This window comes from Kitasatospora sp. NPDC087271, from assembly GCF_044744605.1.
In the GTDB taxonomy this organism is placed as follows: domain Bacteria; phylum Actinomycetota; class Actinomycetes; order Streptomycetales; family Streptomycetaceae; genus Kitasatospora.
This window is the reverse complement of sequence record NZ_JBIUYQ010000001.1, coordinates 569,374-684,716: the sequence shown is the minus strand read 5'-3', so window position 1 is coordinate 684,716 and position 115,343 is coordinate 569,374. Positions and strand designations below refer to the sequence as shown.

Annotated in this window: 67 protein-coding genes and 1 riboswitch (1 of these 68 running past the window's edge); of the genes, 45 read left to right on the top strand and 22 right to left on the bottom strand. The window is 74.5% G+C overall.

Annotation, left to right across the window (positions count from 1 at the left end; all coding sequences use genetic code 11):
* The first annotated feature begins 1,030 nt into the window (after positions 1–1,030).
* The gene (locus ACIO9K_RS02715) at positions 1,031–1,387 is read left to right on the top strand and encodes a type VII secretion target (RefSeq protein WP_363623315.1); all 357 of its coding nucleotides are present in this window, start codon (positions 1,031–1,033) and stop codon (positions 1,385–1,387) included.
* Positions 1,387–2,667, top strand: coding sequence for a hypothetical protein (locus ACIO9K_RS02710; protein ID WP_400326392.1), 1,281 nt, complete (start codon positions 1,387–1,389; stop codon positions 2,665–2,667). The genes ACIO9K_RS02715 and ACIO9K_RS02710 overlap by 1 nt, the downstream gene beginning before the upstream one ends.
* A gap of 57 nt (positions 2,668–2,724) precedes the next feature.
* On the opposite strand, the gene ACIO9K_RS02705 is transcribed toward ACIO9K_RS02710, so the two are convergent.
* Together ACIO9K_RS02705 and ACIO9K_RS02700 are read right to left on the bottom strand one after the other, a co-directional pair.
* Positions 2,725–4,167 carry a M1 family metallopeptidase gene (locus ACIO9K_RS02705; protein ID WP_400326389.1) on the bottom strand — a complete coding sequence of 481 codons (1,443 nt, stop codon included), beginning with the start codon at positions 4,165–4,167 and terminating at the stop codon, positions 2,725–2,727.
* A 23-nt stretch (positions 4,168–4,190) separates the two neighbouring features.
* Positions 4,191–5,174, bottom strand: coding sequence for a M20/M25/M40 family metallo-hydrolase (locus ACIO9K_RS02700; RefSeq protein WP_363623321.1), 984 nt, complete (start codon positions 5,172–5,174; stop codon positions 4,191–4,193).
* A 143-nt stretch (positions 5,175–5,317) separates the two neighbouring features.
* On the opposite strand from ACIO9K_RS02700, the gene ACIO9K_RS02695 reads away from it, so the two are divergent.
* The 6 genes from ACIO9K_RS02695 (at position 5,318) to ACIO9K_RS02670 (ending at position 10,988) form a co-directional block, all read left to right on the top strand.
* Positions 5,318–6,058: a response regulator transcription factor gene (locus tag ACIO9K_RS02695; protein ID WP_400326386.1), complete on the top strand. Its 741-nt coding sequence runs from the start codon at positions 5,318–5,320 to the stop codon at positions 6,056–6,058.
* The gene (locus ACIO9K_RS02690; RefSeq protein WP_400326383.1) at positions 6,048–8,006 is read left to right on the top strand and encodes a sensor histidine kinase; all 1,959 of its coding nucleotides are present in this window, start codon (positions 6,048–6,050) and stop codon (positions 8,004–8,006) included. The genes ACIO9K_RS02695 and ACIO9K_RS02690 overlap by 11 nt, the downstream gene beginning before the upstream one ends.
* 44 nt (positions 8,007–8,050) lie before the next feature.
* Complete coding sequence (locus ACIO9K_RS02685) at positions 8,051–8,416, top strand: PadR family transcriptional regulator (protein ID WP_363585158.1); 366 nt, start codon at positions 8,051–8,053, stop codon at positions 8,414–8,416.
* Complete coding sequence (locus ACIO9K_RS02680; RefSeq protein ID WP_400326379.1) at positions 8,413–9,420, top strand: hypothetical protein; 1,008 nt, start codon at positions 8,413–8,415, stop codon at positions 9,418–9,420. The genes ACIO9K_RS02685 and ACIO9K_RS02680 overlap by 4 nt, the downstream gene beginning before the upstream one ends.
* A 171-nt stretch (positions 9,421–9,591) precedes the next feature.
* Entirely contained in the window at positions 9,592–10,245 is a 654-nt protein-coding gene (locus ACIO9K_RS02675) for an RNA polymerase sigma factor (RefSeq protein WP_400326376.1), read from the top strand.
* A complete protein-coding gene (locus ACIO9K_RS02670) occupies positions 10,242–10,988 on the top strand; it encodes a hypothetical protein (RefSeq protein ID WP_363623330.1) in 747 nt (248 codons plus the stop codon). Before ACIO9K_RS02675 ends, ACIO9K_RS02670 begins: the two co-directional genes overlap by 4 nt.
* A 337-nt stretch (positions 10,989–11,325) precedes the next feature.
* Here ACIO9K_RS02670 and ACIO9K_RS02665 read toward each other — a convergent pair whose 3' ends face one another.
* From ACIO9K_RS02665 to ACIO9K_RS02650, 4 genes are all read right to left on the bottom strand, one after another.
* The gene (locus tag ACIO9K_RS02665; RefSeq protein WP_400326372.1) at positions 11,326–12,045 is read right to left on the bottom strand and encodes an ATP-binding cassette domain-containing protein; all 720 of its coding nucleotides are present in this window, start codon (positions 12,043–12,045) and stop codon (positions 11,326–11,328) included.
* Between the two features lie 217 nt (positions 12,046–12,262).
* Positions 12,263–12,826 carry a winged helix-turn-helix domain-containing protein gene (locus ACIO9K_RS02660; RefSeq protein WP_363585150.1) on the bottom strand — a complete coding sequence of 188 codons (564 nt, stop codon included), beginning with the start codon at positions 12,824–12,826 and terminating at the stop codon, positions 12,263–12,265.
* 359 nt (positions 12,827–13,185) lie between these two features.
* On the bottom strand, positions 13,186–13,710 hold the full coding sequence (locus tag ACIO9K_RS02655; RefSeq protein WP_400326368.1) for a hypothetical protein: 525 nt from the start codon (positions 13,708–13,710) through the stop codon (positions 13,186–13,188).
* A gap of 820 nt (positions 13,711–14,530) precedes the next feature.
* Entirely contained in the window at positions 14,531–14,950 is a 420-nt protein-coding gene (locus ACIO9K_RS02650) for a hypothetical protein (RefSeq protein WP_363585146.1), read from the bottom strand.
* Between the two features lie 329 nt (positions 14,951–15,279).
* On the opposite strand from ACIO9K_RS02650, the gene leuC (ACIO9K_RS02645) reads away from it, so the two are divergent.
* The 5 genes from leuC (ACIO9K_RS02645) to ACIO9K_RS02625 are packed head-to-tail and all read left to right on the top strand — an operon-like array spanning position 15,280 to position 20,924.
* The gene (leuC, locus tag ACIO9K_RS02645) at positions 15,280–16,680 is read left to right on the top strand and encodes a 3-isopropylmalate dehydratase large subunit (protein WP_363623338.1); all 1,401 of its coding nucleotides are present in this window, start codon (positions 15,280–15,282) and stop codon (positions 16,678–16,680) included.
* 35 nt (positions 16,681–16,715) lie between these two features.
* Positions 16,716–17,399, top strand: a complete 684-nt coding sequence (leuD, locus tag ACIO9K_RS02640; protein WP_363585142.1) for a 3-isopropylmalate dehydratase small subunit — start codon at positions 16,716–16,718, stop codon at positions 17,397–17,399.
* A complete protein-coding gene (locus ACIO9K_RS02635; RefSeq protein WP_400326363.1) occupies positions 17,396–18,595 on the top strand; it encodes a pyridoxal phosphate-dependent aminotransferase in 1,200 nt (399 codons plus the stop codon). Before leuD (ACIO9K_RS02640) ends, ACIO9K_RS02635 begins: the two co-directional genes overlap by 4 nt.
* On the top strand, positions 18,592–19,620 hold the full coding sequence (locus tag ACIO9K_RS02630) for a TauD/TfdA family dioxygenase (RefSeq protein ID WP_363623342.1): 1,029 nt from the start codon (positions 18,592–18,594) through the stop codon (positions 19,618–19,620). The genes ACIO9K_RS02635 and ACIO9K_RS02630 overlap by 4 nt, the downstream gene beginning before the upstream one ends.
* A complete protein-coding gene (locus ACIO9K_RS02625) occupies positions 19,617–20,924 on the top strand; it encodes an MFS transporter (RefSeq protein ID WP_363623344.1) in 1,308 nt (435 codons plus the stop codon). The genes ACIO9K_RS02630 and ACIO9K_RS02625 overlap by 4 nt, the downstream gene beginning before the upstream one ends.
* Before the next feature lie 86 nt (positions 20,925–21,010).
* On the opposite strand, the gene ACIO9K_RS02620 is transcribed toward ACIO9K_RS02625, so the two are convergent.
* Together ACIO9K_RS02620 and ACIO9K_RS02615 are read right to left on the bottom strand one after the other, a co-directional pair.
* Positions 21,011–21,655 carry a response regulator transcription factor gene (locus ACIO9K_RS02620; protein WP_350880992.1) on the bottom strand — a complete coding sequence of 215 codons (645 nt, stop codon included), beginning with the start codon at positions 21,653–21,655 and terminating at the stop codon, positions 21,011–21,013.
* Complete coding sequence (locus tag ACIO9K_RS02615) at positions 21,643–22,911, bottom strand: sensor domain-containing protein (RefSeq protein ID WP_363585134.1); 1,269 nt, start codon at positions 22,909–22,911, stop codon at positions 21,643–21,645. The genes ACIO9K_RS02620 and ACIO9K_RS02615 overlap by 13 nt, the downstream gene beginning before the upstream one ends.
* Positions 22,912–23,209: 298 nt before the next feature.
* Here ACIO9K_RS02615 and ACIO9K_RS02610 point away from each other — a divergent pair, with 298 nt between their 5' ends.
* The 23 genes from ACIO9K_RS02610 (at position 23,210) to ddaH (ending at position 88,192) form a co-directional block, all read left to right on the top strand.
* Complete coding sequence (locus tag ACIO9K_RS02610) at positions 23,210–23,944, top strand: ABC transporter ATP-binding protein (RefSeq protein ID WP_063351478.1); 735 nt, start codon at positions 23,210–23,212, stop codon at positions 23,942–23,944.
* Between the two features lie 3 nt (positions 23,945–23,947).
* Positions 23,948–26,518: an FtsX-like permease family protein gene (locus ACIO9K_RS02605; protein ID WP_363585132.1), complete on the top strand. Its 2,571-nt coding sequence runs from the start codon at positions 23,948–23,950 to the stop codon at positions 26,516–26,518.
* Positions 26,519–26,678: 160 nt separating this feature from the next.
* A complete protein-coding gene (locus tag ACIO9K_RS02600) occupies positions 26,679–28,031 on the top strand; it encodes a serine hydrolase domain-containing protein (protein ID WP_400326356.1) in 1,353 nt (450 codons plus the stop codon).
* An 18-nt stretch (positions 28,032–28,049) separates the two neighbouring features.
* Positions 28,050–34,391: an amino acid adenylation domain-containing protein gene (locus tag ACIO9K_RS02595; protein WP_400326353.1), complete on the top strand. Its 6,342-nt coding sequence runs from the start codon at positions 28,050–28,052 to the stop codon at positions 34,389–34,391.
* Positions 34,388–46,858, top strand: coding sequence for an amino acid adenylation domain-containing protein (locus tag ACIO9K_RS02590; protein ID WP_400326350.1), 12,471 nt, complete (start codon positions 34,388–34,390; stop codon positions 46,856–46,858). The genes ACIO9K_RS02595 and ACIO9K_RS02590 overlap by 4 nt, the downstream gene beginning before the upstream one ends.
* Positions 46,859–46,869: 11 nt before the next feature.
* A complete protein-coding gene (locus tag ACIO9K_RS02585; RefSeq protein WP_400326347.1) occupies positions 46,870–51,480 on the top strand; it encodes an amino acid adenylation domain-containing protein in 4,611 nt (1,536 codons plus the stop codon).
* A gap of 55 nt (positions 51,481–51,535) precedes the next feature.
* Entirely contained in the window at positions 51,536–52,309 is a 774-nt protein-coding gene (locus tag ACIO9K_RS02580) for an alpha/beta fold hydrolase (protein WP_363623356.1), read from the top strand.
* A 270-nt stretch (positions 52,310–52,579) separates the two neighbouring features.
* A complete protein-coding gene (locus ACIO9K_RS02575) occupies positions 52,580–54,124 on the top strand; it encodes a tryptophan halogenase family protein (RefSeq protein WP_400326344.1) in 1,545 nt (514 codons plus the stop codon).
* Positions 54,125–54,153: 29 nt separating this feature from the next.
* Positions 54,154–55,416 (top strand): cation:proton antiporter, encoded by a 1,263-nt coding sequence (locus tag ACIO9K_RS02570; protein ID WP_400326341.1) that lies wholly within the window; start codon positions 54,154–54,156, stop codon positions 55,414–55,416.
* 47 nt (positions 55,417–55,463) lie between these two features.
* Positions 55,464–55,916, top strand: a complete 453-nt coding sequence (locus ACIO9K_RS02565; RefSeq protein ID WP_363585116.1) for a flavin reductase family protein — start codon at positions 55,464–55,466, stop codon at positions 55,914–55,916.
* A gap of 54 nt (positions 55,917–55,970) precedes the next feature.
* Entirely contained in the window at positions 55,971–57,674 is a 1,704-nt protein-coding gene (locus ACIO9K_RS02560; RefSeq protein WP_363623362.1) for a 2-isopropylmalate synthase, read from the top strand.
* A 101-nt stretch (positions 57,675–57,775) separates the two neighbouring features.
* Positions 57,776–59,197 (top strand): PLP-dependent aminotransferase family protein, encoded by a 1,422-nt coding sequence (locus ACIO9K_RS02555; RefSeq protein ID WP_363585112.1) that lies wholly within the window; start codon positions 57,776–57,778, stop codon positions 59,195–59,197.
* A gap of 97 nt (positions 59,198–59,294) precedes the next feature.
* Positions 59,295–60,317, top strand: a complete 1,023-nt coding sequence (locus ACIO9K_RS02550) for a 3-oxoacyl-[acyl-carrier-protein] synthase III C-terminal domain-containing protein (RefSeq protein WP_363623364.1) — start codon at positions 59,295–59,297, stop codon at positions 60,315–60,317.
* The gene (locus tag ACIO9K_RS02545; RefSeq protein ID WP_363585108.1) at positions 60,314–60,595 is read left to right on the top strand and encodes a phosphopantetheine-binding protein; all 282 of its coding nucleotides are present in this window, start codon (positions 60,314–60,316) and stop codon (positions 60,593–60,595) included. The genes ACIO9K_RS02550 and ACIO9K_RS02545 overlap by 4 nt, the downstream gene beginning before the upstream one ends.
* Positions 60,579–61,742 carry an acyl-CoA dehydrogenase family protein gene (locus tag ACIO9K_RS02540; protein WP_363623366.1) on the top strand — a complete coding sequence of 388 codons (1,164 nt, stop codon included), beginning with the start codon at positions 60,579–60,581 and terminating at the stop codon, positions 61,740–61,742. Before ACIO9K_RS02545 ends, ACIO9K_RS02540 begins: the two co-directional genes overlap by 17 nt.
* Positions 61,739–62,962, top strand: coding sequence for an HAD-IIIC family phosphatase (locus ACIO9K_RS02535; protein ID WP_400326334.1), 1,224 nt, complete (start codon positions 61,739–61,741; stop codon positions 62,960–62,962). Before ACIO9K_RS02540 ends, ACIO9K_RS02535 begins: the two co-directional genes overlap by 4 nt.
* Before the next feature lie 128 nt (positions 62,963–63,090).
* On the top strand, positions 63,091–63,951 hold the full coding sequence (locus ACIO9K_RS02530; RefSeq protein WP_400326650.1) for a 3-hydroxyacyl-CoA dehydrogenase family protein: 861 nt from the start codon (positions 63,091–63,093) through the stop codon (positions 63,949–63,951).
* Positions 63,948–65,855: a non-ribosomal peptide synthetase gene (locus tag ACIO9K_RS02525; RefSeq protein ID WP_400326331.1), complete on the top strand. Its 1,908-nt coding sequence runs from the start codon at positions 63,948–63,950 to the stop codon at positions 65,853–65,855. Before ACIO9K_RS02530 ends, ACIO9K_RS02525 begins: the two co-directional genes overlap by 4 nt.
* Before the next feature lie 19 nt (positions 65,856–65,874).
* Positions 65,875–70,494, top strand: coding sequence for a condensation domain-containing protein (locus ACIO9K_RS02520; RefSeq protein ID WP_400326328.1), 4,620 nt, complete (start codon positions 65,875–65,877; stop codon positions 70,492–70,494).
* Positions 70,491–75,899: an amino acid adenylation domain-containing protein gene (locus ACIO9K_RS02515; protein WP_400326325.1), complete on the top strand. Its 5,409-nt coding sequence runs from the start codon at positions 70,491–70,493 to the stop codon at positions 75,897–75,899. Before ACIO9K_RS02520 ends, ACIO9K_RS02515 begins: the two co-directional genes overlap by 4 nt.
* Before the next feature lie 5 nt (positions 75,900–75,904).
* Positions 75,905–86,878 (top strand): amino acid adenylation domain-containing protein, encoded by a 10,974-nt coding sequence (locus ACIO9K_RS02510; protein WP_400326323.1) that lies wholly within the window; start codon positions 75,905–75,907, stop codon positions 86,876–86,878.
* Positions 86,875–87,099, top strand: a complete 225-nt coding sequence (locus tag ACIO9K_RS02505) for an MbtH family protein (protein WP_371519858.1) — start codon at positions 86,875–86,877, stop codon at positions 87,097–87,099. The genes ACIO9K_RS02510 and ACIO9K_RS02505 overlap by 4 nt, the downstream gene beginning before the upstream one ends.
* A gap of 253 nt (positions 87,100–87,352) precedes the next feature.
* Positions 87,353–88,192: a dimethylargininase gene (ddaH, locus tag ACIO9K_RS02500; RefSeq protein ID WP_363623379.1), complete on the top strand. Its 840-nt coding sequence runs from the start codon at positions 87,353–87,355 to the stop codon at positions 88,190–88,192.
* Between the two features lie 196 nt (positions 88,193–88,388).
* On the opposite strand, the gene trpD is transcribed toward ddaH, so the two are convergent.
* From trpD to ACIO9K_RS02485, 3 genes are read right to left on the bottom strand one after another with little or no spacing between them, the layout of a single operon-like run.
* Positions 88,389–89,450 (bottom strand): anthranilate phosphoribosyltransferase, encoded by a 1,062-nt coding sequence (trpD, locus tag ACIO9K_RS02495; protein ID WP_363585090.1) that lies wholly within the window; start codon positions 89,448–89,450, stop codon positions 88,389–88,391.
* Between the two features lie 41 nt (positions 89,451–89,491).
* Positions 89,492–90,067 (bottom strand): anthranilate synthase component II, encoded by a 576-nt coding sequence (locus ACIO9K_RS02490; RefSeq protein ID WP_400326318.1) that lies wholly within the window; start codon positions 90,065–90,067, stop codon positions 89,492–89,494.
* The gene (locus ACIO9K_RS02485; RefSeq protein WP_400326315.1) at positions 90,064–91,563 is read right to left on the bottom strand and encodes an anthranilate synthase component I family protein; all 1,500 of its coding nucleotides are present in this window, start codon (positions 91,561–91,563) and stop codon (positions 90,064–90,066) included. The genes ACIO9K_RS02490 and ACIO9K_RS02485 overlap by 4 nt, the downstream gene beginning before the upstream one ends.
* 195 nt (positions 91,564–91,758) lie before the next feature.
* Between ACIO9K_RS02485 and ACIO9K_RS02480 the strand changes: the two genes are divergently transcribed.
* Both ACIO9K_RS02480 and ACIO9K_RS02475 read left to right on the top strand, forming a co-directional pair.
* Complete coding sequence (locus tag ACIO9K_RS02480; protein WP_363623385.1) at positions 91,759–93,102, top strand: class II 3-deoxy-7-phosphoheptulonate synthase; 1,344 nt, start codon at positions 91,759–91,761, stop codon at positions 93,100–93,102.
* A 220-nt stretch (positions 93,103–93,322) separates the two neighbouring features.
* Entirely contained in the window at positions 93,323–96,442 is a 3,120-nt protein-coding gene (locus ACIO9K_RS02475; protein WP_400326312.1) for an AfsR/SARP family transcriptional regulator, read from the top strand.
* Here ACIO9K_RS02475 and ACIO9K_RS02470 read toward each other — a convergent pair.
* Positions 96,439–96,777 (bottom strand): hydroxyisourate hydrolase, encoded by a 339-nt coding sequence (locus ACIO9K_RS02470; protein WP_363585084.1) that lies wholly within the window; start codon positions 96,775–96,777, stop codon positions 96,439–96,441. The two genes, ACIO9K_RS02475 and ACIO9K_RS02470, sit on opposite strands and share 4 nt — an antisense overlap.
* A gap of 301 nt (positions 96,778–97,078) precedes the next feature.
* Here ACIO9K_RS02470 and ACIO9K_RS02465 point away from each other — a divergent pair, with 301 nt between their 5' ends.
* The 5 genes from ACIO9K_RS02465 to ACIO9K_RS02445 all read left to right on the top strand — a co-directional run bounded on the left by ACIO9K_RS02465 (position 97,079) and on the right by ACIO9K_RS02445 (position 102,386).
* Positions 97,079–98,272 (top strand): pyruvate carboxyltransferase, encoded by a 1,194-nt coding sequence (locus ACIO9K_RS02465; RefSeq protein ID WP_363585082.1) that lies wholly within the window; start codon positions 97,079–97,081, stop codon positions 98,270–98,272.
* Complete coding sequence (gene leuC / locus ACIO9K_RS02460) at positions 98,272–99,672, top strand: 3-isopropylmalate dehydratase large subunit (protein WP_363585081.1); 1,401 nt, start codon at positions 98,272–98,274, stop codon at positions 99,670–99,672. Before ACIO9K_RS02465 ends, leuC (ACIO9K_RS02460) begins: the two co-directional genes overlap by 1 nt.
* Positions 99,673–99,781: 109 nt before the next feature.
* A complete protein-coding gene (gene leuD / locus ACIO9K_RS02455) occupies positions 99,782–100,420 on the top strand; it encodes a 3-isopropylmalate dehydratase small subunit (protein ID WP_400326307.1) in 639 nt (212 codons plus the stop codon).
* Between the two features lie 119 nt (positions 100,421–100,539).
* Positions 100,540–101,577 (top strand): isocitrate/isopropylmalate family dehydrogenase, encoded by a 1,038-nt coding sequence (locus tag ACIO9K_RS02450; RefSeq protein ID WP_363585077.1) that lies wholly within the window; start codon positions 100,540–100,542, stop codon positions 101,575–101,577.
* A 395-nt stretch (positions 101,578–101,972) separates the two neighbouring features.
* Positions 101,973–102,386 carry a metalloregulator ArsR/SmtB family transcription factor gene (locus tag ACIO9K_RS02445; protein WP_363623391.1) on the top strand — a complete coding sequence of 138 codons (414 nt, stop codon included), beginning with the start codon at positions 101,973–101,975 and terminating at the stop codon, positions 102,384–102,386.
* Between the two features lie 8 nt (positions 102,387–102,394).
* On the opposite strand, the gene ACIO9K_RS02440 is transcribed toward ACIO9K_RS02445, so the two are convergent.
* From ACIO9K_RS02440 to ACIO9K_RS02405, 8 genes are all read right to left on the bottom strand, one after another.
* Positions 102,395–103,786, bottom strand: coding sequence for a nitrate/sulfonate/bicarbonate ABC transporter ATP-binding protein (locus ACIO9K_RS02440; RefSeq protein ID WP_363623393.1), 1,392 nt, complete (start codon positions 103,784–103,786; stop codon positions 102,395–102,397).
* A 33-nt stretch (positions 103,787–103,819) separates the two neighbouring features.
* Positions 103,820–105,577, bottom strand: coding sequence for an ABC transporter permease (locus ACIO9K_RS02435; protein ID WP_400326302.1), 1,758 nt, complete (start codon positions 105,575–105,577; stop codon positions 103,820–103,822).
* 289 nt (positions 105,578–105,866) lie between these two features.
* Positions 105,867–106,232: a glyoxalase gene (locus tag ACIO9K_RS02430; protein WP_363623397.1), complete on the bottom strand. Its 366-nt coding sequence runs from the start codon at positions 106,230–106,232 to the stop codon at positions 105,867–105,869.
* Positions 106,229–106,690 (bottom strand): hypothetical protein, encoded by a 462-nt coding sequence (locus ACIO9K_RS02425; protein ID WP_363589661.1) that lies wholly within the window; start codon positions 106,688–106,690, stop codon positions 106,229–106,231. Before ACIO9K_RS02425 ends, ACIO9K_RS02430 begins: the two co-directional genes overlap by 4 nt.
* Before the next feature lie 87 nt (positions 106,691–106,777).
* Positions 106,778–107,185 (bottom strand): winged helix-turn-helix domain-containing protein, encoded by a 408-nt coding sequence (locus tag ACIO9K_RS02420; RefSeq protein WP_400326298.1) that lies wholly within the window; start codon positions 107,183–107,185, stop codon positions 106,778–106,780.
* 54 nt (positions 107,186–107,239) lie between these two features.
* The gene (locus ACIO9K_RS02415; protein ID WP_400326295.1) at positions 107,240–107,500 is read right to left on the bottom strand and encodes a hypothetical protein; all 261 of its coding nucleotides are present in this window, start codon (positions 107,498–107,500) and stop codon (positions 107,240–107,242) included.
* 74 nt (positions 107,501–107,574) lie between these two features.
* The gene (locus ACIO9K_RS02410) at positions 107,575–107,847 is read right to left on the bottom strand and encodes a hypothetical protein (protein WP_400326292.1); all 273 of its coding nucleotides are present in this window, start codon (positions 107,845–107,847) and stop codon (positions 107,575–107,577) included.
* A gap of 95 nt (positions 107,848–107,942) precedes the next feature.
* Complete coding sequence (locus tag ACIO9K_RS02405; protein WP_400326289.1) at positions 107,943–109,592, bottom strand: NRAMP family divalent metal transporter; 1,650 nt, start codon at positions 109,590–109,592, stop codon at positions 107,943–107,945.
* Positions 109,593–109,919: 327 nt separating this feature from the next.
* Positions 109,920–110,097: riboswitch (M-box (ykoK) riboswitch) on the bottom strand.
* Between the two features lie 222 nt (positions 110,098–110,319).
* On the opposite strand from ACIO9K_RS02405, the gene ACIO9K_RS02400 reads away from it, so the two are divergent.
* On the top strand, positions 110,320–111,639 hold the full coding sequence (locus ACIO9K_RS02400) for a YhgE/Pip domain-containing protein (RefSeq protein WP_400326286.1): 1,320 nt from the start codon (positions 110,320–110,322) through the stop codon (positions 111,637–111,639).
* 71 nt (positions 111,640–111,710) lie between these two features.
* On the opposite strand, the gene ACIO9K_RS02395 is transcribed toward ACIO9K_RS02400, so the two are convergent.
* Together ACIO9K_RS02395 and ACIO9K_RS02390 are read right to left on the bottom strand one after the other, a co-directional pair.
* Entirely contained in the window at positions 111,711–113,978 is a 2,268-nt protein-coding gene (locus ACIO9K_RS02395) for an FdhF/YdeP family oxidoreductase (protein WP_363624452.1), read from the bottom strand.
* A gap of 92 nt (positions 113,979–114,070) precedes the next feature.
* Complete coding sequence (locus tag ACIO9K_RS02390; protein WP_363624342.1) at positions 114,071–114,541, bottom strand: GreA/GreB family elongation factor; 471 nt, start codon at positions 114,539–114,541, stop codon at positions 114,071–114,073.
* A gap of 297 nt (positions 114,542–114,838) precedes the next feature.
* Here ACIO9K_RS02390 and ACIO9K_RS02385 point away from each other — a divergent pair, with 297 nt between their 5' ends.
* A protein-coding gene (locus ACIO9K_RS02385; protein ID WP_363588319.1) for a glyceraldehyde-3-phosphate dehydrogenase crosses the window boundary here: on the top strand, positions 114,839–115,343 show its 5' portion. Its footprint extends 938 nt past the window's final position; the window shows 505 of its 1,443 coding nt (coding positions 1–505); it begins with the start codon at positions 114,839–114,841; the stop codon falls past the right edge of the window.

Sequence of the window (115,343 nt, the reverse complement as noted above, 5' to 3'; positions counted from 1 at the left end):
ACACAACCGCCGCTTCGATTCGGTTCCTGGAGGGCGGCAAGCTCGGCGAGGCATGTCTGCTCCCCGCGCCGCCATGTGTCGTGGAGAGTTTCTGTTACTCGACGAGGCGATCACTATCCCGATCTAGAGGTGGTTCAGTATCGTCGAGGAGAGCGTCCCCACGTGATTGCCAGGGATGAGATGGGCCAATTTCAGGGAGATCCTGGTCTGCTTGAAGTTCCGTTTGCGTCATCCCTCTCTCGCCTTCGGGCCGTACCTACCAGAATGGCGGGTGTGTATCAAGGTGCTGATTAGCAGATTTAATCGAGTCGGCCGGTGGTTCAGTCGGGCGCTGCTGAGATATCTTGCGGTGTGCGTGGCTCCAGTGTGCGTTTTTATGCTCGTTCTTTCAGCATTTGCGCCCGGAGGGCATGACGCCAATGGATTCTCTCGAGCCGACTCCCCGGATAGCCTCAAGCTGCTGGCGCTCATCTCGCTCACGATAACTGTCCCCACACTGTTCTTTCTCTTCCTGGTCTCTTTTCGGGCGGCCAGGGGGAGGAATGTTCGGGGGGTGGCTGCCGTGTTGTTTGCCATGCCCCCACTGCTCTATCTCCTTGCAGGTGCTTGGCCCTTCCTGCTGATGAGCGCACTCGGTGTGATCTACGCAATGGTAGTGATGCCCGCGCCTGCGCCTGGATCCTGATTTTGCGACATCCGGGTCCCCGGGCGCGTGATGCGCATCGGGGGCCCAGATGTTTGTTCTGGGCACTTACGGTAACTTTCCGTTCAATCCTGGTGGGGCTCATCGAGTAATTGCTCGGCGAGCCCGCCACGAGTGGGGGAGCATGGGCGACGCGGGGGCCGGGGGTGTCAGAGGGGTGTCAGGAGTGGGGCGGTGATCGTTGGGATGTCGTCAAGAGGGGGTGGGGCTGGGGGTGGGATCGGGTGAGGTGGGTGGGTGCCGACTCCTCCGTTGCCTGATGTGCCTGGTCCCACTGGTGGTTACCGCAATGCGCCTACCGGGGTGCCGCCGTACGGCGGGCCGGCGGTGCCGACGCTGCCGGCTCTGGACGGGACGCTGGTGGTCGACTTCGCGCTGGTCGGCAAGGCCGGGGCGGATGCGGGCAAGGCGGCCGAGGGCATGGCTGCCGCCTGGACGGCGCTCAGCTCGGCGGCCCTGTTCGGTGCGGCGCCCTGGGGGGATGATCCGGCGCTCGGGCAGGGCTTCGACCAGGTCTTCGCCCAGCCGCGGGACGATCTGCTGAAGGCGGTGCAGGCGCTGCCGGACACCCTGCGCAAGCTGGCCGACGCCCTCGGCGCCACGCGTAGCACGTTCGAGAGGGCCGACGAGCACGCCACGGAACTCGCCTGGACGTTCCCGGGGCCCGGTAGCGGCGGCGCGTGATGGCGGTCGACGCCCCCAACGCCTCGCTGCCGGACGGGTTGCAGAACCTGCTGATGATCCTGGTGGGCAACAAGTGGCCCACCGGGAACGAGAGCGCGCTGCGGGCCGAGGCTGATGCCTGGACCGAGGCGGCGAAGTCGATCCGTGCCTGCGTCCTGGACCTGGCGGACGCCAAGTCCCAGCTCGACCAGGGCCTGAGCGGTGCCAGCAAGGACGCGTTCGACGCCTATCTGGCCAGGCTCGCCGTCGCCGACGACGCCGCGCTGCCGCTCATCGCCCAGTGCTGCGACGCCGCCGCCGACGCGCTGCACAACCTGGCGAACCAGATCGAGACCCTGCGCATCGAGATCATCGGTGCGCTGGTGGTCCTGGCCGTTCAACTGGCCATCGACGCCGCGTTTTTCCTTTTCGGCGGGGCCGAGGCGGCGCCCGCGGAGATCGCCTTCACCAGGGCCCTGGTGTGGGCCTTCCTGCGCAAGGCGCTGATCAGCGCGGTGACCCGGGTCGCCGAGTCGGTGCTGGCCCAGGTGGGCTTCGACCTGTTGGCCCAGGTGATCGAGCTGGGCCAGGGCCACCGCACGTCGATCGACGGCGGCGAGCTGGGTACGGCCGCCGTCAACGGGGCGGTGGGCGGCGCGGTCGGCGTCGGCGCCGGGTGGCTCGGCAAGGGGCTGGGCAAGGGCCTGGGGAAGGGGCTCGGGAAGGGCTTCACCTCGCTGACCGGCAAGGAGGCCGGCGCGTTCGCCAAGGGCGCGGCCGGGCTGGTCTGGAACACCGGCTACGGGGCGCTGACCGGGATGGCCGAAGGCGCGGCGCAGGACGCGGTGTTCGGGCTGTCGGGTGACTACGTCTCCGGCGCGGCCAACGGCGCGTTCGCCGGGGCGTGGGGGTGGCGGCACGGGGCGATGAACCCCGGGAACAAGTTCTCCATCTCGCCGGGCGACCACATCGAGGGCTGGCTGAACGGCAGGCTGGAGGGCCCGCGCCCACCGCGCGGCGGTACGACGGGGGGCGGTACGACGGGGGATGGTACGCCAGGGGGCGGCCCGTCGGAGATCGAGCTCGTCCCGGTGGGGGACCTGCCCCATGAGCTGCCGCCGCTGCCGCCGCAGGACACGGACCTCTCGGGCCTGTTCCACGAGATGGGCCACTTCCCTGCCCCCGTCGGCGACTTCAGGCCGACGCACGGCGGCACCCCGGCTCCACAGCGTCCGCAGCCGCGGACCGTCTCCGACGCCATCCTGGAGGAGCTCAATCCGGGCGTGCACCAGCCCTCCTGATGGGACGTCAGGAGGGCTGGTGTCGGTGCGGGGGAGGGGGCTGGGGGCTGGGGGGTGTTACTGGCTGCCCGCCGGGGCGAGGGGGGCCAGGGTGCCGGGGTAGAGGTATTCCTTCGGGGGGATCGTGGTGCCGTGGGCCCAGGCGTCGAAGAAGCCCTTGAGGTCCTTGCCGGAGACCTTGGCGGCGAGGGCCTCGAACTGGGGGAAGGTGGCGTTGCCGTAGGCGTGGTCGGCGGTCCAGCGCTTGAGGGTGGCGAAGAACGTGTCGTCGCCGACGGTGCGCCGCAGCGCGTGCATCATCAGGGAGCCCTTGAAGTAGAGGGCCGAGGCGAGTTCCTGGCCCTGCCCGGGGTCGTAGAGCTTGGTGGACCAGTACTCCGGCTTGTTCCGGTTCTCCTCGACGCCGGGGGCGTAGAAGCCGGTGTCGAGGTTGCTGCCCTGGTGCTCGTCCCACAGCTGGTTGGCGTACTGGGCGACGCATTCGGCGATGCAGCCGTCGCGCCAGTCGGTGAACGAGACGCTGTCGCCGAACCACTGGTGGGTGATCTCGTGGACGGCCGCGGAGTCCCAGAAGTAGTTGGTGTAGGTGGGCCGGCTCTGGGTCTCCAGGTCCGGCGCGCCGGTGCCCGTCTCCTTGGTCCAGCTGCGGACGATGGCACCCGCGGAGGAGAACGGGTACGGCCCGAACTTGGAGGCCAGGAAGGCGATGATCTCCGGCTGCTGGGCCTCGGTCGCCTTGGCCATGTCGTCGATCGGCACGTCCGGGCCGTAGGCCGTGATGACCGGCGTCCCGTCGGGCAGCGCCGAGCGGTGGACGGTGAACTTGTCGATGGCGACGGTGCTGAGGTAGGTCGCCATCGGCTTGTCCTCGCGCCAGCGGAAGGTCGTCGAGCCGTCCTTGCTGGTGGTCTGGCCGGGCCGGCCGTTGCCGATGGCGGTCCAGCCGTCGGGGACGGTCGCGGCGAGCGAGAAGGTGGCCTTGTCGGACGGGTGGTCGTTGGACGGGAACCAGGAGGTCGCCGAGTGCGGCTCGCCCATCGCGTTGACGCCGCCGGACACCAGCTGGTGCCAGCCCTCGGGGTCGGGCTTGCCCGCGTACACCACCCGCACCGCGAAGGTGGCGCCGCCGGCCACCCGGCGGGCGGGCACGATGTCCAGCTTGTGCGTGCCGGAGCGGGAGAACGACTTGGCCGGGGTGCCGTTCACGGTGACGGAGGCGACCTGGAAGCCCTTGAGGTCCAGGGAGAGGCGGTCGAGCGACTGGAGGGCCCGGGCGGTGACGGTCGTGTCGCCGTTCAACTGGTCGGGGTGAGCCGGGTCGTAGGCGATCCGGACGTCGTAGTTCGCCACGTCGTAGCCGACGTTGCCGTCCTCGGGGAAGTACGGGTCCCCGATCCCGGTCGCTCCCGCGGGGGCGGCGGTCAGGGCGGCTCCGAGGGCGGTGGCGGCGGCCACCAGGGTGACGGCCTTGCGGCGGTGGCGACTCGGCGGTGTGCGCATCTGTGGCTCCTGGGGACGGGCGGTCAGGACCGGGCGGCGGCGGGGACGGTGGTGGCCGGAGCGGTGGTGGCCGGAGCGGCGGGGGCGGCGGGCTTGGCGGCTGCGGGCTTGGCGGTGGCGAACTGCCAGACCACGCCGATCATGGCGTTGGTGCTGGTCGCCTGCGTCGCGGGGTCGACGTTGGCGAGGTTGTCGCACGCGCTGTGGAGGCAGTCCGAGACGCCGCTGCTGAAGCCGGACGACGGGATCCCCGCGTCCCCGAACGGCTGGCTGTCGGAGCTGTCCAGCGGGATGTCGAAGGTGGCCAGGCCCCGGTCGGTGAACCACTTCTCGAAGGCCTGGAAGGCCGCGGTCTCGTTGTTCTTCGCGTCCTTCACCAGGAGGTACTGCTGGAGGTTCTTGCTGCCCGCCTGGTCGAGGTTGAGGTACAGGTCGATGGCCTTGCGGTCGCCGGCGGACAGGTTCTTGACGTAGTCCGCCGAGCCGACCATCCCCAGCTCCTCCGCGCCCCACCAGGCGAAGCGCAGGTGCCGCTCGGGCTTCAGCTTGGCCTTGGCCACCTGGAGGGCGGTGGTCAGGACGGCCGCCGAGCCGGAGCCGTTGTCGTTGATCCCCGGGCCCATCGGGACGCTGTCCAGGTGGGCGCCGGTGAGCAGCACGTGGTCGGGGTCGCCGCCCTGCCAGTCGGCGATCAGGTTGTAGCCGTCCTTGCCGTCGTGGGAGAAGCGGCGCAGCTGCGTCTGGAAGCCGGCCCGGTCCAGCGCGTGCTTCACGTACGCCACCGACTCCGCGTACCCCTTGGTGCCGTGCGCGCGGTTGCCGCCGTTGCGGTCCGCGATCCGCTGCAGGGCCTGGAGGTGCGGCATCACCTCGGCCGCCTCGACGGTGGGCGCGGCCGGGGCGGGCCTGTGCTCGGCGGCCGTGGCCGCGGCGGCGGGGACGGTGGACAGCAGCAGGGCGGTCCCGATGACGTGGGCGGCGAGGGACACCAGGCGGCGGGAGGGCATCACGCGGGAGCCTTTCGGAGGCGGGGCCGGGGGGCTTCCCCCGGCGGACTCCGTCCACCCTGGTCCGTCGATGTCAGGAACTTGTCGAGAGGCTGTCGGGAACCGGTAGGGGTGCTTCCGGAGGGCGACTTACGATCATCCTCATGTGCGCACATGTCGTGGTCGCCGAGGATGATCCCAAGCAGGCCGACCTGGCCCGCCTGTACCTGGAGCGGGAAGGGCACCGCGTGGTCGTCGTCCACGACGGCCGGGCCGCGCTGGAGCAGGCCCGGCGCGGCCCGGCGGACCTCCTGGTCCTCGACGTGATGATGCCCGTCATGGACGGGCTCGACGTCTGCCGTGCCCTGCGTGCCGAATCCGCCCTGCCGGTGCTGATGCTGACGGCCCGCACCGCCGAGGAGGACCTGCTGCTCGGCCTCGACCTCGGCGCCGACGACTACCTCACCAAGCCGTACAGCCCGCGCGAGCTCGTGGCCCGGGTCCGGGCCCTGCTGCGCCGCGGGTCCCGCCCGCTGCCCCAGCAGGCGGCGACCCCCGCCGCCGCGCCGCCCGCCGCCGCGCCTCCGGCCGTACTGACCGCCGGGGCCCTCACCGTCGACCCCCTGCGCCACGAGGTCACCGCCGACGGACGGCCCGTCAGCTGCACGCCCGGCGAGTTCCGGCTGCTCCAGGTGCTGGCCGCCCAGCCCGGCCGGGTCTTCACCCGGGCCCAGCTGCTGGAGCACCTGCACGGCATCGACCGGTACATCACCACCCGGACCGTCGACACCCACGTGATGAACCTGCGCCGCAAGATCGAGCCCCAACCGCGCCGCCCCACCCGCCTGCTGACGGTCTACGGCATCGGCTACAAGCTCGCGGAGGGGCCGCGCGGTGCGTCGTGACGCCCCGCCGCGCCGCAGCCTGCTGATCCGGCTGCTCGCCCTCTCCGCCCTGGTCTCGCTCTGTTCGATCGCCGCGACGGCCTGGCTGACCGCCCGCACCACGACGGGCGCGATCAGGCAGGAGCAGCGCCAGGTCCTCGCCGACCAGGCCCGGATCTACCACGAACTGCTCGGCTACGCCGCGACCCACCCCGACTGGGCGGGTGCGGAGAGCACCGTGCGGCGGCTCGCCGCCGACACCGGGCAGCGCATCCTGCTGACGACTCCGCGCTTCGAGCCGGTCGTCGACTCCGCGGCCACCGCACCCGGGCCGCCGGCCGCCACCTCCGGGACCCCCGCCCCCGCCCCCGGGTCACCGACCCCGGGCGCCGCCGACCGGACGGTGCTGCCCCGGACGCCCACCACCACGGTCGACCCGCTCTCCGTCGACCTCGCCATGCTGCCCGACGCCCCGGCCGACCGGATCGACGCCCGCGCCGTGGGCCCGTTCCGGCTGACGACCGCCGAGCGCGCGGCCATGGAGGAGGCCGCGCGGAACCGGGCCGGCTGCCTGCGGTCGGAACTGGGCGTCGAGGCGACCGTCACCGACGACGCCGCCGGCCGCCCCGTGGTGAGCGTCCCCGGCGGCCGACCGCTCGGCGTGCGCTGCGCGCCCCCGCTGGTGCTGGACGCCCCGACCCGCACCGAGAGCGCCGCCCTCGCCGACCTCACCGCGCTCGTCAACGCCTGCCTGGATCGCCAGCAGATCCGGCCCGTGACGCTGTCCCTGGGGTTGCAGTGGGCCCCGGCCCGCGACCGGGAGCAGGAGCAGGTGATCTCCGCCTGCCTCGCCAACTCCCGCCGGCAGCAGCTCGTCCGGTACGTGGCGCCGCCCGTGCTGCTGTTCGTCGGCGCGCCCGCCGGCGCGGCGGACCAGGCCCCCGTGCTGTCCGCCCCGCACCGCGGGCGGGTCGCCGAGGTCGCCGCGCTGGTGCTGGCGGTCACCGTGGCGATCACCACGGTGGTCGGGCTGCGGCTCTCCCGGCCGCTGAACGCGCTCACCCGCGCCGCCCGGCGGATGACCGACGGGGACCTCTCCGCCCGGGTGACCGCGACCGGTCGCGACGAGATCGCCGGACTCGCCGCCGCCTTCAACGCCATGGCGCAGCGCCGCGAACAGCTGGAGGAGATGCGCCGGGCGATGGTCGGCGACATCGCGCACGAGCTGCGCACCCCGCTCAGCAACATCCGCGGCTGGCTGGAGGCCGTCGAGGACGGCGTCGTCACCGCCGACGGCGCCTTGACGAGTTCGCTGCTGGAGGAGGCCCTGCAACTCCAGCACCTGATCGACGACCTGCGGGACCTCGCCGCCGCCGACGCCGGTGAACTGGCCCTGCACCACGAGCCCGTGGACGTCGAGGACCTGCTGGCCCAGGTCGCCACCGCGCACGGCGCCCGGGCGCAGGCGTCGGGCGTGGCCCTGGTCGTCGAGGCGGTCGCGGACCGGACGGGGCCCGAGACGGCCGGCGTCCCGGCCGGGTACGAGACGGCCGGGTACGAGACCGCCGGGTACGAGACGGCCGGGTACGAGGTGTTCGCCGATCCGGTGCGCCTGCGCCAGCTGGTGGGCAACCTGGTCGCCAACGCCGTCCGGCACACCCCGGCGGGCGGCACGGTCACCCTGCGGACCCGGACGGAGTCCGACGCCCTGCTCATCGAGGTCGCCGACACCGGAGGCGGCATCGCCGAGGCGGACCTGCCGTTGGTGTTCGAGCGCTTCTGGCGGGCCGACAAGTCCCGCAACCGGCAGAGCGGCGGCAGCGGTCTGGGCCTCGCCATCGTCCGCAAGCTCGCCGAGCTCCACGGCGGCGGCGTCCACGCGGCCAGCAGCCCCGGCGCGGGCTCGGTGTTCACCGTGCGCCTGCCCGCTCCGGCGGCCGCCGGGTACGGGGGTGGAGCGGACCGATAGCTAAATCATCGACATATGTTTGCCATTGATCTATGCTCACGGCCATGGCTAACCGTCAACTACAGGAGCCGACCCGGCTCGTGCTCACCGCGCTCGCCGATGCCCCGCGGCACGGCTACGCGATCGTCCAGGAAGTCCTGGCCATCTCCGACGGCCGGACCAAGCTGCTCACCGGCACCCTCTACACCGCGCTGGACCGGCTCCTCCAGCAGGGGCTGATCCGGATCGACCACGAGGAGGTCGTCGGCGGCCGGATGCGGCGCACCTTCGCCCTCACCGAGGACGGCCGGGATGTCCTGGGCGCGGAGACGGAACGGCTGCGGGCCGGAGTCGTCGAGGCCGAGCGCAGGCTCGCGCTCGGGCGGGGGCCGCGTCTCGGGGCGCTCCGGCTGAGCGGCGGTGCGGCATGACCGCGCAGCAGGCCGGGGCGCTGCCCGGCAGGCTCCCGCTGATCGGCATCTACCCCGCCGCCTACCGGGCCTCGCACGGCGAGGAGATCGCCGCCGTCTTCGCCGAGTCCGTCGAGGGCGCCGACCGGCGCACCGTGCTGCGCGAGTGGGTCACCCTGGCCGCGCACGCCGCCCGGCTGCGGACCCGGCTCAGCTCCGGAGACCCCGCGGGCCGGGCGCTCGCCGGCGCCGCGCCGTACCTGCTGGCCGGCGGGGCGGCGCTGGCCTTCGTCCAGCTGGTGATGACCTTCTTCGTCGCGGACACGCGCTTCGAGCTGATGGGCCTGCACACCACGGCCGCGACCGCGGTGGGCGCGGTGCAGGCAGCCCCCTGGGTCCTCGCGCTGCTCGGCGCCGGCCTCGGGCACTGGGGCGCCGCCCGCCTCCTGGTGCTGGTCGGCGTCCTCGCCCGGATCGGCGCCGCGGTCGGCTACGCCGTCCACCCGGCCGGGGTGCTCTTCCTGTCCCTCCACCAGCTGCCCCTCTGGCTCCTGCTCGGGGTGCCGCTGCTCATCGCCCCGCCCGACGGCGTCGACCAGCGCGTCCGCGCCCGGGTCGGGACGGTCGTCGCGGCGGCCGTCATCGCGCTGCCGATGAGCGCGCTCGTCCTCGCCTGGCCCTGGCGCGACCTGGACGACTACTCCGAGGTCATCTTCCCGCGCAGCACCCAGATGCTGCTCGACGCGTCGTCGGCCTGGCCCGCCGTGGTGATGGCGACCGCCTTCTTCGTCCACTTCGCCGCCCGCCGGCCCGACCGGCCGCGCGCCGTCGGCGTGGCGCTGGCCGCCCTCCCCTGGGCGGTCATGCTCCCCGCGCCCTACTACTTGGCGCTGCCGCGCGACCTCGCCGACCTCGGGCGCAACCTCGCGGTCGTGGTCGGCCTGCTGGCCGTCGCCGCCGCCCTCGCCGCGTTCGGCCGCACCCTGGCCGCCTCCCGGAAACCGGAGCCGGTCGAGCCGGCCTGACCGCGGGGGCGGCGCCCCGAACCGACCGCCGGTGTCGGGCCGGCCGGTCCGAGGATCCCCGAGTCCCTTCTTCCGGAAGGGGCTCGGGGATCCTTCGTCGATGGCGGGGCGGCCCGGCGCGGTGTGGCGTGGATCACGGCAACGGGTGGCGGCGGCGGGACAGGAGCTGGTGTGGAGAATTCGATACGCGCCCGGGTGCGCGCTGGGGACGCGGCGGCGTTCGGGCTGGTCTTCGAGGACCACGCCCAGGCGGTGTACCGGCACGCCGTGCGGATGACCGGGGACTGGGCCGTCGCCGAGGACGTGGTCTCGCTGACGTTCCTGGAGGCGTGGCGGCTGCGCGCGCGGGTCGATCCCGAGGGGGAGAGCCTGCGGCCGTGGCTGCTGGGGATCGCGGGCAACGTCATCCGCAACACCCGTCGGGCCGCGCGGCGCCACCAGCGGGCGCTGGCCAAGCTGCCGCCGCGCGAGGCGATGCCGGACTTCGCCGGGGAGCTGGCGGGTCGGATCGCCGACGCCGAGGAGCTGGCCGCCGCGAAGGCCGCGCTGGAAGGGCTGCGGCCGGCGGAGCGCGAGGTGTTCGCGCTGTGCGTGTGGGAGGGCCTGGACCACGCGGCCGTCGCCGAGGCACTGGGCCGGCCGGTGGGGACGATCCGCTCGCGGTTGTCGCGGGCCCGGGCCCGGCTGCGGGAGTTGACGGCGAAGGAGCTCGCCGCGTCACGGTCCGAGCGCTCGGGAAGAGGTGGGCAACGCCCGGGCGCCGGCGGACAGGTAGCAGGTGACCGCGACCTCGCGGTCCGGCCGTACAAGGAGACGACCCGATGAACGCCACCCCCCGGGACCGGTCCGAGCAGACCGAGCGGGAGGAACTGGTCCGGCTGCTGCCGGCCCCGGCGGCCCCGGAGCTCCCCCCGGGCCGCCACCTCCTGCTGAAGGAACACCTGATGGACACCGTCACCGACAACTCCCGGCGCACGGCCCGGCGGCGCAGCCTGGCGCTGCGCCTGGCCCTCCCGGCGGGCCTGGCCGCCGCCCTGGTCGGCGCCCTCCTCGCCACGGGCCCCGGCCGCCCCGCCCCGGACGCCCGGCACCAGGCCGCCCAGCACCCGGCCGACGGCACCGGCCACGCGCTGGGCCGCGTCGACAACGCCGCGTACACCCTCGAAGGCGGTGACGACCTCGTCAAACTCACCATCCTGGAGCAGTACAAGCCGGTGGACCCGGACCAACTGCAGCGCGACCTGGACCGGTTCGGGATCCCCGCCCGGGTCTACGCCGGCCAGCCCGGTTGCCGCGCCCCCGAGCCGGAGACCCCGGACAACCAGGAGGGCCAGGACAGTTGGGACATGCATACGGAGGGCGCCGGCCCGCTCGTCCTCACCGTCCGCCCCCGCGCCGTCCCGGCCGGTCTCAAGCTCTTCATCTACCTGCCCTTCGCCGGGACCGACCCCGCCCACAGCTCGCGCGAGATGCACACCGGCCTCATGCGGAGCCCGGGCCCGGCCTGCATGCCGTCCAAGGTCTACTTCAACCCCCTGGCGAGTCTGATCCCGACCCCGCCGCACTGAGCGGCTGACGGCTGACGGCTGACGGCTGACGACCGGCGGCTGACGACCGACGGGTGCGCGGCGGCAGCGGTAGCAGGCGGAGGCAGGCCGAGGCAGGCGATGGCAGGGGTGTCCGCCCGGGGCCTGCCGGGGGGTGTCGCCGGACGGGCCGGCGGGTGCGGGGCTGCGGTCCGGGATGCGCCGGCGCGGTGCGCCGGAGGACGCACGGGGCGCGGGGGCCGCGGCTGGGCAAGCGCTGTGCACCGCTTGACCGGGGGGCGCCGGGGAGGGCGAGGGGCGCCGGGGAAGGGGCGCCGGGGGCGCCCTGGGAGAGGGGCGCCGGGGAAGGCGGGGCGGATCAGGTGGTCGAGCCTCTTCGGAGGTGCTGGAGGCAGTCGGCGATCTCGGCGGGGGTGGAGGGTCCGAGGGCGTCGGCGAGGCGGCCGTGGTGGAGGAAGACGACGCTGTCCGCGCACGCGGCGGCTTCCGGGTCGGTGGTGACGAGGACCGCCGTGAGGTCGAGGGCGCGGACCGCGCGGCGGAGTGAGGCGCCGATGGCGCGGGCGAGTTCGGGCGAGTCGTCGTGGCCGGGGGTGTCGACCAGCAGCAGGCGCGGGGAACCGGCCAGCAGCCGGGCCAGCATGGCGTTGTGCTGCTGGACCCGGCCCAGCCTCCGGAGCGGCCGCCGCCAGCGCCACAGTCGGGTGATCCGACTGATCTGCCAGGCCTGGCGGCGGCCGAGTGCGGAAACGCCCGGATCGACGAATTCACGAACCGTCACATTCGGGTGGACGGGCTCGTGTTGGCCCCAGAGCGCGCCGACGGAACCCCGTTCACCGTCGGCCCAGTGGACCGTTCCGGTGGACGGGGTGGTGACGCCGGCCATGCACTCCAGGAGTGCCGTGGTGCTGGCGCGTTCGTCTCCCATGACGGCACAGAAGCGGCCTTTTCGTACGCCGAGTGAGAACTCGCGCAGGACCGCTGTGGGACCGTTCGTGCCCGGGTGGATTTTCGACACGTTTTCCAGCGTGACGGCACAGTCTGGGGCGGCTTCCCGCTCAGCTGGTCCACCTCCCATCATGAATCCGCTCCCAGGCTTCCGTAAATGATGCGTGCGGCGACAAGGCATCGTGCTTGCATGCCCAGAACCTACTCGCTCGTAATGGGTTTAGGCCATGCTGCCCGCATCCGTATGTATGGTGCACTTTCCTAGACCATCCGTGTCAGATCGAGATCGCTCCTCGGGGCGTGTTGCGGGTTCGTTACTTCGGGAATCGTCGGTATAGGGCGAATTGTCAGACCAGTGGATCCCCACGAAGAAGAGCCCCGCCCAGGGGGGTCAGGGTGTGGTGCACTTTGTTGAGCGAGCGCAGGGTGGTGATAAGTCCGGCCGCCCGCAGGACGGCGGTGTGCTGGCTCGCGGCGGCGGTGGAGATGCCCACCAGCTCGCCGACCTCGGTGGTGGTGCAGGTGGTCGTCAACACCTGGAGGACGGCCGCCCGGGTGCGCCCCAGCAGGGCCCCCAGGGCCTGGTCGCCGTCGGGCGCCGGGTCCCACAGGTTCTCCCGGTCGCGCGGGACGGGGATCGGGTAGAGCAGCAGCAGGGGCCGGTCGCCCTGCTGTTCGACCAGGATCGGCGACCGGGAGAACAGGAACAGCGACGGCGCTATCTCCAGGCCGGTCGACTCCAGTTTGATGTCGTGCCCCGTCCCGGGGACCTCCAGCACCGGGGGACGCCAGCGGATCGCCGGGTGCAGGGTGCTGAGCAACTGGTCGACGCCGCCGCTCATCATGATCTGGGCCCGGGCGTTCCGGTCGACTTCGAGCAGGGTCGACACCTGGCTCCAGTAGGGCTCCACGGCGATCCGGTGGAATGTCTCCAGATCGCGCAGAACCCGCGGTCGGAATTCGTTCCCGGATCCGGCCGCGGAGGAGTTTTCGAGAATTCTGTAGAGATCCGGGAAAGGCCGTACGGTGCGGGCGAGTTCGGCCAGCGCCCGGCCGTCCCGCTCACCCGCGACCCGTCGTCGCCAGGAATGGAAGACGGGGCCTCCGCCGCCCGTCGCGAAGGTTTCGAGGGCGCACAGCGCCTCTCGCATCGGATCCAGATGAGCGGCCGACGATACTTTGGCCAGGCTCGCCGGACTGAAGAATATGCGTCGCATTGCTGTTTTCCCCCTTGAAGTTCCGATGCTGTCGCGATCGGAGGTCATCGGTCTCAGGCCGGCATCGCTGCCGCTTCGATCACGCCCTCGGTCGCACAGTTCGGTCCGTCGGGGAGAATGGGGTAGAAGAGCGTCGGTCCGTCGGCAATGGTGTGGTCGTCCACCAGGACCGGGGAATCGGGTGCCAGGAAGTAGGACGGCGCAATGGTCAGCCCGACCTCCTCCAGTTGCACGTCCTCGTTCTGTCCGGGTATCTCCAGCGAGCAGGTGGAGAGCCGGACGGTCGGGTGAAGGGTGCTCAGCAGGCCGCGCGCGCCGCAGTCCTGGAGGATTTCCAGTCGCTTCTTCCGGTCGCTCTGGACGGTGAGGGAGATCACGTCCCAGTGCGGGGCGACCATGATGCGGTAGAAGGACTCCAGGTCCCGGAGCAGGCGCAGGTCGGCGCCGTTCCCGGAGTGCCGGGCGCGCCGGACCATGATGTCCATGTCGGGGAACGGGCGGATGGTCCGGGCGAGTTCGACGAGCCGCTGGGTGGACCCGAGCCGGTGGGTGGGACCCAGCCGGCGGGCCGGCCCCACGGGGCGGGTCTTATGCCATCGGAGCCGGCGTTTCGCCTGGCGGTGCCGGGAAGAGAGCAGGTCCAGGGCGAAGAGTGATTCGCTGACCCAGTCCGGGGTCGGCATGATACGCGTTCTCAACAGGCTTGCCGACGTGAAGTGCAGACGTGGCACGAGTCCCCCATGAATGCCGTTGATGTAGGCGGGTCGGGAGCCGGGATCCACGGTGAGGTGGATGGTCGATCGTGCGTGACCGCATCTTCGACATGGCCATGCCCGTTCCCGTACCGACTACGCTACGTGGCGCTTTAGGGGGGTGACAGTCGAGTCTTCGCCAGTTCGAAGGTGCAGTTCTCTGCACCTGATCCGGATAGCGGACTCGACTCGGTTCGACCGCCCCCTGAGGGGTCGTGTGACCCGTGGGGCGGTTGGGGAGAGAGGGGTCTGTTGGGGCCGGAGTCGCGCCGGACGTGGGTCCGCGCTCTCGGCCTACCTGCCAAGAGCGCGGAAGTTCCTCAGGCGCGGATTCGATCTGCTCGTCAGATCGTGATAAGCACGTTGATCAGAACGCCAACGGCGACCACCGCGAGGACGACCCAGGGCCACATCGGGCGTTCCTTAGTGGGCTTCCAGCCGGTCGAATCGGGCATGACTGCTCCTGGCTTGTATTGGTACGGGGAGATTTACGGCCGGGCCCCCCGGAAGACGGGGGACCCAACGAGGGGCCCGGCCAAGGGAATCGGTGGGGGAACTGTTAGTGCCCTGTTCACCGATTCCGGTCTGTGGTCACCGTGCGCGCTCCGGGAGGCTCAACGGTGACGCTGGTTCGGAAGCCCAGTCATCACGGGTAGTCGTGGTGGTCGAGGCAGGTCTGGCGCAGTTCCTTGATGCGGTCGTTCTGCTCACCGATGTAACCGACCACGGTGCGCACCGCACCCTTCTCGCGGATGTCGGCGTTGCGCATCTTGTCGGCGGTCGACTGGATCGCATTGCGGAGCTTGTCGTCCCCGGCCTGCTTGGCCAGCCCGTCGAGCTCGTCGGCCCGGTCGCGCATCTTCTTGCGGGCCTCCTCCACGTTGTCCGGGAACGGATCGGTGAAGGTCTTGCCGAAGATCTTCGCGCACAGCTCGATCCGGTCGGCGGCCTTGGTACTGACCTGGCAGGCGGATGTTCCGGCGCCGACCAGGAGGACGGCGGCCAGGGTCAGCACGACCGTCCTGCTCCGCCGGCGTCCGGGTTCGGCCCCGTGGCTCCTGCGCATCGGGTACATGCTTCCTCCCTGGGTCCCGTGGGATCCGATGATCTTCTGCCCGTCGTCCCGGCGTTGGTTCCGCCTTCGATGACTCCATCCTGAACCCGGGCGCCGCCGATTTCATGGGGGCTTACTTCCGATCCGAGGTGCAGTTCTCTGCACCTTTCTTCGTGCACGTGATCGCCTGTGCTGGGCGTTTTCGCACCGGCTTAAAGACGTGGTGGGCGGTGGGTGGCGCCATGGAGGCTGAGGTCCGTACGGCCGGGACGGCATGCGGTGGCCGGGGTTCCGCCCCAGGGCCGTGGCGCACGGACAGCGCAGGGGAGAGAGGGACGACGATGGGCCCAGCACGGACACTCGCGGAGAAGCTGTGGGAGCGCCACGTCGTGGCGTCCCGGCCCGGCGGACCGGACCTCCTCTACATCGACCTCCACCTCACCCACGAGGCCACCTCCCCGCAGGCCTTCGACGGGCTGCGGCTGGCCGGCCGCGGCGTCCGGCGGCCGGGGCTGACCCTGGCGCTGGAGGACCACAACGTCGCCACCACGGCGACCGCGGTGCTCGACCCGGTCAGCCTGGTCCAGCTGGACACGCTGCGCCGCAACTGCGCCGAACAGGGCGTCGAGCTCTACTCGGTCGGCCACCGGCGGCAGGGGATCGTGCACGTCGTCGGACCCGAACTCGGCCTGGTGCAGCCCGGCATGACGATCGTCTGCGGGGACAGCCACACCGCCACGCACGGCGCGTTCGGCGCGCTCGCCTTCGGCATCGGCACCAGCGACGTGGAGCACGTCCTGGCCACCCAGTGCCTGGAGATCGGCCGGCCGCGCACCCTGGCCGTCGAGTTCACCGGCCAACTCCCCCCGGAGGTCGGGGCGAAGGAGATGATCCTCGCGCTGATCGCCCGGATCGGGGCCAACGGGGCGCAGGGCCACCTCATCGAGTACCGGGGCGACGCGGTGCGCGGGCTCTCCATGGAGGCCCGGATGACGCTCTGCAACATGAGCATCGAGGCCGGCGCCCGGGCCGGGATCGTCGCACCCGACGAGACCACCCTGGAGTACCTGCGCGGCCGTCCGCACGCCCCCGCCGGGGCGGACTGGGACGCCGCCGTCGCCGACTGGTCCACCCTGGCCACCGACCCCGGCGCCGTGTTCGACCGGACGGTCGTGCTCGACGTGGGCGGGCTCACCCCGCTCGTCACCTGGGGCACCAACCCCGCGCAGACCGTGCCGCTCGCCGCCGCCGTGCCCGACCCGCAGACCTTCACCGACCCGCTCGAACGCGCCTCGGCGCAGAAGGCGCTGGCCTACATGGGCCTGCGGCCCGGGACCTCGATGCGGGACCTCGCGATCGACGTCGTCTTCGTCGGCTCCTGCACCAACGGCCGGATCGAGGACCTCCGCTCCGCGGCCGGGGTGTTGCGCGGGCGCACCGTCGCCGGCGGCACCCGGATGCTGGTCGTCCCCGGCTCGATGCAGGTGCGGGCCGAGGCCGAGGCGGAGGGGCTGCACGAGGTCTTCCTGGCCGCCGGCGCCGAGTGGCGGCTGCCCGGTTGCTCGATGTGCCTGGGGATGAACACCGACCGTCTCGAGGGTGTCGAGCGCTGCGCCTCCACCTCGAACCGTAACTTCGAAGGCCGCCAAGGGGCGCGGGCCCGCACCCACCTGGTGTCGCCCGCGGTCGCCGCCGCGACGGCGGTGGCCGGGCGGCTCGCGGCCCCGGCCGACCTGGCCTGACAGCGCCGGCCCGGCCGGAGAGAGGACAGCTGAGTATGGAACCCTTCGTCGAACACCACGGTCGCGCGGTCGCCCTGCGCCGCGACGACGTCGACACCGACCAGATCCTGCCCGCGGAGTACTGCAAGCGGGTCACCAAGAGCGGCTACGAGGACGCGCTGTTCGCCCGCTGGCGCGCCGAGGACGGCTTCGTCCTGGAGCAGCCGCGCCACGCGGGCGCGACGGTCCTGCTGGCCGGCCGGGACTTCGGCATCGGCAGCTCCCGCGAGCACGCCGTCTGGGCGCTGCGCGACTGGGGGTTCCGCGCCGTCGTCGCCACCGGCTTCGGCGACATCTTCCGCCGCAACGCCCTCAACAACGGCCTCGTCCCGGTCGACCTGCCGACCCCCGTGGTCGAGGAGCTGATGGACCTCGCGGAGTCCGCCGAGGGCCTGCGGCTCACCGTGGACCTGCGGGCCGGCCTGCTGCGCCGGCCGGGCGGCGAGCACCCGTTCACGGTCGACGCGCGGGCCCGGGCCCGGCTGCTCGAAGGGCAGGACGTGATCGCGGAGACCCTGCTCAGGAGCGGGGACATCGAGGCGTACGAGGCGGGCCGCCCGTCCTGGCTGCCCGAGATCCCGCGCGGCGCCTTCGACCGGGCCGAACAGCGGCTCCGGGGCGAAGCGCCGCTCCAGACCGAACAGCGGCTCCGGACCGACGCCGCGGGAGTGAGCCGATGAGCGCCACCACGCACCATGACACCCCGGCCCGCCGCGCCCTGGGCGCCGAGCGGGTGGCCGGGCTGCCCGGCGGGGGGCTGGCCGCGCTGCTGCTGGAGGGGCTGCCCCCGAACACCGTGAACCTGGCGGTGGGCACCCCGGCCTACCCCGACACGCCGCCCGGGCTGGTCGAGGCGGCGGTCGCCGCGCTGCGCGCCGGCGTCCACCAGTACCAGGATCCGGCCGGGTTGGCGCTGCTGCGCGAGCGGATCGCCGCGGCCCTGCCCGGCGCCCCGGACCCGGGCTCCGAGATCACCGTCACCGTCGGCGGCAGCGAGGGGCTGGCCGTCGCCCTGCTCTCGCTCGTCGACCCCGGCGACGAGGTGATCGTGTTCGAGCCCTTCTACGAGAACTTCCTCAGCGCCATCGCCCTCACCGGCGCCCGCCCGCGCCCGGTCCGGCTGCGGGAGCCCGACTGGAGCGTCGACCCGGACGAGCTGGCCGCGGCCTTCGGACCGCGCACCCGCGCCGTCATCGTGAACAGCCCGGCCAACCCGACCGGCGTCGTCCTGGAGCGCGGCACCCTCGACCTGCTCGCCGAGCTGTGCCGGCGCTGGGGCGCCGTGGTGATCTCGGACGAGGTGTACGCCGGGTACGTCTACGAGTCGGCCGGCTACCGCTCGGTCGCCGAGATCGAGGGCCTGGCAGACCGCTCCGTGGTGGTCGGCAGCCTCTCCAAGAGCCATGCGATCAGCGGCTGGCGGCTCGGCTTCCTGCGCGCGGCGCCGGAGCTCACCGCCCTGCTGCGCAAGGTGCACGTGGCCACCACCGGCGGCGCGGCGGCCGCGCTCCAGCACGCCGCGGCCAACGCGGACCTGCTGCTGCCGGAGCGCTGGGACCACGCGGCGGGGATGCGCGAGCGGCGCGACCGGACGGTGACCCTGCTGCGGGACGCCGGATTCGACTTCACGCCCCCGGCCGGCGGCTGCTACGTGCTGGCCCGGATCGACGGACTGACCGACGAGCCCAGCCCGCGCTTCGTCCGCACGCTGCTCGCCGAGACCGGTGTGCTGGTGGCGCCGGGCACCTCGTTCTTCGTCGATCCGGCCGATGGCGAGCGCTACGTCCGGATCGCCTTCAACCGTCCACTCCAGACCCTCGACACCGCTGCCGAGCGGCTTCGCGCCCGCAGCCCGCAGAAGGGAGTCACTCCGTGACAACCGCCATCAGCATCTCGACCGAAGCGCGGCACGACGGACTGGTCCTCGGGATCACCGCCGAGACCGCGGGCAACCGGCTGGTCGACCTCGGCAAGGAGCAGGGGGAGTTCATCCGCCAGCGGATCACCGAGCACGGCGCGGTCGTGCTCAGCGGCTTCGACTGGCAGGAGTGGCCGGAGCTGGACACCTTCGTCAACGCCGTCGTCGGCCGGCCGCTCGACTACACCGAGCGCTCCTCGCCGCGCACCGAGCTGCACCCCGGGGTGTTCACGGCCACCGACCACCCGGCGACCGAGGAGATCTTCCTCCACACCGAGCAGTCGTACAACCTGAACGTCCCGCGCTACCTGTTCTTCTTCTGCCGCCAGGAGTCGCCCGACGGCGGCGCCAGCCTGCTGGCCGACTGCCGCGCCCTGCACGCCGGGCTGCCCAGGGAGACCGCCGAGCGGTTCGAGCGCGAGGGCTACCTGCTCGTCCGCAACTTCCGCCCCGGCCTGGGCCTCTCCTGGCAGGAGGCGTTCGGCACCAGCGACCCGGACGAGGTCAAGGCCTACTGCGACGCCAACAGCATCGAGCTGGAGTGGCTGGAGCGCAACCACCTGAGGACCCGTCAGCTCCGCTGGGCCGTCTCCACCCACCCGGAGACCGGCGTCCGCTCCTGGTTCAACCACCTGACCTTCTTCCACGCCCGCACCCTGCGCGAGGACGTCGCCGACTTCCTGCTGGAGGAGTACGGCCCGTGGGGGATGCCCACCAACACCTTCTACGCGGACGGCAGCGAGATCCCGGACGAGGTCGTCCGGCAGCTCCAGGCCGCCTACCGGGCGCAGCAGATCGACGTCAACGTGCACACCGGTGAGGTCCTGATCGTGGACAACATCAGCGTGGCGCACGGGCGGGCCCCCTTCGTGCCGCCGCGCGACCTGTTCGTCAGCATGGCCGGGGCGCACGCGTGGTCCGAACTCCGCCCGGTGGAGCGGACGTCGGCGCCCGCGGTGGCGCTGCCGACCCCGCCGCAGTGACCTCGGGCAGTACGACGGCCGATGCCGCCGTGGCGGCCGAGCCGGGCCCGCCGCCGCTGTCCCGCAACCGCGAGTACAACGTGCTGTGGACCGCGAACATGGTCTCCCAGCTGGGGGCGCAGGGCACGCTGATCGCGTACCCGCTGCTGGTGCTCGGGCTCGGCGGCTCCGCCTTCGAGGCCTCGCTGGCCGAGTTCGCGATCGCCGGGTCGAGGGCGCTCTCGGCGCTTCCCTCGGGGGCGCTGGCGGACCGGGTCAGCCGCAAGACGCTGATGCTGGTCTCGGAGTTCGGGCGGGCCGTGGCGCTGGGCCTGCTCGCGCTGCTGGTGGCGATCGGGCACGCGCCGCTGGCGGCCATCGTGGTGGTGGCGGTGGTCGAAGGGGTGTGCACCTCGCTGTTCGGCACCGCCGACCAGGCGCTGCTGCCGAGCGTCGTGCCGTCCTCGCAACTCGCCGACGCCGTCACCCGCAACACCGCCCGCTACTACCTCGCGACCATCGTGGGTCCGGGGATCGGCGGATTCCTGTACGGCGTCCAGCGGTTGCTGCCGTTCGTCGCCCAGGCGGTGACCTCGGCGATCGCCTTCGTCACGCTGCTGTTCCTGCGGCTGCCGGCGCCGGCGCCGGCACCCGCACCGGCGTCGTCGCCGGAGGACAAGGGCGAGGGCGGGGGCGCGGACCGGGCCGAGAGCGCGTTGCAGGCGATGGCGTCGGGGCTGCGCTGGCTGCGCGGCAACCCGGCGGTGCGGGCCACCGTGCTGTTCGGCACCGCCTTCAATCTGGTGTTCAGCGGCCTGCTGATCGCCGTGGTGGTGATGGCCCAGCAGGACGGGCGGTCCGGTGCCGAGGTCGGCGCCATCGGCGCCCTGGTCGGCGCGGGCGGCGTGTCGGGTGCGCTGGCGGCCGGGCGGCTGCGCCGCTCGCTCTCGCCGTTCACGGCGCTCATGGTGCTGACCTGGGCCTCCGCGGTGCTGGTGCCGCTGCTCGCGGTGGTGCCGACCGGCTGGCCGGCCGGGCTGGTGCTGGGGGCCGCCGCGTTCCTCGCGCCCACCGCCACCGCTTTGGTGGCGGGTCATCAGATGATGGTCACTCCCGATGAGATGCGCGGCCGGCTGGCCGGTCTGATCGGGGTCTCGATGGGCGCGGGCGCGGCGCTCGGCCCGCTGCTGTGCGGGCTGCTGCTGGAGACCGTGCACGCCGTGCCCACCGTGCTGAGCTGTGCGGCGGCGTTCCTGCTGATCGCACTCGGCGTGGCCGTCACCCCCGCGGTCCGCGCCTTCCCCGCCCTGCCCGACAACCGGTAGCAACCGTCCGGGAGTTGAGGAGGGGAAGCGGAGAGGGGCGGCGCCCGACCGGCGCCGCCCCTCTCCGCGTGTCGTCCTTCGGCCGTTCAGGCCCGCAGGTAGGTGAGCACGGCGAGCACCCGGCGGTGGCCGCTGTCCGGCGTGGGCATGTTCAGCTTGGCGAAGATGTTGCCGATGTGCTTGTTCACCGAACTCTCCGCGATGAACAGCATCTCGGCGATGGTGCCGTTGTTGCGGCCCTCCGCCATCAGCGCCAGGACCTCGCGCTCGCGCTGGGTCAGCGAGGACAGCGGGTCGTCGCCGGCCCGGCGGACCATCAGCTGCGAGATGACCTCCGGGTCCATCGCGGTGCCGCCGTCGGCGACCCGCTCCAGCGCGAGCAGGAACTCCTCGGCGCGCCCCACCCGGTCCTTCAGCAGGTAGCCGACCCCGGAGGCGCTCTGCGCCAGCAGCTCCGTCGCGTACGCCCGTTCGACGTACTGCGAGAGCACCAGGACGGGCAGGTTGGGCAGTTGCTTGCGGGCCTCGACGACGGCGCGCAGGCCCTCGTCCCGGAACGTCGGCGGCAGCCGGACGTCCACCACGGCGACGTCCGGGCGGTGTGCGAGCAGCGCGGGCAGCAGGTCGTCCCCGTTGTCCACGGTGGCGCACACCTCGTGCCCCTCGCTGTTCAGTAACAGGACCAGCCCCTCACGGAGCAGGGCGTTGTCCTCGGCGATCAGGATCCGCATGGAATCTCCACCTTCAGTACGGTCGGGCCCCCGGGCGGGCTGAACAGGTCGGTGGTGCCGTCGAAGGCGGCGACCCGGCGCCGGAGTCCGAGGATCCCGCTCCCCGTGCCCTCGGTGGCGCCGCCCTTGCCGTCGTCCTCGACCCTGATCGAGATGGCGTCCGACGCGATCCGCAGCCACACCAGCGCGCTACGCGCCCCGCTGTGCTTCGTGATGTTGGTGAGCGCCTCGGAGATCACGAAGTAGGCCGCGGCCTCGGCGGCGGCGGGCGCGCGGGGCGCCGCGCCGGCCGACTCGTCGATGTCTATCCGGGTCGGGACCCCGCACAGCGCGGTGAGCGCCCGGACGGCGTCGGTCAGCCCGCGGTCGGCGAGCACCGGCGGGTAGATGCCGCGGACGAGGTGGCGCAGCGACTCCAACGCCTGCTCGGCGAGGTTCTGGGCCGCGTCCACCATCTCCGGGACCTGCTCGGGCCGTTGGCCGAGCGCGCGCTTGATCATGCCGAGGCGCAGCGAGACGGCGACGATGCCGGCCTGCGCCCCGTCGTGCAGGTCGCGTTCGATCCGGCGGAGTTCGGCGTCGTGCGCGTCGAGCGCCTCGGCGCGGGTCACGGAGAGTTCGCGGACCCGCTGCGCGAGCGCGACCCGGGGGCGGGCGGTCAGCAGCCGGCGGGACATCCGGGCGTGCACGAGGGCCAGCCCGCGCATCGCGGCCATCGCCACCACGGCGTAGCCGATGCCGATGAACACCGCGACGAAGGACTTCAGCCACGAGTCGACGTTCATCAGGATGATCGAGTTGCGCTCGCCCGACGCGAGCTTCCACCACACCGGTGCGGACAGCCAGTTGAAGGCGTTGCCGCAGATGCTCAGGGCGAAGATGCACAGGGCCGAGCCGACGACGCCGTGGGTGATCACCCAGAGCAGGTCCTTGCGGACGGCCGGGTCGCGCAGGGAGGGCTTGCGGGGGCCGGTGCGGCCGGGCTCCAGGTCGCGGTAGGGCGTGCGGACCTCGGTCTCCAGCAGCCGGCCGACCCACCGGCGGTGGACCTCGGCGTACCTGCGCAGCACCCGCAGTGTCCTGGGCAGCAGCAGGAAGCCCGTTCCGACCAGGCAGAGCGCGAAGATGATGGCGATCAGGTAGAACAGCAGCAGCCCGGCGAGTCCGGTCATCAGGCAGAGCAGGACGTAGCCCGCGGCCGGAGGGAAACGGATCACCGTCTGGCGGACCCACTGCTCGGGCTGTAAGCGTCGCAACTCGGCAATGCTGGGGGCGCGCACGGCTCCTAAAACCCTCCGAGTCGTCATCCCGATCACCCTACCACCGTCCCAAATGCGGCGGTGGGTGGCACTTTTCTGCACCATCGACTCTCCAGTTCGTGCCCTGGTTGCGTACCTGCTCCAGGACTTACCTTCGTGAACGTCAAGTAGTGCGTGCGAGTGGTGGAGGCCGGAAGTGAGCAGAAAGGGACGCGGAGCGCGGACGGAGGAGTTCCAGGGCGCGGCCGCGGAGGAGGAGTACGCGGCGCCGCCGCGACCGGACGGCAGTGCCGCGCTGGACGCTCACTGGGTCGTCCGCCTCGACGGGGTCCGGAAGACGTACGGCAAGGGCGCCGGGGCCGTGCACGCGCTGCGCGATCTGTCCCTCGCCTTCGCCCGGGGCACCTTCACCGCGGTGATGGGCCCGTCCGGGGCGGGCAAGAGCACCTTCCTGCACTGCGCCGCCGGGCTGGACCGCCCGGACGCCGGCTCGGTGGTGCTCGGCGGTACCGAGCTGGCGCAGCTCAGCGAGGTCGATCTGACCATCATGCGCCGGGAGCGGGTCGGCTTCATCTTCCAGGCGTACAACCTGATGGCGGCGTTGACCGTCGCGGACAACATCACCCTGCCGCTGATGCTGGCCGGCCGCCAGCCGGACCACCAGTGGTTGCAGCAGGTCGTGACGCAGGTGGGTCTCGCCGACCGGATGAGCCACCGGCCCTCGGAGCTGTCCGGCGGCCAGCAGCAGCGGGTGGCCATCGCCCGGGCGCTGGCGGCGCGGCCCGAGGTGGTCTTCGCGGACGAGCCGACCGGCGCGCTGGACACCCGCACCGCCAAGCAGGTGCTGACGCTGCTGCGCGAGGTCGTGGACAGCCTCGGACAGACGGTGATCATGGTGACCCACGACCCGATCGCCGCCTCCTACGCGCACCGCGTGGTGTTCCTCGCGGACGGGAGCTACGCGGAGGAGATGACGCATCCCACGCCGGACCGGGTGGCCGAGCGCATGACCCGGCTGGGGGAGTGGTGAGACGTGTTCAGGCTCGTCGTACAGACCGTCAAGGAGCGTAAGGCCGGGTTCGTCGGGGCGTTCGTCGCCCTGTTCGGCGCGTCCGTGCTCGTCACGGCCTTCGGAATCATCCTGCAGTCCGGCATCGGCAACGGGGTGCCGGTCCAGCGCTACTCCGGCGCTGCGGTCGTGGTCGGCGGTCAGAAGCACTTCACGGTCCACGAGGCCAAGAAGAGCAAGTCCAAGGACCTCAAGGACGCCGTCGGCGTCCCGATCGACCTGGTCGACAAGGTCGCCAGGACCGAGGGCGTCGACAAGGCCGTCCCGGTGCTCACCTTCCCCGCGCAGGTCGTCTCCAACGACGGCGAGGAGCTGGTCAAGGGCGCCGACGACCGGACGTCCAACGGCACCAACTGGGGCGCGGCCGCGCTCGGCCCGTACGACCGCAACGGCGACGAGCCGAAGCGGGCCGGCGAGGTGGTGCTGGAGAAGTCCGTCGCCGACCACCGCAAGGTGAAGGTGGGCGACAGCGTCAAGATCGCCTCCACCCGGGACGCCAGCTCGTACAAGGTCGTCGGCATCGTCACCTACAAGGGCGGCGGCGGGGCGCTGCGCACCCCGCCGGTGTTCTTCTCCGACGACGAGGCGCGCACCCTGTTCGGCCGCACCGACCAGGTGAGCGCCATCGGCGTGCTGGCGCCCAAGGACACCAACGCCGGCAAGCTCGGCGACCGGATCGACAAGGCGCTCAAGGGCTCCGCGATCGACGTCTACACCGGTGACGGGCGCAGCAGCGTCGAGAACCCGGACGTCGCCTCGGCCCGGGGCAGCCTGAAGGAGCTGGCGGGCTCGCTCGGCGGCACCGTCGTGCTGATCACCATGATGGTGGTGGGCAGCACCCTGGCGCTCAGCGTGCACCAGCGCCGGCGCGAGCTGGCGCTGTTGCGCGCGGTCGGCGCGACGCCCAAGCAGATCCACAAGATGATCTCGGGCGAGGCCCTGGTGATCTCGCTGGTGGCCTCGATCCTGGGCTGCTTCCCCGGCATGCTGGCCGCCGGGGTGCTGCGCGGGGCGCTCGGTGCGATCGGCATCCTGCCGGACGACTTCGAGTTCTCCTACGGGCCGATCCCGGCGATCGCCGCGGTCGGCATCGGCGTGATCGCCGCGCAGGTGGCGGCGTTCGCGGTGGCCCGCCGGGTGGTGTCGATCCGGCCGGTGGAGGCGCTCAGCGAGGCCCAGACCGAGCAGCCGGGCATCGGCGGCGCCCGGGTGGCCATCGGGATCCTGCTGTTCGTCCTCGGATTCTGCGCGTCGCTGCTGCCGCTGTTCTTCGGCAGCATCTTCGCGGTGGCCGCGGCCGGCAGCGGCGGCCTGATCATGGTGATCGCGATCCTCATGCTGGCTCCGCCGGTGGTGGCGAAGGCGACCAGGCTGATGGCCGCGCCGTTCCAGCGCCGGTTCGGGACCCTCGGGTTCCTGGCCGTGGCCAACACCCGGGCCAACGCCCGGCGGCTGGCGGCCGGCATCGGCCCGCTGATCCTGGCGATCGGCTTCGCCTCGGTGCAGCTGTTCATCCCGACCACCACGTCGGGTGCGGCCGAGGCGCAGGCCCAGGCGGGCGTCGTCGCCGACTACACGGTGACCAGCGAGTCCGGCGGCCTGCCGGTCACCGCGCCGAAGTTCATCGCCGGCCTGGACGGGGTGGACGCCGCGGCCGGGACGGTGCGGGTGGACCTGTTCGCCTCGACGAAGATGCTCGGCTCGCCGGAGATCTTCGACTACAAGGCGCAGGGGCTGACCCCGGGCAACCTGAGCCGGGTCGTCGACCTGGACGTCTCCGAGGGCTCCCTGGACAACCTGTCCACGGACACGGTGGCGATCAGCAGCGGGGCTTCGGCCACGCTCGGCGCCAACGTCGGCGGCCAGATCAAGGTGCACATGCCCGACGGGCAGACGCTGGAGCCGAAGGTGATCGCCGTGTACAAGCGCGGCCTGGGCTTCGGCGACATCACCCTGTCCTACGACACCGTGCTCCAGCACAGTTCGCGCCGGATGTACGACTCGGTGCTGGTGCGGGCCAAGGACGGCGCCGACAAGAAGAAGGTGATCGGGGAGCTCACCGGGCTCAACGACCGCTACCCCGGGGTGCACGTCCAGGACAAGGGCGGCCTGTCCGCCGCCCAGGAGAAGGCCGGCACGGCCAACCTGTTCGGCAGCGCGCTGCCGCTGGTCCTGGTCTTCGGGTACATCGCGGTGGCCGTCGCCAACACCCTGGTGATGACCACGCTGTCCAGAGCACGGGAGTTCGCGCTGCTGCGGCTGGTGGGCGCGACCCCCGAACAGGTCATGCGGATGATGCGCACCGAGACGCTGATGCTGATCCTGATCGCGGTGGTGGTCGGCAGTCTGGTGCCCATCGTGCCGTTGATGACGGTGAGCATGGGCCTGACCGGGTCCCTGGTTCCGCACATTCCTCCGCTGCTCTACCTGGCGATCGTGGCGGCGACCTCGGCCCTGGCCGCGGCGGCCGTTCTGGTGCCGACCAAGCTCGCCCTGCGCGCCCGCCCGGTGGAGGCCATCGGACTGCGCGAGTAGCTCCGCCCGCACCATTGCCACACCGACCCGCCGATGGGGTCCGCGACCGCGGACCCCATCGGCGTTTTCGGGTTTCCGGGCAGGTCGAACGGCGTTTCGCAGTGCGGCAACCAGGGTCATTCGGCTGCCGCTTAACGACCCTGACCGGCCCCGCCGCCCGGTGTTAGCCTGCATTCACCAGAGCGAATTCCCCTTTTGCGTAATCCCCGTACCGACGAGCCGTGGACGGAACACGGCCGAACGGGGCTGTTGTGCTGCGCCTTTTTCGGATTCCGGTGAATGCGGTGGGTGGGTTTTAGTGAATTCACAGTCATGGCGTGAAAAGGCCGGACGGCTCGCGCGCGAACACGGTGTGCGCTCCCTCCGGTGCGCCTTCTACGACGCCGGCGAACTCCACGTCGCCGAGGCGGGCGCGGAGCCCGGGCCGGCGCCCGCCGCGCCGTTCGCCTCGCTCACCAAGCTCTTCACCGCGACGCTGGCCATGCAGCTGGCCTTCGACGGCGACCTCGACCTGGACCTGCCGGTCGGCGAGTACCTCACCGAACCGCCCTTCGCCGAGCTGAGACTGACGACCCGTCACCTGCTCAGCCACTCCTCCGGGATGGTCTGCGACGGCCCCGGCGACGGCGGGCTGCGGGCCGCCGTCGCGGCCGGCCCGCTGTTCGCCCCCGGCACCGCGTTCTCGTACTCCAACGCCGGGTTCGCCCTGGCCGGAAAGGTCATCGAGGCCGCCGCCGGGGTGAGTTGGCGCAACGCCGTGACGGACTTCCTGCTCCGGCCGCTGGACATCGAGCCGGCCTTCCTGGCGGCCGGCGAGATCCCCCGCGACCTGGCCCCCGCCGCCGCGATCGCCGGAACCGTCACCGACCTGGTCGCGTTCGCCCGGCTCCACCTGGACGACCGCGACGCCTCGCACGCAGCCCTGCTCGACCAGGAGGCCGTCCGGGAGCTGGCCGAACCGCCCTTCGACACCCTCCCGTTCGGCCTGGCCGACGGCTGGGGCCACGGCTGGGCCCGGTACGGCAACGGCGCCGACCGCTGGCTCGGCCTCGACGGCGTGGGCGCGGGCGCCACCTGCCACCTGCGGATCCAGCCGGAACGCGGCACCGTGATCGCCCTCCAGGCCGACTCCGCGGCCGGCCTCGGCGCCTGGCAGGACCTGCTGGCCCAGCTCCGGGCCGAGGGCGTGGACGTCGCCGGCTACGCGCCGGGCCCCGCCGCCGGCGCCGCGCAGGACCTGTCGGACCGCGTCGGGCAGTGGGCCAACGGCGAGACCGTGTACCGGATCCGCCCCGGCGCCGACGCGGCGGACGGCGCGCACCCCGGCGCCACCGTCCTGGTCGACGACGACGGGATGGAGTACGACCTGACCGGCCGAGGCGAGCGCTTCTTCGCCGCCCGGCACCCGCGGCTGCCCGAGGTGGAACACCTCGGCCGCTTCCTGCTCGACCCGGAGACCGGGCGCGCGGACCACATGCAGTTCGGCGGCCGCGTCCTGCGACGCGTCGCCTGAACAGGCTGGAGAGCGAACGTGACGATCACCAACGACAGTGTCCTGTCGCCGGCGCAGCAGCGCCTGTGGTTCCTGAACCGCTTCCAGGAGGGCGCCGCCGGCCACACCCACACGGTGGCGCTGCGGCTGGCCGGCGGCCTGGGTCCGGAGCAGCTGCGCGCCGCGCTGGACGCCCTGGTCCGGCGGCATCCGCTGCTGGGCACCGTGCACCGCGAGGCCGAGGGCCGCTGCCGCCCCGAACCCGCCCCCGACGGCGGGGCGTTCGCCGGGCTGCGGCCCGAGCCGGTCGCCCCCGACGAGCTCGACGAGGCGCTGACCCGGGCGGCCGGCCAGGGCCTGGACCTCACCCGGGAGCCCCCGCTGCGGGCCCGGCTGCTCGCCACCGGGCCGGACGCCCACGTGCTGGTCCTGACGGTGCACGAGATCGCGGCTGACGAGCGCTCGCTCGCCGTGATCGTCGACGACCTGGCCCGGGCGTACGCGGCGGCCACCGACCCGGCCGCCCCCGGCGCGCCCGAGCCCGCCCCGCAGTACGCCGCGGCCGCCGCCGACCGGGAGCTGAACGGCGCCCCCGAGCGGCCCACCGAGTACGCGGCGGCCGAACTCGCCCACTGGCGCGCCACTTTGGACGGCGCGCCGGCGCAGCTCGACCTGCCCGTCGACCGGCCGCGCCTGGCCGTCACCCGCTACGCCGCCGACGAGTACCGCAACGAGCTGGACGGCCCGCTGACCGCGGCCCTCGCCGACCTGGCCACCGACTGCGGCGCAGGCGTCGAGGCGGTGCTGCACGCCGCCGTCGTGGCGCTGCTCGGCCGCTTCGGCGCCGGCGCCGACGTCCCGCTGATCGGTAGCCTGCCCGGCCGCGACGGCGGGCGGCGCGCCGCCGTGGTCGGCCCGCTGGCCAACCCGGTGGTGCTGCGGGTCGTCCGCCGCCCCGGCGCCTCCTTCCGCGAGCTGGTCGGCGACTGCGCGGCGGTCGCCGCCACGGCCCGGCGCCACGGTGGCGTCCCGTTCGAGACCGTGGTCGGCGAGCTGCGGCCCGAGCGCGCGCTCAACCGCCACCCGCTGGCCCAGGTGGCCTTCGACCTCGCCGAGGACCTGCCCGCCCGGCTCGGCTTCGGCCCGCTCGACGCCCAGGTGGACCAACTGCCGCGCCAGCACTCCCCGTTCGACCTCCAGCTGCGCTTCCGCAGCGCGCCCGACGGCTCCGGGTTGCGGCTGGCCGCGACCTTCAGCACCGAGCTGTTCGACCCGGCGACCGTCCGGCGGCTCGCCGACGCGCTGCCGCGCCTGCTGGCCGCCGCCGTCGCCGCGCCGGACGCCGACCCGGACGGCTACGAGGTGCTGGACCCGGCCGAGCGGCACGCCCTGCTGACCGCGTGGAACGCCACCGACCGGCCGGTGCCCGACGCCGACGTCTCCGCGCTGTTCCGGGCCCGGGCCGCCGCCCAGCCCGCGCGGACCGCCCTGATCGCCGGCGACACCGTGCTCAGCTACGCCGAACTCGACGACCGGGCCGAGCGGTTGGCCGGCGAGCTGCGCCGCCACGGCGCCGCCCCGGGCCGGCTCGTCGCCCTGGCGCTGCCGCGCTCCGCCGACCTCGTCGTCGCCCTGCTCGCGGTGGCCCGCACCGGCGCCGCCTACGTGCCGCTCGACCCCGACTACCCGGCCGACCGGATCGGCTACATCCTCGACCACGCCGCCCCCTCGGCGCTGGTCACCGACAGCGCGACGGCCGGGCGGCTGCCCGCCACCGCCGCCCACCGGGTGCTGCTGGACGACGAGCAGGTGCGCGCCAGGCTGGCGACGGAGCCCGCCGGGCCGCAGGGCCCCGCCGCGACCGCCGCCGACCCGGCCTACGTCATCTACACCTCCGGCTCCACCGGCCGGCCCAAGGGCGTCGTCATCAGCCGCCACGCGCTGACCAACTTCCTGGTCTCGATGGCCGACCTCTTCCCGCTCGCGGCCGAGGACGTCTGGACCTCCGTCACCACGATCGCCTTCGACATCGCCGCCCTGGAGCTCTACCTGCCGCTGGTCGGCGGCGCCACCGTGGTCCTCGCCGACCGCGCGACCGTCACCGACCCCGCCGGGCTGGGCGCCCTGGTCGGCCGCACCGGCACCACGATCATGCAGGCCACCCCCAGCCTCTGGCAGGCCCTGTGCGACGAAGTCCCGCAGGCGCTGCGCGGCCTGCGGATGCTGGTCGGCGGGGAGGCCCTGCCGGCCGCCCTCGCCGAGCGGATGCGCGCGCTCGGCAGCGAGGTCACCAACCTGTACGGGCCCACCGAGACCACCATCTGGTCCACCGCCGCCCGCCTGGACGACCGCCCCGGCGCGCCGACCATCGGCCGGCCGATCGGCAACACCCGGGTCCGGGTCCTCGACGAGGCGCTGCGCCTGGTGCCGATCGGCGCCGCCGGCGAGCTGTACATCGCCGGGGACGGCGTCGGCACCGGCTACCTGCACCGCGAGGACCTCACCCGGGACCGCTTCCTGCCCGACCCGTACGGCGCCGATGGCGAGCGCATGTACCGCACCGGCGACATCGTCCGCTGGGCCGCCGACGGCAACCTGGAGTACGTCGGCCGCGCCGACTTCCAGCTGAAGGTCCGCGGCTTCCGGATCGAGCCCGGCGAGATCGACGCCGTCCTGGAGCAGCACCCCGCGGTGGCCCGCGCCGTCACCGTCGCCCGCGAGTACGCGGCCGGCGACACCCGGCTGGTCTCCTACGTGGTGCCGGCCGGCGAGGGCGGCGCCGACCCGGCCGAACTGCGCGCGCACGCCGCCGCCACGCTGCCCGGCTACATGGTCCCGGCCGTGGTGGTGCCGATCCCCGGGATCCCGCTGACCCCCAACGGCAAGACCGACCGGGCCGCGCTCCCGGACCCGGGCACCGCCGCGACCGGCAGCGGGCACGGGCCGCGCAGCGCCCGCGAGGAGCAGCTCTGCGACCTGTTCTGCGAGGTGCTCGGCGTCGCCTCGATCGGCGTCGACGACAGCTTCTTCGACCTCGGCGGCCACTCCCTGCTCGCCACCCGGCTGATCGGGCGCATCCGCTCGGTGCTGGACGTCGAGGTGCCGATCCGCACCCTGTTCGAGTCGCCCACCGTCGCCGGGCTGGCCGGCCGGCTGGGCAGCGAGCCCGCCCGCCGGGCCGGGCTGGTGCCGGTCGACCGCGACCGGCCGCTGCCGCTCTCCTACGGCCAGCAGCGGCTCTGGTTCCTGTACGACTACGAGTCCCAGGGCACCGAGTACAACTCGCCGCTCGGCCTGCGGCTGACCGGGCCGCTCGACCGGGACGCCCTCGGGCGCGCCGTCGACGCGCTGGTGGCCCGGCACGAGGCGCTGCGCACCACCTTCGCCACCGAGGGCGGCCAGGGCGTGCAGGTCGTCCACGCCCCCGCCCACCGGCCGGTGCGCTTCACCGACCTCGCGGCCGAGGGGCGCGTCGACGACCTCGACCAGCTGCTGCGCACCGAGCTGAGCCGCTCCTTCGACCTGCGCGGCGGCCCGCTGCTGCGCCCCTGGCTGATCCGGCTGGCCGACGCCGAGCACCTGCTCGTCCTCGACATGCACCACGTCGTCACCGACGGCTGGTCCAAGGAGGTGATGGCCCGCGAGCTCGTCGCCCTGCTCGGCCAGGAGGCCACCGGCCGGCCCGCCGCACTGAGCGAACTTCCCCTTCAGTACGCCGACTTCGCCGTGCACCAGCACGGCGAGCGGGGCGCGCGGGAGGCCGCCGACCTCGCCTACTGGAAGCGCCGGCTGGACGGCGTGGTGCCGCTGGAGCTGCCGACCGACCGGCCCCGGCCCGCCACCCGCGCCACCCGGGGCGCCGGCCACTCCTTCGAGCTGAGCCCCGAGCTGGTGGCCGCCCTCACCCGGCTCTGCCGCCGGGAGGGCGTCACCCTGTTCACCGTCCTCACGGCGGGCGTCCAGCTGCTGCTGTCCCGGTACGCGCGCCAGCGTGACGTCGCCGTCGGCACCATCGTCTCCGGCCGCGAGCACAGCGAACTGGAGGACGTGCTCGGCTTCTTCGTCAACACGCTGGTGCTGCGCGCCCGGACCACCCCCGACACGACCGTCGGGGCCTTCCTGGCCGACGTCCGGCAGGGCGTGCTGGAGGCCTTCACCCACCAGCACCTGCCGTACGACCGGCTGATCGACGAGCTCAAGCCGGACCGCGACCCCAGCCGCACCCCGCTGATCCAGGCCGCGCTGATGCTCAAGCGGGCCCAGGACGCGCTGCCCGGCCCGGACGGCCTGCGGGTCGAGGAGAGCGCCCTGCCGCGGATGCACGCGCTGTTCGACATCGGCTTCGAGTTCGAGGAGCGCGACGGGCGGCTCGGCGGCCTGGTCGAGTACAGCACGGCGCTCTTCGACCCGGAGACCGTCGCCCGGATCGCCCGCCACCTCACCGTGCTGCTGGAGGGCATGGCGGCGGCCGACCCGGACCGCCTGGTCGACGAGCTGCCGCTGATGGACGAGCAGGAACGCCGGCTGGTCACCACCGGCTGGAACGCCACCGCGACCGGCGCCCGGTTCCACACGGCGACCATCCACGGGCTGGTCGCCGACCAGGCCCGGCGCACCCCGGACGCCGCGGCCGTCACCACCGAGGACCGCAGCCTGACCTTCGCCGAACTCGACGCGCTGACGGACGCGCTGGCCCACCGGCTGGCCGACCGCGGCGTCGGCCTGGGCACCGTCGTCGGCGTCCGCACCCGGCGCGCCGCCGAGATGACGATCGCCCAGCTCGCCGTGCTCAAGGCCGGCGGCGCCTACCTGCCGCTCGACCCCGAACTGCCCGACGACCGGACGGTCTACGTGCTCCAGGACGCCGGGGTGCCGGTGCTCCTCACCCAGCGCGACCTGCCCGGGCCCGAGGCGCCGGACGGCGTCGAGGTGCTGTACGTCGAGGACACCGGGCCCGGCACGCACGACGGGCCGCCCGAGGTCGCCGTCGGCCCGTCCGACCTCGCGTACGTGATCTACACCTCGGGCTCCACCGGCAAGGCCAAGGGCGTGCTGATCGAGCACCGCGGCGTGGTCAACCTGTGCGACTGGTACCGGGACTTCTTCGACGCCGGGCCCGGCGACCGGGCCACCCAGATGGTGCCGCCCGGCTTCGACCCGACGGTGCTGGAGCAGTGGGGTGCCCTCGCCTGCGGCGTGGAGGTCCGCTTCGCCTCCGACCGCGTCCTGGAGGACCCGCACCTGCTCGCCGGCTGGATCGTCGAACAGGGGATCACCCTCATCCTCATCCCGGCGCCGCGCCTGGAGGCCCTGCTCGACCAGCCCGCACTGCACCAGGGCCGGGTGCGGCACATCCTCACCGGCGCCGACGTGGTGCGCCGCCGGCTGCCGCGCGGCTCGACGATGGCGCTGTCCAACCTGTACGGCCCGACCGAGACCACCGTGCTCACCACCGGCACGGTGCTGGAGGCGGAGGAGGACGCCCCGGTCGGGCGGCTGCCCTCGATCGGCCGGCCCATCGCCAACACCACCGGCTACGTGCTCGACGAGCACCGCGAGCCCGTCCCGGTGGGCGTGCCCGGCGAACTGTACGTCGGCGGCGCCGGGGTGGCCCGCGGCTACCTGGGCCGCCCGGAGCTCACCGAGGAGCGGTTCGTCCCGGACCACCTCGCCGCCACCGCCGGCGCGAGGCTCTACCGCACCGGCGACCTGGTCCGCTGGCTGCCCGACGGCACGCTCGAATTCCTCGGGCGGATCGACAACCAGGTCAAGGTGCGCGGCTACCGGATCGAGCTGGGCGAGATCGAGACCGCGCTGCTCGACGACGAGAGCGTCGAGCAGACCGCGGTGGTCGCCCGGACCAAGCCGTCCGGGCAGACCGTGCTGACCGGCTACGTGGTGCCCGCGGACGGCACCGCCGACCCGGAGAAGATCCGGGCCCGGCTCGCCGAGCGGCTGCCCGGCTACATGGTCCCGCCGGTCGTCATCGTCCTGGACGCGTTCCCGATGACCACGAGCGGCAAGATCGACCGGCGGGCCCTGCCGGAGCCGGAGGAGCAGCGGCCGGCCGCCGAGCCCACCGCGCCCCGGGACGAGACCGAGGCGGCGCTGGCCGGGATCTGGGCCGAGGTGCTGGGCGTGCCCGTCGTGGGAGCCGAGGACAACGTCTTCGACCACGGCGCCAACTCGGTGCTCACCCTCCAGGTCACCGCCCGGATCCGGGAGGTGTTCGGCGTCGGGGTCTCGGCCCGGCACGTGTTCGCCGCCCGCACCGTGGCGGCCCTCGCGGACCAGGTCCGCAAGCAAGTACTCGAAGACGTGCGCCGGACACCGGCGGACCGGACGACGACGCGCGGTGGCGCGCGGGGGAGCAACCGATGACAGACCAGCGACACAGCGAGGGCCAGGACGCCGACGAGATCCTGCGGCAGCGACTGGCGGCCGCCGGCGGCGGCGACCGCGACGCGATCCGGCCCGGCGGCGACGGCCCGGCCCCGCTCTCCTTCGGCCAGGAACGGCTCTGGTTCCTCCAGGAGTTCGAGACCGACGCGGTCGAGTACACCACCTCCTTCGGCCTCCGGCTGCGCGGCGGCCTCGACCTGGCCGCGCTGCGCACCGCGCTGACCGGCCTGGTCGAGCGGCACGAGCCGCTGCGCACCGTCTTCACCACCGAGGACGGCGTGGCCCGCCAGGAGGTCCGGCCCGCCTACGCCCCGGACACCGAGCCGGTGGACCTGAGCGCGCTGGGCGCCGAGGAGCGGGAGGCCGAGTTCGCCGCGCTGCTGCGCCGCGAACTCGCCACCCCCTTCGACCTCGCCAGCGGCCCGCTGCTGCGCTCCACGGTCGTGCGGCACGGCCCGGACGACCACGCGCTCTTCCTCAACCTGCACCACATCGCCGCCGACGGCTGGTCCAAGGGCCTGCTGACCGGCGAGCTCGGCGAGCTCTACCGGGCCGCCGTCGAGGGCCGCCCGCACACCCTCGCCCCGCTGCCGGTCAGCTACCGCGACTACTCCCGCTGGCAGCGCGAGCGCTGCACCGAAGACCGCCTGTCCGGGCAACTGGACTACTGGCGCGACGAGTTGGCGGACATCCAGCCGCTGGAGCTGCCCACCGACCGGCCCCGCCCGGCGGTGCGCACCACCGTCGGCGCCCTGCACGCCTTCCAGGTCGACGCCGAGGTCGCCGCCGGGCTCGACACGCTCGGCGCCGAACGCGGCACCACGCTCTTCGCCGTGCTCGCCGCCGCCACCCAGGTGCTGCTGGCCCGGCACACCGGCCAGCGCACCGTGGGCCTGGGCACCGTGTCGGTGGGCCGCGACCGCACCGAACTGGAGCCGCTGGTCGGCTTCTTCGTCAACACCCTGGTCCTGCACGGCCGGATCGACCTGGACGAGGCCTTCGGCGACCTGCTGGAGCGCACCACCGACCAGCTCTGGGACGCCCTCAGCAACCAGGACGTCCCCTTCCACCGCCTGGTGGACGAGATCCAGCCCGAGCGCGACCCGAGCCGCACCCCGCTGGTGCAGGCCGCCCTCGTGCTCCAGAACGACCCCGGCGCCCTGCCCGACTTCGGCGGCCCGGCCGTCGAGGAGTTCCGCGCGCCCTCGGTGTCCTCCATCTTCGACCTGACGCTGGAGTTCACCCCGGCCGCCGACGGCACGCTGGGCGGGACGGTGGAGTACAACACCGACCTGTTCGACGCCTCGACCATCGACGCGCTCTGCACCCGGCTGCTGCTCCTGCTGGCGGGCGTCGCCGCCGACGCGGACCGCCCGGTCGGCGACCTGCCGCTGCTCACCGCCGCCGAACTCGACACCGTCACCCGCGACTGGGCCGAGAACCGGGTGCCCTACCCGGCCGACCGGACCGTCCACTCGCTGGTCGCCGAGCAGGCCGCGGCCACCCCCGACGCCATCGCCGTCACCGCTGCCGAAGGTGAGCTGACCTACCGTCAACTCGACGAGCAAGCCGACCGGTTGGCCCGGCTGCTGCTCGACCACGGCGCCCGCCCCGGCCAGCACGTCGCGGTCTGCCTGCCCCGCGGCACCGGCCTAGTCGTCGCCCTGCTGGCCGTGCTCAAGGCCGGCTGCGCCTACGTGCCGCTGGACCCGGACTACCCGGCCGACCGGCTGGAGTTCATGCTCGCGGACACCGGGGCCGCGCTCTGCGTCACCGACCGGGAGCTGCTCGAACGGCTGCCCGACCTGGCCGTCCCGGCCCTGCTGCCCGCCGAGCGCACCGCCGAGCTGGCCGCCCTCCCGGCCGGTCCGCCGGCCACCGACGCGGGGCCGCGGAGCGCCGCCTACGTCATCTACACCTCCGGCTCCACCGGCCGACCCAAGGGCGTCGTGGTCGAGCACCGCTCCATCGTCCGGCTGGTCCGCGGCGCCGACTACGCCCCGCTGGCGGCCGACGACGTGGTGGCTCAGGTCGCCGACGCCACCTTCGACGCGGCGACCTTCGAGTTCTGGGGCCCGCTGGTGGCCGGGGCGCGGATCGCCGTCATCACCAAGGACGTCCTGCTCGACCCGCCGGCCTTCGCGGCCGCACTGCGCTCGACCGGCGCCACCGCGATGTTCCTCACCGCCGGCGTCTTCAACCAGGTCGTCGGCCTGGAGCCCACCGCCTTCGGCGGCATGCGCCACCTGCTGGTCGGCGGCGAGGCGCTCAACCCGCGCCGGATCGCCGAACTGCTGGCCGGCGGCGCCCCGCCGCAGCGGCTGGTCAACGGCTACGGCCCGACCGAGACCACCACCTTCGCCGTCTCCCACCTGATCCGCGAGACCGACGGCGTGCGCGCCATCCCGATCGGACGCCCGATCTCCAACACGGCGGTGTACGTCCTCGACGAGCGCCGCCGCCCCGTCCCGCCCGGCACTCCCGGCGAGCTCTGGATCGCCGGCCCCGGCGTCGCCCGCGGCTACCTGGGCCGCCCGGAGCTGACCGAGGAGCGCTTCCAGCCCTCGCCGTTCGCGGCGGAGCCCGGCGAGCGGATGTACCGCACCGGGGACGTGGTGCGCTGGGCCGACGGCCTGGCCGAGTACCTCGGCCGCGCCGACACCCAGGTCAAGGTCCGCGGCTACCGGATCGAGCCCGGCGAGGTCGAAGCCGTCCTGGAGGCCCACCCCGCGGTGGCCGAGGCCCTGGTGGTCGCCCTCGCGGACGGCGACCACAAGCGGCTGGTCGGCTACCTGCGCGCCGAGCCCGGCGCCGTCATCGCGCCGCAGGACCTGCGGGCCTTCGCCGAGCAGCGGCTGCCCTCCTACAGCGTTCCGACCGCCTTCGCCACCCTCGACGCCTTCCCGCTCACCCCCAACGGCAAGGTCGACGTCCGGGCCCTGCCGGCGCCGGACGCCCCCCTGGAGCGGGAGGACTACCGGGCCCCCGAGGACCCGGCCGAGCAGGCGCTCGCCGAGGTCTGGTCGGAGGTGCTCGGCATCGGCAAGGTCGGCGTCGACGACAACTTCTTCGAACTCGGCGGCGACTCCATCCTGAGCATCCAGGTGGTCGCCCGGGCCCGCCGGGCCGGACTCGTCATCACCTCGAAGGACATCTTCTCCCGGCAGTCGCTCGCCGACCTCGCCCGCGCCGCCCGCCCGGTGGAGGAGGCCCCGGCCGTCCAGGCCGACGCGGACGACCACGAGCCGGCCCCGCTCGGCCCCGTCCAGGAGTGGTTCTTCGCCCACCACACCCGCGGCGCCCACCACTTCAACCAGTCCGTGCTGATCACCCTGGACGGCGCGGTCGACGAGCCCGCGCTGGCCCGCGCCCTGGCCGGCCTCGTCCGCCGGCACGAGGCCCTGCGCACCCGCTTCGCCACCGGCCCCGACGGCCGGCGGGTCCAGACCGTCAGCGCGCCGGACGCCGACGCCGTGCCGGCCGAGGCCCGGATCGAGCGGATCACCCTCGACCAGGCCGCCCCCGGGGAGCGCGCCGCCGCCATGCGCACCCTCGCCGAGGCCGCGCAGGCCTCGCTGGACCCGGCCGAAGGGCCGCTGGTGCGCACCCTGCTGTTCGACCACGGCGTCGGCGAGCCCGCGCGGCTGCTGCTCACCGTGCACCACCTGGCCGTGGACGGCGTCTCCTGGCGGATCCTCCTGGAGGACCTGGAGAGCGCCTACCGGCAGGCCGTCCGCGGCGAGGACGTCGACCTCGGCCCGGCCGGCACCTCGTACCGCGGCTGGGCGCGCCGCCTCGCCGCCTTCACCCGGGACGGCGGCCTGGACGACGAGCTGGCGCACTGGGCCCGCCCGGTGCCGGCCGGCTCCGCCGACCTGCCCACCGACCGGGAGGGCCGCAACAGCGTCGGCGACACCCGCGCCGTCAGCGCCGGCCTCGACGCCGAGCGCACCCGGCAACTGCTCCAGGACGTGCCCGCCGTCTACCGCACCCAGGTCAACGACGTCCTGCTGACCGCGCTCGGCCGCGCGCTCGCCCGCTTCACCGGCCGGGCCCGCACCCTGATCACCCTGGAGGGCCACGGCCGCGAGGAGATCCTGGACGGCACCGACGTCTCCCGGACGGTCGGCTGGTTCACCTCGATCTTCCCGGTGCTGCTGGAGTCCCCGGCCGACCGCCCGCTCGGCCGGCTCATCCGCGACACCAAGGAACTGCTGCGGGCCGTGCCCGGCCGCGGCGCCGGCTACGGCCCGCTGCGCTACCTGCGCGGCGACCAGCCGCAGGCCGCCGCCCTGGCCGCGGCGCCGCAGCCCCAGGTCAGCTTCAACTACCTCGGCCAGTGGAGCGACGCCGCGGCCGGGAGCGAGCTGTTCCGCGCCGTCGAACCCGACTACGGCCTGGACCACCACCCGGACGAGGAGCGGCCGCACCTGCTGGACATCGTCGGCGAGGTCCGGCACGGCGTGCTGACCTTCGACTTCCACTACGCGCCGCAGCGCCACGACCAGGCCACCGTGCAGCGGCTCGCCGACGACTTCGCGGCGGCCCTGACCGAGCTCGTCGAGCACTGCCTGACCCCCGGCGCCGGCGGCGCCACCCCCGGCGACTTCCCGCTGCTCACCCTCGACCAGGCGACCGTCGACCGGCTGGTGCCGGCCGGCTCCACCGTCGAGGACATCCACCCGCTGACCCCGATGCAGAGCGGGATGCTCTTCCACACCCTCAACCAGGACGGCGTCGGTGCCTACTCCGACCACGTCGCCTTCCGGCTGGAGGGCGTCCGCGACGTCGACGCGCTGGCCGCCGCCTGGCAGCACGTGGTCGACCGCACCCCCGCGCTGCGCACCCGGCTGGTCTGGGACGGCGTCCCCGAGCCCGTCCAGGTGGTCGAGCGCTCCGCCCGGCTGACGGTCCGCCGCCTCGACTGGACCGGCCTGCCCGCCGCCGAACTGGACCGCCGGCTCAAGGCGCTGATCGACGAGGAGCGCGCCACCGGGATCGAGCTGTCCCGGGCGCCGCTGATGCGCCTCGCCCTCGCCCGCGAGGACGAGCGGACCGTCCGCGTCGTGTGGACCTTCCACCACGCCGTCCTGGACGGCTGGAGCACCTCGCACCTGTTCGCCGACCTCTTCGCCGCCTACCAGGCGCTCACCGACGGCAGGGGCAAGGCCCCGGCGCTGCCCGAGCGCCGGCCGTTCCGCGACTACGTCGCCTGGCTGGCCCGGCAGGACAAGGACGCGGCCGCCGCCCACTGGAGCGCCCTGCTGGGCGACCTGGACGCGCCGACCCAGCTGCCCTTCGGCCGCTCGGTGCCCCAGGGCCACGAGTCCCAGTCCGCCGGGCAGGTCCGGGTGGGCCTGTCCGGCGCCGAGACCGACGCGCTGGTCGCGATGGTCCGCCGCCACCGGCTCACCCTCAACACCGCCGTCCAGGGCGCCTGGGCGATCCTGCTGGCCCGCCACTCCGGGCAGCGCGACGTCTGCTTCGGCACCACCGTGGCCGGCCGCCCGACCGAGCTGCCCGGCGCCGACACCATGGTCGGCAACCTGCTCAACACCCTGCCGCTGCGCACCGAGGTCGACCAGGACGCCCCGCTGGTGGAGTGGCTGGCGGCCCTCCAGGCCGAGCAGGCCGAATCCCGGCGCTTCGAGTACTCCTCGATCGCCGAGATCCAGCGCAGCAGCAAGGTCCCGCGCGGCAGCGCGCTGTTCCAGACCCTGGTGGTGTTCGAGAACTACCCGGGCAACGGGGCCGCCGCCGAACGCCACGGACTGCGGCTCAGCGACGTCCGCGCCGTCGACACCACCAGCTTCACGCTGGACCTCACCGCCTACGACGACGACGGCTCGCTGACCCTGCTGCTCTCCTACGACCCGGCGCTCTACGACCGCGCCCAGGCCGAGGTGCTGGCCGACCAGCTCGCCGTCCTGCTCGGCAGCATGCCCACCGCCCCCGGCCAGCGGGTCGGCGACGTCCCGATGCTGTCGCTGCGCGCCCGCGACCGCGTCCTGTACGAGTGGAACGACACCGGCACCCCGGGCGCCGACGCCTGCCTGCACGAGCTGATCGCCGAGCAGGCGCAGCAGACCCCGGACGCCGAGGCGGTGGTCTTCGAGGAGACCGTGCTGACCTACGCGGACCTGGAAGCCCGGGCCAACCGGCTGGCCCAGCACCTCGTCGGCCAGGGCATCGGCCCGGAGACCGTCGTCGCCATCTGCCTGGACCGAGGCCCGGACACCGTCGTCGCCGCCCTCGGCGTCCTCAAGGCCGGCGCCGCCTACCTGCCGCTGGACCCCACCCACCCCGCCGAGCGGCTGCGCCTGGTGCTGGACGACAGCGCCGCCGCGATGCTCGTCACCCAGCGGGACCTCGCCGAGCGGCTCCCGCTGTGCGACGCGACCGTGCTCTGCCTGGACGCCGACCGCGAGGAGATCGACAGCTGGCCCGCCGAGGCGCCCAGCACCGAGGTGACCCCGGACAACCTCGCCTACGTCATCTACACCTCCGGCTCCACCGGCAAGCCCAAGGGCGTCACGGTCGAGCACCGCAGCGTCGCCCGGGCCGCCGCCGCCTGGCGCGAGGCCTACCGGCTCGACCGCGGCCCCGTCCGCCAGCTCAACCTCGCCAGCATGGCCTTCGACGTCTTCGTCTCCGACCTGACGCACGCGCTGACCACCGGCGGTGCCCTGGTGCTCTGCCCGAAGGACGCCACCACCGACCCGGTGCGCCTGCTCGACCTGATGGAGCGCCAGCGCGTCACCCACGTCGAGACGGTGCCCTCGCTGGCCAACGCGCTGGCCGACGAGGCCGCCCGCAGCGGCCGGGCCTTCCCGCCGCTGCGCTACCTGGCCGTCGGCTCGGACAACTGGCGCACCGACGACTGCCGGCGGCTGCTGAAGAGCGTCGCCCCCGGCACCGTCGTGCTCAACTCCTACGGCGTCACCGAGGCCACCGTCGAGTCCTCGTACTTCACCGTCACCCCGCAGAGCCTGCCGGACGTCGCGTCCGTGCCGATCGGCCGGCCCATCCCGGGCACCCGGATGTACGTCCTGGACGCGGACCTGGAGCCGCTGCCGGTCGGTGTCGTCGGCGAGCTCTTCCTCGGCGGCACCGGCGTCACCCGGGGCTACCTGGGCCGCCCCGACCTCACCGAGGAGCGCTTCTCCACCGACCCGTTCACGCCCCACCCCGACGGCCGGCTCTACCGCACCGGCGACCAGGCCCGCTTCCTGCCCACCGGCGACGTCGAGTTCCTCGGCCGCGGCGACGACCAGGTCAAGATCCGCGGGTTCCGGGTGGAACTCGCCGAGATCGAGGCCGTCCTGCGCCGCCACCCCGACGTCCTGGAGGCCGTCGCGGCGCTGCGCTCCGAGCCGGGCGCCGTCCTGACCGGGTACGTCGTGCCCCGGCCCGGCACCGCTCCCGAGAGCGCCGAGCTGCGCCGCTACCTGGAGGGCTCGCTGCCCCGCCACATGGTGCCGCAGGCCTTCGTCCGGCTGGACCGGCTGCCGCTGAACGCCAACGGCAAGGTGGACCGGCGGGCGCTGCCGGCCGCGGCCGCCGACGACCGCCCGGTCACCAGCAGGACGGCCCCCCGCAACCCCGCCGAGCAGGCGCTCGCCGGGCTCTGGGCGGAGGTCTTCCGGGTGCCCGAGGTCGGCGTCGACGACAACTTCTTCGACCTGGGCGGTGACTCGATCCTGAGCATCCAGGTCGTCTCCCGGGCGCGGCAGTTGGGACTGCGCCTCAGCTCGCAGGACATCTTCAGCCACCAGACCATCGCCGGGATCGCCGCCGCGATCTCGACCCACGAACCCGAGGAGCCGGCCGGCGTGAACACCGAACCCGTCACCGGAAGGGCGCCGCTGACCCCGATCCAGCGCGCCTTCTTCCACCACCACACCGAGGCCCCCCAGCACAGCACCATGTCCGTGCTGGCCGAGCTGCGCGAACTCCCCGACGAGGCGCACCTGCGCACCGCGCTCGACGCGCTCCTCACCCACCACGACGCCCTGCGCACCCGCTTCCGCACCGTCTACGGCCGCTGGCAGCAGGAGATCGCCGCCCCCGGCGACGGCTGGCCGCTGGAGCGGCTGGACCTCACCCTGGAGGCCGACCCGGAGGGCGCGCTGCTGGCCGCCGCCACCGCCGCCCAGTCCGGCTTCGACCTGGCCGATGGCCCGCTGGTGCGGGCCGTGCTGGCCGACCTCGGCGGCACCGCCGGCGCCCGGCTCTTCCTCACCGCCCACCACCTGGTGGTCGACGCGGTCTCCTGGCAGACCCTGCTCGGCGACCTGGAGACGGCCTACCGGCAGGCCGCCGAGGGCCGGCCGGTCGACCTCGGCTCGCGCGGCACCTCCTTCCTCGACTGGTCCCGCCGGCTCTCCGAGCACACCGCGGTCGGCGGCTTCGACGAGGAGCTGGACCACTGGTTCGCGGCCGGCCGCGCCGGCGGCGAGCCGCTGCCCGCCGACCTCACCGGCACCCCGACCGTCGCCACCGCCGCCGCCGTCCGGGTCGGCCTGGACGCGGAGAGCACCGACGCGCTGCTGCGCGAGGTCCCCGCGGTCTACCGCACCCAGGTCAACGACGTGCTGCTGACCGCGCTCGCCCGGGTGCTCGCCGACTGGACCGGCCGCTCCGCCGTCCTGGTGGACCTGGAGGGCCACGGCCGCGAGGAGATCTTCGACGACGTCGACCTGAGCCGCACCACCGGCTGGTTCACCACCTCCTTCCCGGTCGCCCTGGACACCGCCGACGGCGCCGACTGGGGCGCCCGGCTCCGCTCCGTCAAGGAACAGCTGCGGGCCGTCCCCCAGCGCGGCATCGGCTACGGCGCGCTGCGCCACCTCAGCCCGGCCGGGGCGCCCGGCGAGCTGCTGGCCGAAGGCCCCCGCGCCCAGGTCGGCTTCAACTACCTCGGCCGGGTCGTCGACGGCCACGACGGCGGCCTGCTGCACGACGTGCGGCTCGGCTACGGCACCGAGCAGGCGCCCGGGGAACTGCTGGAGTACCCGCTCGACATCGTGGCGTACGTGCGCGACGGCAAGCTCGGCTTCGAGCTGTTCCACTCCACCGCGACCCACACCACCGAGACCGTCCAGCGGGTCGGCGACCAGCTGGTCGAGGCCCTGCGCGGGATCGTCGCGCACTGCCGCGAGGCCGGCGCCGCCGCCTCCGGGGCCACCCCCTCGGACTTCCCGCTCGCCCGGGTCGACCAGCCGCTGCTGGACGAGCTGACCGCCCTGGGCCGGATCGCCGACCTCTACCCGGCCACGCCGATGCAGCACGGCCTGCTGTTCCACAGCCTCACCGAGGAGGGCGAGGGCGTCTACCTCGGCCAGCTGTCCTTCCTGCTGGAGGGCGGCGTGGACGCGGACGCCTTCGCCGAGGCCTGGCAGCGCCTCGCCGACCGGACCCCGATGCTGCGCACCGCCTTCGCCCGGGTCGACACCGACCAGCCGCTCCAGGTGGTCCGCGAGCACGTCACCGTGCCCGTCGAGCGGCTGGACTGGAGCGCCCTGCCGGCGGCCGAGCGCGAGCAGCGGTTCGCCGCGTACCTCGCCGAGGACCGCACCCGCGGCATCGACCTGGCCGTGGCGCCGCTGATGCGCCTGGCCCTGATCGACGAGCCGGACGGCGCCCTGCGGGTCGTCTGGACCTCGCACCACCTGCTCCTGGACGGCTGGAGCAGCGCCGAACTGGTCTCCGAGGTGGTCGACGACTACCTCCGGCTCACCGGCCACGACCGGCCCGGCCCGACCGCCCGCCGCCCGTTCCGCGACTACGTCGCCTGGCTCGGCGAGCAGGACCTGGCCGACGCCGAGCGCTACTGGCGTGAACTGCTCGACGGCTTCACCGCCCCGACCGCGCTGCCGGCCGACCGGGCCGGCGAGGAGGCGGCCCGCCAGGGCAGCGAGGCGACCAGCGTCTTCCAGCTGGAGCCCGAGGTCACCGAGCGGCTCGCCGAGGTCGCCCGGCGCCACCGGCTCACCACCAACACGCTGGCCCAGGGCGCCTGGGCGCTGACGCTCTCGCGCTACGCGGGGGAGCGGGAGGTCTGCTTCGGCTCGGCCGTCTCCGGCCGCCCCGCCGACCTGCCCGACGTCGAGTCGATGATCGGCCTGTTCATCAACAACCTGCCGGTGCGGGTCGAGGTCCGCCCCGAGCAGCCCGTCCTCGACTGGCTGGGCGACCTCCAGCGCGACCAGGTCCAGGCCCGCAGCTACGAGTACGTCTCGCTGGCCCAGATCCGCGGCTGGACCGGGCTGCCCGCCGGGGTCGACCTGTTCGACAGCTACGTGGTCGTCGAGAACTACCCCTTCGACGGCGAACTGGGCTCCGACCAGGGCATCCGGATCCGCGACGTGCGCTCCCAGGAGCCCACCAGCTACGCCATGGTGCTCGCGGTCTTCGCCGGCGAGCAGCTGTCCTTCCGGCTCGCCTACGACCCCGGGCTCTTCGACGCCGACACCGCCGACCGGGTCACCGGCGACCTGCGCGCCCTGCTGGAGGAGATCGCGGCCGAGCCCGAGCGCACCCTCGCCGAGCTGCGCGCGCTGGCCCCCGCCCACCGGGAGCGGCTGCTCACCGGCCACAACGAGACCGCCACCGCGCTCACCACCGACGCCCTGGTGCCCGAGCGGTTCGCCCGCCAGGCCGCCGCCACCCCGCAGGCCGTCGCCCTGGTCCACGGCGGCGAGCGGATCACCTTCGCCGAGCTGGACGAGCGGGCCAACCGGCTCGCCCACCACCTCGCCGACCGGGGCGTCGGCCCCGAGGTGCCGGTCGCGGTCTGCCTGCGGCGCGGCCCCGGCCTGATCACCGCGCTGCTCGCGGTGCTCAAGGCGGGCGGCGTCTACACCCCGCTGGACCCGGCCGCCCCGGCCGAGCGCCTGCGGCTGCTGGTCGAGGACGTCAAGCCCCGGGTGGTGATCGCCGACGAGGCCGCGAGCACCACACTGGCGCTGCCCGCCGACGTCGCCCTGGTCGTCCCGGAGCGCGAGCGGGACGCGATCGCGGCCCGGCCCGCCACCGCCCCCGACCCGGACCTCGCCCCGGAGCACGCCGCCTACGTCATCCACACCTCCGGCTCCACCGGCAAGCCCAAGGGCGTGCTGGTCGAGCACGGCAGCCTGGCGAACCTGCTCGACAGCCACCTGCGGACGGTCTTCGAGCCGCTGCGCGAGGCCTGCGGCGACCGCCAGGTCCGGGTCGCCCACCTGGCGCCCGCGTCCTTCGACGCCTCCTGGAACCCGGTGCTGTGGATGGTCGCCGGCCACGAGCTGCACCTGGTCGACGACGAGGTGCGGCGCGACGCGCACGCCCTGGTCGCCTACCGCGCGGAGCAGCGGATCGACTTCCTGCAGACCACCCCGTCCTGGTTCCGCCAGCTCGACGACGCCGGACTGCTCGCCCCCGGCAGCCACCCGCTGCGCGGCGCGGCGCTCGGCGGCGAGGCGATCGGCCAGGCCCAGTGGGACCGGCTGCGCGCCCAGTCCGACCTGATCGCCTACAACTTCTACGGGCCCACCGAGGCCACCGTGGACGCGCTGGTCTGCCGGGTCGCCGACAGCCCCCGGCCTGTCCTCGGCCTGCCCGTCCAGAACGTCCGGGCCTACGTCCTGGACCCGGAGCGCAACCTCGCCCCGGTCGGCGCGCCCGGCGAGCTGTACCTGGCCGGCGACGGCCTCGCCCGCGGCTACCTGGGCCGCCCCGACCTGACCGAACAGGCCTTCCTGGCCGCGCCGTTCGACCCCAAGGAGCGGCTGTACCGCACCGGCGACCGGGTCCGCCGGCTGTCCGACGGCCGGCTGGAGTTCCTCGGCCGGCTCGACGACCAGGTCAAGCTGCGCGGCTACCGGATCGAGCCGGGCGAGATCACCGCGGCCCTGGACGCCCACCCGGGCGTCGCCGAGTCCGTCGTCCTGGTCCGCGGCGAGGCCGAGCACGCCCGCCTGGTCGCCTACCTGCGGCCGGCCGCGGGCGGCGTCCCCGGCGCCGCCGAGCTCGCCGGCTACCTCGCCGAGCGGCTCCCGGCCCACCTGGTGCCGGCCGCCTTCGTCGAGGTGGAGTCCTTCCCGCTCACCCGGCACGGCAAGATCGACCGGGCCGCGCTGCCCGACCCCGCCGAGACGGTCGTCGAGGCCGCCGAGGAGTGGGTGGAGCCGCGCGACGAGACCGAGAAGCTGATCGCCGGGATCTGGTCCGAGACCCTGCACGTGGAGCGGGTCGGCGCGCACGACAGCTTCTTCGCCCTCGGCGGGCAGTCCCTGACCAGCGTGCAGGCGATCACCAGGATCAAGCAGACCTTCGGCATCCGGATCGCCTTCCGCAGCCTCCTGGAGAACCCCACCGTGGCGGGGGTGGCGCGACTCGTCGAGGACGCGCTGCTGGAGGAACTGGAGCGAGAGGCCGCGCGCCAGTCGGCGCCGGCGGCGGAGTAGGGGCAACCGACATGAGCGAGACCCAGACGTCCACGTCCCGGGAGGACCGCATCGCGGCCCTGCCCGAGCACCTGCGGGCCCTGCTGCGGGACCGCCTGGCGGGCGCCGAGGCGCCCGCCCCCGAGGCCGCCGCGAGCACCGCGCTGCGCCCCGCCGACCGTTCCCGCCCGCTGCCGATGTCCTTCGCCCAGCAGCGGATGTGGTTCCTGTACGAGTTCGACCCGGAGTCGGTCGGCTACAACTCCTCCTTCGCACTGCGGCTGCGCGGCGACCTCGACCGCGCGGCGCTGCACGGCGCGCTGGCCGCCGTCGTCGACCGGCACGAGGCGCTGCGCACCACCTACGACCAGGTGGACGGCGTCCCGGTGCAGGTCCCGCACCCGAGCGTGGACATCCCGCTGCCGGTCGTGGAGGCCGGCGGCGGGACGCCCGAGGAGCGGGAGGAGGAACTGCTGCGGCTGGTCCGCGAGGAGGCCGGCCGGCCCTTCGACCTGCGCACCGGCCCGGTGCTGCGGACCCTCCTCGTCCGGCTCTCCGACCGCGAGCACGTGCTCGTCCTGAGCATCCACCACATCGCGCACGACGGCTGGTCGCTGTCGATCGTCACCCGCGAGCTGGGCCAGTACTACGCGGCCGCGCTCCAGGGGCGCGAACCCGACCTGCCCGCGCCGGGGCCGCAGTACGCGGACTACTCGGTGTGGCAGCGCGAGCGGGCCTCCGGCGGGCGGCTCGACGAGCAGCTCGACTACTGGCGCGAGCAGCTCGACGGCGTCCCCGTGCTGGAGCTGCCGACCGACCGGCAGCGCCCCGCCGTGCCCACCGGGGCGGGCGCCTTCCACGAGTTCAGCGTCCCGGCGGAGACCGTCGCCGGGCTGCGCGAGCTCACCGAGTCCGCCGCGGCGACGCTGTTCATGACGCTCACCGCGGCCACCCAGCTGCTGCTGGCCCGGCTCTCCCGGCAGGAGGACGTCGCGATCGGCACCCCGGTGGCCGGCCGCGACGAGCCCGAACTCGCCGACCTGGTCGGCCTGTTCCTCAACACCCTGGTGCTGCGCGCCCGGACCGAGCCGGGCCTGGGCTTCCGGGACTTCCTGGGCCAGGTCCGCGACACCGTGCTGGCCGGCTTCGACCACGCGGAGGTCCCGTTCGAGCGGGTGGTGGACGCCGTCCAGCCCGAGCGCGACCCCAGCCGGATGCCGCTCGCCCAGGTGCTCATCGTCCTGCAGAACGCCCCCGAGGCGGTCCTCGACCTGCCCGGGCTGACCATGGAGCAGCTGGCCCTGCCGCAGGCGAGCACCGGCTTCGACCTCGTGGTGGCCTTCGAGGAGCGCCCCGACGGCAGCCTCTGGTCCGCCCTGGAGTACAGCACCGACCTGTACGACGAGGCCACGGTGCGCCGCTTCGCCGGCCACCTGACCACCCTGCTCGGCTCGATCGCCGCCGACCCCGACCAGGAGCTGGGCCGGCTCGACCTGCTCGACCCGAAGCAGCACAACCGGCTCACCGTGGACTGGGCCCGCAACCCGGTGGCCTTCCCCGAACAGGACCCGGTGCACCTGCTGGTGGCCAAGCGGGCCGCCGAACGCCCCGACGGCCTCGCGGTGGTGCGCGGCGACGAGCGGCTCAGCTACGCCGAACTCGACCGCCGGTCCGGGCTGTTGGCCGAGGTGCTGCGCTCCCGCGGCACCCGCCCCGGCGACGTCGTCGGCGTCTGCTGCGAGCGCGGCCCCGACCAGGTGGCCGCCACCCTCGCGGTGCTCAAGGCCGGCGCCGCCTTCCTGCCGCTGAACCCGCGCTTCCCGGCCGCCCGCCGGGAGCTGATGCTGGCCGAGACCGGCGCCGGGTTCGTCTTCACCGAGCGCGCGCTGGCCGCCGACGCGGGCGAGTCCGCCGCCGAGCCGCTGATCCTGGAGGATCTGCGCCCGCAGCTCGACGCGCACACCGGCCCGGTGCCCGAGGGTGACCGGGTGGGGCCGGACGCGCTCGCCTACATCGTCTACACCTCCGGCTCCACCGGCACGCCCAAGGGCGTGCTGCTGGGCCACGGCGGCCTGACCAACGTGGTCAACGCCTCCCGGCTGATCGTCGGCACCGGCCCCGAGAACACGGTGACCCAGCTCTCCTCGCCCAGCTTCGACGGCGCGGTCTGGGAGACCTTCCTCGCCCTCGTCTCCGGCGCGGCGCTCGCCCTCCCGGCGAACGAGTCCGAGGCGCTGGGCAGCGAGCAGCTGCGCGCCATGGCGGGAGGCCGGCCCACCGTCCTCGCGCTGCCGCCCGCGGCCCTCGCGGCGGTCGAGCCCGAGGCACTGCCCGCCGGCTCGGTGGTGCTCGCCGTCGGCGACCGCTGCCCGGTCGGCCTGGCCCGCAAGTGGTCGCGGGTCCACCGCTTCATCAACGGCTACGGCCCGACCGAGAACACCGTCGGCGCCACCATGTTCGAGGTCCAGGACGAGGAGGCCGGCAGCCGGCTGTCGATCGGCCGGCCGCTGCCCAACACCGAGGTCTACCTGCTGGACCCGCACGGCAACCCGGTGCCGCCCGCCGTCACCGGCGAGATCCACCTCGGCGGCCGCGGCGTCGCCCAGGGCTACCTGGGCCGCCCGGAGCTGACCGAGCAGCGGTTCGTCCCGCACCCCTTCGCGGACGACCCCGGGGCCCGGCTCTACCGCACCGGCGACCTCGGCGCCTGGCTGCCCGACGGGCGGATCGACTTCCGCGGCCGTGCCGACGACCAGGTCAAGATCCGCGGCTTCCGGGTCGAGCCCGGCGAGATCGAGTCGGCGATGCAGCGCCACCCCGCGATCGACCAGGCCGCCGTGGTGGTCCGCGAGAGCGACCGCGGCAAGCAGCTCGTCGGCTACCTGGTCGCCGCGTCCGGCCGCGACCGGGGCGAGGCGGTCCGCGAGGTCCGCGAGGCCCTGACCGAGGAACTGCCCGCCTTCATGGTGCCCGCCGCGCTGATCCCGCTGGACGCGATGCCGCTCACCACCAACGGCAAGGTCGACCGGGACGCCCTGCCGGACGCCCGGGAGGCCCTGACCAGGGTCTCCACCCCGCCGAACGGCCCGGTGGAGACCGCGCTGGCCGAGGTGTTCCGCTCGGTGCTGGGCATCGAGGACGTCGGCGCCGAGGACGACTTCTTCCTGCTCGGCGGCGACTCCATCCTCTCCACCCAGGTGGTCGCCCGGGCCCGCCAGGAGGGCCTGCACTTCACCGCCCGGGACCTCTTCCAGCACAAGACCGTCGCCGCGCTCGCCAAGGCCGCCGGGACGGGGGAGAGCGGGCCGGCCGAGGAGGACCCGTACCGCACCGGGCCCGTGCCGCTGACCGCCGTGCAGCAGTGGTTCTTCGAGCACCACACCGTCAACCCGGGCCACTTCAACCAGTCGCTGCTGTTCGAACTCGTCCCGGGCACCGACGCCGAGGCCCTGCGTGCCGCCCTGGCCGCGCTGGTCGGGCAGCACGACATGCTGCGCGCCCGCTACACCCGCGACGCCGGGGGCGCCTGGTCCCAGGAGGTGGCGGCCGAGGCCGACGGCTGCTGGGACTTCCAGCGGCTCGACCTCGCCGGGGCGCCGGACGCCGAGGAGCGCGCCACCGAGGCGTTCCGGCAGGCCCAGAGCGGCCTGCGGCTGGCCGACGGGCCGTTGCTGCGCGCCGTCCTGGCCGACCTGGGACCGGACCGCCCGGCCCGGCTGTTCCTCACCGCGCACCACCTGGTGGTCGACGGCGTCTCCTGGCGCATCCTGCTCGACGACCTGCGCTCCGCCTACGCCGACCTGGCGGCCGGCCGGCCCGTGCGGCCCGCCCCGCGCTCCACCTCCTTCGGCCAGTGGTCCCGCCGACTGCGCGAGCACGCCCTGACCGGCGGCTTCGACGACGAGCTGGCGCACTGGCGGTCGCTGCCCGAGCCCGCCGGGGAGCCCCTGGACACCGGCCGGTTCGGTGACCGCCGCACCGCGCGGCACACCCTGACCGGGGACGAGACGGAGGCGCTGTTGCGCCGGGTGCCCGGCGTGCTGCGCGCGCAGGTCCACGAGGTGCTGCTGACCGCCCTCGCCCAGGCGCTCGCCGCCCAGGGCCACGCCGGCGACGGCGGCACCGTGATCGACCTGGAGGGGCACGGCCGCGAGGAGATCCTGGACGGCGTCGACCTGTCCCGCACCGTCGGCTGGTTCACCACGATCTACCCGGTGCTGCTCGACGTGCCCGCGGACCTGGCGCCGACCGCCGCCGTCCGGGTGGCCAAGCGCCGGCTGCGGGCCGTCCCGCGCCGCGGCATCGGCCACGGCGTCCTGCGGCTGGCGGCGGCCGCCGAGGCCCGGGAGGACCTGCTGGTCCCGGCGCCCAGGGCCCGGATCGGCTTCAACTACCTCGGCCAGTGGGACAACCAGCTGCCCGAGGGGGACCGGCTGATCCTGCGCCACCTGGACCACGGCGGCGGCGACCACGAGCCGGGCGAGACCCGCACCTACGAGCTGGACGTCGCCGCCGCGGTCGAGGGCGGCCGGATGGAGCTGTCCTGCGTGTACGCGGGCGGCCGGTTCGACGAGGCGGCGGCCACCGCCCTGCTCCAGCGCATGCACGAGGCCCTGCGCGAGATCGTCCGGGCCTGCGGATGACCGGCCGGGCCGGTACGGACACGGCCCCGCGGGGCCGACGGAAGGAAGTGACCGTTTGAACGACGACCAACCCTGGCTGGTGATCCCCCGGCCGCGCCCGGAGGCGACCCGTCGGCTGGTCTGCCTGCCGCACGCCGGCGGCAGCGCGGGCTTCTACCGGCCCTGGGCCAACCACCTCTCGGCGGCCGTCGAACTCCAGCTCGTCCAGTACCCGGGGCGGGAGGAGCGGATCGAGGACCCCTTCGTCCAGGACGCCGCGACCCTGGTGGCCCAGCTGACGCGGGCGCTGCTGGAGACCGACCGCCCCGGCGTCGAGACGGTGGTCTTCGGCCACAGCATGGGCGCGCTGCTCGCGTACGAGACCGTGCAGTCGCTGCACGCGCAGGGCCTGCCGGTGGCCCGGCTGGTGCTCTCCGGCTACCCGCCGCCGCAGGCGCCGGCCGGCTCCGGCGACGGACCGGCCGGGCGGGCGCCGGCCCGGCCCCGCGGCGACGACGAGCTCCTCGCCACGGTCGCGGGCCACGGCGGGACCCAGATGTCGATCTTCGACGACCCGGACATCCGGGAGATGGTGCTGCCGATCCTGCGCAACGACTACCTGCTGATCGACTCCTACCGGCCCACCGCGCTGCGCCCGGTGGACTGCGGGGTCGTGGTGCTCACCGGGGACTCCGACGTCACGGTGAGCGTCGAGCGGGCCCGCGGCTGGGAGGCGCTGGCCGGCAAGGAGTTCGCGTTCCACGTGCTGCCCGGCGGGCACTTCTACCTGACCGCGCAGCGGGCCCGGGTCATCTCCTTGCTGCACGACTACCTGCTGGACGGGGACTGAGCCGGCCCGGCCGGGCCGCGAACCCCCGCCGAACGCCCGTCGAACCCCCGCCGAATTCCGGCGAGTTCCGCCGAACAGATGGCACCCCCAACCATCGGGTGCCATCTGTTCGGCATGTCGGAAAACCCCCGGCGAACGCCGGGACGCGCTGGAGTGCGTGTTTCCGCTGAGGCTTAAAAGCCTGTTTTCCGGAGGCTCCGCTGCCGCAGGATTTCGAGCCATGGGACAGCCCGGGGCTCCGGGTTGAACGACCGGCTGAGAGGGTCAGGAATGCTGGGCAACGTCGTCATCGTCGGTGGTGGGACATCCGGTTGGATGGCCGCCTCGTACCTGCGCGCCGCATTCGGCGATCGCATTTCCGTCACGCTGGTGGAATCCAAGCGAATCAAGTCCATCGGGGTCGGCGAGGCGACCTTCAGCACCGTCCGGCATTTCTTCAACTACCTGGGCCTGCCGGAGCACGTCTGGATGCCCAAGTGCAATGCCACCTACAAGCTGGGCATCCGATTCGAGAACTGGCGGCGCAAGGGCCACTACTTCTACCACCCCTTCGAGCGCCTCCGGGTCGTCGACGGCCTGCCGCTCACCGACTGGTGGCTGAACAGCCGCTCCGGCGACCGCTTCGACCAGGACGTGTTCCTGATGGCCGCGATCTGCGACGCCGAGAAGTCCCCGCGCTACCTCGACGGCACCCTCTTCGAGCAGGACTTCAAGGAGGGCGGCAACACGGCCGAGCGCGACACCCTCACGGAGCAGGACACCCAGTTCCCGTACGCCTACCAGTTCGACGCCTCGCTGCTGGCCGACTTCCTCTCCGGGTACGCCACCGAGCGCGGCGCCAAGCACATCGAGGACGACGTCGTCGAGGTCGTCCAGGACGAGCGCGGCTGGATCAGCGGCGTGCGCACCAAGGAGCACGGCCTGATCGAGGGCGACCTCTTCATCGACTGCACCGGCTTCCGCGGCCTGCTGATCAACCAGACCCTGGAGGAGCCGTTCACCTCCTTCCAGGACACCCTGCCCAACAACCGCGCGGTGGCGCTGCGCGTCCCGGTCGACATGGAGAAGCGCGGCCTGCGCCCCTGCACCACCGCCACCGCCTCGGACGCCGGCTGGATCTGGACCATCCCGCTGTTCGGCCGCATCGGCACCGGCTACGTCTACTCCGACGAGTACGCGACGCCCGAGGAGGCCGAGGCCACGCTGCGGGCCAAGGTAGGCCCGGACGCGGAGGGCCTGGAGGCCAACCACATCAGGATGCGGATCGGCCGCACCCGCAACGCCTGGGTCAACAACTGCGTCGCCATCGGCCTGTCCAGCGGCTTCGTCGAGCCCCTGGAGTCGACCGGCATCTTCTTCATCCAGCAGGGCATCGAGGAACTGGTCAAGCACTTCCCGGACGCCAACTGGGACCCGGGGCTGCGCCGCTCCTACAACCGCATCGTCGGCAACACCATCGACGGCGTACGGGAGTTCCTCGTCCTGCACTACAAGGCCGCCGCCCGCGAGGACAACGCCTACTGGCGGGACGCCAAGACCCGGGTGATGCCCGACGGCCTGGCCGAGCGGATCGAGCTGTGGAAGGCCAAGCCTCCGACGGAGGCCACCATCTTCCCGCACTTCCACGGGTTCGAGTCCTACTCCTACCTGGCCATGCTGCTCGGCCTCGGCGGCATCGAGCTCAAGGCCCCGCCCGCGCTCGCCCTTCAGGACGGCAGCCGCGCGGAGAAGGAGTTCCAGCTGCTGAGCGACCAGTCCGCCGAGCTCCTCAAGCGCCTGCCCAGCCAGTACGAGTACCTCGCCCAGATGCACTGACCCTTCGGCGCCCCGAGAAAGGAGGCACCATGGACAGTCTTCCGTACGTACCGGCCGCGGTGACGCTCGCTCTGCTCGTCCCCGTGGCACTGCTCGGACGCCGGCTGGCGAAGCTGCTGCGGCAGCCGGAGATCGTCGGCGAGATCATGGCCTGCCTCCTGCTCGGGGCGCTGCTGGCGAGCCAGTGGCACTGGAAGCCGGCCACCATGGACGGCGGGGCCGTCCTGGAGAAGGCGGGCCACCTCGGCCTCGCGCTCTTCCTGGTGGGCGCCGTCCACGAGATCCGGGCCGGCGGCAGCCGGCTGGGCGGGCGCACCATCGCGATGACCGCCACCGGTTCGCTGCTGCTGCCGCTCGGCTGCGGCGTCGCGTTCGCCGCGTGGGTGCTGGCCGACGGCTCCCCGGCCCTGCGCGGCGGCGCCCCGGCCGGGGTGCTGGTCCTGATGCTGGCGATCGCGCTGGCGGTCACCGCCGTACCGGTGCTGGCCGGCATCCTGGACGACCGCGGCATGCTCAACACCGCGATCGGCCGGCTCTGCATGGCGGTCGCGGTCTCCATCGACGCCGTCACCTGGTCGCTGCTGGCGATCGCGGTCGGCCTGGCGCACGGCGGCGGGAAGATCACCCCGTACCTGGTGTTCGTCGTCGGCCTGCTGGGAGCCTGGCTGATCCGTCGGGCCGGAGCCCTGCCCGGGCCCCGGGCCTGGGCCGAGCGGATCCCGGTGGCGGTGCCGACCGGGCTGACCGCCGCCGCGGCCGTGGCCGCCGCCCTGACCACCTCGCGGCTGGGCCTCACCGACGTGCTCGGCGCCGTCCTGGTCGCCCTGGCGCTGCCGGGCGACGACGGCGCCGGCCCCTGGACCAGGGCCGCCCACACCGTCGGCGGCTGGGGCCGGATCGTGCTGCCGCTGCTGTTCACGGTGACCGGCATGGGCCTCGCCTCGGCGCCGCTCAGCGTGTTCTCCTGGCAGGCCGTCGTCCTGTCCGTGGTGCTCGCGATCTTCGGCAAGCTGGTCGGCAGCTACTACGGCGCCCGGGCGGCCGGCCGGCCCGCGGTCGAGTCCATGCGGATCGCGGTGTTCCTCAACGCCCGCGGCCTGACCGAGCTCGCCGTCCTCCAGACGGGTTACCAGGCCGGGATCCTCACCCCGGCGCTCTTCCTCGCCCTCGTCGTGATGGCCCTGTTCACGACGGTGCTCAGCGGTCCGCTGCTGTGGGTCATCGACCGGCGCACGGCGAGCGTGGACGCGCCCCGGACCGCGGAGCCGGTCCCCTACCCAGTCGAGCGGTGAATCACGTGGAACTCGTCACCTCAACCCCCTCCGATTTCCGGACCTTCATGTCCGGCTTCCCGAGCGGCGTCGCCATCGTGACCTCGCTGGACGACGCCGGCCGGCCCTGGGGCATGACCTGCTCCGCCCTGTGCAGCGTCACCGTCGAACCGCCCACCCTGCTGGTCGGCATGCGGGCGGAGAGCCCGACCCTGAAGGCCGTGCTGCGCAGCGGCCAGTTCGCGGTGAACCTGCTGCACGCCGAGGGCCGCGGCACCGCCGAACTGTTCGCCTCCGGCGACCCGGACCGGTTCGACGCCACCACCTGGCGGCTGCCCCCCGGCGCCGGCGGACCCCACCTCGTCCACGACGCCCACGCGGTGGCCGACTGCCGGGTCAGCCAGCTGGTCCCCGTCGGCGGCCAGCGGATGGTCTTCGGCGAGGTCATCCGGATCACCGAGCTCAGCGACGCGTCGCCGCTGCTCTACGGGAGGAGACAGTTCAGCACCTGGCCCGCCTAGCAGAGCTAGCAGAGCGTCCCCACAAGACGCCCAGACCACCGTTGTGGAGGAGAGATGACCGCTCAACCCACCGACGCGGACACGCCGCAGGGCACACCCGCCCGCGACCAGGGCATCCAGCGCCACAGCGCGATGCCGGTCCGGAAGTACCAGCCGTACCAGGCGGTCGGGCTGCCCGACCGCGGCTGGCCGGGCCGCCGCGCGGAGCAGGCCCCGCTGTGGTGCAGCGTCGACCTGAGGGACGGCAACCAGGCCCTGACCGACCCCATGGACATCACCCGCAAGCGGCGGATGTTCGACCTGCTGGTCGCCATGGGGTTCAAGGAGATCGAGGTCGGCTTCCCCACCTCCTCGCAGGACGACCACGCCTTCCTCCGCCACCTCGTCGACACCGGCGCGATCCCGGACGACGTCGTCGTCCAGGTCATGACGCCGATCCGCGGCGACTTCATCGAACGCACCGTCAAGGCCCTGGAGGGCGTGCCGCGCGCCGTCCTCCAGATCTTCAACCCGACCTCGGAGGTCCAGCGCCGCCTGGTCTTCCGCAAGGACCGCCGGCAGACCACCGCCATGGCGCTCGACGGGGCCGAACAGGCCCTCAAACTCCAGGACTCGATCCCCGGCACGGAGATCTACCTCCAGTACGCGCCGGAGTCCTACACCCAGACCGAGCCGGACTACGCGCTCGAACTCTGCAACGCCGTCCTCGACTTCTGGGCCCCGCGGGCCGCGCACACGCTGCGGATCAACCTGCCCTCCACCGTCGAGGTGTTCCCGCCGCAGGAGTTCGCCGACCGGATCGAGTACACCCACCGCAACCTGCTCCACCGCGAGCGCACCATCCTCGGCGTGCACCCGCACAACGACCGCGGCAGCGGCGTCGCCGCCGCCGAACTCGCCGTCCTCGCCGGGGCGGACCGGGTCGAGGGCACCCTGTTCGGCAACGGCGAGCGCTCCGGCAACGTCTGTCTGGTCACCCTGGCCATGAACCTGTTCTCCCAGGGCGTCGACCCGATGCTGGACCTGAGCGACATCGACGGCATCCGCCGCATCGTCGAGAGCTGCAACCAGATGCCCGTCCACGCCCGCCATCCGTGGGCCGGCGACTTCGTCTACACCTCCTTCGCAGGCTCCCACCAGGACGCCATCGCCAAGGGCCTGCGCGCCCGCGAGGAGTCCGGGCAGGAGGTCTGGGACGTGCCGTACCTGCCGATCGACCCGCGCGACATCGGCCGCGACTACCAGGCGCTGATCCGGATCAACACCCAGTCCGGCAAGGGCGGCATCGCCCACCTGCTGCGCACCGAGTACGGCATCGAGCTGCCGCGCCGCCTCCAGATCGACTTCGCCGCCGAGATGCAGGCGGTCTGCGAGGAGATCGGCGGCGAGATCACCGGCGACCAGCTGTGGGAGCACTTCGTCGAGCGGTACGTGGCGCTGGGCACCGAGACCGTGCCCGGCCTGCCGGCGCCGGAGCCGCTCGTGGCGGAGCCCGGCGACACCCGCTGGAGCGGGGCCACCGCCGAGGCGGTGGCCGGCTACGGGCTCGACGCCGTCGTCCAGGGCCTCGTCGTGGAGCGGGCCGGCGCACCGCTGAACGCGGTCACCGCCGCCTTCGAGATCGTCGTGGACTCCCACTCCTACTGGGGAGTCGGCATCGCCGAGGAGGAGGGCGAGGCCGTCGGCCGGGCCGTCCGGGCCGCGTCCCTGCGGGCGCTGCTGGACACCGAGCGGTCCGGTCTGTCCGAGGCCCGCTAGGGCCACCGGGCTGACCGGCCGGGCAGGGCCGGACCGACGGGCTGAACAGGTCCGGAGGGCTTTGACAGGGCCGCCGTGGGCGGGGGAGGGAGGAACCAAGCATGCCCTGGAACACCTTGATCGACGTGGCACGGGAGGACGTGCTCCCGCTGACCGCCCAGATCCGGGACGGCATCAAGCGGGAGATCGCCGAGGGGGCGCTGCACCCCGGCACCCGGCTGCCGTCGAGCCGTCAGCTCGCCGAGGACCTCCGGGTGTCCCGCAGCGTCGTCGTCGAGGCCTACGGGCAACTCGTCGCCGGCGGCTACCTGGAGGCGACCCGGGGGTCGGGCACCCGGGTCGCCACCCACCTGGACCGGGGCACCCGGATGCCGACCCTGCTCGGCGACGCCCGCCCCGCCCCGGTGATCCGCTGGGACCTGCGGGCCGGCGGCGCCGACGCCTCCGCCTTCCCCCAGCGCGAGTGGCTGGCCGCCTACCAGCGGGCCGCGCGCCGGCTCGGCCCGCGCGACCTCGGGTACCCGCCGGTGTCCGGCGTCCCGGCGCTGCGCGCCGAACTCGCCCGCTACCTCGGGCGGGCGCGCGGCGTGCACACCACCCCCGAGCACGTCATGGTGGTCTCCGGGTTCGCCCAGACGCTCGGCCTGGTCTGCGCCACGCTGCCCCGCACCGGCCTCGGCGCGCTCGCCGTCGAGGACCCGTGCCACCCGCAGCAGCGCCAGTTCATCGTCGAGTCGGGCCTGGACTGCCCGTCCGTCCCGGTCGACGAGCAGGGCATCGACGTGGCCGCGCTGGCCCGCACCGGCGCCCGCGCGGTGCTGGTCACCCCCGCCCACCAGTTCCCCACCGGCGCCGTGCTCAGCGCCGAGCGGCGGGCCGCCCTGGTCCGCTGGGCGGAGGACGTGGACGGCTGGATCATCGAGGACGACTACGACGGCGACCTCTGGCTGGACCACGGCCGCCGGCCCACCGCGCTGCAACGGCTGTCCCCCTCCCGGGTGCTCTACGCGGGCACCGCGAGCAAGTCGCTGGCCTCCGGGATGCGGCTGGGCTGGCTGGTAGCCCCGCCCCGGCTGCGCCGCCGTCTGGAGGAGGTCCGCTCCCAACGGGACCTCGGCTGCGACGTGTTCACCCAGCACGCGTTCGCCGAACTGCTGGACGGCGGCGAACTCGACCGACACCTGCGGCGCCAGCGCGAACGGCTGCGGGCCCGCCGCGAGGTCTTCCACGAGGCCGTGCGGCGCCGGCTGCCGGGGGCCCGGATCGTGGGCGCCTTCGCCGGGCTGCACGCCTACGTCCAGCTCCCGCACCGGGTGGACGAGGCCGCGCTGGTCGCCCGGGCGCTGCGCCGCTCGGTGCTGGTGCGCGGCGGCCGCTCGTACCACCACCGGTCCTGGCAGTCCGGGCCGGCCCTGGTGGTGGGGTACGCCGGGGTGCCCCGCAGCGGCGTCGCCGAGGCGGTGCGGGAACTGGGCGAGGCCTACGCCGAGTCGGCGGCGGACGGCTGCCTGCGCAGTGCCTGAGCCGCGCCCCGGCACGGAACGCGGCAGGGACGGCACCGAGAGACGGCCGGACGCCCGGACGGACAGCGGACAGACAGCGGAGAGTCGAGGACACGGCATGGTGACGACGAGGACGGGCGGCGCCCCCGCGCCGCTCGCGGTGCGCGAGGCGGCCTGGCATCTGCCGGAGCAGCGGGTGCCGGTCGGCGAACTGCCCGAACTGGCGGGCCTGGACGGCGGGCGCCGAACCACGCTGGCCGGCCTGGGGATCGACACCGTGGCCGTCGACCGCGAGCTCGGCCCGACCGGGCTGGCCGAGCGGGCGGCCCGCAGCGCGCTCGCCGGCGCCGGGCTCGCCGCCCAGGACCTGGACGCCCTGATCGTCGTCGACTCCCGGGCCCCCGAGACCCTGCTCAGCTCCGAGGCGACCAGGCTCCAGGCCCGGCTCGGCGCCGACCAGGCCGTCACCTTCGGCGTCGGCGGCCTCGGCTGCGTCTCGCTCGGCCCGGCCCTGCTCGCCGCCCGTGGACTGCTCGCCGCCGACCCGGACGTCCGGCACGTCCTGGTCGCGCACGCCTCCACCCCGGCCACTCCCGGCCGCTACCGGCACCCCGTCACCGTCAACGGGGACGCCGGGCAGGCCCTGCTGCTCGCCCGCACCGGCCCGGTGCGGGTGCTCGACCTGGTCCAGGAGACCAACGGCGCGTACTGGGACCTCTTCCGGGTGGACTACCGGGACCGCCCCTGGGAGCGCTGGCAGGAGGAGTGCCGGGACCTGCCCGGCTACTCCTTCCGGCTCGCGGTGGAGACCAGGAACCGGCTCACCGCGCTCCTGGAGCGGCTGCTCAAGCGGCACGGCCTCGACCGCGCCGACGTCGCCGGCTACGCCAGCCAGAACCTCTCGGCGGGCGGACTGCGCTTCCTGGCGGAGTCGCTGGGTGTCGAACTCCTGCCGGAGTGCCGGGAGAACCTGGCCCGGTACGGCCACCTGGGGCCGAACGACGTCTTCCTCAACCTCTGGACGGCGCTGGCGAACGGGCGGCTGGCCGAGGGCGACCGGGTCGTCCTGGTCAACGTCAGCCCGGTGGCGGCCTGGAACCTGCTGCTGGTGGAAATCGGACCCTGGGAGAGCACCGCGTGACCGACACGGCAATCGAGATACGGGAGTTCCTGACCGTCGCACTGCGCCGGCCGGTGGCGCCGGACGAGGACTACTTCGCACTGGGGCTCGCGGACTCGCTGTTCGCGCTGGAGCTGGTGGTCTTCGTCGAGGAGCGGTTCGACATCCGGATCGAGGTGGACGACCTCGACCTGGACTCCTTCCGCACCGCCGAGCGGATCGCCGCGCTGGTCGAGCGCAAGCGGGCCGGCCTGGGCGCGGGCGGGGAGACGGGGGCCGGCTGTGCCGCCCACGGCTAGCGAGACCCGTCCGTCCGCCCCGTCCGACCTGGGGGCTCCGGTGGTCGACGCCGCCGCCGAGCTGGCCGCCGCCGTCCGCGACGATGCCGCCCGCTGGGACGAGCAGGGCGCGCTGCCCGACGAGGCCGTCCGCGCGGTGGCCGCCGCCGGGCTGCTCGGCCTCGACCTGCCCGCCCGCCACGGCGGCGCCGGCGCCACCCCGGCCCAGCTGGGCGAGGCCGCCGCGCACCTGGGCGGCGTCTGTGGCGCCCTGCGCGCGCTGCTCACCGTCCAGGGCATGACGGCCGCGGCGCTGCTGCGCTGGGGCGGCGAGGAGCAGCGCGCGCGGTGGTTGCCCGCACTGGCCTCCGGCGAACGCCTCGCCGGCTTCGCCGCCACCGAACGGGAGGCCGGCAGCGCGCTCGCCGAGGTCGGGACGCGGATCGAGGACGACGGCGAACGGCTGGTCGTCACCGGCGCCAAGCGCTGGGTGACCTTCGGGCAGAGCGCCGACGTGTTCCTGGTGCTGGGGCGCACCGACGCCGGCCCGACGGCCGTCCTGGTGGAGGCCGACCGGCCCGGGATCGTCCGCGAGCCCGTCAGCGGCCAACTCGGCCTGCGCGCCGCGCGGATCGCCCACCTCACCTTCGACCGGGTGCGGGTGCCCCGGGAGAACCTGGTGGCGCCGCCCGGGCTGGGCCTGACCCACACCGCCGCCGTGGCGCTGGACCACGGCCGGTTCACGGTGGCCTGGGGCTGCGTCGGCATGGCGGAGGCCTGCCTGGCCGACGCCGCCGAGCACGCCGCGCGCCGGGTCCAGGGCGGCGTGCCGCTGGCCGGGCACCAGCTGGTGCGCTCGCTGCTCGCCCGCTCCGCCGTCGACACGGCGGCCGCCCGGGCGCTGGCCGAGCGGGCCGCCGAGGCCCGGGCCGGCTCGCCGCTGGGCGCCGCCACCGAGACCGTGGTCGCCAAGTACGCGGCGTCCGGGGCGGCGAAGGCGGTCGCCGACCGGGCCGTCCAGATCCTCGGCTCGGCGGGCTGCGAGCCCGGTGTCCGGGCCGGCCGGTTCTACCGGGACGCCAAGGTGATGGAGATCATCGAGGGCAGCCCGCAGGTCGCCGAACTGCACATCGCCGACCGCCTGCTGCGCCAGGGGGTGCGCCGATGACCGGGCCGCAGCAGCGCGGGGCGGAGCAGGGCGGGGCGGAGCAGGGCGGGGCGGGGCAGAGCGGGGCGGGGCAGAGCAGGGCGGAGCCGACCGTCAAGGTCCTGGTCTGGGACCTCGACGACACCCTCTGGGACGGCACCCTGCTGGAGGGCGACGATCCGGTGCCGTTCCCCGCCGCGACTGCCGCCCTGCGGGCGCTGGACGAGCGCGGCGTCCTGCACGCCGTCGCCAGCCGGAGCGACCGGGCCGTCGCCACCGCGCACCTGGAACGGCTCGGACTGCACGAGCTGTTCACGGTGCTGGAGATCGGCTGGGGGCCCAAGTCGGGCGCGGTGCGCCGGATCGCCGAGACCATCGGCATCGGGCTGGACACCGTGGCCTTCGTCGACAACGACCCGGTCGAGCGCGCCGAAGTGGCCGCCGCCCACTCGGCGGTGCGCTGCTACCCGGCCGAGCAGGTCGCCGCACTGGCCGAACTGCCGGAGTTCCGGCCCGAGTTCGTCACCTCCGACGCCCGTGAACGCCGGTTGCGTTACCGCGGCGAGGCGCTCCGCACCCAGGCCCGGGAGGATCACCAGGGCACCCCCGAGGAGTTCCTCGCCTCACTGGGACTGGAACTGACCGTTCGTCAGGCCGGGCCGGACGACCTCGCCCGCGCCCACGAACTCACCGTCCGCACCCACCAGCTCAACACCACCGGCCGGACCTACGGCCTGCCGGAGCTGCGCGCGCTGTGCGACTCGCCCGACCACCGGGTGCTGGTCGCCGAACTGACCGACCGGTTCGGCGACTACGGCACCATCGGCCTCGCGCTGAGCGAGCGGACCGGGCACCGGGAGGGCGACGGCCCGGCCGGGCCGGCCGAGGTGCTGCGGCTGCTCCTGCTGTCCTGCCGGGTGATGTCCCGGGGCATCGGGCCGGCGCTGATCGGGCACGTCGTGCGCGCGGCCCTCGTCGAAGGGCGCCGCCCGCTGGCCGAGTTCGTGCCCACCGACGTCAACCGGGTGATGCTGGTGAACCTCCGGTTCGCCGGGTTCACCGTGGTGGGCCAGGAGGGGGAGGGTCGGCTGCTGCTCGGCTACCCGCCCGCCGCTCCGCCGCCCCCGCCGCCGGGCCACCTGCGGCTGATCACCCCGGAAGCGGCCGAGGCACCCGGGGCCCCCGAGGCGCCCAACGCCCCTGTCGCCCTTGAGGCCCCCGACGCCCGGAACCGGCCGTGACCGGGCCGGAATCCGTCGTGACCAGGAAGGACACCGTGCACCCGCAAGACACCCAGAACCGCGAGGCAGGCGAGGCCCGGGCGGCCCGCACCGACCGGATCCCGGTCGGGATCGTCGGCGCCGGCACGATGGGCACCGCCGTCGCCCAGGTCTTCGCCGCGGCCGGGCACCCCGTGGTGGTGGTCGACCGGCAGCGGGCCGCCCTCGACGCCGGCCCCGGCCGGCTGCGGGACGGGCTGCGCGCCGCGCGGCTGCTCGGCCGCCGCCCGGCCCCCGGGGAGGCTCGTGCCGAGACCCCCGGCGAAGCCCGCCCCTCGGCGGCGGAGACCGTCGAACTGGTCGACTGGACGGACGAGTTCGGGCGCCTCGCGGTGGCCGGCTTCGTGGTGGAGTGCGCCTCCGAGCGGCTGGCCGTCAAGGAGCGGGTGCTCCGGGAGCTCGACCGGGTCTGCGCCCCCGCCACGGTGTTCGCCTCCTGCACCTCGGCGATCCCGGTCGAGCGGCTCGCCTCCTACACCGACCGGGCCGACCGGGTGCTCGCCACGCACTTCATGAACCCCGCGTACCTCAAGGAGACCGTCGAGGTGGTGCGCGGCCCGGCCACCACCGCCCGGACGCTGGAGACCACCCTCGCCCTGCTCGCCGGGGTCGGCCGCCGCGCCCACGTCGTCCGCGACTCGCCGGGTTTCGTCTCCAACCGGGTGCTGATGCCGATGGTCAACGACGCGGCCGCCCGGGTGCAGGAGGGCGTGGCCGACGCGGAGACCGTCGACCTGATCTTCCAGGAGTGCTTCGGCCACGCCATGGGCCCGCTGCGCACGGCGGACCTGATCGGGCTCGACACCATCGTCGACACCCTCGACGTCCTGCTGGAGACCACCGGCGACGAGCGGTTCCGGCCCTGCGACCTGCTGCTCGACCTGGTGCGGCGAGGACACTTCGGCCGCAAGACCGGGCTGGGCTTCTACGCCTACGGGACCCGCCCGTGACCGCCGGCCGTCCTGCCCCCGACGTGCTCGACCTGATGCGCGAGCGGTTCCGTACGCTGCCCGACCGGACCGCCGTGGCGGTCGGCGATCAGGATCTGACGTATCGTCAACTCGATCTCGAAACAAGTGCGTTGGCGGACCGGCTGGCCGCCGCCGGGGTCGCCCCCGGTCGGCTCGTCCTGATCCACCGCCGCCAGGGCGTGCGCACCGTCGTCGGCATGCTGGCCGCGCTGCGGCTGGGCGCCGCCTGGTGCGTCCTGGAACCCGAGCGCCCCGCCGCGATGGTGCGCGCCCTGCTGCGCGACAGCGGCTGCGCCGTCCTGGTGTACGACGACGGCGACCCGGCCACCCCGCCCGCCGCCGTACGGGAGTTGACGGCCGGCTGCGGGCAGCCCGTCACGGCGGTGGCCGAGAGCGGACCGGCCCCGGCCGTGTCTCCGGCCGCCGGCCGGTCGGACGCCGTGGTGCCCCCGACCGCACCGGCCTACGCCGTCACCACCTCCGGGACCACGGGGGAGCCCAAGGCCGTCCTGGTCTCCCGCGGCGCGCTCGCCCACCTGGTCGCCTCCCGCGCCGAGGACCCCGCCGCGACCACCTTCACCGCCTCCCGGCTCTCCTGGGACGCGCCGCTGCTGATGCTGTTCCACACGCTCTGCGGCGGCGGCACGGCGGTGCTGCCCGACGAACGGGCCCTGCCCGACCCGGAGGCCGCCGCCGCGCTGATCCGCCGCCACCGGGTCGAGGTGGCGGTCAGCCCGCCCTCGTTCCACGTGCTGGTGCTGCCCCACCTGGCCGGCGCCGACGCCCACCTGCGGCAGTGGATCGTCGGCGGGGAGGCGCTGTCGGCCGCGCAGGCCGAGCGGCACCGGGCCGTCCTGCCCGGCACCCGGCTGGTCAACGAGTACGGCGCCACCGAGACCACCGTCACCGTGCTCGCCCAGCCGGTCGCGTCCGCGCCGCTCGACCCCGTCCCGATCGGGCGGTCCACCCCGGGCAACCGGATCCACCTGCTGGACGAGCGGCTCGCCCCGGTCGGGCCCGGGCGGACCGGCGAGCTGTACGTGGCCGGGCCGCAGGTCGCCGAGGGCTACGCCGGGCGCCCGGCCGAGACCGCGCTGCGCTTCCTCCCCGACCCCTTCGCCACCACCCCCGGCGCCCGGATGTACCGCACCGGGGACCTCGCCTCCGCCGACCCCACCGGGGCGCTGGTGTTCCGCGGCCGGGCCGACGGGCAGCTCAAGGTGCGCGGCGTCCGGGTCGAACGCGAGGCCGTCGAAGCGGCGCTGGAACGCCACCCCGCCGTCCGGCAGGCCGCCGTCCTCGCCGTGACCGGCCCCGACGGCGCCACCGCGCTGGCCGCGTGCTGGCTCCCCGCCGACCCCGCCGCCCCCGCGCCGGACACCACCGAACTGCTGGCGCACTGCACCGCCCTGCTCGGCGGCCAGGCCCGGCCGGAGCGCTTCGTCCGGATGGCCGGATTCCCGCTCGCGCCGTCCGGCAAGACCGACCTCCAGGCACTGCGCGCCCTGCTCGCCGAAGACCCCGGCGACCCCGGCGAGACCGGCGGGCCGGACGGTCTCGGCGGACGCGACGAGCCCGTCGAGGCGGACGGCGCCCCGCGGCTCGTGACGCGCTACTGGACCGAGGTCCTCGGACACGGCGACTTCGGACCGGACGACGACTTCTTCGCCGTCGGCGGCAACTCGCACCGGATCGTCGAACTCCACCTGCGCCTCGAAGGCCGCTGGCCCGGCGCCGTCCGCGTCGGCCGGCTCTTCGACCTGCGCACCGTCGCCGAGCAGGCCGCCGCCGTCGCCGGGGAGCCCGCCACCCCGGAGCCCGTCGCCCCGGCGGCCGGAGCGCCCACGGGCGGCGCCCGGCCCGACGCCGCGTACGAAGTCTGACGAACGGGAGAGAGCAGCAGTGACCAGGACCCCAGCGACGGCCCCCGCCGACACCGACATCGCCGTCGTCGGCATCGGCGCCCGCTTCCCCGACGCCGACGACCTGGCGGCCTTCCGGGCCAACCTCGCCGCCGGCCGGGACTCCGTCGGGGACATGCCCGCCGCCCGGGCCGCTGCCACCGGACTCGACCCGGACGCGGGCTACCTGCCGATGGGCCACCTCGCCGACGTCCACACCTTCGACCACGCCTTCTTCGGCCTCTCCCGGCGCGAGGCCGCCCTGATGGACCCCCAGCAGCGGATCGCGCTGGTCCTCGCCCACCAGGCCGTCGAGGACGCCGGCTACGCCGCGAGCGCCCTGCGCGGACGCCAGGTCGCCGTGGTGCTCAGCGCCGCCGCCTCCGGCTACCTCGGCGCCGCCACCGAGCCCGGCCCGCTCAGCGCCCTCGGCAACGTGCCCTTCGCGCTGCCCGCCCGGATCGCCCACGTGCTCGGCTTCGAAGGCCCCTGCTACGCCGTCGACACCGGCTGCAACGGCTCGCTCGTCGCCGTCCACCAGGCCTGCCGCGAACTGCGCGACGGCGAGGCCGAGTACGCGCTCGCCGGCGGCTTCAGCCTGCGCCCCGGCGGCCTGCCCGCCCGGCAGACCGAAGGCATGACCGAACTCGTCTCCCCGAGCGGCCGCTGCCGGGCCTTCGACGCCGACGCCGACGGCACCGCCAGCGGCGAGGGCGGCGCCGTCCTGCTGCTCACCACCCTCGGCCGGGCCCGCGCCGACGGCACGCCCGTCCACGCCGTGATCCGCGGCAGCGCCGTCCGGCACAACGGCCGCGCGGCCGCCACCATCAGCACCCCGAGCGCGCCCGCGCACGCGGCGGTGATCGGCGCGGCCTGGCGCGCCGCCGGGCTCGACCCCGCCCTGGCCGGCTACCTGGAGGCGCACGGCTCCGGCACCCGGCTCGGCGACGCCGTCGAACTGGAGGGCCTGGCCCAGGTGTTCGGGCCGCGCGGGTTCGGGGCGCGGGGCCGGCGGCTGCCGATCGGCTCGGTGAAGACCAACGTCGGCCACCTCGACCACGCGGCCGGGATCGCCGGCCTGGTCAAGGCCGTCCTCGCGGTCGGCCACGGCGAGCTGTACCCGTCCCTGCACTTCCGCCGGCCCGTCGACGAGGCCGCCCTCGAACCCGTCGAGGTGGTCACCGCGCTGCGCCCCTGGGAGGGCGAGGAGCGGATCGCCGGCGTCAGCTCGTACAGCCTCGGCGGCATCAACGCCCACTGCGTGGTCCAGCGGCCGCCCGTGCCCCCGCGCGCCGACCGGCCGGGCACCCCCCGGCTCGTCGGCGTCTCCGCGCGCAGCCGCACCGCGCTCGCCCGGCTCTGCGCCGACCTCGGCACCGCGCTGACCGGCCCGGCCGCCCGCGACACCGACCTCGACGACGTCGCCCTCACCCTCAACTCCGGGCGCACCCACTACGGACACCGGGTGGCGGTGCGGGCCCGCGACACCGCCGAGCTCGGCCGGGCCCTGCTCGAACGGGCGGCCCGGCTCGACGCCTCGGCACCGGCCGGCGGCGCCCCGCGCGGCGGCCGGACCAGGCCGCCCGCCGTCTGCCTGCTGCTCTCCCCGGACGCCGCGCCCGACGCCCCCGGCCCGACGGAGCTGCCCGACACGCTGCCCGCCACCGGCCCGGCGGCCCGACTGCTCGCCGGCCAACTCGCCCTCCACCGCGAGCTGTCGCGCTGCGGCGTGCCCGTGGAGACCGTGCTGAGCAGCGGCGTCTCCCGGTACGCCGCCCGGTACCTGCTCGGCACCCTCACCGCCGAGGACACCCGCGAACTCGCCACCGCCACCGGCACCGGTGCCGAGGCCGCGCCGCCCGACCGGGACCGGCTCGTCGCGGCGGCCGAACGGCTCGCCGCCGCCGGACCGGTGGTGTTCCTCGACCCCGGCCCCGGCGGGGTCCTCGGCCGGCTGCTCGCCGAGCGGTTCGGCCCGGAGGGGCAGGACGGCGCCCGGCTGGTCACGGCCGCCGACGACGGGTTCGCCGCGCTGCTCGGCCGGCTGTACGAATGCGGCCTGGACCTGGACTGGACGGCGCTCGGCCCCGAGCCCGGCACCGCCCGCCGGCTGCGCCTGCCCGGACACCCGCTGGCCGCCACCCCCTGCTGGATCCGGCCCGCACCGGCGGCCCCCGCCCTGCCCGTCGTGCCCGTCGCATCCGCCGTGCCCGTCGCGTCCGCGGCGCCCGCCGTCGAGCGCGCCGGGACCGGCCCCGCCGAGGACCCCGAACGCTGGCTCGCCGAAGTCCTGGGAGAACTCCTGCACAGCGAGCAGCCGCCCGGCCCGGAGGCCGACTACTTCGAACTCGGCGGCAACTCGATCATCGCCCTCCAGCTCGCCGACCGGATCCAGACCCGCTTCGGCTTCCGCCCCCGGCTGCTCGACGTCTACGAACACCCCGCCGTCGGCGCGTTCGCCGACCTCATCCGCCGCCGGGCCGGCGCCCCCGCGGCCCCCGCCCTGCCGCCGATCACCCCGCGCGACACACCCCCGGTCACCTCCTTCGGCCAGGACCGGATCTGGTTCCACCACCAGCTCGACCCCGGCACCACGCTCTACAACCTCCCGATGGTCAGCCTGATCAGCGGCCCGCTCGACGTCGATGCCGTCCGCGGCATGTGGCACGACCTGATGCTGCGCCACGAGGTGCTGCGCTCCAACTTCGCCGAGGAGGACGACGAGCCGGTGCTGCGGATCCGCCCGGAGCCCGGCGACTTCTTCGCCTTCCATGACGTCTCCGCGGATCCGGACCCGCTCGCCGCCGCCCGCGAACTCGTCCGGCAGGCCGCCGAGCACCGCTTCGACCTCGCCCACGACCCCCTGGTGCGGGTGCTCGTGGTCCGGACGGCCCCCGAGCAGCACGTGCTCCAGGTGACCATGCACCACGCCGTCAACGACGGCGCCTCGCCGCGGATCTTCGAACGCGAGCTGCCCGAGCTGTACGCCGCCCGCCGCGAGGGCCGCCCGCACCGGCTCGCACCGCTGCCGGTCCAGTTCGCCGACTACGCGGCCTGGCAGCGCGAACTGGTGGCCGGCTCGGCCCTGGACCGCGAACTCGCCTACTGGTGCGAGACCCTGCGGGACGCGCCGGTGCTGCGGCTGCCCACCGACCACCCGCGCCCGGCCCGCAGGGACCACGCCGGCGACCTCGCGGTGTTCACCGTGGACGCCGCCCTGATGCGGGAGCTGCGGCGGCTCGCGGCCGACCGCTCCGTCACCCTCTTCGTGGTCCTGCTCGCCGGCCTCTACCTGCTGCTGGCCCGCCGCAGCGAGCAGGACGACCTGGTCGTCGGCATCCCGACCACCGGGCGCAACCGGCCCGAACTCGAAGGCCTGATCGGCTTCTTCAACAGCACCGTGGCGCTGCGCGCCGACCTGTCCGGCGCCCCGTCGGTGACCGCCTTCCTGCACCGGGTGCGCGCCGTGGTGCTGGAGGCCCTGGAGCACCAGGAGATCCCCTTCGACCGGGTCGTCCAGGCGCTGACGGACGAGCGCGATCCGGGCCGGAGCCCGCTGTTCGACGTGTTCTACGTGCACCAGGAGCTGCCGCCGATCCAGCAGATCGAGGGCACCTCGACCGGGTACTTCGACATCGGCCACAGCGCCGGCAACCTGTTCGGCGGCCTGCCGGCGGGCACCGCCAAGTTCGACCTCACCCTGATCACCTCCGACCGGGTCGGCGACGACGCCATGACCGCCTGCCTGGAGTTCAGCACCCAGTTGTTCACGAGCGAGACGGCGGCCGCGTTCGTCGAGGAGTACACCGAGCTTCTCCGCGAACTAGCCGCCGCCGATGGCGAGTTGCCGATCTCCCGGCTGCGGGCCGGGGCGCCGGCGGCCGTCTCCGCCGACGCGGTCCCGGCCGCCTCCGCCGAGGTGCCGGCGGCCGGCCCGCCCGGGCCCGTCCGGCTCGACGTCCCCACCGACCGCCCCCGCCCGGGCCGCCCCGACTACACCGAGCGCAGTGTGACCGTCCCGGTCGACGAGTCGCTGCGCGGCGCGATCGCCCGGTCCGGCCCGCACCCCGACCGGGTGCTGCGGGCCGGCTGGCTGGTGCTGCTCTCGTGGATCTCCGGCCAGGACGAGGTGGCGGTCGGCCTGCCCGGCGGCGCCCTGCTGCGGGCCGACCTCGCCGACGAACCCGCCTTCACCGACCTGCTCGGGCGGACCACCCCCGACGGGACGGCCGGCCCCGGAGCCGAGCCCCCGGTCCGCTCCCGGGGCGACAGCGACGGCGACGGCGACGGCGACGGCGGTGGCCACGGCGTCGGTCCGCGCGGGGCCGAACTCGACCTGGGGTGGCGGGCGGAGAGCGGCGCCGCCCCCACGGCGCTGACCGTGCACTACGCCCCCGAACTCTTCGACCCACCGACCGCGACCGGCTTCGCCACCGGCCTGCGCGAGCTGCTGCGCGGCCTGCTCGCCGAGCCCGACCGCCCGGTCCACGACGTGGCGGCCGACTACGCCGACTACGCGGACCGGGCCGACTGCGCGGACCACGCCGACCACGCCGACCACGCCGACGCGCCCGAGAGCGTGACCCCGCACTCCGACGACGACACCGTGAGGGCCCTGTGAGCAGCTCCACCGCCACCCCGCTCGACGCCGCCCGGCGTGCCGTCCTGCGGGACACCCCGCTCCTACCCGCCGACTGCGTGGCGCGCCTGGTCCGCTTCGAGGGCCCGGTCGGGCCGGACCGGCTGCGCCGCGCCGTGGTCCGGGCCCTGGCCGAGCGCCCGGACCTGCACACCGGCTACCGCGCCGCCGCCGGGGGCGGCCCCGGCCTGCTCCGCCCGGCCGACCCGGCCCAGCCGCCCGCCGTCGCGGTGATCGACCTCGACCCGGAGGAACTGGACGGCTGGCTCGCCGCCGAGCTCGTCCGCCCGCTCGACCTGCTCGGCGGGCCGCTGGTGCGCCACGTGCTGATCCGCCGGTCCGACGGCGGGCTCAGCTGGTTCCAGCGCCACCACCGGCTGGTCGACGACGACGCCGGGCTGGCCGCGCTCGTCCGCCGGGCCGGCGAGCTGTACGCCGAGGACGGCGAGATGGCCCCCGCCTCCCTCGGCACCCCCGCCTCCCTCGGCACCCCCGTCCCCGCCCCGGACCCGGACGCCGACCGGCCCGCCGACCGGGCGTACTGGCGGGAGGTCCTGGGGGCCGCCGGCCCCGAGCCCGCCGCCGCCCGCCCGGCCGGGGCCGTCGCGCCGCCGGCCGAACTGCCCTGGTTGCCGGTGGCCGACCCGGCCGCACTGGCCCGGGTCGCCCGGGCCGGCGGCGCGGGCCCCGCCGCGGTGCTGCTCGCCGCCGCCGCCGTCCACGCGCACCGGCTGACCGGCACCCGGGAGCTGCTGCTCGGACACTGGCGTCCCGCGCCCGGCCCGGGCGGCCGCGGCCTGGTCGTCCCGGTGCGCCTCGCCCCGGCCCCCGGGCTCAGCTTCACCGCCGTCCTCCGGCAGGCGGGCCGCGCCCTGCGCGCGGCCCGCCGCCACGGCCACCGGCCGGACCTCGACCTGCCCTGGGGCCCGTCCTCCGGGTACGGCCTGGTCACCGGGATCGCCGACAGCGCCGAGCGGGTGGCGTACGGCCCCGGGACGGTCGCCGTCCTGGCCCGCGCCTGGGGCGAGCCGCTGCCCGGCCTGTTCCTGCGTGCCGACCCCACCCCCGGCCCGGCGGACCCGGACGGGGCGTGGCGGGTCGCCGCCGGCGGCCACGGCGCCGACCCGGCGGCCCACCGCCGACTGGTCCGGCTGCTGGCGCGGCTGGCGGCCCGGCCCGACGAGCCGATCCACTCCTTCGACCTCGCCGGCGAGGACGAGCTCGCCCTGCTGCGGAAGGCCAACGCCACCGGACACGCGGTGCCCGAGACCACCGTGCCCGCGGCGTTCGCCGCCCAGCTGGCGCGGACCCCGTCCGCCGTCGCGGTGCGCGGCGGGGGCGAGGTGCTGGACTACGCCGAACTGGACGGGCGCTCCGAGCGGATCGCCCGGTTGCTCGCCGGCCTCGGTGTCGGCCGCGAGGACGTCGTCGCGGTGCTGCTGCCCCGCACCCCCGCCCTGGTCGCGGCCGTGCTGGGCGTGCTGAAGGCCGGCGCCGCCTACCTCCCGGTCGACCCGGGCCACCCGCGCGGCCGGGTGGAGTTCGTGCTGGCGGACGCCCGCCCCCGGGTGGTCCTGACCACGGCGCAGCTGGCCGCCGCCGCGCTTCCGGAGCCGGCCGCCGACGGCCCGTCCGTCGTCCTGCTGGACGAGCCCGCCGTCGTCGAGCCCGCTCCCGTCGAGCCCGCCGGCGCCGCGCCCGCCGAGGCGAAGCCCACCGGCCCGCTGCCCGGCAACGCGGCGTACGTCATCCACACCTCCGGCTCCACCGGGACGCCGAAGGGCGTGGTGGTCACCCACCGGGCCGTGGCCAACCTCGCCGCCTGGGCGGCGGTCGAGCTCGGTCCCCAGGCCCTCTCCCGGGTGCTCGGCTCCACCTCGCTCTCCTTCGACCTGTCGGTCTTCGAGCTCCTGGTGCCGCTGTTCGTCGGCGGCAGTGTCGACCTGGTGGACAACCTGCTCACGCTGCTGGAACGCCCGGACTGGTCCGGCAGCCTGGTCAACACCGTCCCGTCGGTGTACCAGCAGGTCGCCCGGGCCGAGTGGGTGCGCGAGCGGGCGACGACCTACGTGTTCTGCGGCGAGCCGCTGCCCGCCGCGCTGGTCCGCCAGGTGCACGCCCGCAACCCGGACGCCCGGGTGCTCAACCTCTACGGCCCCACCGAGGCCATCGTGTACGCCACGGCCGGGGCGTGCCCGCCCGGCGCGGACGGCGAGCCGTCGATCGGCGTGCCGATCGGCAACGTGCGCGCCCACGTCCTCGACCCGGCCCTGCGGCCCGCGCCGGTCGGCGTCACCGGCGAGCTCTACCTGGCCGGCGACTACCTGGCCCGGGGCTACGCCCACCGGCCGGGGGCCACCGCCGAGCGCTTCCTGCCCGACCCGTTCGGCCCGCCCGGCGCCCGGATGTACCGCACCGGGGACCTCGCCCGCTGGACCGCCGCCGGGGAGCTGGAGTACGCCGGCCGCACCGACCACCAGGTGAAGATCCGCGGCCACCGGATCGAACTCGGCGAGATCGAGGCCCGGTTGACGGAGCTGGACGGCGTCCGGCGGGCCGTGGTGGTCGCCACCGACGACGGCGAGGGCGACCGCCGCACGACGGCCTTCCTGGTCGCCGCCGAGGGCCGCCCGGCCGATCCGGAGGCCGTCCGGGCGGCGCTGCGCGAGGTGTTGCCCGCACCGGTCGTCCCGGCCGCCCTGGTCTTCCTCGACGACCTCCCGACCAACGCCAACGGCAAGACCGACCGCGGCGCGCTCGCCGCCCTGGCCGCCGGAGCCGCGCCGGGGACCACGCCCGAGCCCCCCGCCGCCCCGGCCGCCGGCCCCGTCGAGGTGCTGCGCGAGCTCTTCGCCGGCGTCCTCGGCCTGCCCGGAGTCGGCCCGGACGACAGCTTCTTCGCCCTCGGCGGCGACAGCATCCGCTCCATCAAGCTGCTCCGCCGGGCCCGCCGGGCCGGGCTGGCGCTCGCCCCGGAGGACGTGTTCGCGCACCCGACCCCGGCCGGACTCGCGGCCGTCGCCACCGCGCTCGACCCCGCCGACCAGGGCGCCGGCCGGCCCGCCGACGGCGAACTGCTCCCGCTGGACGCCGCCGCCCGCGCCTGGCTGCAGGACCGGTTCCCGGGCCACCGGGACGTGCTGCCGCTGACACCGCTCCAGGAACGGCTGCTCTTCCCCACCCAGCACAGCCAGGGCGGCGGCGGGGCCTACGTGATGCGGCTGTGGATGCTCTTCGACGGGCGGCTCGACCCGGTGGCGCTGCGCCGCGCCGTCGAGGCGCTCTGCCGCCGCCACCCGAACCTGGCGGCCGGGTTCGTCCGCCTCCCCGACGGCCGGCCCGTCCAGGTCGTCCCGGACCGCCTGCCGCCGTTCACGGAGCTGGACCTCGGCGGCCTCACGGCGGCCGAACAGGAGACGGAGACCGAGCGGTTGGCCGCCGAGGCCAGGACCACCCGGTTCGACCCGGCCGACCCGCCGCTGATCCGCTTCACCCTGCTGCGGCTGGGCCCCGGAGAGGGCGTGGGAGCGCAGCGGTACCGGCTGGAGGTGGTCGCCCACCACACCCTGATCGACGGCTGGTCCAACCAGCTCCTCCTGCCGGAGCTGTTCGCCCTGTACCGCGACCCGGCCGGACTGCCCGAGCCGGTGCCGCTGCGCGCCCACCTGGCCTGGCTGGCCGGCCGGGACCACGAGGCCGCCCGCCGGGCGTGGCGCGAGGCCCTGGCCGCGCCGATCGAACCCACCCTGGTGACGCCGCCCGGGCTGCCGCCCGCCGACGGGTGGCCGGGCCGCCGCTACCGGCCCCTGGGCGAGGAGCGCACCGAACGGCTCGGCGCCCTCGCCGCTGCGCTGGGCATCACGCTCAACACCGTGCTCCAGGCCACCTGGGCGCTGCTGCTGGCCGAGCGGACCGGCCGCCCCGACACCGTGTTCGGGATCATCGTCAACGGCCGCTCGCCGGAGCTGCCGGGCTCCGAGTCCGTCATGGGCTTCCTGATCAACACCCTGCCGCTGCGGATCACCCTGCGGCCGGAGGAGTCGCTGGCCGGGCTGCTGACCCGGGTCCAGCGCGAGCAGGTCCGGATGATCGCCCACCAGCACCTGGGAATCCCCGCGATCCAGCGGGCGACCGGCCTCGGCGAACTCTTCGACACCGTCATGGTGTACGAGAACTTCCCGCAGTCCGGCGACCAGGGCGACGCGCTCCCGGGGGTGCGGATCACCGGCTCGGGCAGCGAGACGGCCGCGCACTACCCGCTGTCGCTGATGGCCATCCCGAGGGAGGGCGGGCTGGAACTCGACATCCTGCACCGGGAGGACGCCGTCGACGCCGAGGCCGCCGACGCCCTGCTCGCCCGGCTGCTGGGGCTGCTCGACACCCTCGTCGCCGAGCCGGACACCACCGTCGGCGCCCTCGGCCTGCTCGACTCCTGGCCCGCGACCGCCGGGCCCGCCCGCACCCCGCTCCCCGCCGACGCCACCGCCGACGCCGCCGATCCCGCCCCGCCCGCGGACGGCCTGGAGCCCATGCTGGCCACCCTGCTGCCGCTGCGCTCGACCGGCACCGGCGCGCCGCTGTTCTGCGTGCACCCGGCCGCCGGGATCGGCTGGACGTACGCGGCGCTGCTGGGGCCGCTCGGCGACCGGCCGCTCTACGTCCTGCAGTCCCGCGGCCTCGACGGCCGGGGGCCGCTGCCGGCCAGCCTGGAGGAGGTGGCCGAGGACTGCGTGCGGGAGATCCGCGCCGTCCAGCCCGACGGGCCCTACCACCTGCTCGGCTGGTCGTTCGGCGGCCTGGTCGCCTACGCCGTGGCCGCCCGGTTGCAGGAGCAGGGCGCCGAGGTGGGCCTGCTCGCGATGCTCGACAGCTACGTGCTCGCCGACCTGCCCGCCCGCTCGGAGGCCGAGGTGCTCGCCGAGCAGGGCCACGTCCGCAACGCCCTGCTGCGGCTGACCGGCGTCGACCGCCCCGCCGACGCGCCCGCGCCGACCGCCGAGGAGTTCCTCGCCCTCGCCAAGGACTCCGACTCGCCGCTCTCCGTCTTCTCCGAACACCACCTGACCGCGCTCGCCGAGGTCTACGACAACAACGTCCGGCTCGGCCGGGCCTTCCGCCCCGGCGGGTACCGCGGCGACCTGCTCCTCATCGAGGCCGTGCCCGAGACCAGCGGGCCCGTCCAGGACCCGGAGAGCTGGCTGCCCCACCTCGACGGCGGCCGGCTGCTGCGGCACCGGACCGACCACGGCCACCAGGAACTCGGCGGCCCGGCCGCCCTCGTCGACCTCGCCCCGGCGCTGCTCGACCGGCTCGGCGACCCGGCCGGGCCACAGGGTCCGCAGGGGCCGCACCAGCCGCACGAGCCGCACGAGCCGGAGAGGAGCTGAACCGGATGTCCGCCATGCCCGCCACGCCCGTCACGCCCGCCCGACGACGGCCGCTCACGGCCCCGCAGTCGGGAATCTGGTTCGGCCACGAGGCCGACCCCACCGGGCGGCGGTTCACCGCCGGCCAGTACGTCCAGTTCCACGGCGCGATCGACGAGGAGCTGTTCGAACGCGCGCTGCGGGGCGTGGTGGCCGGCAGCGAGAGCCTGCGGGCGCGCTTCGAGCCGACCGCCGACGGCGCCGTCCAGATCATCGAGGACGCCGCCGACTGGCCGCTGCACCGGCAGGACCTGCGCCACCACGAGGACCCGGCCGCCGCCGCCCGCGCGTTCCTCGCCGCCGAACTCGCCCACCCCTACGACCTGACCGCCCGCCCGCCCTTCGACCACTTCCTGCTGCGGACCGGCGAGGCGGAGTACCTCTGGTACCTCCGGATCCACCACATCCTGTGCGACGGCGTGGGCGGGGCCGGGCTGATGCGCCGGGTGGCGGCCGAGTACACGGCGCTGCACGCGGGCGAGCCGCCCTCCACCGGCGTGCACGACCCGCTCCAGGCCCTGCTGGACGACGACGCCGCCTACCGCTCCTCCGCCCGGTTCCGCACCGACGCCGCGTTCTGGGCCGAGGAGTCGGCCGGCCTCGGCGACCCGCCCCGCCTCGCGGGCGGACGCAGCGCCCCGACCGGCTCGGGCCCGCGCCCGCCGGTCGCCGTCCGGACGGAGCTGTCCGCCGAACGCTGGGCCGCTGTCCGCGAGCGCGTCGGCGCGGGCTGGACGGCGCTGTTCCCGGCCGCGCTCGCCGTCGCGCTGCACGCCGACACCGGCGAGGGCACGGCGGTGATCGGCCTCGGCGTCCGCGGCCGGGACGCCGCGCTGGCCCGGCGGGCCCTCGGCATGACGGCGAACGTCGTCCCGCTGCGGCTCGCCGTCGACCCGGCCGCCACCGTCGGCGGCCTGGTGGCGGCCACGGCGGACCGGGTCCGGGCCGCGCTGCGCCGCCAGCGGTACCGCTTCGAGGACCTGCTCCGCGACACCGCCGCCGCCCGGGGCGACCGGCCGCTGATCGGCCCCACCCTGAACCTGCTGCCGCTCGACCTGGGCCTGCGGTTCGGCGGGATCCCGGCCACCGTGCACGAGGTCTCGCCGGGCCTGCCCGAGGACTTCGCGCTCGGCGTCTACGACAACGGCCGCGCCACCCTGCCGGTGTTCGCCGACGCGGTCGGCGACTACCCCGAGGACACCGTCCGGGCCCACCTGGACCGGGTGCTCGACCTCGTGACGGCGCTGGCCGAGGCCCCCGAGGGGCTCCCGGTCGGCCGGCTGCGCACCGGCAGCGCCGTCGCCCTGCCAGCGCCGCGGCCTGCCCCCGCGCCGGCGCCGGACCGGACCGGCCAGGACGGCGACACCCTGGTCTCGCTGTTCGAACAGCAGGCCGCCACCCGCCCGCGGGCACCGGCCGTGGTGTTGGGGGAAACCGTCCTCACATACCGCGAACTCGACCAGCGCGCCGACCGGTTGGCCCGCCGGCTCGCCGCCCGGGGCGTGCGCCGCGGCGACCTGGTGGGCGTCGCCCTGCCCCGCTCGCCGGACCTGGTGGTCGCGCTGCTCGGCGTCCAGAAGGCCGGCGCCGGCTACCTGCCGCTGGATCCGGACTACCCGGTCGAGCGGCTGCGCGCGACCATCGAGGACGCCGCGCCCCGGCTCGTGGTGACGGACGGCTCCGCCCGGGCGGCGCTGCCCGACGGCGTCGAGACCCTGCCCGTCGACGGCGCGGACGAGCCCGCCGACCGGACACGGCCGCAGCGCCCCGGCCCGGACGGTGTCGCCTACGTCATCCACACCTCCGGTTCCACCGGCCGCCCCAAGGGCGTCCTGGTCACCCACCGCAACGTCACCCGGCTGCTCGCCACCACCGCCGACCGGTTCGGCTTCGGACCGGACGACACCTGGACCCTGTTCCACTCCTACGCCTTCGACTTCTCGGTCTGGGAGCTGTGGGGAGCCCTGCTGCACGGCGGCCGCCTGGTCGTCGTCCCCCGGGACACCGCCCGCTCGCCCGAGGAGTTCCTGCGCCTGCTCGCCGACGAGCGCGTCACGGTGCTCAACCAGACCCCCTCGGCGTTCACCCAGCTGGCCGCCGCCGACGCCGCCCACCCCGGCCCGAGCGCCCGGCTCGCCCTGCGGTACGTGATCTTCGGCGGTGAGCAGCTCGAACCCTGGAGGCTCGCGGACTGGTACCTGCGGCACCCGCAGGACGCGCCCCGGCTCGTCAACATGTACGGCATCACCGAGACCACCGTGCACGTCACGGCCGGCGACCTCGACGCCGCCGCCGTGGCCTCGGGCGCCGCCACCATCGGCCGCCCGCTGCCCGACCTGCGGGCGTACCTGCTGGACGCCGCCCTGCGGCCGGTGCCCGACGGCCTGCCCGGCGAGCTGTACGTGGCCGGCCCCGGCCTCGCCCGCGGCTACCTCGGCCGCCCCGCGCTGACCGCCGCCCGCTTCACCGCCGACCCGTACGGCCCGCCCGGCAGCCGGATGTACCGCAGCGGGGACCGCGCCCGCCGCCGCCCCGACGGCGAACTCGAACACCTCGGCCGCACCGACCGGCAGGTGAAGATCCGCGGCTACCGCATCGAGCCGGGGGAGATCGAGGCCGCGCTCGCCGCGCTGCCCGGCATCTCCGGCGCCGCCGTCCTCGCCACCGAACGGGAGCCCGGGCACAAGGCGCTGACCGCCTACCTGCTCGGCACCGAGGAGGCCGTCCGCGCGGCCGCCGACCACGCCCGCGCGTCGCTCCCGGACCACCTGGTGCCCGCGGCCTTCGTCGCCGTCGAGGGCTTCCCGCTGACCGCCAACGGCAAGCTCGACGAGCACCGGCTGCGGGCCCTGGAGGCCAGGGCGGCGGACGGCCGGGGCCGGGCGCCCAGCGGCGAGCACGAGACCCGGCTGCACCGGCTGTTCGGCGAACTCCTCGGGGCCGAGGGCTTCGGCGCGGACGAGAGCTTCTTCGCCCTCGGCGGCGACTCCCTCTCGGCGAACCGGCTGGTGGTCCGCGCCCGGGCCGAGCTGCCCGCCGAGCTGTCCGCCGGACTGACCATCCGGGACGTCTTCGCGGCCCCCACCGTGGCCGGCCTGGCCGCCCGGATCGGCGCCCGTGGCGCCGCCCGCAGGGGTGAGGCGGCGGCCGGCCGGGAACTCCCGCAGCGCCCGCAGGCCGGCCCCCGGCCGGAGCGCATCCCGCTCTCCCACGCCCAGCGCGGCCTGTGGTTCCTGCACCGGCTCGGCGAGCAGGCGTCGACCTACCACATCCCGCTCGCCGCCCGGCTGACCGGACCGCTCGACCTGGCCGCGCTACGGGCCGCCGCCGGCGACGTCCAGCAGCGGCACGAGAGCCTGCGCACCGTGTTCCCGGCCACCGACGGGCAGCCGTACCAGCGGATCCTCGACGACCCGCCCCTCCCGCTGACCGTCCGGCACCTGGACCCCGCCGGCCTGGACGCGGCGGTGCACGAGGAGGTCCACCGGCCCTTCGACCTCGAACAGGGCCTGCCCTGGCGGCTGGTGGTGTTCACCGCCGGGCCCGGCACCCACCTGCTGCTGATCGTCCTGCACCACATCACCGCCGACGAGCAGTCACTGGGCCCGCTGACCCGCGACCTCGCCGTCGGCTACGCCGCCCGGGCCCGCGGCCGGGCCCCCGAGTGGCCCCGACTGCCGCTCCAGTACGCCGACTTCACGCTCTGGCAGGGTCGGGAACTCGGCCCGGCCGACGAGCCCGACAGCCCGCTGGCCACCGAACTGGCGCACTGGCGCGAGACCTTGCGCGGCGCACCGGAGCGCACCGCGCTGCCGGTGGACCATGAGCCGCCGCCCGGCGCGGCCCTGCGCGGGGCCGCCGCCGAGTTCCAGTGGGACGCCGAACTGGTCGCAGCAGCAGCCGAGTTGGCGGCCGGCCGGGGAGCCACCCTGTTCATGGTGCTGCACGCGGCCGTCGCCTGCCTGCTGGCCCGCTCCGGAGCGGGCACCGACCTCGTCCTCGGCACGGTCACCGCCGGCCGCGCCGACCCGGCCCTGGACGACCTGGTCGGCTACTTCGCCCAGCCGCTCGCCCTGCGCACCGACCTCTCGGGCCGCCCGGGCTTCGCGGAGCTCGTCGACCGCGTCCGGCACGCCGACCTCACCGCCTTCGCCCACGACCAGGCGCCCTTCGACCGGGTGGTGGACGCCCTCGCACCCGACCGGGAACTCGGCCGCCACCCGCTGTTCCAGGTGATGATCACCCTGCACGGCGGACGCCAACCCGCGCTCACCCTGCCCGGACTGTCCGGCGCACCGCACCGATTCGAGCGGGTGATGGCCAAGTTCCCGCTGCTCTTCGAGTTCGCCGAACAGCCGGACGGCACGGTGCGCGGCGTCCTGGAGTACAGCACCGGCCACTTCCGTCCCGAGACCGCCGACCGCCTGGCGCAGGGCCTCGGCCGCCTGCTGGCGGCCGCCCTGGCCGACCCGGCGGCACCCGTCGACGCCCTTGGCAGCCTCGACCTGCCCGACACCCCGGGCCCGGCCGGCCGCCCGCTCCCGGCGTCCGCCGCCGCCCGCCCGCACGTCACCCGCCCGGAGGGCGGCTCGCCCGCCGAGGAGCAGCTGCGGACCCTGTTCGGCAGCGTCCTCGGCCGGGCGCGGCCCGGGCCGTCGGAGGGGTTCTTCCGGCTCGGCGGGGACAGCATCCTGGCGATCCAACTGGCCACCCGGGCCCGGTCGGGGGGCGTGCTGATCACGCCGAAGGACGTGTTCACCCACCAGACCCCGCGCGCCCTCGCGGCCGCCGCGGCCGTCGTCCCGGACGGTGTCCGCGCCCCGGCCGCCCGCCCGGCGGCGCCCGCGCCCCCGGGCGGGGTGCTGCCGCCCACCCCGATCGCGGACTGGCTGGCGGCCCGCGGCGGACCGATCCACGGCTACGCCCAGTCCCTGCTGTGCGAGGTGCCGCCCGGCGCCACCGAACACACCCTGAGCGCCGCCCTCCAGCAGCTCGTCGACCACCACGACGCGCTGCGGACCCGCCTGACCGGGGCCCCGGGCGAGCCGCTCGCCTTCGAGATCCGGCCCGCGGGGACCGTCCCGGCGGCCCCGCTGCTGCACCGGATCGACCTCGCCCGCGAGGGCCTCGCCACCGCCCCCGGCCGCGACCCGGCGCCCGCCCTGCTGGAACTCGTCGCGGAACAGCGGTACGACGCCCGCCGCCGCCTCGACCCCTACCGGGGCGAACTCCTGCGGGCGGTCTGGTTCGACGGCGACCAGGGCGGCCTGCTGCTGATGGTGATCCACCACCTCGCCGTCGACGGCGTCTCCTGGCGGATCCTGCTCGACGACCTCGCCCGGGCCCACCGGGCCGCCGCCGACGGCCACCCGGCCGACCTCGCCGCCGTACCCGTCACGGCCGCCGACTGGGCCCGCGCGCTGCGGGCGGCCGAGGCCGACCCGGCGGTCGCCGCCGACCGCGACCACTGGCACGGCCTGCTGACCGCCGGCACCGGGACCATCGGCACCCGGCCGCTGGACCGCACCCGGGACACCGTGGCCGGGGCCGCGACCCTGCGCACCACCCTGGGCGGCGGCCCGACCGCCGCCCTGCTGACCGACCTGCCCGACCGACTCGGCGCCGCCGTACCGGAGATCCTCCTCGGCGCGCTCGCCGCCGCCCTGCGCGGCTGGCGCGCCCGCGGCGCCGACGGCCCGCTCCTGGTGGACGTCGAGGGCCACGGCCGCGACCCGGAACTCGCGGCCCTCGACGGCCTCGACCTCTCCCGGACGCTGGGCTGGTTCACGGTCATCCACCCCGTCCTGCTGGACACCGGCCCGGCCGGACCCGACACCGGGGGAGCGGCCCGCGCCGACGACCTCGCCCCCGCCGACGAACTGGCCCGCGCCGTCGCGGCCGCGCGGCGGCGCCTGCGTGCCACCCCCCACCGGGGCCTGACGTACGGGCTGCTCCAGCGGTCCGGCGTGCTGCCCGACCGCCCGGCCCCGATCGCCTTCAACTACCTGGGCCGCTTCGACACCACCCGACGCGGCCCCTGGCAGCCCGTCCCCGGCACCCTGCGGGGCGAGGCCGACCCCACCCTGCCGCTCGCCCACACCCTCTCGGTCGACGCCTTCGTGGAGACCGGCCCGGACGGCCCGCGGCTGCGGGTCGAATGGGCCTGGCCGGCCGGCGTGCTGGCCGCCGACGCGGTGGCCGAACTCGCCGCCCGCTGGGAGCAGGCCCTCACCACCCTGTCGTCCGCCGGCCCGCCCCGGGCCGGGGGGCCCGCAGCCGACGCCCAGCCCGAGGCACCCGCCGAGGCCGCCGTCCTGCTGCCCGCCACGCCGCTCCAGGCCGGCCTGCTGTTCCACTCCCGCTACGCCGCCCACGACGGCCGCCGCGACCCGTACCTCGTGCAGCTCGTCCTCGACCTCACCGGCGCGATCGACCCGGAGCGGCTCCAGGACGCCGCCCGGCGGCTGCTCGCGCGCCATCCGCAGCTCGCCGGGGCCTTCACCAGCGGCGAGTCCGGCCCGCCGCGGCAGGTCGTGCCGGTCGAGGTGACGCTGCCCTGGCGCACCGTGGACCTCACCGGACGGGCGGAGGGGGAGCAGTCCGCCGACGCCCGGCGGCACGTGGCGGAGGACCGCCGGCCGTTCTCGGTCGACACCCCGCCGCTGATCCGGTTCACCCTGCTGCGGCTGGCCGCCGACCGGTGGCGGCTCGTCTTCACCCACCACCACCTGCTGCTGGACGGCTGGTCGGTGCCGATCGTGCTGCGCGAGCTGCTCGCGCTGCACCAGGGCGTCGACCTGCCCCCGGCGCCGTCCTACCGCCGCTACCTCGACTGGCTGGCCGGGCGCGACGACGCGGCCGCGCGCGGCGCCTGGCGCGTCGCCCTCGCCGGGGCCGAGCCCACCCGGGTCGGCCGGCCCGCGCCGGCCGGCGGCGAGGGCGCCGACGACGGCCCGTCGACGAGCGTCTTCACCCTGCCCGCCGGGCTCACCGCCGGGCTGCGGGCGCGCGCCGCGCAGTGGGAGGTGACCCTCGGCTCCCTGGTGGCGACGGCGTGGGCGCTGGTGCTCTCCCACCTCACCGGCCGCGACGACGTCCTGTTCGGCACCACCGTCGCCCAGCGCCCGGCCGAACTGCCGGAGGCGGACCGGCTCGTGGGCCTGCTGATCAACACCGTGCCGGTCCGGGCCCGGCTGCACCCGGGCGAGCCGCTGCGAGAGCTCGCCGCCCGGCTCCAGCGGGAGCGCACCGCGTTGCTGGACCACGAGCACCTGGGCCTCACCGAGGTGGAGGAGGCCGCCGGTGCCGGGCGGCTCTTCGACAGCTCACTGGTGTTCGAGAACTACCCGCTGGACGAGGCCGGGTTCGTCGAGCCCGCGCCGGGCCTGCGGATCGGCGCCGTCGAACCGTTCGACGGCACCCACTACCCGCTCTCGCTGGTGGTGCTGCCGCGCCAGGGAGGCCTGGACGTGCGGCTCCAGCTGCGGCCCGCCGAACTGGACCGGTACCTCGACGCGGACCGGCTGCGCACCTTGCTGACGGCCGCCTGCGCCGCCCTGGCCGGCTCTGGCGCGGACGCGCTGACCACCGGCCGGGTCGACCTGCTGCCGCCCGTCCAGCGGGCGGGGCTGCGGGCCTGGGGCACCGGCCCGGCGGCCGACGCCGAACCGGTGTCGGTGGGCGCGCGGTTCGAGCGGCTGGCGGCCGACCACCCGGACCGGATCGCCCTGCGCCACGTCGACGGCGCCACCGCGAACGCCACGGGTACCGCCACCACCACGTACGGCGCGCTCAACGCCGACGCCAACCGGCTGGCCCACCACCTGGCGGCCCTCGGGGTGCGGCCCGGCACCCGGGTCGCCGTACGGCTGCCGCGCTGCCCGGAGGTGCCGGTGGCGATGCTGGCGCTGGCCAAGCTCGGCGCCGTCTGCGTCCCGCTGCACCCGGGGTTCCCGGCCGAGCGGCTGCGCGCGCTCGCCGCCGAGGCGGGCACCGAACTGCCTTTGGACGCCGAGGTGTTGGCGGCGGTCCGGCGGGCGGGCGGGCGCGCGGGCAACCCCGGCGTGGAGGTGCCGCCCGGGCAGGTCGCCCAGTTGCTGTACACCTCGGGCTCGACCGGCCGCCCCAAGGGGGTGGCGGTCACCCACCGCAACATCCTCGCCCTGGCCGACGACCCGCTGTGGCACGGCCCCGACCACGACCGGGTGCTGTTCCACTCGCCGCACGCCTGGGACGCCATGGTGTACGAGCTGCTCATGCCGCTGCTGACCGGCCGTCAGGTGGTGGTGGCCCCGCCGGGAGAGCTGACCCCGGCGGACTACGCCCGGGCCGTCGAGCGCGGCGGTGCCACCGCGGCCTGGCTGACGGCGGGCCTGTTCGACCTGCTGACCGAGCAGGTCCCGGCGGCCCTGGCCCGGTTGCGCCTGATCTGCACCGGCGGCGACGTCGTCCCCCCGGCGGCGCTCGCCCGGGCCCGGCGGGCCGCGCCCGGGCAGCGGCTGCTGGACCTGTACGGGCCGGTGGAGAGCACGACCTTCGCCCTGGGCCACGAAGTCCCGGCGGGCCCGGTCCGCGAGGGCGAGGCCGTCCCGATCGGCCGCCCGCTCGCGGGGACGAGGGTGTTGCTGTTGGACGCCGCGCTGCGCCCGGTGCCGCCGGGCGTCCCCGGCGAGATCCACCTGGGCGGCGAGGGCCTGGCCGCGGGCTACCACGGCGCCCCGGCCCGGACGGCCGAGCGCTTCGTCGCCGACCCGTACGGCCCGCCGGGCGGCCGGCTGTACCGCACCGGGGACCTGGGCCGGTGGGACACCGAGGGCCGGCTGCACTTCCTGGGGCGCGCGGACCGGCAGGTGAAGATCAACGGGTTCCGGATCGAGCCGGGAGAGATCGAGGCCGCGCTGTGCGCCGAGCCGGAGGTCACCGCCGCCCGGGTGGTGCCGCACGGGGCGGGCCCGGCGGGCCGCTCGCTGGTCGGGTACGTGGTCGCCGACCGGCCGGTGGCCGCCGGCGAACTGCGCCGCCGGCTCGCCGGGCGGCTGCCGCGCCACCTGGTGCCCGCCGTGCTCGTCCCGGTCGACGCGCTGCCGCTGGACGCCAACGGCAAGGTCGACACGACCGCCCTGGGCCCGCCGCAGCGGTCGGCCCCGGGGCCGACCCGCTCGCCCCGCCGGGAGGTCCTGGCGGCGCTGTTCGCGGAGGTGCTGCGGGTGCCGGCGGTCGCGCCGGAGGACGACTTCTTCGCGCTCGGCGGCAACTCGATCGCCGCGATGCGGCTGGCCGGGCGGATCCGGTCCACCCTGGGGGTCGACGTGCCGCTCGGCGAGCTGTTCGACGCGCCCACGGTGGCCGGGCTGGACCACCGGCTCGACCGCGCCGCCCGTACCGACGGCACCGGCGGCAGCGCCCCGGCGCTCGGCGACCGGACGGCCCGGCCCGACCGGCTGCCGCTCGCCCCCGCCCAACTGCGCCTGTGGACGGCCAACTACCTGGGCGAGCACCGCCCGGACTACCTCACCACCCTGGCCCTCGACCTCACCGGCGGGCTCGACCCCGCCGCGCTGCGGGCCGCCCTCGGCGACCTGGTGGCCCGGCACGAGGCCCTGCGGACCGTCCTGCCGTACGGCCCGGACGGCCCCGAGCAGCGCATCCTCGCGCCCGCCGATGCCCCGCCCGGCGCCCCGCCCGCCGACGCCGACCTCGCCGAGGCCTTCCTCGCCGCCGTCCCGTCCGCCGCGCCCCGCTTCCTCGACGTCCCGCCGGAGCGGCTGGACGCCTGGATCGCCGCCGAACTCGACCGCGGCTTCGACCTGTTGACCGAGCCGCCGCTGCGCACCGCCCTGCTGCGCAGCGGCCCCGACCGGCACACCCTGCTGCTGGTGCTGCACCACGCGACGGTGGACGGGCACGCGCTCGAACCGCTGCTGGCCGACCTGCGGTCCGCCTACCGGGCCCGGGCGGCCGGCGGGGCGCCGCGCTGGCCGTCGCCCGCCGTCCAGTACGCCGACCACGCCCTGTGGCTGCGGCGGCGGCTCGGCGACGAGGACCGCCCGGAGAGCCCGGCCGCCCGGCAGGCCGCCTACTGGAAGGGCGCGTTGGCCGCCCTGCCGCCGTGGCGGGGCCTGCCGGACGCCACCGGCGCCCCGGGCGCCGGGCCGGGCGCGGCCGGCACCGTCCGCTTCGCCCTGGACCTGCGGGAGCACCGCCGGCTGGCGGCCGCCGCCCGGGCCTGTTCGGCCGGCACCGGGATGGTGGTGCAGGCGGCGTTCGCCGCCGCGCTGGGCGACCTCGGCGCGGGGCACGACCTCCCGATCGGAGTGCCGCTGGCCGGCCGGGACGACGAGGTGCTGGACGGCGTGGTCGGCTGCCTGGTCAACACCGTGGTGCTGCGGGTCGACACCTCCGGCGCCCCGACGGCCCGCACCCTGGTCGGGCGGGTCCGGGAGCGGCTGCTGGCCGCCCACGCCCATCAGGACCTGCCGTTCGACCGGGTGGTGGAACTGGTCAACCCGGCCCGGCGGGCGGGCCGCCAGCCGCTGTTCGGGGTGGCGCTCTCCCATCTGGTGCGGGCCGAACCGGCCGACGGCGGGCGGTGGGCCGACGCCGTGACGGTCGCCGAGCGGCCCGTCCCGGTGGCCCGCACCGCCGTCGACCTGCTGCTCCAACTGGTGGAGCGGCGGACCGCGGACGGCGCACCCGGCGGGCTGGAGTGCGCCCTGGTACACGCGCTGGACGGCTGCGACGAGCCGACCGCCCGGCGGGTGGTGGCCGCCTTCCGACGGCGGGTCACCGAGTTCTGTGACGAGTTGAACGACGAGTCGAACGACGAGGTCAACGGCGAGCTCGACGGCGAGCTCGACGGCGAGCTCGACGACGAGCCGGCCGACGAGTTGAACGACCTTGCCCACGTGCACGACCACAACCATGAAGTGAGGGCCCGATGAGCAGCACCAACCCCTTCGACGACGAGCAGGGCGCGTTCCTGGTCCTGGCGAACGAGGAGAACCAGCACGCGCTCTGGCCCGCCTTCGTCGACGTGCCCGCCGGTTGGCGCAGCGTGTTCGGCGAGGAATCCCGGCAGGCCTGCCTGGACTACGTCGAGAAGAACTGGACCGACCTGCGTCCGCGCAGCCTGGCCGAGGCGATGGACGCCCGCCTCGACTGACCGCGATCGGCCGGTCCATCAGGGATGTTCCACCCTGGCTTAAGGATCTCCCGTCCCCCGCAAGCGAACTGACAGCATGTCAGGGACGGGCGCGGGGCCGGCCCGCAGGAACAAGTGCGGCGCGCCTGGGTTTCCCCCACGCCCGGTCGCGCCGCCGGCGAGCCGGCCCCGGAGCCCCGCAGGCACCCGATTGCCGCCCGTCCGGACCGCAGCGCCACCGCCCGTTGTCCGAAGCCCTCACGAGGAGTCACCGATGAACGCTGTCACCCCGCGCACCGCCGAGCGCACGGCCCGGCCCCGGCACTACCTGATGTGCCGCCCCAGCCACTTCGAGGTCACCTACGCGATCAACCCGTGGATGGACCCGGCGAAGCCGGTCGACACCGGGCTCGCCGTGGCGCAGTGGGAGCGGCTGTACGCGCTCTACCAGGAGCTCGGCCACCGGGTCGACCTGATCGACCCGATCCCGGGCCTGCCCGACATGGTCTACGCCGCCAACGGCGCCACCGTGGTGGACGGCAAGGTGCTCGGCGCCCGCTTCCGCAACGCCGAGCGCGCCGCCGAGGGCCCCGCCTACCTGGAGTGGTTCCGCGCCAACGGCTACCCCGAGCTGCACGACCCGGAGCACGTCAACGAGGGCGAGGGCGACTTCCTGGTCACCGCCGAGTACGTGCTCGCCGGGCGGGGCTTCCGCAGCACGCCGGCCGGACACGCCGAGGCCCAGGAGTTCTTCGGGCGCCCGGTCATCGGCCTGGAGCTGGTCGACCCGCGCTACTACCACCTGGACACCGCGCTGGCCGTGCTGGACGGCGACGAGATCATGTACAACCCGGAGGCCTTCTCCGCGGGCAGCCGCGAGGTGCTGCGCCGGCTGTTCCCGGACGCGGTGCTGGCCGACGCCGGCGACGCCGCCGTGTTCGGCCTCAACGCGGTCAGCGACGGCCTGCACGTGTTCCTGCCGGAGGCGGCCACGGGCCTCGCCGACAAGCTGCGGGAGCGCGGCTTCGAGCCGATCGGCGTCGACCTGTCCGAGCTGCTCAAGGGCGGCGGCAGCGTCAAGTGCTGCACGCTGGAGCTGCGCCACCGCGCCTGACCGCCGCCCGCCCCGCCCGTACGCCCCTTCGCCCGCCTCCGTGACGCCGGGGGCGGACGAACGGGGCGGACGCGGGCCGTACGACCACCCCGCACCAACGCGACGGGCCGCGCGGGCCTCCCCCCGAGGAGGTCCGCGCGGCCCGTCGGCGTCGCGCCCCGGTGCCGCCGCCCGACGGCGGCGGCCCGGTGGCGGCTCAGTCCGGCCGCCCCGCGCGCGGCGGCCCGCTCTCGGCCCAGCGCTTCAGCAGGGCGGCCGCCGCGCCGGAGTCGACCGCCTCGGCGGCCCGGGGCAGCACGGCCGCCAGCCGCTCGACGACCGGCCGCTCGGAGGGCGTCAGCGCCGCCAGACCGGCCGCCGCGGACAGCAGGACGGCGTCACGGACGGGGCCCTGCTCGCCGTCCAGGACGGCGTGGACCACGCCCGCGTTGTGGGCCGCGTCGCCGCCGCGCAGCGCGTCCGGGGCCGCCGTCGCGATCCCGAGCTCGCGCGGGTCGAGCCGCTCCTGCACGAACCGGCCGGTGGTCGCCGTCCAGACCGTCGAGGTGGTGGAGACGGACAGTTCGTCGAGGCCGTCGTCGCCCCGGAAGACCAGCGCGTCCACGCCCTGGCGGGCGAACACGGCGGCGATCAGCGGGCCCAGCCGGGGATCGGCGACGCCGACCGCCATGGCCGTGGGCGAGGCCGGGTTGGTCAGCGGGCCCAGCGCGTTGAACGCCGTCGGCACGCCCAACTCCTTGCGGGCGACGGCCGCGTGGCGGAACGCCGGGTGGAAGGCCGGGGCGAAGCAGAAGCCGATCCCGACCTCGCGCACCGAGCGGGCCACCTCCTCGGCCGAGAGCTCCAGTGCGATGCCGAGCCGCTCCAGCACGTCCGCCGAGCCGGAGGCGGAGGAGGCCGAGCGGTTGCCGTGCTTGACCACCCGGGCCCCGGCGGCCGCCGCCACGATCGCGGCCATGGTGGACACGTTCACGGTCTTGGCGCCGTCCCCGCCGGTGCCGACGATGTCCAGTGTCGGCCCCGGCACGTCGACCCGCACCGTGTGCTCGCGCGCGGCCCGGACCAGCCCGTCGACCTCCTCGGCGGTCTCGCCCTTGGCCCGCAGCGCCACCAGGAAGCCGGCCAGCTGCGCCGGCGCCGCCTCGCCGCGCATCACCCGGTCCATCGCCCAGGCGGTGTCGGCGGTGCTCAGGTCCGTCCCGCCGATCAGCGCCGTGAGCAACTGCGGCCAGCTGCGCGATTCACCATTCCCTGTCACTGGTCACCCATTTCCGCTCGTCGGTTCCGATGTGCGTGCGGTCAGCGCCCGGCGCCGACCGCGAGGAAGTTCTCCAGCAACTGCATGCCGCCGGTGGTGGTGATGCTCTCGGGGTGGAACTGCACGGACTCGATGGGCAGGCTGCGGTGCCGCATGCCCATGACGTAGCCGTCGTCGTCGGCGGTCGCGGTGAGTTCCAGGTCCTCGGGCAGCGGCTGGGTGACGATCAGGGAGTGGTACCTGGTCGCGGTGAGGCTGTTGCCGAGGCCGGCGAACAGGCCGCGCCCGTCGTGCGTCACGGTGCTGGTGCGCCCGTGCATCAGCCGGTCGGCGATCTGGACCCGCCCGCCGAACGCCAGGCCGATCGCCTGGTGGCCCAGGCACACGCCGAGCAGCGGGACCTTCCCGGCGAAGTGGTGGACGAGCTCGACGTGGCCGGAGGCCGCCGGGTGCCCGGGGCCGGGGCCGAGCACGACCGCGTCGGGCGCGGTCGCGGCCAGCTGCTCGGGGGTGCGGGTGTGCGAGCGGACCACCTCGGTGTCCGCGCCGAGTGCCCGCAGGTACTGGTCGATGATGTGGACGAAGCTGTCCCGCGCGTCCACCAGCAGAACCTTCACGCCGTCAACTCCTCACCCGTCAGCGCCCAGTAGGCGGCGCCCAGCTTCGCCAACGTCTCGTTCCACTCGCCCTCGGGGGTCGAGTCGGCGACGATCCCCGCGGAACTCTGCACGGAGTACACCGCGCCGTCGTGCGCGATCGTGCGGATGCACAGGGCCAGTTCGCTCCAGCCGCCGACGTCGATCAGGCCGACGGCACCGGCGTAGGCTCCGCGCGGCTCCCGCTCGATCTCGTGGATGATCTCCATGGCGCGCAGCTTCGGCGCGCCGGTCATGGTGCCGGCCGGGAAGGTCGCGCACAGCGACCGCCACACGTCGGCGTCCTCCTCCAGCTCGGCGCTGACCGTGGACACCAGGTGGAAGACGTGCGAGAAGGTCTCCACCACCATCAGGTCGTCGGCCGTCAGGGTGTGCGGCTTGCAGACCCGGCTGATGTCGTTGCGGGAGAGGTCGACCAGCATGACGTGCTCGGCCTGCTCCTTGGTGCTCGCCAGCAGGGCCTTGATCCGCCGCTCGTTCTCCTCCTCGTCCTGGTCGCGACGGGTGGTGCCGGCGATCGGGCGCATCACGATCCGGCCGTCCTCGATCCGGAACAGCAGCTCGGGGCTGGCGCCGATCAGCGTGCCCTCGCCGTTCGGGAGCAGGTACATGTGCGGGGAGGGGTTGCGCGAGCGCAGCCGCCGGTAGACCTCGACCGGCGTCAGCGCGGTGCGGACGTCGATCCGGTGGCCGACCTGGATCTGGTAGATGTCGCCGACCCCGATGTGCTCCAGGCAGCGCCGGACCCAGCCGTGGAAGGTGTCGCGGTCCACGCTGTCGTGCACGGACTGCGGGCGGACGGCCGGCGGGCACGCGGCCCGCGGCTCCTGCCCGGCCGCCTCCCGGGCCGCGCCCGCGAGGTCGTGGCGGCCGTGCTCGCCGAAGGCAGGGCTGTCGGCGGTCCGCAGGACCGGCGCGCCGTCGGTGCCGTAGTGCACGCTGTCGCGGAACAGCGTCAGCACGGCGTCCGGGCGGGCCGGCGGCAGCGCCCGGGCCGGCAGGTCCTCCATGTGCCAGGCCGCGTCGTAGCCGAACCGGGCCAGGAAGCCGAAGTGGAAGCGGTCGCCGGGCAGGCCCGGCTCCAGGCCGAACAGGCCCTGCGCGCGCCGCAGGAACTCCCAGACGCGGGCCGGCTCGGGGGCCTCCAGCCGCCCGGGGGCGTCCGCGGCGGGGGTGAGGCCCGCCGCCTCGGCGGTCGCCCGCAGCACCGGGGCGAGCTCCGCGACGCCGTCGATCTCCAGGTACGAGCCGTACAGCCGGATCTCGGCGAGCGGGCCGCAGCCGAGCACCGCGGGCCCGCCCTGCCGGCCGGACTCGGTCAGGCTCTCCAGCAGGTACACCTGCTCCGCGCCGAGCCGGTCGCCCAGCCGCGTGTACAGCTCCAGCGGGTCGTGCGGCGGCAGCGGCTCGGTGCCGAGCCGGACGGCGAACGGAGGGTGCGATGGCGCGTCTGGCATCGGAATCCTCATCGTGAATGGCCGGCTGGGTACGGCCGGTGAACCAATGGCCTCCAGTCAATCCGTTCGTCCCGGAAGGCGGTCAGACCAGTTCTCCGGTGCGGGAGCAGGCCAATTCGCGGACGCTTGACCTTCTTTCCGTGGCCGGGCTGCAATGAGCGGGCCAGCGATTTCCGTTCCCATCCGAGGGCCGTGATGAATCGAATTCCGCAGACCGGAGCACCCGCCGCCTGGCGTTCCCTGCCGGCGGCCCAGCAACCGCAGTGGCCGGACCGGGCGGCGCTGCGCGAGGTGGTCGCCGACCTGTCGGCCGCCCCGCCCCTGGTCCTCGCCGAGGAGTGCGACCGGCTGACCGACCGGATGGCCGCCGTCGCCGCCGGCGAGGCCTTCGTCCTCCAGGGCGGCGACTGCGCCGAGACCTTCGGCGGGCTCACCGCGGACGCGGTCACCGCCAAGCTGCGCACCCTGTTGCAGATGGCGGTGGTCCTGACCTACGCGAGCGGCGTCCCGGTCGTGAAGATCGGCCGGCTGGCCGGGCAGTACGCCAAGCCCCGCTCCCAGCCGGACGAGACCCGCGACGGCCTCAGCCTGCCCTCCTACCGGGGTGACGCGGTCAACGGCCCGGAGTTCACCGAGGCGGCCCGCCGCCCGGACCCGGCGCGGCTGCGGCGGATGTACGAGGCGTCGGCGGTCACCCTCAACCTGGTCCGCGGCTTCGCGGCCGGCGGCAGCGCCTCCCTCTACCAGGCCCACCAGTGGAACCGCGGCTTCCTGGAGGACTCCGCCGAGGCCCGCCGCTACGAGGAACTGGCCGACGGCGTGGACCGCGCGCTGCGCTTCCTGCAAGCCTGCGGCTGCGACCCGGCCGGGCTGCTGGAGGCCGAGTTCTTCGCCAGCCACGAGGGACTGCTGCTGGACTACGAGCAGCCCCTCACCCGCACCGACCCGCGCACCGGGGCGCACTACGCCACCAGCGGGCACCTGCTCTGGGTCGGCGAGCGGACCAGGGGCCTGGACGACGCGCACATCGCGTACTTCGCCGGGATCCACAACCCGATCGCCGTCAAGCTCGGCCCCACGACCACCGCGGACGAGGTCCTCGGCTACGTCGACCGCCTCGACCCCGACCGCCGGCCCGGCCGGCTGACCTTCGTGGTGCGGATGGGCGCGGGCCGGGTGCGCGAACTGCTGCCGCCGCTGGTGGAGAAGGTCACGGCGGAGGGCGCCCGGGTCGCCTGGATCTGCGACCCGATGCACGGCAACACCGTCCAGACCGACGACGGCCGCAAGACCCGCCGCTTCGACGACATCCTGGGCGAGGTCGCCGGCTTCTTCGAGGTGCACCGGGAGCTGGGCACGCACGCCGGCGGCATCCACGTCGAACTCACCGGCGACGACGTCACGGAGTGCCTCGGCGGCGGCGACCAGGTCCGCGCCGAGGACCTGCACCAGCGCTACGAGACGGCCTGCGACCCACGGCTGAACCACCGCCAGTCCCTCGACCTCGCCTTCCGGGTGGCGGAGCTGATGAAGGCCTGAGAACCGCCCCGGGCCGCGGTTGGCCGGATCGGTGCGCGCCGATCCGGCCAACCGGCCTTTCCACGCCGATTCCCCGCCGGTCACCCGGGGGCGCGGACGCCGATCGCAGTCCGTCAGGCGGCGTCTTTTGGGGAGAACTGAATATCGTTGACCCATTGACCGGGCCGTCCTTAGAGTGCCTTGCGATCCTGCGCCTATTCCTCTGGGGGGAGTGGAAACGGTGGGGTACCGACCTGGTTCCGGCATACGCCACGACGGCAGTTCCTCACCCGTGCCCCGGGTCGAGTACCGCATTCTCGGCCCGCTCGAAGCGCTCGTCGACGCCAGGCCGCTGAACCTCGGCGGGATCCGGCAGCAGACGGTGCTCGCCGCGCTGCTCCTCGACGTCAACCGGGTGGTCAGCGTGGACCGCCTGGTCCGCGCTCTCTACGAGGAGGCCCCGCCGGCCACCGCCCGCGCACAGTTGCAGATCAGCGTCTCCGCCCTGCGCCGGCTGTTCGCCGTGCACGGCCTCTCCGACGTCATCACCACCCACCCGCAGGGCTACATGGTGAAGGCGGCGGACGCCCAGCTCGACCTGCTCCAGGCCCGCGACCTGGTCGGGAAGGCGCGGGCGCTGCGCGACCGGAAGGCGGAGGGCCGCGACCGGACGGCGGCGGACCGCGACCGCAAGGCGGAGGCCGCCGCCCTCTTCCGGCAGGCGCTCGGACTGTGGCGCGGCGACCCCCTCGGCGGCCTGCCCAGCGAGGCGCTCCGGTCCGCCGCCGGCCAGCTCACCGAGCAGTGGGTCGGCGCCACCGAGGAGTGCATCCAGCTCGAACTCGCACTCGGCCGGCACGGCGCGGCCGTCGGCGAACTCATCGGCCTGGTCGACGAGTTCCCGTTACGGGAGCGGCTGCGCGGCCAGCTGATGCTGGCGCTCTACCGCTCCGGGCGCCAGACCGAGGCGCTCCAGGTCTACCGCGACACCCGCCAGTGGATGATCGACGAACTCGGTGTCGAACCCGACCCCCGGCTTCAGCGGCTCGAGCTCTCCATCCTCGCCGGCGACCCCCGGCTCGACCTGCCCGACGGCCGTCCGACCGTCACCCACGCCACCCCGGCCGCCGAGTCCGCCGCCGCGCCACCCGTGGCCACCGCCGCCCCCGCCACCGTCCCGGAGATGCTCCCCGCCGACCTCGCCGACTTCACCGGCCGCGAGCACCTGCTCGCCGGCCTGCGCGAACGGCTGCTGCTCTCCTCCCACGACCAGTCCCGGCTCGCCGTCCCGATCGTCTCCGTCGTCGGCAAGGCCGGGGTCGGCAAGACCGCCGTGGCCGTCCACGCGGCCCACCAGATCGCCGCCGAGTTCCCCGGCGGGCAGCTCTTCGCCGACCTGCACGCCGGGGCCCCCGACACCGTCGGCCCGGCCCAGGTGCTGGAGCGCTTCCTGCGCGCCCTCGGCGTCAACGGCACCGCCATCCCCGACGGGCTGGAGGAGCGGGCCGAGATGTACCGGGCCCTGCTCGCCGAGCGCCGGGTGCTGATCGTCCTCGACAACGTCGCCACCGAGAGCCAGATCACCCCGCTGCTGCCGGGCAAGCCCACCTCGGCCGTGATCGTCACCAGCCGGCGGCACATCGGCAGCCTCGCCGGAGCCGTCCGGGTGGACGTCGACACCTTCGACCCCGGCCAGTCCGCGGAACTGCTCGGCCGGATCGCCGGCCCCGCGCGGGTGGCGGCCGAACCGGAGGCGGCGAAGGCGCTGGCCGAACTCTGCGACCACCTGCCGCTGGCGCTGCGCATCGCCGGCGCCCGGCTCGCCGCCCGGCCGCACTGGGAGATCACCGAACTGGTGGAGCGGCTGGAGGACGGGACCCGCCGGCTCGACGAGCTCAAGTACGCCGACGTCGGCATCAGAGCCGGCCTCTCGCTCACCTACGAGAGCGTCAGCGAGGACGCCCGCCGGCTGCTGCGGCGGATCGCCCTGATCGACGAGGGGCCGTTCTCCACCTGGGTCGGCATGGCGCTGCTCGACCTGCCCGAGTACCAGGTCCAGGACCTGATCGACGAACTCTCCGACGCCCAGCTGCTGGACGCCGTCGGCACCGCGCCCGGACGCCACACCCAGTACCGGCTGCACAACCTGGTCCGGGTCTTCGCGCGCGAACGCCTCGTCGACGAGGAGAGCGTCGAGGAGCGGGAGTCCGCACTGGCCCGGGTGATCGGCTGCTTCCTCTACCTGCTGATCGAGGCGAGGCAGCGCGAGTACGGCCGCGACGTGCTGATCCGCGGCCGCGGCACCGCCCTGCACCCGTTGCCCGCCCGGACGGTGGACCGGCTGCTGGCCGAGCCGCTGCGGTGGTTCGCCCGGGAGCGGCCCATGCTCGTGCCCCGGGTCAGACAGGCGGCCATGATGGGCCTCACCGCGCACTGCTGGGAACTCGCCGTCACCGCCGTGACGTTCCTGGAGACCCACGGCCGGCTCGACGACTGGCGCGACACCCACGAACTCGCCCTCGCGGCCGCCCGCAAGGGTGGCGACCGGCTCGGCCAGGCCGCCGCACTGCACTCCCTCGGCTCGCTCGCGCTGACCCGGCAGAACTTCGCCGCCGCCGAGGAGCGCTTCCGCCAGGCCGCCGGGATCTTCACCGACCTCGGCGACGACCTCGGCTCCGCCCTCACCGCCCGCGGCCTCGGCTACCTCGCCCGGGTGGACGGCCGGATCGACGAGGCGACCGCCCACTACCAGGCCGCCCTCACCGTCCTGCGGGCGAGCGGCGGCTCCGTCGCCGTCGCCTACGTGCTGCACAACCTGGCCCAGCTCAAACTGGGCGAGGGCGACGAGGAGGGCGCCGGAGAGCTCCTCGACGAGGCGCTGCGGCTGAGCCGGGAGGGCCGCGGCCGGCGGGTCGAGGCCCAGGTGCTGCACCGGATGGGCCAGAGCCACCTGGAACGCGGCGGCTACGACCGGGCCCTGGAGGCCTTCTCCCGCGCCCTCGACGTCGTCCGGCTGATCGGCGACCACACCGGCGAGATCTACGCCCTGCACGGCATCGGGGCGGCCCGCCACCGGCTCGGCGAGAGCGGCGAGGCCGCCCACGCCCTGCACCGCGCCCTGCTCCTCGCGGAGGGCTCCAACGAGCGGCTGATCATGGGCCGGATCCTCGTCACCCTCGGCGAGTTGGCGCTCGGCACCGGGGAGGCCGACCTGGCGGTCCAGCACCTGCGGCGGGCCCGGCTGGTGTTCCGCCTCATGCGGACCCCCGCCGAGGAGGCCCGCACGCTCGACCTGCTGCGCTCCGCCCGGCTGGCCGCCGGCGACCCGGAGCCCCCCGCAGGCCCGGGTCCACCTTCCTAGTCGGCGATGAAGGCCACCGCGTAGTGGTTCAGCGAGAGGGTGAGGCTCACCCGGTGCCCCGACTCGCCGTCGGAGACCCGGAAGGTGGCCGCCACCTCGGGGTGCACGGTGAACAGGCCGAGCCCGCTGAAGTACCGGTCGACGTCGAACACCAGCCGGTAGAGGCCGCGCCCGCCGTCCGTCCCGCCCCACTCCTCGATCCGGCCGCTCGCGTCCGTTCTGCGCTCGACCACCGGCACCCACTCGTTGTCGACCAGCGACTCCAGTCTCGCGTCGAGGCCGACGGCGGTGCGCCCGTGGACGCTGTCCAGCGCTTCGACGATGACCCTCGCCATCAGCCCACCCGCCCCGGGCGCGGTAACCGGGCCGGCGGACGTTCCTCGGACGGGATATCTCGCATGAAAACCACTCCTTGCCTCAGTACACGATGCATCGGGAAAAGGGCGCGTCAAGCCTATTGTCAGGGGTCCCGCTATCGGCCCGCCATCGAATGATTATTTGTTCGAAAAGTCTTGACGGGCAGTGATTCCGGACCAGTAAAGTCACCGCTGCCAGCCACAATCCTCCGCCGCCGCACACCGCGACCTCCCGTCCGGTCGCCCGTCCGGCGGCGTTCCCGAAAGAGGCGGAAAATCCATGTCTCCGAAATCCGTCCCCACCGCACGGCGGCTCCGGGTATTCGACTCGACACTGCGCGACGGCGAACAGGCCCCGGGCAACGCGATGAACCCCGACCAGAAACTGGAGCTGGCCCTCGCCATCGAGGCCACCGGTGTCGACACCATCGAGGCCGGCTTCCCCAGCTCCTCACCGCGTGACTTCGAGGCGACCAGACTCATCGCGGGCGCGCTCACCACCGCCAAGGTGGCGACTCTCAACCGGGCCGTCCGCGCGGACATCGAGCTGGCCGCCGAGGCCGGCGGCGTCGAGCGCCACCAGGTCCAGATCATGGCCACCGGCAGCGACGTCCACCTGGAGCACAAGCGCGGCCTCACCCGGGCCGAGGGCCTGCACGAGATCATCGACAGCATCCGGTTCGCCCGCGAGCTGGGCTTCACCGACATCACGCTCGGCATCGAGGACGCCAGCCGGGGCAGCGACGACCTGCTGCGTCCGATGATCGAGGCCGGCATCGAGGAGGGCGCCGGCACGGTGGCGCTCGCCGACACCACCGGCTGCCTGATCCCGGCCGAGTTCGGCGCCCAGGTGGCGCGGGTCCGCTCCTGGATCCCGGACCACATCATCCTGTCCACCCACTGCCACCAGGACCTCGGGCTCTCCCTCGCCAACGCCCTGGCCGGCGTCGAGGCGGGCGCGGACGAGGTGCAGGCCACCATCGCCGGCATCGGCGAGCGCGCGGGCAACACCCCGCTGGAGGAGCTGGCGGCGGTACTGCTCTACAAGGGCGAGCAGCTCGGCCTGACCAGCCGGCTGCGCACCGAGAAATTCTACGAGGCCTACCAGCTGCTGGCCCGGATCATCGGAATGTCGACCCCGCGCAACAAGGCGATATTCGGGGAGAACGCCTTCGCCACCCAGGCCGGAATCCACCAGGCCGGAATGCTGCGCAATCCGGTGACCTACGAATACGTCGAGCCGCACAGTTTCGGCCGGGAGCGCGGAATTCTCATCGGCCGGCACTCCGGGCGCAATGTGGTCCGCAACCTGTTCGACCAGATGGGAATCGGCGCCGAGCGAGACCTGCTCGACGAGATCTACGAGACCTACATCGCGGGCCGCGCCGACGGCACCTGCATCGAACTGGGCGAGCTGCGCGAGATCATCGCCGAGCGCCTGGAGCGCACCAGCGAGATGGCGGTGGCCAGCTGATGGGCGGCACCGAGCGCAACCTGATCGAGAAGGTCTGGCAGAGCCACGTCGTCGACCAGGCACCGGGCGAGCCCGACCTGCTCTACATCGACCTGCACCTGCTCCACGAGGCGAGTTCCCCGCAGGCCTTCGACGGCCTCCAACTGGCCGGCCGCCGGGTCCGCCGGCCCGACCTCGCGCTCGCCCTCGAGGACCACAACGTGCCCACCAACACGCTGCTGGTCAAGGACGCGATGGGCAGCGCCCAGCTGGAGCGCCTGCGCGAGAACTGCGAGGAGCAGGGGATCGAGCTGTTCTCGCTCGGCGACGACCGGCAGGGCATCGTGCACGTGGTGGCGCCCGAACTGGGCTTCGTGCGCCCCGGCATGACCGTGGTGTGCGGTGACAGCCACACCTCCACGCACGGTGCCTTCGGGGCGCTCGCCTTCGGCGTCGGCACCAGCGACGTCGAGCACGTGCTCGCCACCCAGACGCTGGCGCTCCAGCGCCCCCGGACGATGTCCGTCGAGTTCGTCGGCGAGCCGCCGGCCGACGTCACGCCGAAGGACCTGATCCTCGCGCTGATCGCGCACATCGGCGCCAACGGCGCCAACGGCTACGCGATCGAGTACCGCGGCAAGGCCGTCGAGAACCTCTCCATGGAGGGGCGGATGACGGTCTGCAACATGAGCATCGAGGCGGGCGCCCGCGCCGGCCTGATCGCCCCCGACGACACCACGCTCGCCTACCTGCGCGAGCGCTGGGACCCGGCCGCCGAGGCCGACTGGGACGAGGCCGTCCGCTACTGGCAGTCCCTGCGCACCGACGAGGGCGCCGCCTTCGACCGCGTGGTCGAACTGGACGTCACCGGGCTCAAGCCCTTCGTCACCTGGGGCACCAACCCCGGCCAGGCCGTCCCGCTGGACGCCGCGGTGCCGGCGCCCGAGACCTTCGCGACCCCCGCCGAGCAGCAGGCCGCGCGCCGCGCCCTGGAGTACATGGGCCTCGAACCGGACGTCGCCCTGCGGGACGTCGAGATCAACACCGTCTTCCTCGGCTCCTGCACCAACGGCCGGATCGAGGACCTGCGGGCCGCGGCCGACGTGCTGCGCGGCCGCAAGGTCTCCGACCGGATCACCATGCTCGTCGTCCCCGGCTCGATGGCCGTCCGGGCCCAGGCCGAGGAGGAGGGCTTGGACCAGGTCTTCCTCGACGCGGGCGCGCAGTGGCGGCTCTCCGGTTGCTCGATGTGCATGGGCATCAACGCCGACCGCCTCCAGGGCATCCAGCGGGTCGCGTCCACCTCCAACCGCAACTACGAGGGCCGGCAGGGCACCCACGCCCGCACCCACCTGGTCTCGCCCGTCGTCGCCGCCGCCACCGCCGTGGTCGGCCGCCTGGCCGCGCCGACCGAGCTGTGACCGCGCCCGCCGGGCACACCCGCCCGACCCGCCCGACCCGTTCCACCCGACCGGCCTGTTCGACCCGTTCGACCGACCGCAGCCAGACCGACCAGCAGGGGGCAGAGGCATGAGGGAGCCGCTCACGGCGCACACCGGACAGGCCGTGGCCCTGTCCCGGGACGACGTCGACACCGACCAGATCATCCCGGCCGAGTTCTGCAAGCGGCTGACCAAGACCGGCTACGCCGACACCCTGTTCGGGCACTGGCGCAAGGAGCCCGAGTTCGTCCTGAACCAGCCGCAGCACCAGGACGCGAGCGTCCTGGTGGCGGGCCACAACTTCGGCACCGGCAGCTCCCGCGAGCACGCCGTGTGGGCCCTGCGCGACTGGGGTTTCCGGGCCGTCATCGCCACCAGCTTCGGCGACATCTTCCTGCGCAACGCGCTGAAGAACGGCCTGCTGGCCGTCGCCCTGCCGGTGCCCGTCGTCGCCGACCTCGCCGAACGCGCCCAGGCCGACCCGAAGTTCGAGATCACCGTCGACCTGGAGCAGCTGACCGTCGGCACCGACCTCGGGACCTGGGAGTTCGAGGCCGACCACCGCGCCCGCTGGCTGCTGCTCAACGGCCTCGACGACATCGACGTCACCCTGCGCAAGGCCGACGCGATCGCCGCCTTCGAGCAGGGCCGCCCGGCCTGGATGACCAGCATCACCCGCGGCGCCTTCTCCTCCCCGGACACCGCGAAGCAGCGCCGGGCCTCCTGACGACCGCACCCCCCGGCGCAGCTCCCAGGGCCGCGCGGCGGTGACCCTGCCCGACGCCCCCGGCCCGGCCGACCCGACCCACACCCGGCCGGCCCCACCCCAGAAACGGTGAGAGACCCATGACCAAGACAGTGACCGTCATCCCCGGTGACGGCATCGGCCCCGAGGTGACCAAGGAGGCCCTGGAGACCATCGAGTCGCTGGGCCTGGACCTCGCGGTCGACGTGCTCGACCACGTCAACGCCGACACCTACCTGCGGACCGGGGTCTCCCTGTCCGACGAGGACTTCGAGCGGATCAAGGCGAGCGACTCGGTGCTCTTCGGCGCCATCGGCGACCCCCGCGTGAAGACCTCGGACTACGGCCGCGGCGTCCTGCTGCGCCTGCGCTTCGACCTCGACCTGTACGTCAACCACCGCCCGGCCACCCTGCTCCAGGAGCGGCTGAGCCCGCTGCGCGACGCCCGGACCCGCGCCATCGACGCCGTGATCGTCCGGGAGAACACCGAGGGCCTCTACACCGACATCGGCGGTGTGCTGCGCGGGAACACCGTGCACGAGATGGCCGTCGACGCGGACGTCAGCACCTACATGGGCGTCTCGCGGGTGATGGAGTACGCGTACTCGATCGCCGAGCGCGGCGTCTGCATGGTCGACAAGTCCAACGCCGTCCGGCACGGCGGCCAGGTGTGGCAGCGGGTGTTCCGCGAGGCCGCCGCGAAGCACCCCGCCATCAGCTCCACCCACCTCTACGTCGACGCCGCCGCGATGAAGCTGATCTCCGACCCGTCGCAGTTCGACGTGATCGTCACCAACAACTCGTACGGCGACATCCTCAGCGACCTGGCGGCCATGCTGGCCGGCGGCCTGGGCAACGCGGCCTCGGCCAACATCAACCCGGACACCGGGTTCGGCCTCTACGAGCCGGTGCACGGCAGCGCGCCCGACATCGCCGGCCAGGGCATCGGCAACCCCTTCGGCGCCATCCTCAGCTCCGCGCTGATGCTGGAGCGCCTGGGCTGGGCCGCCGAGGCGAAGGCGATCCAGCTGGCCGTCGGCACGGCCGTGGCCGAGGGCGCCTGCACGCCGGACCTCGGCGGCTCCCTCACCACCGAGCAGGTCGGCGCCGCGGTCAGGGCGGCCCTCGCCGCGGCCTGACGGTATGACCCCGCCCCCACCCCCCAACCGCCGCCGTGGTCGCCCCACCGACCACGGCGGCCGGGTCCGTCCTCCCCGACACCGCCCGGCGGGCGGGCGTCCGAAGGCGGACCCAGGCCGCTCAGCCCCAGGGATTGTGCTCGTGCGATTCGCTGACCGCGGTACGGAACGTGGTGTGCTCGATCATCTCGTACGGACTCCAACTCCTGGACGGTGCGGCCGGTCGGCAGCGGTTGAAAGGATGGCTGAAGCCTGGCAGCTCCGGCCATCGGCCCGCTATCGACGCCCGCTGTCGACGCCCGCCGGGTACGCCCGCTGTCGACGCCCGCGCCCGGCCGGACGGCACCGGGTTCGGCGCCGCCGGGGCGGCGGGGCCGGCTCGGTAGGATCCTGGCATGGGTGCGCAGGAAGAGGCGTGGGACACGGACGCGGCGGAGCGGGCGGTCGCGGTGCTGAAGGCGGTCGCCGACCCGTCCCGGTACCGGCTGCTCTGGGCGCTGACCCGGCGGGAGCTGCCGGTCAGCGAACTGGCGGAGCTGCTGGGCGCGCACGTGGCGGCGACCTCGCAGCACCTGGCCAGGCTGCGGGCGGCCGGGCTGGTCGTCTCGCGCCGGGAGGGCACCCGGATCTTCTACCGGGCCGCCGAGGTGCGCGGCCTGCTGACGGAGGCGGCGCTGATCGCCAACGACCTGCCCGGGCGCGGTGACGGCGGTGACGGCGGCGGTACCGGCCCGGCCGCCGCGACGGCCGAGCAGCCGTTCGCCCGCGCCGTCCGCTCCGCCCGCCGCCCGGCCACCGGCCAGGCCTGAGGCCCGTCCTAGGCCGTCTCCTCGTCGAGCCGGTACTCCCGCAGGGCGGCGTCGTAGCCGAACAGCCCGGCGTAGCGGCCCCAGTCGGTGGCGGTCTCCAGCTGCCGGTCGACCTGTTCGCTGGTGTAGTGGTGGGCGAGCAGGTCGCGGAAGAAGCCGGCGTGCACGGCGGCGCCGGGGCGGCCGCGCAGGCCGTTGGTGATCAGCCGGACCAGCGGGACGTCCACCGCGGCTCCGGCGAAGATGGTCCGGGACTCCTGGACGTCGGCTCCGGCGAAGGCGGTGCCGGCCTCGGTGAGCAGCAGGTCGTCGCCGTGGATCTCGGCGAAGCCGAGCAGGTCGAGGGCGTCGAGCTGGGGGAGCATGTCGTCGATGTCGAGGCCGAGTTCGTCGGCGAGGTCGGCGAGGTCGCAGCAGCCGCCGCGGTGGGCGATCATCGCGGCGAGGCCGGCGAGGCCGTCCACGCTGGCGGTGGGCAGCGGGGTGTTGGCGACGGTGCGCCGGTCGGGCCGGGCGCCGTCGGCGCGGCCGGGCAGGCGGGTCTCCTTGGGGCGTCCGGTCATGATCCGGTAGACCCGGTCGACGAGTTCGTCGAAGGCGGCGGCGTCGCGGTCGCGGGGCCGGTCGAGGTCGACCTCGACGGTCTCCCGGATGGTGCCGTACGGGCGGGAGCCGAGGACGACGACGCGGTCGGCCATCAGGACCGCCTCCTCGATGTTGTGGGTGACCAGCACGACGGCGCGGGTGGGAAACTGGCCGGACTCCCACAGTTCCAGCAGTTCGCCGCGCAGGTTCTCGGCGGTGAGGACGTCCAGCGCGGAGAAGGGCTCGTCCATCATCAGCACGTCCGGTTCGACGACCAGGGCGCGGGCGAAGCCGACGCGCTGGCGCATGCCGCCGGAGAGCTCCTTGGGGTAGGCGGACTCGAAGCCGGCCAGGCCGATCAGGTCGATGGCCTGGACGGCGGCCTCGGCGCGCTCCCGGGGCGGCACGCCGCGGGCCTCCAGACCGAGTTCGACGTTCTGCCGGACGGTCAGCCAGGGCAGCAGCGCGAAGGTCTGGAACACCAGGGCGGTGCCCGGGTTGGCGCCGGTGAGCGGGGTGCCGCGGTAGGCGACGGTGCCGGAGCTGGGCGGGATCAGCCCGGACAGGCAGCGCAGCAGGGTGGACTTGCCGGAGCCGGAGCGGCCGAGCAGGGCGACGATCTCGCCGGCCCGGACGGTGAGGTCGATGCCGGACAGCACGGGCAGCGCGCCGTCGGCGCCGGCGTAGGCCTTGGTGAGACCGACGGTCTCCAGCAGGATCTCGCCGTCGGCGGGGGAGCCGGGGGAGCCGGCGGGGGAGAACACGGCGGCGGCGGGCGGCGCGGTGCGGGCGGCGCGCGGGAACGGGAAGCGCATGCGGGGACCTCCGGGGCGGGGAGCGGGCGCGGGTCAGAGCGAGTAGCGGCGCTCGGCCAGGCGGTAGAGGCGGCGCCAGAGCAGCCGGTTGAGGGCGACGACGTACAGGCTCATCACCGCCACCCCGGCGAGCAGGTGCGGGTAGTCGCCGTGCTCGGTGGCCCGCGCGATGTACGCGCCGAGGCCGGTGGCGGTGAGCGTGGTGCCGCCGAAGGTGACGACCTCGGAGACGATGGAGGCGTTCCAGGCGCCGCCGGAGGCGGTGAGTCCGCCGGTGACGTAGGCCGGGAAGATCCCGGGGATGATCAGCCGTCGCCAGCGCTGCCAGCCGCGCACGCCCAGGTCGTCCATGGCCTCGCGCAGGTCGGTGGGGATGGCCATGGCGCCGGCGATGGTGTTGAACAGGATGTACCACTGGGCGCCGAGGGCCATCAGCAGGACGCCGCCGAGGTCGATCGACAGCCCGGTCCGCAGCAGCAGCCAGACGACCAGCGGGAAGAGGAAGTTGGCCGGGAAGCTGGCGAGCACCTGCACCAGCGGCTGGGCGATCCGGGTCAGCCGGGGGGAGAAGCCGATCCGCACGCCGACCGGCACCCAGACCAGGGTGGCGACGGTCACCAGGACGACGACCCGGGCGAGGGTGGCGAGGCCGAGCAGCAGCGGCTCGCCGAACACGCCGAGGCCGGTCGCGCCGTGCAGGTAGCGGCCGAGGTCGACCAGGCCCCAGAGCACGAGGCCGCCGGCGACGGCGGCGAAGGCGGCGTCCCCGGCGCGCCGCCGCCCGGGGTCGACGGCCAGCGGGCGGTCGTCGGTGCCCAGCAGGCGCCCGGCCCGGGAGAGCGCCCGCCACCCCGGGCGCAGCAGCCGGCCGAGCAGCCCGGGCCAGTGGGAGCGGCGCAGCAGGTCCAGCACGACGGAGCGCTGCACCTCGGTGGCCTCGGACTGCTCGTTCTTGAAGCGTTCGGCCCAGACGGTGAGCGGGCGCCAGAACAGCAGGTTGACGCCGACCACCAGGACGGCCATGGTGGCGATCGCCCAGCCGACCCGGCCGAGGTCGCCGGCGGCGATGGCCGCGCCCGCGTAGGAGCCGACCCCGGGCAGCGCGTAGCGCTGGTTGTCGACGCTGATCGCCTCGGAGGCGACCAGGAAGAACCAGCCGCCGCCGAAGCTCAGCATGCCGTTCCAGACCAGGCCGATCATGCCCGAGGGCAGTTCGACCTTCCAGAACCGCATCCACCGGGTGAAGCGGAACGAGCGCGACAGCTCGTCGAGTTCGGGCGGCAGCGAGACCAGCGAGCAGTAGAAGCCGAAGGTCATGTTCCAGGCCTGGGAGGTGAAGATGGCGAACACCGCCGCGCACTCCAGGCCCAGTACGGAGCCGGGGAACAGGGCGAGGAAGCCGGTCACCGCGACGGTCAGGAAGGCGAGCACCGGCACCGACTGGAGGATGTCCAGGGCCGGGATCAGGACCCGCTCCAGCCGGCGGCTGCGGGCCGCGGCGTAGGCGTAGCCGAAGGTGAAGACCACCGACACGGCGAGCGCGGCGAACATCCGCAGCAGCGAGCGGGCCGCGTCGTACGGCAGCCGGGCCGGGTCGGTGTCGACCGCCGCGTTCCGGCCGGTGGAGAACCGGACGGTGGTGCCCTGCCCGACCCGCAGCGCGAGGTAGAGCAGCACCAGGACGGCGGCCGCGACGAGCGCGTCCACCCAGGTCATCCGGGCCAGGCGGGCGGCCGTCCGGGACGGCAGTGAGCCCCGGGCGGCGCCCGGGGCCGGCTTCGGCAGGGTCATGGGGTGCACCTCCGGCGCGCACCCGGGGCCCCGGGGTCGGGAGAGGTGCGTGCGACGTCAGCGGGATCGGGACGAACGCCGCGTCCCCCCGGGCCGTAGCGTCAGGCGCGCGGTCGGGCGTGGGGGAGGCGGCCGGTACGGCGGCGCGTACTGGGAGGGTCTTCGCCCATGGCCGCCTCCTCCGGTGGTGTCGTCTGGTGTCGTCCCGGCCCGTCCTGCGGGCCCCGGGCAGTCTGCTCCTCGGGTACGTCCGTAGGCAAATGGATCCGGGGTTCCTCCGCGCGCCGGCTCAGGCCGCTTCGACGAACTCCAGCAGGTTGCCGACGGGGTCGGTGGTGTAGAAGCGGCGCCGGGGCGGCAGGCTGTCGTCCCACACCACGAGCGCGCCGAGCTCGGACAGCCGCGAGGCGAAGTCGTCGATCTCGGAGACCGCGATCCCGGGGTGGGCCTTGGTGCTGGGGCGGAAGCGCTCCTCGATGCCGAGGTAGAGCCGGACCCGGCCGCCGTCGGCGGCGAACCAGCAGCCGCCGCCCCCGGTCAGTGGCCGGGGCTTGGGGATCTCGGCCATCTGCAGGACGTCGCCGTAGAAGGCCCGCAGCAGGGCCTCGCTGCCGGGGGGTGCGGAGAGCTGGACGTGGTCGAGGGCCGTGATCACTGCGGCCTCCTCTCGGGAGCGGTGTGGTGCCGGGCCGCGGTGACCAGCAGCCGGGCGGTCGGGGTGGACAGGTCGAGGTGGTGGGCGATCCACTGGGGGTCGTGCCCGTGGGTGGCGAACACCCAGGCGGTGTAGAGCCGGTTCAGGCCGGGGGCGCCGGGCGACAGCAGCAGCGGTCGGACCTGCTCCATCGGGAACCCGTCCAGGGAGCGGGCGCTGAACCACTGGGTGTCGTCCTCGTCGGGGGCGGCGGGTCGGGCGGTGCCGCGCCCGCTGCGGGCGAGCAGCAGGGCGAGGAGCAGCCCGGCCGCCGAGGCACCGATGAGCACGCCGGAGAGGAAGATCCGCAGCCGCCCCGGGGCGACGCCGACGGCGATCCCCTGGAGGGTGAGGAGGAGCAGGACGCCGCACAGCGCCGTCCCTCTGCTGGTCCAGGGGAACAGGGCGGTTCTGGTCACGACGGTGTCCTCCTTCGGTGGGGTGGCGGCCGGCGGGGTGCCGCCGGGGCGGGCGATCGGGCCTCGGGCGGCGCGGCCGGACGGCGGTCAGGCGACGCGGGTCAGGCGGGGGTCGTACTTGTAGCCGATCTGGCGGACGGTGGCGATCGCCTCCCGGTGGCCGGGGCCGAGCTTGCGGCGGATCCGGGCGATGTGGGTGGCGACGGTGCGGGTGTCGCCGGTGTCCGGTCGGCCCCAGACCGTCTCCATCAGCTGGCGGCGGGAGTGGACCCGCAGCGGGTTGTCGACCAGGTGCGCGAGCAGCTCGAACTCCAGGTAGGGGAGGGTCAGTTGTTGCCCGTCGACGGTGACGGTGCGCTGTTCGGGGTCCACCACCAGGCCGGTGTCCGGGTCGACGGCGGGCCGGGGGGCCGGGGCGGGGCGCGGACGCCGGGGCGGGGCGGCGGCGGTGTGGTCCGAGAAGATGGCTTCGAGCCTGGGGTAGCGCACGGCCATGGCGGATGCTCCTTCGGCGGGTCGGTGCGGATCTGTACGCATCGGTACGGGTGGTCAGCGGGCGGGGTGCCAGGGGTGCCAGGAGGCTTCCAGCCGGGCGGTGCCGTCCGGGGCCGTGACGGTCCGCCAGCTGGCCCGCAGCCGGGCGGGGCGGTCGGCGGAGGCGGCGGCCGGGGCCGGGGCCGTGACGGCGTGCAGGACGGGGCTGTCCAGCGGGCTCTCCGCCAGGCGTCGGCCCACGGCGGCGAGCGCGGCGCGCAGGCGGCCGCGGCCGGCGGACGGGAGGGAGGGGTGGAACGCGGCGACGATGGACATGGCAGGTCACCTCCGTGACGGGGCGGCGGGTGGAGGGGGTGCGCGAGGGCGCGGGTGGTGCGGTCGGCGGGGCGTCAGCCGTGCGGCCGGTGGCGGGCGGCGGCGCGGCTGAGGCGGCGCGCGGCGGCCGGCGGGAGGTCCGCGAAGTCGGCGAGCCAGTCCGGGCGGTGGCCCTGGCGGGCCAGCAGGTAGGCCAGGTGCACGCGCGGCTCGTACGCGGAGGCCCGGGTGTTGGGCGTGCCGGAGTGCGGGCAGGCGCCGGGGTCGTCGAGGCGGTAGTCCCTCTCGACGTCGTCGTGCAGGGCGAGGCGGACGCGCGGGCAGTGGTGGTGAAGGGCGGTGCGCATGGCCGTACTTCCTTCCTTCCCCGGGTGCGGGGCGGTCGAGGTTTCCGGGTCGGGGCCGGGGCGGCGGCACTGTCGGGCGCCGCCCCGGCGGCGGCTCAGTGGTTGAGCGCGGTCTGGACGATCTTGATGATGACCATCACCATCGCGACCAGGAGGTAGGCGCGCAGGGCGCCCATGCCGACCTTGCGGGCGGTGGACATGACCGGCTTGCCGAGGGTCTCCAGCGGGGGCATCCGCCACTCCTCGCGACCGGTGCGGTCGATCGGGTCCTCCTTGGTGGCGGTGCGGCCGAAGGTGAAGAAGTACCCGGCGACCAGCACGCCCGCCACGCCGCAGCCGGCCATGATCCACAGGATCGCCTGCGAGCTGATGTCGGGCCAGACCACGGCGGCGGTCAGGATCAGCGACAGCATCACCAGGACCCCGACCACGGCGGAGGTGAAGGCGTTGGTCTTGGGCCCGTTGACCCACGGCCCCAGCACGGCCTTGTCGTTGCAGAGCAGCAGCAGGAACACCGTCGCCGAGGGCAGCAGCACACCCGCCAGCACCTGGACGAACTGCGTCATCAGGCCCTGGGTGTAGCCGGTGGACAGCAGCGTGATCGCGGCCGCCGCGACCACCAGGCCCGCGTAGATCGCGTAGAAGCCCTTGGCGCCCTTGACGCCCCGGTGCAGCGAGTGCCTGATGCCGAACACGTCGCCGATCGCGTAGGCGGTGGAGAGGGAGACGGCGAAGGCGCCGATGATCGAGGCGTCCAGCAGCGCGATGGCGAACAGCACGCCCACCACGTGTCCGGCCTTGTCCTCAAGGCCCTTGGCGACGGCGGCCGCGTCGGAGAACTGGCCGAAGCCGTCGGTGCCGGCGAAGGCCGCGGCGGTGAAGCCCATCATCGCGGCGGCGCCGATGATGACGATGGCGATCCCGATCCACAGGTCGACCTTCTCGTACTTCATGAACCGCGGCGTGATCCGCTTGTCGATGACGTACGACTGCTGGAAGAACAGCTGCCACGGGGCGACGGTGGTGCCCACGATGGAGACGATCACCAGCATCACGGCCGCCAGTTGGCCCGAGCCGCCCGGCATGCCGGGCACCACGAAGTCGTGCGCCATCTGCGAGGTCTTCGGGTGGACCATGAAGTAGATCGGCACCAGCAGCAGCGAGCCCACGCACAGCGTGACCGCGACGCGCTCGAAGCGCCGGAACGAGCCGGTGAACGCCGAGGCGATGATCACCACCGCCGCCAGCACCACCGCGGCCACCTTCGGCAGCCCGAGGTATCCGGCGGCCAGGGTGACACCGATGAACTCGGTGACCAGCGTCAGCGCGTTCAGCAGGAACAGGTCGATGACGCTGAACGCGCCCCAGAACTTCCCGAAGCGCTCCAGGATCAGCCGGGCGTGGCCGACACCGGTGACGGCGCCCAGGCGCAGCACCATCTCCTGGTTCACGTACAGCACCGGGACCAGCATCAGCAGCGTCCACAGCAGCTGTGTGCCGTAGTTCTGCCCCGCCTGCCCGTACGTCGAGAAGGCGCCCGCGTCGTTGTCGCCGACCATCACGATCAGGCCGGGGCCCACGATGGCGAGCAGGGTCTTGAGTCTTGCGGACAGGCCGTGGCGCGGCGTGGTGTCGTCGAGCCGGATGGTGCCGAGCGCACCCCTGATGTCGCCGACGTGGGCGTCGTCCAGTACCGCTGAACGCGGGGCGGGGACCTTGGAGTTGAGCGTGGCGTTGGTGGTCATGACGATCCTCCCGTGGGCCCCGGGGCAGGCGGGGCGATCGGGGGCGCACGGCGGCGATCCCCCTGCGGACGGGCGCGGCGCATCGCCACCCGGCGGTGCGGGCCCGTTCGGGCGCGGCGAAGCCGGGAGTTGAGGTGATGAACCGTCAGAAACGTTCGCAGGGAGGGTCGTTACCGCGTGCCGGGAGTGTGCGAGGACAGGCGGGGGTAGGGGCAACTGTGGCCCGGACTACTGCAATCCATGTCTCTCGCCTCCTCCCGGTCGACGCACCCCGTGGTGCGTGTGATCGACGCGGCAAGGAGTTCGCCGGCGCGCGAAGCGACCGCCGGTTCACCCCAACTCGTCAGAGCTTTGGCACTCCACGGCGTGTCCAGCCCGGTCGGGCCGGAAGCCACTTCGGATCAACCCTTAGGTCGGGAAGATCTGTCCTAACCCTGGGCGTCTCTCGACGTCGTCGGATCAGTGGCCTGTGTCCGTGAAGAAGCCTCACCGAACGAGGTGCCTTCTTCAAACCTCCAGAAGCATAGACCGCGCGGAGGCCAATACTTGCGTACTTGGTAGAACCTTTACCTTCTGTCTCCGGTCGTCCCGGCCGAGGCGCGGCGGGGGGTTGCGGGGGGCGGCGGGGCGGATCGGGTGACGTGGGGTTTTGCCGCCGGGCCGCCACGGAACGACTTCCCACCGCATCGGCAGCAGCACCAGGTTGCGCCCGAATCCGAGGGGTGGCATGGCGTCCGCAGGCTCCCAGGGCGGTCCCCGGCAGGCGCGGGCCCTCGTGCTCGCCCGCCACGCGAAGCTGTGGCTCGTCCCGAGCATCCTGTGCGGCCTGCTGGCCGTGGTGCTCTCGCTGCTCTACATGGGCGGCATCCTCAACCCGACCGGGCACCTGCACCGGCTCCCGATCGCCCTGGTGAACGCGGATCAGGGCCCGCCGCCGCCGGGCCGGGCGGAGACCCTGGGCGCGCGGCTCAGCCGGGAGATCGTCGCCGGGACGCCCGGCAGCACCGTCGACTGGCGCCAGGTCGACCAGGCCGAGGCGATGGACCAGCTCTCCACCGGGAAGGTCTACGGCGCGTTGCTCGTCCCGCAGGCGTTCACCGCCGACGTGGCGGCACTGACCACCGGCCGGGCCACCGAACGGCCCACCCTGACGGTGCTGACCAACCCCGGCCTCGGCAGCCTCGGCTCCTCCCTGGCCTCCCAGATCACCCAGTCCGCCGCCCACCAGGCCTCGCTGGCGCTCGGCAAGGAGCTGACCGCGGCCGCGCCGCCGGCCGGTTCCGCCGGCTCCGGCTCAGGCACGGGCACGGGCACCAGCGCCACCGCGCGGCTGCTGCTCGCCGACCCGCTCGCCGTCACCACCCGGGTCGGCCACCCGATCGGCGCCCACAGCGGGCTCGGCCTGAGCGCCTTCTACTACACCCTGCTGGCCGTGCTGACCGGCTTCATCGGCGGCAACATCATCCACAACGGCGTCGACACCGCGCTCGGCTACAGCGACAGCGAGCTCGGCCCCTGGCACACCCGGCGCCCGACCGTCCCGATCACCCGCACCCAGACCCTGCTGCTGAAGATGGTCATGACGGCCGGCATCATGCTGCTCACCACCACCCTGGTGATGCTCTGCTCGGTCACCGTCCTCGGCATGGACGCCCCGCACCAGGCGCTGCTCTGGGTCTTCGCCTACTGCGCCAGCCTCGCCGTCGGCCTCGGGGTCCAGGCGATCAACGCGGCGTTCGGCGGGATCGGGCAGCTGGTGTCCATGTTCGTCTTCATCGCGCTGGCGCTGCCCTCCTCGGGGGCGACCATCCCGCTCCAGGCGGTGCCCGGCTTCTACCGCTTCCTCAGCGTCTTCGAGCCGATGCGCCAGCTCAGCGACGGCATCCGGGCGATCCTGTTCTTCGACGCCCGGGCGGACTCGGGCCTGGCCCGGGGCTGGACCATGATCGCGGTCGGCGTGCTGCTCGCCCTGGCCTTCGGCTTCGGGATGACCCGGTACTACGACCGCAAGGGCCTGCACCGCTGGACGCCGCAGCCGTCGGAGTAGGCGTTCAGGAGCGGGCGTTCAGGAGTAGGCGTTAAGGAGTGGGCGTCTGGAGTGGGCGCCGTCCTCGGTTCCTACGCCTTGGTGACGGTGACCTTGAGGTGCTTCATGATCGGCTGGTCGCTCTGGGTGCTGTGGTCGCCGATCGCGCACAGCACGTTCATCTCGGGCATGTAGCCCGCCGCGCAGCCGCGCGGGATGTCGTACGGGATCGCGAGGTAGCCGTTCAGGGTGCGGGTGCTGCCGTCCTTCGCGGTGCTGGTGATGTCGACCGGATCGAACTCGGCGATGCCGCGCTCGCGCATGTCGTCGGTGTTCAGGAAGACCAGCGTGCGCAGGTTCCGCACGCCCCGGTAGCGGTCGTTGTCGGAGTAGATCGTGGTGTTCCACTGGTCGTGGGAGCGCATGGTGCCCAGCGCCAGGGTGCCCGGGGCGGGGACGACGTCGGGCAGCGGGGCGGTGGAGAACTCGGCCCGCCCGGAGGGGGTGAGGAAGACCAGTTCGCGGGCCGGCTGCTTGATCCGGAACCCGAGGGGCAGCCGCACCCGGCGGTTGAAGTCCTCGAAGCCGTCCAGGGCCCGGGACATGGTGTCGCGGATGCGGTCGTAGTCCTCGATGTACCACTCCCACGGTGTCCCGCTGTCCGGCAGCGCCGCGCGGGCCATCCCGGCGACGATGGCGGGCTCGGACAGCAGGTGCGGGGAGGCCGGGCGCTTCATGCCGACGGACAGGTGCACCATGCTCATCGAGTCCTCGACCGAGGTGCTCTGCACCCCGCCGCGCTGGTGGTCCTTCTCGGTGCGGCCCAGGCACGGCAGGATCAGCGCCCGGCGGCCGTGCACCAGGTGGCTGCGGTTCAGCTTGGTGCTCACCTGGACGGTCAACTCGCAGCCGCGCAGCGCCTCGTGGGTGTAGGGCGTGTCGGGCGCGGCGAGCGCGAAGTTGCCGCCCATGGCGACGAAGACCGTCACCTCGCCGCGCCGCATCGCCTCGATGGCGGAGACGGTGTCCAGGCCGTGCGCGCGCGGCGGGTCGATCCCGCAGGCCTCGGCGAGGCGGTCCAGGAACTCGGGTGAGGGGCGGTGGTCGATGCCGCAGGTGCGGTTGCCCTGGACGTTGCTGTGCCCGCGCACCGGCGACGGGCCGGCGCCCTCGCGGCCCAGGTTGCCGCGCAGCAGCAGGAGGTTGACGATCTCCCGCACGGTGTCCACGCCGTGCTCGTGCTGGGTGACGCCCAGGCACCAGCTGACGATGGAGCGGTCGGCGTCGCGGTAGACCCGGGCGGCCTTGAGGACCTCGGCCCGGCCGAGCCCGCTCTGCCGCTCGATCTCCTCCCAGGGGGTGGCCCCGCACAGCTCGCGGTAAGCCTCGAACCCGGTGGTGTGGCGCTCGATGAACTGCCGGTCCAGGGCCCGGGGGTCGGCCGTGGCCTGCTCCAGGATCGCCTTGGCCATGCCGCGCACCAGCGCCATGTCGCCGCCGATGCGCGGCTGGAGGTTCAGCGTGCTGGTCTTCGTGGACTTGAACAGCGCCATGTCCACGAAGTCGTGCGGGACGATGGTGCGGGTGGCGGCCGCCTCGATCAGCGGGTTGATGTGCACGATCTGCGCGCCGCGACGGTGCGCGTCGGCGAGGGCGGTGAGCATCCGGGGCGCGTTGGAGGCGGCGTTGACGCCCATGATGAACAGCGCGTCGGTGACCTCCCAGTCCTTGAGGTCGACCGTGCCCTTCCCGGTGCCCAGCGAGGCCTGGAGGGCGCGTCCGCTGGCCTCGTGGCACATGTTGGAGCAGTCCGGCAGGTTGTTGGTGCCCAGTTCGCGGGCCATCAGCTGGTAGAGGAAGGTGGCCTCGTTGCCGAGCCGGCCGGAGGTGTAGAAGGCGGCCCGGTTCGGGTCGTCCAGCTCGCGCAGGGTGCGGCCGACCAGCTCGAAGGCGTCCTTCCAGCTGATCGGGACGTAGTGGTCTGAGGCGGCGTCGTACACCATCGGCTCGGTGAGGCGGCCCTGGTCCTCCAGCGCGAAGTCGCTCCACCCGGACAGCTCGGTCACCGAGTGGGCGGCGAAGAACTCGCGGCCGACCCGCTTGCGGGTCATCTCCCAGGTGACGTGCTTGATGCCGTTCTCGCAGATGTCCAGGTGCAGGCCCTTGGTGTCGTCCGGCCAGGCGCACCCGGGGCAGTCGAACCCGGTGTTCTCGTGGTTCATCCGCATGATCGCCCGGGGCCCGTCCACGTACGCGCCCTCCTTCACCAGGAAGCGCGTCACGCTCTTCGCGGCACCCCAGCCGGCGGCCGGGTGGTGGTACGGCGCGAACTGCGGCGGCCCGACGGGATCGGGGCCCACGGCCGGCTCGTCCCGGGCGGGGCGGTTCCGGGCGGCGTGGTTCTGCGTGGGGTCCTGCGCGGAGTCGTCCCGCGCGCGGCCGTCGGGGGAGTTCACGAAGCCCTCCGTTCGCCGACCGACAGCACGACCGCGCTGGCCGCGCCGTTCGGCGCCTCGTAGTTCACGGTCTCCCCGGCATGCCGCCCGAGCAGCGCCCGCCCGAGCGGGCTGTCTGCGGTCACCAGGGTCTCCTCCCGCACCTCGGCGAGCTCCGCCACCTCGACGGTCTCCTCCACCCCGTCCGCGAACCGCACGGTGACGGTGGAGCCCACCCCCACCACCTCCGTGGACGGCGGCCCGGCGGCGGCCCCCTCGCGGACCCGGGCCTCCAGCTCGGCGATCCGCTCGTCCAGCCGGGCGACGTCGTCGGCCCGCTGCAACTCGTCCGCCGCGTCCGCCCGGTCCCCGACGTCCTCCCCGCGCAGCGTCCCCACCACTTTCGCCCGCTCGCCGCGCAGCTCGGCCAACTCCTCCTGCACGGCGCGCAGGGCCTCGGCACTGATGGGCTCGGGACCGTCTGTCATGGCTGCTCCCGGGTCGTTCGCGGAACGCTCAAGCACGGGTCGTTTCCATTACCCCACCACCCCGCACCCCCGGCAAATCCGGCGCGGGCGAGGCTCCCGCGACCGGCCCCGGGGGTGGCGGTGATCACCTTCGCGGTGGGCGGGCGTCGGGGCGGTGGGCCCCGGTCGGGACGAAGCCGCAGGTCCGGGCGGTGCGGGCGGGGCGCGGCCGGGCAGGCGGGGGGAGGGACCGGCCGAAGGGGTGGGGGCGGGCGAAGCTACCATGTGCGCAACACCCTCAGCTCGAAAGATGGACTTGTGACTGTCAACGACGACGTGTTCACGGACTGGAAGAACCGCGAGGAGATCGCGGAGTCGATGATCCCGATCATCGGGCGACTGCACCGCGAGCGGGACGTGACCGTCCTGCTGCACAGCAGGTCCCTGGTGAACAAGTCGGTGGTCAGCATCCTGAAGACGCACCGCTTCGCCCGCCAGATAGCCGGCGAGGAGCTCTCGGTCACCGAGACGATGCCCTTCCTGAGTGCGCTGACCACCCTGGACCTCGGCCCCTCGCAGATCGACATCGGCATGCTCGCCGCGACCTACCGGGCCGACGACCACGGCCTGTCGGTCGAGGAGTTCACCGCCCGGGCCGTCTCCGGCGCCACCGGCGAGAACAAGCTGGAGCGCCGCGACGCCCGCGACGTCGTCCTCTACGGCTTCGGCCGGATCGGCCGCCTGGTCGCCCGCCTGCTGATCGAGAAGGCCTCCGGCAACGGCCTGCGCCTGAAGGCCATCGTCGTGCGCGACAGCGGCGGCG

Coding starts and splice junctions, on each gene's coding strand:
- ACIO9K_RS02550 (WP_363623364.1), top strand. CDS start 59,295: ATGGTGACGACGAGGACGGGCGGCGCCCCCGCGCCGCTCGCGGTGCGC.
- ACIO9K_RS02670 (WP_363623330.1), top strand. CDS start 10,242: ATGAACGCCACCCCCCGGGACCGGTCCGAGCAGACCGAGCGGGAGGAA.
- ACIO9K_RS02705 (WP_400326389.1), bottom strand. CDS start 4,167: ATGCGCACACCGCCGAGTCGCCACCGCCGCAAGGCCGTCACCCTGGTG.
- ACIO9K_RS02560 (WP_363623362.1), top strand. CDS start 55,971: ATGACCGCTCAACCCACCGACGCGGACACGCCGCAGGGCACACCCGCC.
- ACIO9K_RS02590 (WP_400326350.1), top strand. CDS start 34,388: ATGACAGACCAGCGACACAGCGAGGGCCAGGACGCCGACGAGATCCTG.
- leuC (WP_363585081.1), top strand. CDS start 98,272: ATGGGCGGCACCGAGCGCAACCTGATCGAGAAGGTCTGGCAGAGCCAC.
- ACIO9K_RS02650 (WP_363585146.1), bottom strand. CDS start 14,950: ATGCGCAGGAGCCACGGGGCCGAACCCGGACGCCGGCGGAGCAGGACG.
- ACIO9K_RS02410 (WP_400326292.1), bottom strand. CDS start 107,847: ATGCGCACCGCCCTTCACCACCACTGCCCGCGCGTCCGCCTCGCCCTG.
- ACIO9K_RS02400 (WP_400326286.1), top strand. CDS start 110,320: ATGGCGTCCGCAGGCTCCCAGGGCGGTCCCCGGCAGGCGCGGGCCCTC.
- ACIO9K_RS02585 (WP_400326347.1), top strand. CDS start 46,870: ATGAGCGAGACCCAGACGTCCACGTCCCGGGAGGACCGCATCGCGGCC.
- ACIO9K_RS02570 (WP_400326341.1), top strand. CDS start 54,154: ATGGACAGTCTTCCGTACGTACCGGCCGCGGTGACGCTCGCTCTGCTC.
- leuC (WP_363623338.1), top strand. CDS start 15,280: ATGGGCCCAGCACGGACACTCGCGGAGAAGCTGTGGGAGCGCCACGTC.
- ACIO9K_RS02470 (WP_363585084.1), bottom strand. CDS start 96,777: ATGGCGAGGGTCATCGTCGAAGCGCTGGACAGCGTCCACGGGCGCACC.
- ACIO9K_RS02510 (WP_400326323.1), top strand. CDS start 75,905: ATGTCCGCCATGCCCGCCACGCCCGTCACGCCCGCCCGACGACGGCCG.
- ACIO9K_RS02535 (WP_400326334.1), top strand. CDS start 61,739: ATGACCGGGCCGCAGCAGCGCGGGGCGGAGCAGGGCGGGGCGGAGCAG.
- ACIO9K_RS02575 (WP_400326344.1), top strand. CDS start 52,580: ATGCTGGGCAACGTCGTCATCGTCGGTGGTGGGACATCCGGTTGGATG.
- ACIO9K_RS02480 (WP_363623385.1), top strand. CDS start 91,759: ATGAATCGAATTCCGCAGACCGGAGCACCCGCCGCCTGGCGTTCCCTG.
- ACIO9K_RS02635 (WP_400326363.1), top strand. CDS start 17,396: ATGAGCGCCACCACGCACCATGACACCCCGGCCCGCCGCGCCCTGGGC.
- ACIO9K_RS02620 (WP_350880992.1), bottom strand. CDS start 21,655: ATGCGGATCCTGATCGCCGAGGACAACGCCCTGCTCCGTGAGGGGCTG.
- ACIO9K_RS02505 (WP_371519858.1), top strand. CDS start 86,875: ATGAGCAGCACCAACCCCTTCGACGACGAGCAGGGCGCGTTCCTGGTC.
- ACIO9K_RS02485 (WP_400326315.1), bottom strand. CDS start 91,563: ATGCCAGACGCGCCATCGCACCCTCCGTTCGCCGTCCGGCTCGGCACC.
- ACIO9K_RS02685 (WP_363585158.1), top strand. CDS start 8,051: ATGGCTAACCGTCAACTACAGGAGCCGACCCGGCTCGTGCTCACCGCG.
- ACIO9K_RS02530 (WP_400326650.1), top strand. CDS start 63,091: ATGGGCACCGCCGTCGCCCAGGTCTTCGCCGCGGCCGGGCACCCCGTG.
- ACIO9K_RS02420 (WP_400326298.1), bottom strand. CDS start 107,185: ATGGCCGTGCGCTACCCCAGGCTCGAAGCCATCTTCTCGGACCACACC.
- ACIO9K_RS02465 (WP_363585082.1), top strand. CDS start 97,079: ATGTCTCCGAAATCCGTCCCCACCGCACGGCGGCTCCGGGTATTCGAC.
- ACIO9K_RS02665 (WP_400326372.1), bottom strand. CDS start 12,045: ATGGGAGGTGGACCAGCTGAGCGGGAAGCCGCCCCAGACTGTGCCGTC.
- ACIO9K_RS02565 (WP_363585116.1), top strand. CDS start 55,464: ATGTCCGGCTTCCCGAGCGGCGTCGCCATCGTGACCTCGCTGGACGAC.
- ACIO9K_RS02700 (WP_363623321.1), bottom strand. CDS start 5,174: ATGCCCTCCCGCCGCCTGGTGTCCCTCGCCGCCCACGTCATCGGGACC.
- leuD (WP_400326307.1), top strand. CDS start 99,782: ATGAGGGAGCCGCTCACGGCGCACACCGGACAGGCCGTGGCCCTGTCC.
- ACIO9K_RS02680 (WP_400326379.1), top strand. CDS start 8,413: ATGACCGCGCAGCAGGCCGGGGCGCTGCCCGGCAGGCTCCCGCTGATC.
- ACIO9K_RS02405 (WP_400326289.1), bottom strand. CDS start 109,592: ATGACCACCAACGCCACGCTCAACTCCAAGGTCCCCGCCCCGCGTTCA.
- ACIO9K_RS02445 (WP_363623391.1), top strand. CDS start 101,973: ATGGGTGCGCAGGAAGAGGCGTGGGACACGGACGCGGCGGAGCGGGCG.
- leuD (WP_363585142.1), top strand. CDS start 16,716: ATGGAACCCTTCGTCGAACACCACGGTCGCGCGGTCGCCCTGCGCCGC.
- ACIO9K_RS02415 (WP_400326295.1), bottom strand. CDS start 107,500: ATGTCCATCGTCGCCGCGTTCCACCCCTCCCTCCCGTCCGCCGGCCGC.
- ACIO9K_RS02440 (WP_363623393.1), bottom strand. CDS start 103,786: ATGCGCTTCCCGTTCCCGCGCGCCGCCCGCACCGCGCCGCCCGCCGCC.
- ACIO9K_RS02390 (WP_363624342.1), bottom strand. CDS start 114,541: ATGACAGACGGTCCCGAGCCCATCAGTGCCGAGGCCCTGCGCGCCGTG.
- ddaH (WP_363623379.1), top strand. CDS start 87,353: ATGAACGCTGTCACCCCGCGCACCGCCGAGCGCACGGCCCGGCCCCGG.
- ACIO9K_RS02435 (WP_400326302.1), bottom strand. CDS start 105,577: ATGACCCTGCCGAAGCCGGCCCCGGGCGCCGCCCGGGGCTCACTGCCG.
- ACIO9K_RS02555 (WP_363585112.1), top strand. CDS start 57,776: ATGCCCTGGAACACCTTGATCGACGTGGCACGGGAGGACGTGCTCCCG.
- ACIO9K_RS02450 (WP_363585077.1), top strand. CDS start 100,540: ATGACCAAGACAGTGACCGTCATCCCCGGTGACGGCATCGGCCCCGAG.
- ACIO9K_RS02695 (WP_400326386.1), top strand. CDS start 5,318: ATGTGCGCACATGTCGTGGTCGCCGAGGATGATCCCAAGCAGGCCGAC.
- ACIO9K_RS02710 (WP_400326392.1), top strand. CDS start 1,387: ATGGCGGTCGACGCCCCCAACGCCTCGCTGCCGGACGGGTTGCAGAAC.